The 115,343-nt window shown below is 37.2% G+C and carries 99 protein-coding genes, 1 other RNA gene and 2 pseudogenes (2 of these 102 running past the window's edge); 73 read left to right on the plus strand and 29 right to left on the minus strand.

Translation table 11 applies throughout. The features are described from left to right. Window positions 1–1,754: the 3' portion of a M1 family metallopeptidase gene (locus DQW11_RS13520; protein ID WP_113924596.1), read on the plus strand. It extends 109 nt beyond the left edge of the window; only the last 1,754 of its 1,863 coding nucleotides appear in the window; its start codon lies beyond the left edge, outside the window; its stop codon occupies window positions 1,752–1,754. A gap of 98 nt (window positions 1,755–1,852) precedes the next feature. Here the strand turns inward: DQW11_RS13520 and DQW11_RS13525 are convergent, their stop codons facing one another. Both DQW11_RS13525 and DQW11_RS13530 read right to left on the minus strand, forming a co-directional pair. Next, window positions 1,853–2,029, minus strand: a complete 177-nt coding sequence (locus DQW11_RS13525) for a histone H1 (protein WP_113924597.1) — start codon at window positions 2,027–2,029, stop codon at window positions 1,853–1,855. Window positions 2,030–2,130: 101 nt separating this feature from the next. Further along, window positions 2,131–3,381 carry an aminotransferase class I/II-fold pyridoxal phosphate-dependent enzyme gene (locus DQW11_RS13530; protein WP_113924598.1) on the minus strand — a complete coding sequence of 417 codons (1,251 nt, stop codon included), beginning with the start codon at window positions 3,379–3,381 and terminating at the stop codon, window positions 2,131–2,133. Window positions 3,382–3,562: 181 nt separating this feature from the next. Here DQW11_RS13530 and accC point away from each other — a divergent pair, with 181 nt between their 5' ends. From accC to DQW11_RS13545, 3 genes are read left to right on the plus strand one after another with little or no spacing between them, the layout of a single operon-like run. Further along, window positions 3,563–5,062: an acetyl-CoA carboxylase biotin carboxylase subunit gene (gene accC / locus DQW11_RS13535; RefSeq protein WP_113924599.1), complete on the plus strand. Its 1,500-nt coding sequence runs from the start codon at window positions 3,563–3,565 to the stop codon at window positions 5,060–5,062. After that, window positions 5,062–6,363 (plus strand): DUF1015 domain-containing protein, encoded by a 1,302-nt coding sequence (locus tag DQW11_RS13540; protein ID WP_113924600.1) that lies wholly within the window; start codon window positions 5,062–5,064, stop codon window positions 6,361–6,363. Before accC ends, DQW11_RS13540 begins: the two co-directional genes overlap by 1 nt. Further along, the gene (locus DQW11_RS13545; protein ID WP_113924601.1) at window positions 6,360–6,935 is read left to right on the plus strand and encodes a Maf family nucleotide pyrophosphatase; all 576 of its coding nucleotides are present in this window, start codon (window positions 6,360–6,362) and stop codon (window positions 6,933–6,935) included. The genes DQW11_RS13540 and DQW11_RS13545 overlap by 4 nt, the downstream gene beginning before the upstream one ends. Before the next feature lie 57 nt (window positions 6,936–6,992). On the opposite strand, the gene DQW11_RS13550 is transcribed toward DQW11_RS13545, so the two are convergent. From DQW11_RS13550 to sdaAB, 3 genes are read right to left on the minus strand one after another with little or no spacing between them, the layout of a single operon-like run. Beyond that, entirely contained in the window at window positions 6,993–8,303 is a 1,311-nt protein-coding gene (locus DQW11_RS13550; RefSeq protein WP_113924602.1) for an efflux RND transporter periplasmic adaptor subunit, read from the minus strand. 18 nt (window positions 8,304–8,321) lie between these two features. Next, on the minus strand, window positions 8,322–9,668 hold the full coding sequence (locus DQW11_RS13555; RefSeq protein WP_113924603.1) for a TolC family protein: 1,347 nt from the start codon (window positions 9,666–9,668) through the stop codon (window positions 8,322–8,324). 6 nt (window positions 9,669–9,674) lie between these two features. Beyond that, complete coding sequence (gene sdaAB / locus DQW11_RS13560; RefSeq protein ID WP_113924604.1) at window positions 9,675–10,349, minus strand: L-serine ammonia-lyase, iron-sulfur-dependent subunit beta; 675 nt, start codon at window positions 10,347–10,349, stop codon at window positions 9,675–9,677. A 155-nt stretch (window positions 10,350–10,504) separates the two neighbouring features. Here sdaAB and DQW11_RS13565 point away from each other — a divergent pair, with 155 nt between their 5' ends. Further along, window positions 10,505–11,338, plus strand: coding sequence for an aminotransferase class IV (locus DQW11_RS13565; RefSeq protein WP_232826747.1), 834 nt, complete (start codon window positions 10,505–10,507; stop codon window positions 11,336–11,338). Window positions 11,339–11,357: 19 nt separating this feature from the next. Here the strand turns inward: DQW11_RS13565 and DQW11_RS13570 are convergent, their stop codons facing one another. Further along, window positions 11,358–12,152, minus strand: coding sequence for a thymidylate synthase (locus DQW11_RS13570; protein WP_113924606.1), 795 nt, complete (start codon window positions 12,150–12,152; stop codon window positions 11,358–11,360). 222 nt (window positions 12,153–12,374) lie between these two features. Between DQW11_RS13570 and DQW11_RS13575 the strand changes: the two genes are divergently transcribed. Continuing rightward, the gene (locus tag DQW11_RS13575) at window positions 12,375–14,627 is read left to right on the plus strand and encodes an efflux RND transporter permease subunit (RefSeq protein ID WP_113924607.1); all 2,253 of its coding nucleotides are present in this window, start codon (window positions 12,375–12,377) and stop codon (window positions 14,625–14,627) included. A gap of 7 nt (window positions 14,628–14,634) precedes the next feature. On the opposite strand, the gene DQW11_RS13580 is transcribed toward DQW11_RS13575, so the two are convergent. Both DQW11_RS13580 and DQW11_RS13585 read right to left on the minus strand, forming a co-directional pair. Continuing rightward, window positions 14,635–15,708, minus strand: a complete 1,074-nt coding sequence (locus DQW11_RS13580) for an endonuclease/exonuclease/phosphatase family protein (protein WP_113924608.1) — start codon at window positions 15,706–15,708, stop codon at window positions 14,635–14,637. A 118-nt stretch (window positions 15,709–15,826) separates the two neighbouring features. Further along, window positions 15,827–17,170 carry a M24 family metallopeptidase gene (locus DQW11_RS13585; protein WP_113924609.1) on the minus strand — a complete coding sequence of 448 codons (1,344 nt, stop codon included), beginning with the start codon at window positions 17,168–17,170 and terminating at the stop codon, window positions 15,827–15,829. Window positions 17,171–17,393: 223 nt separating this feature from the next. Between DQW11_RS13585 and DQW11_RS13590 the strand changes: the two genes are divergently transcribed. The 49 genes from DQW11_RS13590 to DQW11_RS13830 all read left to right on the plus strand — a co-directional run bounded on the left by DQW11_RS13590 (window position 17,394) and on the right by DQW11_RS13830 (window position 70,372). Then, the gene (locus DQW11_RS13590; RefSeq protein ID WP_113924610.1) at window positions 17,394–17,969 is read left to right on the plus strand and encodes a DUF2911 domain-containing protein; all 576 of its coding nucleotides are present in this window, start codon (window positions 17,394–17,396) and stop codon (window positions 17,967–17,969) included. A 118-nt stretch (window positions 17,970–18,087) separates the two neighbouring features. Further along, on the plus strand, window positions 18,088–20,511 hold the full coding sequence (locus DQW11_RS13595) for a penicillin acylase family protein (RefSeq protein WP_113924611.1): 2,424 nt from the start codon (window positions 18,088–18,090) through the stop codon (window positions 20,509–20,511). Window positions 20,512–20,514: 3 nt separating this feature from the next. Then, window positions 20,515–20,871 (plus strand): hypothetical protein, encoded by a 357-nt coding sequence (locus tag DQW11_RS13600; RefSeq protein WP_113924612.1) that lies wholly within the window; start codon window positions 20,515–20,517, stop codon window positions 20,869–20,871. A 165-nt stretch (window positions 20,872–21,036) separates the two neighbouring features. Beyond that, window positions 21,037–21,543, plus strand: a complete 507-nt coding sequence (locus DQW11_RS13605; RefSeq protein ID WP_113924613.1) for an ArsR family transcriptional regulator — start codon at window positions 21,037–21,039, stop codon at window positions 21,541–21,543. A 232-nt stretch (window positions 21,544–21,775) separates the two neighbouring features. After that, window positions 21,776–24,382 (plus strand): SLBB domain-containing protein, encoded by a 2,607-nt coding sequence (locus DQW11_RS13610; protein WP_113924614.1) that lies wholly within the window; start codon window positions 21,776–21,778, stop codon window positions 24,380–24,382. A 250-nt stretch (window positions 24,383–24,632) separates the two neighbouring features. Then, window positions 24,633–25,949: a UDP-glucose dehydrogenase family protein gene (locus tag DQW11_RS13615; RefSeq protein WP_113924615.1), complete on the plus strand. Its 1,317-nt coding sequence runs from the start codon at window positions 24,633–24,635 to the stop codon at window positions 25,947–25,949. A 99-nt stretch (window positions 25,950–26,048) separates the two neighbouring features. Further along, window positions 26,049–27,359 (plus strand): nucleotide sugar dehydrogenase, encoded by a 1,311-nt coding sequence (locus DQW11_RS13620; protein ID WP_113924616.1) that lies wholly within the window; start codon window positions 26,049–26,051, stop codon window positions 27,357–27,359. Window positions 27,360–27,371: 12 nt separating this feature from the next. Continuing rightward, complete coding sequence (locus DQW11_RS13625) at window positions 27,372–28,424, plus strand: SDR family oxidoreductase (protein ID WP_113924617.1); 1,053 nt, start codon at window positions 27,372–27,374, stop codon at window positions 28,422–28,424. A gap of 235 nt (window positions 28,425–28,659) precedes the next feature. Further along, the gene (locus DQW11_RS13630; RefSeq protein ID WP_113924618.1) at window positions 28,660–29,751 is read left to right on the plus strand and encodes a GumC domain-containing protein; all 1,092 of its coding nucleotides are present in this window, start codon (window positions 28,660–28,662) and stop codon (window positions 29,749–29,751) included. A gap of 44 nt (window positions 29,752–29,795) precedes the next feature. Next, window positions 29,796–30,962 carry a LegC family aminotransferase gene (locus DQW11_RS13635; RefSeq protein WP_113924619.1) on the plus strand — a complete coding sequence of 389 codons (1,167 nt, stop codon included), beginning with the start codon at window positions 29,796–29,798 and terminating at the stop codon, window positions 30,960–30,962. A gap of 28 nt (window positions 30,963–30,990) precedes the next feature. Next, window positions 30,991–32,013, plus strand: a complete 1,023-nt coding sequence (gene neuB / locus DQW11_RS13640) for an N-acetylneuraminate synthase (protein WP_113924620.1) — start codon at window positions 30,991–30,993, stop codon at window positions 32,011–32,013. After that, complete coding sequence (gene lpxD, locus DQW11_RS13645) at window positions 32,010–32,957, plus strand: UDP-3-O-(3-hydroxymyristoyl)glucosamine N-acyltransferase (RefSeq protein ID WP_113924621.1); 948 nt, start codon at window positions 32,010–32,012, stop codon at window positions 32,955–32,957. The genes neuB and lpxD overlap by 4 nt, the downstream gene beginning before the upstream one ends. Continuing rightward, window positions 32,954–34,105 (plus strand): UDP-N-acetylglucosamine 2-epimerase, encoded by a 1,152-nt coding sequence (gene neuC / locus DQW11_RS13650; RefSeq protein WP_113924622.1) that lies wholly within the window; start codon window positions 32,954–32,956, stop codon window positions 34,103–34,105. The genes lpxD and neuC overlap by 4 nt, the downstream gene beginning before the upstream one ends. Further along, window positions 34,105–34,773: a PIG-L deacetylase family protein gene (locus DQW11_RS13655; RefSeq protein ID WP_198669899.1), complete on the plus strand. Its 669-nt coding sequence runs from the start codon at window positions 34,105–34,107 to the stop codon at window positions 34,771–34,773. The genes neuC and DQW11_RS13655 overlap by 1 nt, the downstream gene beginning before the upstream one ends. 12 nt (window positions 34,774–34,785) lie before the next feature. Then, window positions 34,786–35,835: a nucleotidyltransferase family protein gene (locus DQW11_RS13660; protein WP_113924624.1), complete on the plus strand. Its 1,050-nt coding sequence runs from the start codon at window positions 34,786–34,788 to the stop codon at window positions 35,833–35,835. After that, window positions 35,832–36,548 (plus strand): acylneuraminate cytidylyltransferase family protein, encoded by a 717-nt coding sequence (locus DQW11_RS13665; RefSeq protein ID WP_113924625.1) that lies wholly within the window; start codon window positions 35,832–35,834, stop codon window positions 36,546–36,548. The genes DQW11_RS13660 and DQW11_RS13665 overlap by 4 nt, the downstream gene beginning before the upstream one ends. Further along, on the plus strand, window positions 36,545–37,462 hold the full coding sequence (locus DQW11_RS13670; protein ID WP_113924626.1) for a Gfo/Idh/MocA family protein: 918 nt from the start codon (window positions 36,545–36,547) through the stop codon (window positions 37,460–37,462). Before DQW11_RS13665 ends, DQW11_RS13670 begins: the two co-directional genes overlap by 4 nt. After that, window positions 37,452–38,207, plus strand: a complete 756-nt coding sequence (locus tag DQW11_RS13675; RefSeq protein ID WP_113924627.1) for an SDR family oxidoreductase — start codon at window positions 37,452–37,454, stop codon at window positions 38,205–38,207. The genes DQW11_RS13670 and DQW11_RS13675 overlap by 11 nt, the downstream gene beginning before the upstream one ends. 11 nt (window positions 38,208–38,218) lie before the next feature. Continuing rightward, a complete protein-coding gene (locus tag DQW11_RS22575; protein ID WP_113924628.1) occupies window positions 38,219–38,782 on the plus strand; it encodes an acyltransferase in 564 nt (187 codons plus the stop codon). Continuing rightward, window positions 38,772–39,959, plus strand: coding sequence for a hypothetical protein (locus DQW11_RS13685; RefSeq protein ID WP_113924629.1), 1,188 nt, complete (start codon window positions 38,772–38,774; stop codon window positions 39,957–39,959). The genes DQW11_RS22575 and DQW11_RS13685 overlap by 11 nt, the downstream gene beginning before the upstream one ends. Continuing rightward, window positions 39,959–41,506 carry a lipopolysaccharide biosynthesis protein gene (locus DQW11_RS13690; protein ID WP_113924630.1) on the plus strand — a complete coding sequence of 516 codons (1,548 nt, stop codon included), beginning with the start codon at window positions 39,959–39,961 and terminating at the stop codon, window positions 41,504–41,506. The genes DQW11_RS13685 and DQW11_RS13690 overlap by 1 nt, the downstream gene beginning before the upstream one ends. A gap of 61 nt (window positions 41,507–41,567) precedes the next feature. Beyond that, the gene (locus tag DQW11_RS22580) at window positions 41,568–42,182 is read left to right on the plus strand and encodes a CatB-related O-acetyltransferase (RefSeq protein WP_317047887.1); all 615 of its coding nucleotides are present in this window, start codon (window positions 41,568–41,570) and stop codon (window positions 42,180–42,182) included. Window positions 42,183–42,195: 13 nt separating this feature from the next. After that, the gene (locus DQW11_RS13700) at window positions 42,196–43,098 is read left to right on the plus strand and encodes a class I SAM-dependent methyltransferase (protein WP_113924632.1); all 903 of its coding nucleotides are present in this window, start codon (window positions 42,196–42,198) and stop codon (window positions 43,096–43,098) included. Then, complete coding sequence (locus tag DQW11_RS13705; RefSeq protein ID WP_113924633.1) at window positions 43,095–43,685, plus strand: CatB-related O-acetyltransferase; 591 nt, start codon at window positions 43,095–43,097, stop codon at window positions 43,683–43,685. The genes DQW11_RS13700 and DQW11_RS13705 overlap by 4 nt, the downstream gene beginning before the upstream one ends. Continuing rightward, window positions 43,682–44,818: an NAD-dependent epimerase/dehydratase family protein gene (locus tag DQW11_RS13710; RefSeq protein WP_113924634.1), complete on the plus strand. Its 1,137-nt coding sequence runs from the start codon at window positions 43,682–43,684 to the stop codon at window positions 44,816–44,818. Before DQW11_RS13705 ends, DQW11_RS13710 begins: the two co-directional genes overlap by 4 nt. After that, window positions 44,811–45,788 (plus strand): glycosyltransferase, encoded by a 978-nt coding sequence (locus tag DQW11_RS13715; RefSeq protein WP_113924635.1) that lies wholly within the window; start codon window positions 44,811–44,813, stop codon window positions 45,786–45,788. The genes DQW11_RS13710 and DQW11_RS13715 overlap by 8 nt, the downstream gene beginning before the upstream one ends. A gap of 78 nt (window positions 45,789–45,866) precedes the next feature. Continuing rightward, window positions 45,867–46,100, plus strand: coding sequence for a sugar phosphate nucleotidyltransferase (locus DQW11_RS22650; RefSeq protein WP_198669900.1), 234 nt, complete (start codon window positions 45,867–45,869; stop codon window positions 46,098–46,100). 209 nt (window positions 46,101–46,309) lie between these two features. Next, window positions 46,310–46,579, plus strand: a complete 270-nt coding sequence (locus DQW11_RS13725) for a hypothetical protein (protein ID WP_113924636.1) — start codon at window positions 46,310–46,312, stop codon at window positions 46,577–46,579. Window positions 46,580–46,761: 182 nt separating this feature from the next. Further along, complete coding sequence (locus tag DQW11_RS13730; RefSeq protein ID WP_113924637.1) at window positions 46,762–47,520, plus strand: NAD-dependent epimerase/dehydratase family protein; 759 nt, start codon at window positions 46,762–46,764, stop codon at window positions 47,518–47,520. Beyond that, window positions 47,513–48,391 carry a glycosyltransferase family 2 protein gene (locus tag DQW11_RS13735; protein ID WP_113924638.1) on the plus strand — a complete coding sequence of 293 codons (879 nt, stop codon included), beginning with the start codon at window positions 47,513–47,515 and terminating at the stop codon, window positions 48,389–48,391. The genes DQW11_RS13730 and DQW11_RS13735 overlap by 8 nt, the downstream gene beginning before the upstream one ends. A gap of 337 nt (window positions 48,392–48,728) precedes the next feature. Continuing rightward, entirely contained in the window at window positions 48,729–49,859 is a 1,131-nt protein-coding gene (locus DQW11_RS13740) for a hypothetical protein (protein ID WP_157966117.1), read from the plus strand. Window positions 49,860–49,878: 19 nt separating this feature from the next. Beyond that, window positions 49,879–51,111 carry a glycosyltransferase gene (locus DQW11_RS13745; RefSeq protein ID WP_113924640.1) on the plus strand — a complete coding sequence of 411 codons (1,233 nt, stop codon included), beginning with the start codon at window positions 49,879–49,881 and terminating at the stop codon, window positions 51,109–51,111. After that, the gene (locus DQW11_RS13750) at window positions 51,101–52,246 is read left to right on the plus strand and encodes an N-acetyl sugar amidotransferase (RefSeq protein ID WP_113924641.1); all 1,146 of its coding nucleotides are present in this window, start codon (window positions 51,101–51,103) and stop codon (window positions 52,244–52,246) included. The genes DQW11_RS13745 and DQW11_RS13750 overlap by 11 nt, the downstream gene beginning before the upstream one ends. Then, window positions 52,243–52,857: an imidazole glycerol phosphate synthase subunit HisH gene (gene hisH / locus DQW11_RS13755; protein WP_113924642.1), complete on the plus strand. Its 615-nt coding sequence runs from the start codon at window positions 52,243–52,245 to the stop codon at window positions 52,855–52,857. The genes DQW11_RS13750 and hisH overlap by 4 nt, the downstream gene beginning before the upstream one ends. Window positions 52,858–52,859: 2 nt before the next feature. Beyond that, window positions 52,860–53,630 carry an AglZ/HisF2 family acetamidino modification protein gene (locus DQW11_RS13760; RefSeq protein WP_113924643.1) on the plus strand — a complete coding sequence of 257 codons (771 nt, stop codon included), beginning with the start codon at window positions 52,860–52,862 and terminating at the stop codon, window positions 53,628–53,630. A gap of 1 nt (window position 53,631) precedes the next feature. Then, on the plus strand, window positions 53,632–54,669 hold the full coding sequence (locus DQW11_RS13765) for a polysaccharide biosynthesis protein (protein WP_113924644.1): 1,038 nt from the start codon (window positions 53,632–53,634) through the stop codon (window positions 54,667–54,669). 7 nt (window positions 54,670–54,676) lie between these two features. Continuing rightward, the gene (locus tag DQW11_RS13770; protein ID WP_113924927.1) at window positions 54,677–55,798 is read left to right on the plus strand and encodes a polysaccharide biosynthesis C-terminal domain-containing protein; all 1,122 of its coding nucleotides are present in this window, start codon (window positions 54,677–54,679) and stop codon (window positions 55,796–55,798) included. A 38-nt stretch (window positions 55,799–55,836) separates the two neighbouring features. Further along, window positions 55,837–56,970: a non-hydrolyzing UDP-N-acetylglucosamine 2-epimerase gene (wecB, locus tag DQW11_RS13775; RefSeq protein ID WP_113924645.1), complete on the plus strand. Its 1,134-nt coding sequence runs from the start codon at window positions 55,837–55,839 to the stop codon at window positions 56,968–56,970. Then, the gene (locus DQW11_RS13780; RefSeq protein WP_113924646.1) at window positions 56,963–58,147 is read left to right on the plus strand and encodes a glycosyltransferase family 4 protein; all 1,185 of its coding nucleotides are present in this window, start codon (window positions 56,963–56,965) and stop codon (window positions 58,145–58,147) included. Before wecB (DQW11_RS13775) ends, DQW11_RS13780 begins: the two co-directional genes overlap by 8 nt. Then, complete coding sequence (locus tag DQW11_RS13785; RefSeq protein WP_113924647.1) at window positions 58,140–59,051, plus strand: NAD-dependent epimerase/dehydratase family protein; 912 nt, start codon at window positions 58,140–58,142, stop codon at window positions 59,049–59,051. The genes DQW11_RS13780 and DQW11_RS13785 overlap by 8 nt, the downstream gene beginning before the upstream one ends. A gap of 192 nt (window positions 59,052–59,243) precedes the next feature. Then, on the plus strand, window positions 59,244–60,431 hold the full coding sequence (locus tag DQW11_RS13790) for a UDP-N-acetylglucosamine 4,6-dehydratase (protein WP_113924648.1): 1,188 nt from the start codon (window positions 59,244–59,246) through the stop codon (window positions 60,429–60,431). Window positions 60,432–60,435: 4 nt separating this feature from the next. Beyond that, a complete protein-coding gene (locus DQW11_RS13795) occupies window positions 60,436–61,092 on the plus strand; it encodes a sugar transferase (RefSeq protein WP_198669901.1) in 657 nt (218 codons plus the stop codon). 36 nt (window positions 61,093–61,128) lie between these two features. Then, complete coding sequence (locus DQW11_RS13800) at window positions 61,129–62,793, plus strand: capsule assembly Wzi family protein (protein WP_113924929.1); 1,665 nt, start codon at window positions 61,129–61,131, stop codon at window positions 62,791–62,793. Window positions 62,794–62,804: 11 nt separating this feature from the next. After that, window positions 62,805–63,899, plus strand: coding sequence for a non-hydrolyzing UDP-N-acetylglucosamine 2-epimerase (wecB, locus tag DQW11_RS13805; RefSeq protein ID WP_113924649.1), 1,095 nt, complete (start codon window positions 62,805–62,807; stop codon window positions 63,897–63,899). A 104-nt stretch (window positions 63,900–64,003) separates the two neighbouring features. Next, window positions 64,004–64,882, plus strand: a complete 879-nt coding sequence (gene rfbA / locus DQW11_RS13810) for a glucose-1-phosphate thymidylyltransferase RfbA (RefSeq protein WP_113924650.1) — start codon at window positions 64,004–64,006, stop codon at window positions 64,880–64,882. A 195-nt stretch (window positions 64,883–65,077) separates the two neighbouring features. Beyond that, window positions 65,078–66,142, plus strand: coding sequence for an MraY family glycosyltransferase (locus tag DQW11_RS13815; RefSeq protein ID WP_317047889.1), 1,065 nt, complete (start codon window positions 65,078–65,080; stop codon window positions 66,140–66,142). Between the two features lie 163 nt (window positions 66,143–66,305). Next, a complete protein-coding gene (locus DQW11_RS13820; protein WP_113924652.1) occupies window positions 66,306–67,433 on the plus strand; it encodes a DegT/DnrJ/EryC1/StrS family aminotransferase in 1,128 nt (375 codons plus the stop codon). Then, entirely contained in the window at window positions 67,430–68,068 is a 639-nt protein-coding gene (locus tag DQW11_RS13825; protein WP_317047890.1) for a sugar transferase, read from the plus strand. Before DQW11_RS13820 ends, DQW11_RS13825 begins: the two co-directional genes overlap by 4 nt. A 393-nt stretch (window positions 68,069–68,461) precedes the next feature. Beyond that, window positions 68,462–70,372, plus strand: a complete 1,911-nt coding sequence (locus DQW11_RS13830) for a polysaccharide biosynthesis protein (protein WP_113924654.1) — start codon at window positions 68,462–68,464, stop codon at window positions 70,370–70,372. 16 nt (window positions 70,373–70,388) lie between these two features. Here the strand turns inward: DQW11_RS13830 and DQW11_RS13835 are convergent, their stop codons facing one another. Beyond that, window positions 70,389–70,658 carry a TIGR03643 family protein gene (locus tag DQW11_RS13835; RefSeq protein WP_113924655.1) on the minus strand — a complete coding sequence of 90 codons (270 nt, stop codon included), beginning with the start codon at window positions 70,656–70,658 and terminating at the stop codon, window positions 70,389–70,391. A 50-nt stretch (window positions 70,659–70,708) separates the two neighbouring features. Here DQW11_RS13835 and DQW11_RS13840 point away from each other — a divergent pair, with 50 nt between their 5' ends. Next, window positions 70,709–70,861 carry a deoxyribodipyrimidine photo-lyase gene (locus DQW11_RS13840; RefSeq protein WP_113924930.1) on the plus strand — a complete coding sequence of 51 codons (153 nt, stop codon included), beginning with the start codon at window positions 70,709–70,711 and terminating at the stop codon, window positions 70,859–70,861. A gap of 125 nt (window positions 70,862–70,986) precedes the next feature. Here the strand turns inward: DQW11_RS13840 and ald are convergent, their stop codons facing one another. Further along, on the minus strand, window positions 70,987–72,105 hold the full coding sequence (gene ald, locus DQW11_RS13845; RefSeq protein ID WP_113924656.1) for an alanine dehydrogenase: 1,119 nt from the start codon (window positions 72,103–72,105) through the stop codon (window positions 70,987–70,989). Window positions 72,106–72,547: 442 nt separating this feature from the next. On the opposite strand from ald, the gene DQW11_RS13850 reads away from it, so the two are divergent. Next, window positions 72,548–74,965, plus strand: coding sequence for an alpha-ketoacid dehydrogenase subunit alpha/beta (locus DQW11_RS13850; protein WP_113924657.1), 2,418 nt, complete (start codon window positions 72,548–72,550; stop codon window positions 74,963–74,965). 74 nt (window positions 74,966–75,039) lie between these two features. Here the strand turns inward: DQW11_RS13850 and DQW11_RS13855 are convergent, their stop codons facing one another. After that, on the minus strand, window positions 75,040–75,714 hold the full coding sequence (locus tag DQW11_RS13855; protein WP_113924658.1) for a hypothetical protein: 675 nt from the start codon (window positions 75,712–75,714) through the stop codon (window positions 75,040–75,042). Window positions 75,715–75,767: 53 nt separating this feature from the next. Here DQW11_RS13855 and DQW11_RS13860 point away from each other — a divergent pair, with 53 nt between their 5' ends. Continuing rightward, on the plus strand, window positions 75,768–76,781 hold the full coding sequence (locus DQW11_RS13860) for an acyl transferase (protein ID WP_394337148.1): 1,014 nt from the start codon (window positions 75,768–75,770) through the stop codon (window positions 76,779–76,781). Window positions 76,782–76,968: 187 nt separating this feature from the next. Here DQW11_RS13860 and DQW11_RS13865 read toward each other — a convergent pair whose 3' ends face one another. After that, window positions 76,969–78,126 carry a sigma-54-dependent transcriptional regulator gene (locus tag DQW11_RS13865; protein WP_113924659.1) on the minus strand — a complete coding sequence of 386 codons (1,158 nt, stop codon included), beginning with the start codon at window positions 78,124–78,126 and terminating at the stop codon, window positions 76,969–76,971. A 28-nt stretch (window positions 78,127–78,154) separates the two neighbouring features. Further along, an RNA gene (gene rnpB, locus DQW11_RS13870) (RNase P RNA component class A) lies at window positions 78,155–78,561 on the minus strand. Between the two features lie 529 nt (window positions 78,562–79,090). Between rnpB and DQW11_RS13875 the strand changes: the two genes are divergently transcribed. Further along, a complete protein-coding gene (locus DQW11_RS13875; RefSeq protein WP_113924660.1) occupies window positions 79,091–79,660 on the plus strand; it encodes a DUF3109 family protein in 570 nt (189 codons plus the stop codon). A 56-nt stretch (window positions 79,661–79,716) separates the two neighbouring features. On the opposite strand, the gene DQW11_RS13880 is transcribed toward DQW11_RS13875, so the two are convergent. After that, window positions 79,717–80,862, minus strand: coding sequence for an acyltransferase family protein (locus DQW11_RS13880; protein WP_113924661.1), 1,146 nt, complete (start codon window positions 80,860–80,862; stop codon window positions 79,717–79,719). A gap of 266 nt (window positions 80,863–81,128) precedes the next feature. Between DQW11_RS13880 and DQW11_RS13885 the strand changes: the two genes are divergently transcribed. Next, on the plus strand, window positions 81,129–82,367 hold the full coding sequence (locus DQW11_RS13885) for a S8 family peptidase (RefSeq protein ID WP_113924662.1): 1,239 nt from the start codon (window positions 81,129–81,131) through the stop codon (window positions 82,365–82,367). Here the strand turns inward: DQW11_RS13885 and DQW11_RS13890 are convergent. Both DQW11_RS13890 and DQW11_RS22655 read right to left on the minus strand, forming a co-directional pair. Then, a complete protein-coding gene (locus DQW11_RS13890; RefSeq protein WP_232826750.1) occupies window positions 82,358–84,082 on the minus strand; it encodes a tetratricopeptide repeat protein in 1,725 nt (574 codons plus the stop codon). The two genes, DQW11_RS13885 and DQW11_RS13890, sit on opposite strands and share 10 nt — an antisense overlap. 48 nt (window positions 84,083–84,130) lie before the next feature. Then, window positions 84,131–84,610: pseudogene (locus DQW11_RS22655) on the minus strand (adenylate/guanylate cyclase domain-containing protein); the annotation flags it as partial. A gap of 256 nt (window positions 84,611–84,866) precedes the next feature. Here DQW11_RS22655 and DQW11_RS13895 point away from each other — a divergent pair. Together DQW11_RS13895 and DQW11_RS13900 are read left to right on the plus strand one after the other, a co-directional pair. After that, window positions 84,867–87,437, plus strand: coding sequence for a family 20 glycosylhydrolase (locus DQW11_RS13895; protein WP_113924932.1), 2,571 nt, complete (start codon window positions 84,867–84,869; stop codon window positions 87,435–87,437). Window positions 87,438–87,581: 144 nt separating this feature from the next. Then, complete coding sequence (locus DQW11_RS13900; RefSeq protein WP_113924664.1) at window positions 87,582–88,721, plus strand: DEAD/DEAH box helicase; 1,140 nt, start codon at window positions 87,582–87,584, stop codon at window positions 88,719–88,721. A 64-nt stretch (window positions 88,722–88,785) separates the two neighbouring features. On the opposite strand, the gene DQW11_RS13905 is transcribed toward DQW11_RS13900, so the two are convergent. The 6 genes from DQW11_RS13905 to DQW11_RS13930 all read right to left on the minus strand — a co-directional run bounded on the left by DQW11_RS13905 (window position 88,786) and on the right by DQW11_RS13930 (window position 97,560). After that, on the minus strand, window positions 88,786–89,505 hold the full coding sequence (locus DQW11_RS13905) for a hypothetical protein (protein ID WP_113924665.1): 720 nt from the start codon (window positions 89,503–89,505) through the stop codon (window positions 88,786–88,788). 211 nt (window positions 89,506–89,716) lie between these two features. Further along, entirely contained in the window at window positions 89,717–90,778 is a 1,062-nt protein-coding gene (locus DQW11_RS13910; RefSeq protein ID WP_113924666.1) for a zinc-binding metallopeptidase family protein, read from the minus strand. 134 nt (window positions 90,779–90,912) lie between these two features. Beyond that, complete coding sequence (locus DQW11_RS13915) at window positions 90,913–91,647, minus strand: sugar isomerase domain-containing protein (RefSeq protein WP_113924667.1); 735 nt, start codon at window positions 91,645–91,647, stop codon at window positions 90,913–90,915. A gap of 1 nt (window position 91,648) precedes the next feature. After that, entirely contained in the window at window positions 91,649–93,787 is a 2,139-nt protein-coding gene (locus DQW11_RS13920) for a chitobiase/beta-hexosaminidase C-terminal domain-containing protein (protein ID WP_113924668.1), read from the minus strand. Between the two features lie 13 nt (window positions 93,788–93,800). Continuing rightward, window positions 93,801–95,252 carry a DUF1501 domain-containing protein gene (locus tag DQW11_RS13925; protein WP_113924669.1) on the minus strand — a complete coding sequence of 484 codons (1,452 nt, stop codon included), beginning with the start codon at window positions 95,250–95,252 and terminating at the stop codon, window positions 93,801–93,803. Between the two features lies 1 nt (window position 95,253). Next, entirely contained in the window at window positions 95,254–97,560 is a 2,307-nt protein-coding gene (locus DQW11_RS13930; RefSeq protein WP_113924933.1) for a PSD1 and planctomycete cytochrome C domain-containing protein, read from the minus strand. A 243-nt stretch (window positions 97,561–97,803) separates the two neighbouring features. On the opposite strand from DQW11_RS13930, the gene fahA reads away from it, so the two are divergent. Together fahA and pgi are read left to right on the plus strand one after the other, a co-directional pair. Next, window positions 97,804–99,051, plus strand: coding sequence for a fumarylacetoacetase (gene fahA, locus DQW11_RS13935; protein ID WP_113924934.1), 1,248 nt, complete (start codon window positions 97,804–97,806; stop codon window positions 99,049–99,051). Between the two features lie 155 nt (window positions 99,052–99,206). Then, window positions 99,207–100,853 carry a glucose-6-phosphate isomerase gene (gene pgi, locus DQW11_RS13940; protein ID WP_113924670.1) on the plus strand — a complete coding sequence of 549 codons (1,647 nt, stop codon included), beginning with the start codon at window positions 99,207–99,209 and terminating at the stop codon, window positions 100,851–100,853. Window positions 100,854–100,955: 102 nt separating this feature from the next. Here the strand turns inward: pgi and DQW11_RS13945 are convergent, their stop codons facing one another. The 7 genes and pseudogenes from DQW11_RS13945 to DQW11_RS13970 form a co-directional block, all read right to left on the minus strand. Continuing rightward, complete coding sequence (locus DQW11_RS13945; protein ID WP_113924671.1) at window positions 100,956–102,119, minus strand: MFS transporter; 1,164 nt, start codon at window positions 102,117–102,119, stop codon at window positions 100,956–100,958. A 29-nt stretch (window positions 102,120–102,148) separates the two neighbouring features. Next, a pseudogene (locus DQW11_RS22585) lies at window positions 102,149–102,613 on the minus strand (NAD-binding protein); the annotation flags it as partial. A gap of 12 nt (window positions 102,614–102,625) precedes the next feature. Beyond that, entirely contained in the window at window positions 102,626–104,008 is a 1,383-nt protein-coding gene (locus DQW11_RS13950; RefSeq protein ID WP_317047891.1) for a monovalent cation:proton antiporter-2 (CPA2) family protein, read from the minus strand. 3 nt (window positions 104,009–104,011) lie between these two features. Next, complete coding sequence (gene kefF, locus DQW11_RS13955) at window positions 104,012–104,599, minus strand: glutathione-regulated potassium-efflux system oxidoreductase KefF (protein ID WP_113924672.1); 588 nt, start codon at window positions 104,597–104,599, stop codon at window positions 104,012–104,014. A gap of 250 nt (window positions 104,600–104,849) precedes the next feature. Then, window positions 104,850–106,517 carry an amidase gene (locus DQW11_RS13960; protein WP_113924673.1) on the minus strand — a complete coding sequence of 556 codons (1,668 nt, stop codon included), beginning with the start codon at window positions 106,515–106,517 and terminating at the stop codon, window positions 104,850–104,852. Between the two features lie 113 nt (window positions 106,518–106,630). After that, a complete protein-coding gene (locus DQW11_RS13965) occupies window positions 106,631–107,050 on the minus strand; it encodes a (4Fe-4S)-binding protein (protein WP_113924674.1) in 420 nt (139 codons plus the stop codon). A 46-nt stretch (window positions 107,051–107,096) separates the two neighbouring features. After that, on the minus strand, window positions 107,097–107,378 hold the full coding sequence (locus tag DQW11_RS13970) for a GNAT family N-acetyltransferase (RefSeq protein ID WP_113924675.1): 282 nt from the start codon (window positions 107,376–107,378) through the stop codon (window positions 107,097–107,099). A 160-nt stretch (window positions 107,379–107,538) separates the two neighbouring features. Here DQW11_RS13970 and DQW11_RS13975 point away from each other — a divergent pair, with 160 nt between their 5' ends. From DQW11_RS13975 to DQW11_RS14020, 9 genes are all read left to right on the plus strand, one after another. Continuing rightward, the gene (locus DQW11_RS13975; RefSeq protein ID WP_113924676.1) at window positions 107,539–108,399 is read left to right on the plus strand and encodes a sensor histidine kinase; all 861 of its coding nucleotides are present in this window, start codon (window positions 107,539–107,541) and stop codon (window positions 108,397–108,399) included. Between the two features lie 8 nt (window positions 108,400–108,407). Continuing rightward, a complete protein-coding gene (locus tag DQW11_RS13980) occupies window positions 108,408–109,148 on the plus strand; it encodes a LytR/AlgR family response regulator transcription factor (RefSeq protein WP_113924677.1) in 741 nt (246 codons plus the stop codon). A gap of 117 nt (window positions 109,149–109,265) precedes the next feature. After that, window positions 109,266–109,523 (plus strand): hypothetical protein, encoded by a 258-nt coding sequence (locus DQW11_RS13985; RefSeq protein ID WP_157966119.1) that lies wholly within the window; start codon window positions 109,266–109,268, stop codon window positions 109,521–109,523. Window positions 109,524–109,549: 26 nt separating this feature from the next. Continuing rightward, a complete protein-coding gene (locus DQW11_RS13990) occupies window positions 109,550–110,266 on the plus strand; it encodes a hypothetical protein (RefSeq protein WP_113924679.1) in 717 nt (238 codons plus the stop codon). 871 nt (window positions 110,267–111,137) lie between these two features. After that, a complete protein-coding gene (locus DQW11_RS14000) occupies window positions 111,138–111,833 on the plus strand; it encodes a hypothetical protein (RefSeq protein ID WP_113924681.1) in 696 nt (231 codons plus the stop codon). 27 nt (window positions 111,834–111,860) lie between these two features. Further along, complete coding sequence (locus DQW11_RS14005; protein ID WP_157966120.1) at window positions 111,861–112,487, plus strand: hypothetical protein; 627 nt, start codon at window positions 111,861–111,863, stop codon at window positions 112,485–112,487. Window positions 112,488–112,795: 308 nt separating this feature from the next. After that, window positions 112,796–113,368: a hypothetical protein gene (locus DQW11_RS14010; RefSeq protein WP_157966121.1), complete on the plus strand. Its 573-nt coding sequence runs from the start codon at window positions 112,796–112,798 to the stop codon at window positions 113,366–113,368. 62 nt (window positions 113,369–113,430) lie between these two features. Next, on the plus strand, window positions 113,431–113,805 hold the full coding sequence (locus tag DQW11_RS22275) for a hypothetical protein (RefSeq protein WP_157966122.1): 375 nt from the start codon (window positions 113,431–113,433) through the stop codon (window positions 113,803–113,805). 445 nt (window positions 113,806–114,250) lie between these two features. Then, window positions 114,251–115,343, plus strand: partial view of a hypothetical protein gene (locus DQW11_RS14020; protein WP_157966123.1) — the start only. 1,121 nt of this gene lie beyond the right edge of the window; 1,093 of the gene's 2,214 nt are visible here — the first part of the coding sequence; it begins with the start codon at window positions 114,251–114,253; the stop codon falls past the right edge of the window.

The raw sequence follows: 115,343 nt of genomic DNA on the forward strand, positions 1-115,343 counted from the left end.
ATGTTTCTATGGATGTAGAGAAAAATACCTTTAAAGGAACGCAAAGACTCCATTACACCAATAATTCACCCGATACACTGACGAGGGCATTTTACCATCTTTATTTCAATGCTTTCCAGCCAAACAGCATGATGGATGTACGGTCACGTACTATTTCTGACCCGGACAGAAGGGTAATGGACAGAATCCAAAAGCTCTCTCCTGCCGAAATCGGAATATTGAAAGTAAACAGCCTAACCATGGATGGGAAAAAGGTGGACTTTGAGCATGTGGAGACCATATTGGAAGTGAATTTGAACAAACCAATCCTTCCTGGGCAGACCGTTGTATTCGACATGGATTTTGAAGGACAGGTACCACTTCAGGTGAGGAGGGCAGGCAGGGACAATGCCGAGGGAATCCGTTATTCCATGTCGCAATGGTATCCCAAAATGGCAGCTTATGACCGAAGAGGATGGCATGCCAATCCCTATGTCGGAAGAGAATTCTATGGCAACTTTGGGGATTTTGATGTGAAAATCACCATTGACAAAACCTACATTCTCGGCGGGACGGGCTACCTTCAAAATGCCAATCAGATCGGGCACGGTTATGAAGACGAAGGAGTAACTGTTCCTGTTGCAAAAGGAAAAAACCTCACTTGGCATTTTACAGCACCCAATGTCCATGATTTTATGTGGGCGGCTGATCCGAAGTATACCCACGAAAAAGTAAAAATGGAAGACGGCCCAATGGTTCATTTTCTTTATGTGAAAAGTGATAAAACCCAAGAAAATTGGGCCAAACTCAAAGGCTATACCGTAGATGCAATCCAATATATGAGTGATAATTTTGGAAAATATCCTTATGAGCAATATTCTGTAGTGCAGGGCGGTGACGGTGGAATGGAATACCCTATGTCGACTTTGATCACCGGACATAGAGGACTTCAAAGCCTAGTGGGGGTGACGGTGCATGAGCTCATCCACAGCTGGTATTATGGTGTTCTTGGATTTAATGAATCATCAGAGCCTTGGTTGGATGAAGGATTTACCACTTGGGGCACTAGTGTGGTGATGGATGCTGTTTTTAAAAAGGAAGATAAATTTGTGCAGAATGGGGCATATACTTCCTACTTCAGGTTAGCAAAATCCGGATACGAAGAGCCTTTGACGACGCATGGTGATCACTACAATCTCAATTCTGCTTATGGACCGGGTACTTATAACAAAGGGGCTGTTTTTGTAGAACAGCTAGCTTATGTCATCGGAAAAGAAAATTTTAACAAAGCCATGTTGAGGCTTTGGAATGACTGGAAATATATGCACCCAAATGGTCATGACGTCATCAGGGTGATGGAAAAAACAAGCGGATTGGAGTTGGATTGGTATTATGATTATTTCATTGCTTCCACCAAGACCATCGATTATGGAGTCAAATCCGTGGATGCAGTAGACAATCAAACCAAGATTACTTTGGAAAGGGTGGGTTTGATGCCGATGCCTTTGGACGTTGTCGTCACTTATACCGACGGTTCACAGGAGATGATATACCTGCCTTTGGTGATCCAAAGAGGAAACAAGCCTGAAGAAAAGGGGATGCCAACAAGGATTATGACCGTTAGATGGCCATGGACAAATTATTCCCAAGAAGTTCAGCTTGCCAAGCCGATATCCTCTATCAAATCTGTGGAGATAGATCCAAGCCAAAGGCTGGCAGATGTCAACAGATCAAACAACAAATTGGATGTCAGTACTTTAATGGAAAAGAAATAATAAAAAAGCCTTCAAAAGAATCAACTTTTGAAGGCTTTTTTATCAATCCAAAGGAATAAAAAAAGGTGCCGTTTCAGCACCTTTTTTTATTTTTTGAATTATCCTGCGTTTTTCTTCTCTTGAACTTCGGTACGGATGTCCTGTGCCAAGTTTTTAAGGTCCTGCATACCTTTTCTTACACGGGTACCTGCAGCTTGATTGCCTTTGTCATAGAATTTTTCAAAATCTCCTTCAAGTCCAAGGACGAGATCTTTTAGTTCGCTAAATCTGCTCATATTAAAAGTCAGTTTTTAAGGTTGATGATAAGTTTATTTGTGCGGTCAATATAGCTAAATTGTTTATAAAACAACACAACAAAGCCCTTTTTTGACTTTAATTATTCTCCAAAAGACATCGCCATTTCAGTATTTCTGTAATAACCGCTTGTTAGTTTGTCTTTTACGGCTTCGAAGGCTGCAATTGTTTCATTCACGTCTTCAATTGTATGTACAGCTGTAGGGATCAATCTGAGGATGATCATTCCCTTTGGGATTACAGGATAAATGACCACCGAGCAGAAAATGTTGTAGTTTTCTCTCAAGTCTCTTGTCAAAGTTGCCGCTTCACCCACAGTTCCGTTGAGGACTACAGGAGTAACAGGGGAGTTTGATTTTCCAGTACTGAATCCTTTTTCTTTCAATCCATTTCTCAATGCATGGACAATTTTCCAAAGATTTTCTTTCAATTCGGGTTTTGTCCTGATCAAATCCAATCTCTTCAAAGCACCTTCTACCAAAAGCATCGGCAATGATTTGGCAAAAATCTGTGACCTCATATTGTATTTGAGGAATTGGATGACATGTTTTTCTCCCGCAATAAATGCACCGATAGAAGCCATTGACTTAGCAAAAGTGGAGAAATACAAATCTATCTGATCCTGTACACCTTGTTCTTCACCGGCACCGGCACCTGTTTTACCCAATGTTCCGAATCCGTGCGCATCGTCTACCAATAGCCTGAACTCATATTTTGCTTTCAAAGCCACGATATCCGCTAGTCTGCCTTGATCACCGGTCATTCCAAATACACCTTCTGTAATTACAAGTACTCCGCCTCCGGTTTCTTCAGCGAGCTTGGTAGCTCTCTGCAGTTGCTTCTCGCAGCTCTCTATATCATTGTGTGGAAATACATATCTTTTTCCTAAATGCATCCTCAAGGCATCAATGATGCAGGCGTGGCATTCGCTGTCATATACGACCACATCTTTTCTATCCAAAATAGAATCGATGACAGACATGATACCCTGATATCCGTAATTGAGCAGGTAGGCACTCTCCTTGCCAACAAAGGCCGCAAGTTCTCTTTCCAACTGCTCGTGAAGGTCAGTTTGTCCTGACATCATTCTCGCGCCCATAGGATAAGCTGCTCCCCACTTGGCAGCTGCATCGGCATCAGCTTTTCTCACTTCGGGATGGTTAGCAAGACCCAAGTAGTTGTTTAGACTCCAGGTCAAGACTTCCTTGCCCTTAAATTTCATCCTGGGGGCGATTTCTCCTTCTAATTTCGGAAATGCGAAATAGCCTTCTGCAAGCTCAGAATGCTTGCCCAAAGGGCCAAGGTTGGTTTGTAATTTTGCGAATAAATCCAAGGCTAAATTCTTTTAGGTTTTACAAATTTGTGAATGGATGTGTCATCCATTAAATCGGGCAAAACTAACACAAATAGTCCAGCCTTGCAAAAATCCAATTCCAAATCAAATATTCTTTTACTAACTCACATTATTTTACTTACTTCGCAGGACATGCTTTTTATAAGAAATAAACCCAATTATGCATAAAATCAAAAAGCTTTTGGTAGCTAACCGGGGAGAAATAAGCCTACGGATCATGCGTACAGCCAAAGAAATGGGTATCAAAACGGTTGCGGTATACAGCGAAGCTGACCGCAATTCCCCCCATGTGAAATTTGCCGATGAAGCTGTTTGTCTGGGACCTCCGCCGTCCAACCAATCTTACCTTCTTGCAGACAAAATCATTGAAGTAAGCAAAGAAATGGGTGTGGATGCAATCCATCCGGGTTATGGGTTTTTATCTGAAAATGCAGCTTTTGCCAAGAAAGTGACTGATGCGGGGATCATCTTTGTAGGACCATCACCTGAATCAATAGAGGTGATGGGAAGCAAACTTGCCGCAAAAAATGCTGTATTAAAGTATGGTATCCCAATGGTACCGGGTACTGACCATGCCATCAGTGATATTCCTTCTGCAAAACAAAAAGCCAAAGAAGTTGGCTATCCCATTTTGATCAAAGCAAGTGCAGGAGGCGGTGGAAAGGGAATGCGGATTGTGGAGGAAGAATCGGAATTTGAGGAACAAATGCTCCGTGCCATTTCAGAAGCGCAATCTGCTTTTGGGGATGGGGCTGTTTTTATAGAAAAATACATCACATCACCCCGGCATATTGAAATCCAGGTTTTGGGAGACCAATTCGGAGATGTTGTTTATTTGTTTGAAAGAGAGTGTTCTATCCAAAGAAGACACCAAAAGGTAATCGAAGAGGCACCTTCAGCGGTTGTTTCCCCTAAGATGCGAAAGGCGATGGGCGAGGCTGCCGTCATGGTGGCCAAAGCATGTGATTATTATGGAGCGGGCACAGTAGAATTTATAGTAGACGAAAACCTCGATTTTTATTTCCTTGAAATGAATACCAGGCTTCAGGTTGAGCATCCTGTGACGGAAATGATCACAGGAAAAGACCTGGTACAAGAACAAATCTGGGTGGCGGAGGGAAAACCCCTTTCCTTCAAACAAGAAGATTTGAAAATTAATGGGCACTCCCTTGAGATTAGGGTTTACGCTGAAGATCCCAGAAACAATTTTCTCCCGGATATCGGCAAACTTCAAACTTACATCAGGCCACAAGGTCCCGGCATCCGGGTTGACGATGGATTTGAACAAGGAATGGATATTCCTATTTATTACGATCCCATGATCGCCAAATTGATTGTCCATGACGAGAGCCGTGAAAAAGCCATTCAGAGAATGATCAGGGCAATAGATGATTATCAGATTACTGGAATTGAGACTACTTTGGGATTTTGCCGCTTTGTATTGGAGCACCATGCTTTCAAATCAGGCGGTTTTGACACCAAGTTTGTGGAGAAATACTTTTCTCCGGACAAATTAGACATCCAATGGGATGATGAGGAATTGGTTTTATTGGCAGGTTTAGCGATCGAAATTTTTGAAAAAAATAAATCCAGCCTTAAAGATTCCCGAAGCAGCCAATTGACCGGAAACAAAACAAACTGGAAAAACAGGTTGATCTGATGGCTGAAATTCTACCGATTAAGGCCTGGCGTTACCATGAAAGTTTCAAAGACAGGATGGAAGATTTGATCTCACCACTGTTTGACGTCGTCTCGCAAAAGCAACGACAGGAACTTTATGCGAATCCCCACAATAGCATTCACCTTTCTGTTCCTCTGGGTGAAAATCCCTCCCTATCCGCTAAGTTAATCTTGGAAAAATGGAAACATGAAACTGTGATTTCTCAAGACCAAATACCGGGAATCTATGTTTATTACCAATATTTCAAATTGCCCGGAGAAGAAAAGGAATCTTGTAGAAAGGGATTTATCGCTCAAATAAAGGCCTATGACTGGGATGAGGGAGTGGTGTTACGTCATGAAAACACTATCCCGAAATCTGTCAACGACCGAGTGGAAATGTTGAAATCCACCCAGTTTCAGCCAAGTCCTACACATGGTTTGTATGAAGATCCGATGCATCTATTGGAACCTTACATGGATGCTGCTATTCAAGATCCGATTTATGATCTGGAAGATTACCAAGGGGTCCGCGAGGTGTTGTCGGTGATTCAGGACCTGCCTACCATTAGGATTTTCATAGAACTGATTGCTTCCAAATCTATTATTCTTGCCGATGGACACCATAGGTATGAAGCCGCTATTGCTTACCGAAAAGAAATGGCTTCGTCCAATCCTGCACACATCGGAGAGGAAGCATACAATTACCATTTAATGTATTTTACGAATGCGCTCTCTAAGGATTTGAGAATACTTCCCACTCACCGGCTTTTTATTGGGATTAACTTGTCAGAAAATGAGGTGCTCCAAAAAGCGGAAGAGTGGTTTACCATAAGAAAAGTCTCTGATTCAGATGAGATCTCTGAATTGATTCTGCATAAACAATGGGCATTTGGCTTAGTATTCAAAGACAGTGCTTATAAAATCAGGCTTAAACCCGAAAAATTTAAGGAATTTGAATTGGCCATTCCTGATGTCGTCAAGTCAGTTGACCTGATGGTTTTGCATTATTTTTTTATTGAAAAAGTATTGGGCATCAATATGGAAGCGCAGCGCTTTTCCGAAAACATAGAATACGAACGAAATCTGCATAGGTGCATCGGTAAGGTGGGAGAGGGTTCTGCGGATTTTGCGGTGATTACCAAAGAAGTATCAATGACCCAGGTTTTGGAAGTTTGTAAAACAGGATTTATGATGCCCCAAAAATCCACCTATTTTTATCCAAAAACAGTTTCGGGTCTTTTGTTTGCTTCTGTTGATGAACAGGAATTTAAATTTCCATACCAAGCATTTCGGCCATGATTGACTTAGGTACAAAAAAGCTTATTCTCGCTTCCCAATCCCCAAGAAGGAAAGAATTGCTAAGAGGATTGGGGATTGAATTTGAAGTCAGAACAAAGGATACCAATGAGGATTTTCCCGAAAACCTTGATTCCTCTGAAGTTGCCGGTTTCCTTTCTGAAAAAAAAGCAGCAGCTTTTGCCCAAGAAATTGGACCGGATGAGATAATAATTACCTCGGACACAGTGGTGATTCTTGACGGTAAGATTTTGGGAAAACCTGCTGATAAAGAAGATGCTTTTGAAATGCTCTCCCGATTATCAGGCAAAACACATTTGGTGACGACTGCGATTACATTTTTATCCATAGGTAAAAAAATCACCTTTTCAGATACAGCAAAGGTTCATTTTAAAGAATTATCAAAACTAGAAATTGACTTTTATATTTCCACTTTTAAGCCTTTTGACAAAGCTGGGGCTTATGGAATTCAGGAATGGATCGGATTTGTTGGGGTCGAAAAAATTGAAGGTTCCTATTTTACTGTCATGGGATTGCCTATCCACCTCGTATACGATGTTTTGAAAAAGTGGTAAAAAAAACTCCCACAAATAATATTTGCGGGAGTTTGATAGTTATGGAAAATGAAGTAATTATTCTTTAACAGGCGTCAACTCCGCCTTGTCAACTTTTTTGATGGGATCATTGTCCTTGAGTTGTTTGGAAACAACAAAGTATGGACCTGAGATGATTTCCTGACCTTCTTTTAGACCTTCCAAAACTTCAATATTGTCAAAGTCTGAGATTCCGGTTTTGATTTCTGTCTGTTTTGCCCTGTTGTTTTCAATAATGAAGACCAATTCTTTTGCTTTGGTTCCTTCAGGATTTTTCGCTGTAGAATCTTCCCTCGTCGTCACTGAAGCCAATGGAACAGCGAGAACATTGTCCTTCTTTTGGGTAATGATATCCACACTTGCTGTCATTCCGGGACGGAAAGGATATTTCATTTTCTCGGTGATCAGGTCAGCGTAAGATTCATTCAAAATTCTGATTTTGACCTCAAACTCTGTCACGGCATCGACACTTGCTTTGGTATTTGCTGAGTTGGCGATCGAGGTGACCACGCCTTTGAATTTTTTCCCGGAAAAAGAATATGAATCCACATCGATGATGGTTGTATCTCCTTTACTGATTCTGACGATGTCATTTTCATTGACATTGACACGGACTTCCATTTTGTTCAAATCTGCCAATCTCAACATTTCAGTTCCTGCCATTTGCGCAGTACCTACTACTCTTTCTCCTTTTTCAACCAAAAGCTGTGAAACAACACCGCTGAATGGTGAATAAACATTGGTCAATCTGAGGTTTTCAGATGCCTCATTTACCGTAGCTTGAGAGCTTTTTACAATGTATTCTGCTGCGATTACTTGTTGCTTAGCGGCATCTAAATCATTTTGGGCAGTTAGGAAAGTGGATTGGATCTGTTCCCAATCAGAATCTGAAATCACCTTGTCTTTATGAAGCTTTTCATTTCTTTTGAATTCCAAATCGGCCCTTACATATTGTGCCTCGGATCTTTTGAGGTTTGCTTTTGATTGGGCAAGGTTGGCCATATTTTGATTGAGGTTTGCCTTGGATCTATCAAGTGCGGATATAAAGTTGTCCGGACGGATTTTGACCAAAAGATCCCCGATTTTAACAGAATCACCTTCCAAAACATTGAGTTCGATGATTTCCCCGGCCACATCAGGGCTGAGTTTTACTTCAGTTTCTGGTTCGATAACTCCCGAGGCACTCACTTTTTCGATGATAGATACTTTCTTTACTGTGGATGTCTCCACGTTGGTTTCTTTTTCGCCACCGATCCAGCCTGCTTGCCGTCCAATGATAGCGAATACGATGACTACAGCCAGAACTCCTAAAAGGATATAAATAAGCTTATTTGACTTTTTCTTTGCCATTTTGATTTTGGTATTATATTAAAGTTTGAGTGGGTTTCCTAGGTAAAAATCCAAGACTTTTACTCTGAATATATAGGTGTACTTGGCAGTAACCAAGTCTGCTTGGGCATTGAAGAAATTGTTTTGTGCCAATTGGAAATCGGCAAAGTTGATGGCACCTGCATCAAAACGCTGCTGGGAAATCCTGAAAGCTTCCTCTAATGAAGCTACCCGGATCAATGAAGCTTGGTAAGATTGTCTTGCCGCAAATGCGCTTGTGTAGGCGCTTTCGATATCCTGTCTCAGTTGGTTCACAGTTTCCACTTCCTGTATTTGACTGAGCCTTTTCTGTAATTTTGCCCTTTGGACATTTGCCCTATTTCTCAAATTGGAAAAGATAGGAATGTTTAATTGCAAATTCCCGGAGTAAGAAAAGTTGTTTCCTATTTGCGTAGCAAAACCATCTCTTACACCGAAAAAATTTGGTTGATCAATATAGTTCGAAAAGGCACTTCCCCCAATGCCAAGGGTAGGGAAAAACCCGCCCTGTGCTAGCCTAATTCCAACTTCAGCACTTTCAACACCAAGTTCTGCAGCTTTGATTTCAGGCATCAATGCAAGTGCACTTTCAAATACTTCATCTACTTCCTTGTCCGCCATAGAATATTCCTCTGCTTCCAGTTCAGGAATGACAATATCAAAATTATCATTAAAAGGAATCTGCATGGCCTGTGAAAGGTTCAGCTTTGCAATCCGCAGATTGTTGGTGGCATTGATTACTTCCAATTCATTGGTTGCATTTTGTGCCTGTATGTCCAACTTGTTGGCCAAAGGAAGCGATCCAGCATCTACCAATTTGGTGGTATTTGCAAGTTGTTCTTTGGTACTTGCCAATTGATTTTGGGCGATTTTCAATTGTTCTGAATTGAAAACAACATTGATAAAGAAATTGACAACGTTTAGTGTAATGGTGTTTTCAGTGGCCAAAACATTGTACTGTGCCGCTTCAATATCGATTTTATTTTGCTGGATAGAGTTGGTGATTTGTTGACCGGCAAAAATAGTAAAATTGGAGCTTGAGAATAAGTTTATATTTCCTATTCGGTTGTTTTCAAACAAGTTGGTAACGGGGTTAATAGAACGACCCCATCTGTAACCAGAACTTGCTCCTGTATTCCAGGTAGGAATACGCTGTCCTTTATTTTCAATCAGGTTGGCTTCTGTAATTCCAAGATTTGTCTGGCTGCGCTGAAGGGTTAAGTTGTTTTCCAGTGCGATTTCAATACAGGTTTCCAGATCTAATCTACTGAAATCCACATCTTGGGCATAGGTGGAGGAAAATGTAAGCAGCAAAAAAGCAACTGCTGTTAGGTAATGTTTTTTCATCATGGGTTAATCAATATCAGGTATGTAAATTAATTCTTTGATCCAGGTAAGGCTATTTAAGTAAGCTATGGTCGTTGGTCTGATTCCGCTGTCCATTTCAATTACATGGCAAGCAATGTCATTTTTTCCTTTTCTGGAAACAGACATCGTCGCAATATTTGTTTTTTCTTGGGCTATAACACTTGAAATAAAGGCAATGGCACCGGAAACGTCCTCTGCTTTTATGATCAGGGTATGGGATTGAGCCGAGAAGTTTGCATTAAATCCATCAATTTCCGCAATATTGATCACTCCGCCTCCCAGACTTTCACCTATGACCTCAACTTTCCTATCTCCTTTGGTAAGGTTCAGTTTGATGGTATTGGGATGGTACACAGACGCATTTCCTATAGATTTAAAATTGAATAGCAGCCCCTTTTCTTTGGCAAGATCAAATGATACCTTGATATTGGCATCATCTGTTTTGAAATCCAAAAGGCCACCAATGATGGCCTTATCGCTTCCATGTCCTTCGTATGTTCTGGCAAATGAATTGTAAAAAGTGATGATAGCAGTATCAGGCACTCCTCCCAATACCCTGATAGCGGCCCTGGCGATTCTCACAACCCCTGCCGTATGGGAAGAAGATGGTCCTATCATTACCGGACCGATCATATCAAAAATACCACTTTTTGTTCCCATGGGAAAACTCAGTTTCAATTAGCATGCTAAAGTAAGAAGGATTTTAATTTGAAAAAGACATTTTCAGTATGTTTGCTCCTAATGAGGATTAATTCCTCATTATTTAATTATTTTTAACGCGGATTAATAATAACAAAAATCTGTTTTGTTCAAAAATGAACACTACTATGGTCGGATTTGATACAATTTTTCTTTACAAACACCAAGATGGGATTTGGTCCGATCACGCAAATGAATTTCATAACAGAGGCTTTTTGTTTGGAGATGGTCTTTTTGAAACTATGGTCTTTTCAAAAGGCAAAATGAGGTTTGCCAATCAACATTCCGAGAGACTTTTGGAAGGCTCTAGAACTCTGTTTCTGGAGACCGTTGGGATTTCGCCAATAAGTGAAATAGAAGGTCTCCTCCGTGAAATATGGGGGGATAAAAAAAGCCTTCGTGTAAGGTGGAATGTTTATAGGGCAGGTTTGGGAAAATATACGCCAGAAACTCACTCGGTCCTCGAAAGTCTGCAAATCCATACTTTCCAACCTGCGCCAAAGGTAAAAGAAAAGGCCTATTTCAGTCAAGATATCCATATCCAAAAAACTACTTGGAGCCATTGTAAAACTTTGAGTTCCTTGCAATATGTCATGGCCAATCAGGAAAGGAATTCCAAAGGATTCGATGAAGTGGTTTTGACTACCCAAGAGGGATTTATCTGCGAAGCAGGAGCCTCCAATTTATTTTGGGTAAAGAGCGGTCATTATTTCACACCTTCTTTAGAATCGGGTTGTATCGCAGGTATAGCAAGAAATATGATTCTGGACTACCTGAATAAAAACAACATTTCCTATTCAGAAGGGTTGTTTAGACAGGAAGATTTGCTATCGGCGGATCAGATATTTACCAGCAACGTGACGGGGATCAGCTATCTCCAATCACTTGAAAACAAAAACTTTGATACCCATCGAGAAAAAGGTTTGGATTCAATCTTTGAACTGAATTAATCCGGATTTTTTTAACTTCTCAAATGGCAACTGCCGCCTTGATATGTGGATGTGGATCGTAGTTAAGCAATTTAAAATCCTCATATTCAAAAGCAAAAATATCCTTCACATTCGGATTGATTTTCATAGTTGGAAGTGGACGCAATTCCCTGCTTAGTTGCAGATGGGCTTGCTCGAGGTGATTGCTATAAAGATGTGCATCTCCAAAAGTATGGACAAAATCTCCCGGCTCAAGGTCACAGACCTGAGCGACCATCATGGTAAATAGTGCATAAGAGGCTATATTGAAGGGAACTCCCAAAAACACATCTGCACTTCTTTGGTATAGTTGGCAGGAAAGCTTGCCGTCTGCCACATAGAATTGGAACAAAGTATGGCAGGGTGGAAGGGCCATATGGTCCACGTCCGCCACATTCCATGCACTCACTATATGCCTTCTGCTGTCAGGTTTGGTTTTGATCTGATGGATCAGGTTTTTGATCTGATCGATTTCTCCTCCCTTTCCATCCGGCCAATGTCTCCACTGATATCCATAGACAGGTCCCAAATCTCCATTTTCATCCGCCCATTCATCCCAGATACTGACTTTGTTTTCGTTGAGGTATTTGATGTTGCTGTCACCTTTGAGAAACCAAAGCAACTCGATGATGATGGAGCGGAGGTGGAGTTTTTTGGTGGTGACCACAGGAAACCCATCTGCAAGATTGAACCGCATCTGATGACCAAAAACACTGATCGTCCCTGTTCCTGTTCGGTCTGTTTTTTTAACACCGTTGTCCAAAATGTGCTTCATCAAATCGTGGTATTGCTTCATATTCAGGGATGGGATTTTCTTGGTGGCAAGATAGGAAGATAAGTAAAATTAGGAAAGGAGGATTTTGCTTTTAATTGTTGAATTTGATTTTTTGTCCTTGTCAATTTTCTTTTTGGAATTTTCAAAGTGGTTTTCAATATGGCAAATCTTTGTCTTATTACCATTACTTTTTTGTGAAGTTGTATTCAAAATCAAGGCTATCCCGTATATTTCACCGGCAATATGTTTACAAAAAAGAACTCATTTTGGTTATTGGGATTGGCTGTGTTGATGACATTGCTCATCGGGGTTTTTAGACCTACAGTCCTTTTTGACTATGATTTTGAAAGTTTTTTCCCCCAGGATGATGAGGAGCTTTCCTTTTATCAGGATTTCAGAAGCAGGTTTGAAAACGACAATGATTACCTGCTGATAGCATTAGGCCGCAATCCGGATATCTTCGATTCTGTTTTTTTGGCGGCTGCAAATTCGCTTAATGAAAACCTCAAAAACCTGGATAGGGTGGACAAGACCGTTTCACTTTTGGATCTGGAAGAACCTAGGTTAAATCCATTTGGGATTAGGTATAGGAGAATTTTGGATTGGGAAAATCAGGAAACTCTAAATGCCTCGGAGGAGACAATCCTGGGCAGTTCAAGCCAATGGAAAGGCAATCTTGTAAATGAAAATGGTAATTACCTTTTGATCATACTTAAAAACCAACAGCGAATCAGCAAAGAGGACGGGGATTTATTGTATCAGCAAATAAAAAACTTAGTTGAAGGTTCAGGTATCATTGATTATCATATTGCAGGCAAAATCAGGGCACAGGGAGAATTTGTTCAACTGATGCAGGAGGAGTTTTCTTTCTTTTTGGGAATATCAGGTTTGCTGATCGTTTTGTTGCTTGTCTCCATCTTCAGGACTTGGTGGGGAGTTTTGGTTCCTTTGGTGGTTTTGTTTTTTGGGATTATTTGGACAATAGCTTTGTCCTTGTATTTCGGAAAACCACTTGACGTCATGTCTGTAATGCAGCCTACTATTCTTGCGGTGGTTGGCTTGGCGGCTCTTATCCATTTTTTTAACCAATATTTGACCCAAATCAGAAATGGTTTTAAAAAAGACGATGCGATACAAAAATCATTTTCAGAGTTAAGTCTAGCGGTTTTTTTAACCAGCTTCACCACGGCTTTGGGTTTCGTTTCACTTTATTTTACCAATATTCCAAGTTTAAAGTTCTTCGGACTGTTTACAGGAATCGGGGTAATGCTGATGTTTTTTGCAGTGATATGGATAGCCCCTGGGATGTTGTATTTGCTTACTCCATTCAAAGTAACTGACTATGATTCTTTCTCGGTCATGTGGCGGAATGGAATGAGGCGGGCTTTCTTGTGGACAATGTCTTATTTCAAACTCATTTTTGGGGTATTCGTCTTCCTTACTATTTTGTCCGGAATTGGGCTATCAAAGCTCCAAGTCAATGGATATATTTTGGATGATCTGCCTGAAAACAATTCACTTAAAGGAGAATTTGAGTTTTTCGACAAAGAGTTTGGAGGATCCAAGCCATTGGAAATTTCGTTGGAAACTGGGACTGAAGGTTCTGATTTGATGCAGTTTGAAGTCCTGAAGGAACAGGAAAAACTGGAGAATTTTCTAAAAGAAACTTTTAACACCTCAGCCATTGTCTCCCCTTTGGCATTGGTCAAAAGCCTGAATAAAGCGACCAACGGAGGCAATGAAAAGGCCTATACTGTCCCATCGCAGGGTCAATTGAAGCGTATTTTGCCTTACATGGAAAAGGCCATTGAGACAGTGCCTCTTCAGATTCTTTCTTCTGATCTGAAGTCGGGACGAATTTCAACCCGAACAGAAGACATGGGAAGTCTAGAATCAGGCAGGATGAAAACCAAGCTTGAGGAGTTTTTGAAAACAGAGATCAATCCGGGCCTTTTGGAGGTCAGGATTACAGGTACCTCTCATCTGATCGATATCAGCCACGAAAGTGTCACTGTCCAAATGGCAAAAGGGCTTGGTTTTGCGTTTGTAATTGTGGCCGTAATTATCGGGTTTTTGTTCAGGTCTTGGAAAATGGCCTCGGTGGCTCTGGTCCCAAATATTATTCCGCTTGTTTGGGTTTGCGGAATCATGTACCTCTTTGGAATTGAACTGAAACTTACCACTTCCATCATTTTTACAGTTGCTTTTGGTATAGCTGTAGACGATACCATTCATTTTATGACAAAACTGAATGTGGAATTAGCCAAAGGGAAATCATGGCTTTATTCCATTAAAAGTACTTATTTGGAAACAGGAAAAGCAATCATACTCACCTCACTTGTTCTGGTTTTTGGATTCTCCGTATTGACTCTTAGTGAATTTGGAGTTACTTTTTATTCCGGGTTATTGATAAGCACCGCATTGATTTTTGCTTTGCTTGCTGATTTGATTTTGCTTCCTGTTTTATTGGTTATGCTAAAAAATAAGGTCCGCTGACCGTTTGCTATTCTTCTGAAGGTAAAAGTTTTGAGTTCTTATTTTCCAAAGAAAAAACAGCAGAAACAGGATAATGATCTGAATAATCGACCTCTGAATGGGTTTTGAAATCTAAAATACCCAAATCCTCATCATAAAAAATATTATCAATCCTTAGAAAGAAAAGGACCTTGTTGTAGGTAAAACCAAAACCTTTACCTGCTTTTTCAAAGCCATTTTCCATGATATTCCGCAGGGTAAAATAAGTATAACTGTAAGGAACGTCGTTGAAATCTCCGACCAGGATATTTTGATATGGACTGTTTTCCATATGCTCCATAAGTATTTCTAATTGGGAAGCACGTGCTACCTGACCTCTCTTTAGTTTTCTTAAAGTTTGCCGGTAATTTTCTTTGATTCCCTCAAAATCCCCTAACTCAGCGGATGGAATATTCATAGACTCCAAATGGGCATTATAGATTCTAATAGTGTCCTTTTCTACTTTGATATCTGCGAAAATTATTCCATTTGTGCTCCTCGAATCCAAAACAATACCTTCATTCACGATCGGGTGTTTGCTAAAAATAGCCATTCCAAAGGTGCTTGATTTGGGATTTCCTTGAATCACCTGGTAGAAATGATTGTATCCCGTTTCTTTCCCCAACTGTTTGATGGTGTTTCTAGAGGGAGTCGTGGGGTCCTGATAAAATTCCTGAAAACACTTGACATCTGAAGGGTTTTCTTTAAGCCATTGGATAAGGTTTTTCGAGTTGCTGTTTTTTGCATCTCCGTTTTTGTTATAGCTGAACATGTGGACATTGTAGCTCAATACGGAAAGGCCTTTTGAAGTTTCGGGCTCAGTTCTAAACTGAAAAGTCACCCCGACAAACTTCCACCCGATCACCAGCGCAATCAAAGGAAGTATGGCGAGTTTTCTTTTTGCTAATACAAGTGCTATGAAAAGGAAACCGTTGATGACGAGTAAAAGTGGTATCGTGAGTGTTGCAAGTCCGACGTAAGGAAAGTATTCAGGAGAAATGTAAACACTAAAAAACAAAGCCAATGAAACCAAAAAAAAGAAGGAAGTAAGGAATCTTATCATTGGTTAAAATAATTTGTCGCGAAAATATAAGGAATTCGATCCTGTTCCAAATGGAAATTGGGGGTAACCAAAGTAACGGCAAGGATTGTAAGCCGGTTTATTGGATACCCCCTTTTTTTTACTTAATTAGAATAAGTTCACTTTGTGGGTCCATCAAATACCTCGCCCCATCTTTGGTGACTACGGCTGTTTCTTCCACAGACATGGTTTTTGTTCCTGTTTCAGGTAGTTTCCAGGCATGGAAACCATCAAATGCGAATAGCATTCCTTCCTTCAAGGGTTTCATCGCAGCGGGCCTGACGGTGGGATCCGGAAGAAGTCCTCCTCCAAGATTTGGTCCGATGTCGTGTGCAACATAGCCTACAGGATGTCCGGTACTCCACATGACCGGTTCTGAACCACGCTCCGCCATCCAGTCTCTCTGTGCTTTATCCACTTGATATCCTAAGACACCGGGCCTCATGGCTTCCAGCGCAATCCTATTACCTCCGATGGAAGATTCAAAATAAAACTGTACAGAATCCGGAGCCTTTGTTTCCCCTTCCCTCAGCACATAGGCGAACCTTTGGATGTCCGAAACCCACATATCATATACCCGGATCCCAAAATCGGTTTGGATAACATCACCCGGCATGATGACTTTGTCTGTAGAGTGGGAGTGACCACGGTCTGGTCCTGAGTTGACGTTGGGATTCTGATCTGGTGACCATCCGTCTTTTACACCATACTCTTCCATTTTTTTCTTCAAAAATCTTGCTATATCAGCATCAGTACTTTTTCCGGGAATGACACTTGCATAGGCCTCGTATTGCCACTTGGAGGTAAGAATTGCTGCTTTGGTCATGATTTCAACTTCAGCAGGAAGTTTTACAGAAAGCCATTCATAGATCAGGTCATCGGCGGTTACCAATTTTGCCGCTTCAGATCCTAAAGCTTCCTCCAATGATTTTCTCTGAGTAAAGCTCAAGCCGTCTGCCAATTCATTCTCAAAAGAACTATTGATGGCAATTTTTTGAAATTGCTTTGTTTTGATATATTCAGAAGCATCGGCGATTGCCGAATTACCTCTTTGGACAGGAATCACTTCGTCATGTATTTTCAGATCTGCTAGGGCAGTTGCTTCTCCTATTGGGCAAAAAACAACTGATTTAACATTTTCCCCTTCGAGATAAAATAAAAACAAAGCCTGCCCGCCAGCATTCTCTCCCCCAATGTGGTGGGCGATCGGGTCATTGTTGTTTTCGCGGCAAAGAATGATCCAAGCATCTGTACCGGCGGTTTTCATTGCCGCAGGCAATAATTTTTGGATTCTTTCTTTCCGGATTTCAGGCCATGGACTAGGTCCTGAAAATGGATTGTCAAATGTTTCTGTCTTTGGTGATTCAGGTTGGCAAGAAATCAGAAAAAACAAACTGATGATTGCTAAATACGGGGAAATCAAATTTCTAATATTGTCTGACATGATTTTGAATTGGGATTTGGAATATGGTCTGGAAATTAGTCACACGACAAGAAAATAAAAAATCTTTTTTGATTCTATGGATTTTATTTGATTTGAGCTGGTTTTTTAAAATGCTTCATTCCGAATTGAACGCCTAGAAAGGTTTGACATTTCAGGTAATGGGTTTTGATTTGGTTTTGTTGAAAAAAAAATAATTATCTTCGAAGCGTAAAACTACAACTTTATGAAAAAATCAAACTTGTTCACCTTAGCTGTTTTCTCGGCTACAACTTTGTTTTTTGCAGGTTGCGGTGCAGAAAAAAGCACCGAGACCACTGCAACAGAAGAAGTCGCCACTGAAGAAAAACCTGCTTCGGAGGAAAGACCCAGTCCTTTAAGAACTTTGGAAGGAAATGTTGGGGCTTCAAAATTAATGATTCAATATGGCGCACCCTCCATTAAGGGAAGGGTTGTTTGGGGAGATTTGGTACCCTATAATGAAGTATGGAGGACAGGGGCCAATGAGGCTACTTATGTGGATTTCAGCACTGATGTGACAGTAGAAGGACAACCTTTGAAAGCAGGAAGATATTCTTTGTTTACCATTCCAAAGGCTTCAGGAGCTTGGACAGTCATTTTCAACTCTGAATGGAATCTTGAGCATGGGCATTTTCAATATAAAGAAGAAAATGATGTGCTTCGTGTAGAATCTACACCTGAGTGGGTGGAAGAAAGCCAAGAACAACTTTCTATCGCCATCGAGTCGCCGGGTATTGTGGTGAGATGGGAGAAATTAAAACTTCCTATTGCTATCCAGTAATTTTGGTTTCTTTAAAAAGACCCTGTAGAATATTTCACAGGGTCTTTTTTATTTTTTTCATTTTTTAAAATCACAATCAATCTGTTAATTTCAATATTCTCTTCTCAATCGTAACAGTATGAAATACATTGGTTTTCTCTTTGTTTTCTTGATTACCCTCGGATTGGCAATATCTCTTTCTCTTCAGTTTGGTTCTGTTCCACCTATTGGAAAGTTGCTGGATCCAAATCATGGATTCTGGCAAAATTCATACAGCGAGGACATGGATTTTGAGGAAGAGCTTGATCTCAAAAATCTTAGCAACAAGGTTAAGGTGATTTATGATGAGAATCTTATACCCCATATTTTTGCTGACAATGAGAAAGATTTGTATAGAGTTCAAGGTTACATCACGGCCAAACACAGGCTTTGGCAAATGGAATTCCAAACGATGGCTGCTGCAGGAAGGATTTCAGAAATTGTTGGTCCGATGGCCATAGAGTTGGACAGGATGACCAGAAGGAAAGGTCTCGCTTTTGCGGCCGAAACTTCCCTCCAATACATCCAAAAAGAACATCCTGATACTTATGAGTTGGTCGAGGCCTATGCTGATGGGGTAAATCAATACATAGAAAGTTTGAATGCCGCTGAGTTACCCATTGAATATAAAATTCTTGATTACAAACCGGAAACATGGAGCGCTTACAAATCATTGTTATTGCTGAAATACATGGCTGACATGTTGGTGGGAGATAGGGATTTGGAATATACCAATCTCAGGAATCAGATTGGTCAGGAGATGTTGGATAAGCTTTATCCTGATTTTCCTGAGGAAAATGATCCTGTCATAGAGGCAGAGAGGATTTGGGATTTTGTGCCTTTGGAAGTTTCAAAACCTGACAGTACCGGCTATCCCGATGCAGATATTTTTGTAAATACCATGCCACAACCTGTAGAGGGAATAGGCTCAAACAATTGGGCAGTATCCGGAGCAAAAACAAAGAGTGGAAACCCGATTTTGGCCAATGATCCTCACCTGAGCTTGAACTTGCCTTCTCTTTGGTATGTGATGCAACTTTCTACTTCGTCCCATAGCGTCAAAGGGGCGACCTTACCCGGCGCCTTGGGTATCATATCCGGCTTCAATCAGGATATAGCTTGGGGAGTTACCAATGCTACGAGAGATACAAGAGATTGGTACGCCATTCAGTTTAGAGACGAAAGCAGGACAGAATATTTATATGATGAAGTTTGGGTAAAAAGCACTTTCCGTATAGAGGAGATTAAAGTCAAAGGTCAGGGTTCCTTTATGGATACAGTAGTCTATACCCATCATGGTCCTGTGGTCTATGATAAAAATTTTAGGTCTGACCGCAAGGATGTTAATTTCTCTTTGAAATGGACTGCCCATTTGGAGTCAAATGAACAAAAAACATTCCTTTTGCTCAACAAAGGAAAGAATCACGTCGATTACATCAACGCATTGAATCATTATACTTCCCCTGCCCAAAACTTTGTTTTTGCCTCAAAAGATGGTGATATAGCGATGAAAGTTCAGGGAAGATTTCCACTGAAATGGGAAGGTCAAGGAAAGTTTTTGATGGATGGGAAAAACCCTGATTTTGAATGGAAAGGTTTTATTCCAAATGAGCATAATCCATCGACGCTGAATCCGGTTCGTGGATTTGTTTCCTCAGCCAACCAACACTCAGTCGATCCCTCTTATCCATATTATATGTTTGACCACAGTTTTGAACATTATCGGAACAGGAGATTGAATAACCGCCTGGAGGAAATGAGTCAAATTACTTCCAAAGATATGATGGCGCTCCAATTTGATAATTTTCATCTCCATGCGAGTGAAGCACTTCCCGTTATGCTGGACTTGTTGGATTCTACAGAAGTCAGCCGTTTGGATGATTTTGGAAATAAATACCTGAATCAGTTGAAGAAGTGGAATTTCAATGCATTTCCAAATCAGGAAGAGCCTACTTTATTTCATGTTTGGTGGGAAAAACTCCATCAAGGGATATGGTCAAAGTGGAAAATTGAAGGCCGGCCTATTGTATTGCCCAACAAATATCAGACAACGAAATTATTGCTGAATGAGCCTGAAAATGAGATTTTTGATAATCCTGAAACTACTGAGAAAGAAACTGCAAGATCCTTGGCGAGTTCCTCTTTCTCTGAAATGGTGGAGACAATGAAAGAAATAGAAAAAACGGAGAAGGATTATTCATGGGCAAATTATAAGAAAACTTCTGTTTTGCATCTCGTTCCCAATTTCAAATCATTCAGCCATATCAATGTCTATACAGGTGGGGGTGCCGGGATTTTGAATGCGACAAGCGAACGAAATGGAGCAAGTTGGAGGATGGTGGTAGAGATGGGAGAAGGAGGGGAAGCTTTTGGCATTTATCCCGGTGGCCAATCCGGCAATCCGGGAAGTAAATACTACGACAACCTGCTCAAAAAGTGGGCTAATGGTGAATATGTTGATGTTTCTTTAAAATCTGAGGAGAGTTTTTCAAATTCCCTTTTCACTACATTATTTAAAAATTGATTTATGAAAAAATCACTCTTGTTGTTTGTAATTGTGGTACTTATGGTTCTTTTGGTTGGTCCTTATGCCCCTTATTGGATTTTGATGATAGGCGTTGCCATCATTTCTTTTTTAGTAGGAGCAGGGAAGGTTTCATCATTTGTCAGTTCAGGACTTGGATTTGGTTTGACATGGATGGCGCTCTCTTTATTTATTTCAATTAAGACGGATTCAGAACTTCCAAAAAGAATGGCTGAACTGATGGGCTTGGAGAATGATAACCTTCTTTTGTTTGGAACAGCATTATTGGGGTTTTTAATCGGAGGATTCAGTGGATTGACAGGGTCGATGCTTAGGAAGCTCTTCGAAAGAAAAAATTGATTTTCGGTCTTAATTAGAAATAATCTCTGGTTTAATTTCAGTGCTATCTTTACTTTAAGTCCTATTATTTTTGAATTAATATTCCAAAGTCAAAAAAACTGAAAATATTTTGCTTTTACTTCCTATACGAGTACTTTTGTTGCTCGTTTGGTGCAGATCACTTTTATGTTAGATTATCTCATTACATCTAAGACCCGCTTAAAACTTTTGGTTAAGTTTTTTAGTAATGCCCAAAATCAGGGGCATTTGAGAGGTCTTGCAGATGAATTTGGAGAATCAACCAATTCGATCCGAAAAGAGCTTAATCATTTGTCAGAAGCTGGTTTTTTATTGAAAGTTGCAGATAAAAACAGGATTGAATATCAAGCAAATACACACCATCCTTTGTTTTCAAATTTGCAGGACATCATTCGGAATTACCTCGGTTTTGATCGCTTGTTGGAGGCAGTTTTGGAAAGAATGGGAGAAGTGAATGAAGTTATATTGACGGGTGATTATGCTCAAGGTATTGATTCGGGTACAATTGAAGTTATAATAAAAGGTGACTCATTGAATGAAAGTTACCTTGAGCACCTGACAGGAAGGATTGAGGAATTGATAGACAGAAAAGTAATATTCTGTATCAATAAGGAAATCAACCCTAAAGACTCCCTGACGCTGTATAAGAGGTAATTTTCACCTCGAAAGTAGCTCAAATGATACTTTTTGTTTCTAAGCACATTAAAAAATGTGACTGAAAGGGCGAAGCTGTGTCATCCAAAATGAGTTTAGGTCAAGTTTTTGTTAATATTCTGAATAGTTTGAATTATTTTTCGGGGTAATTATTAAATAATGAAAAAATTGAATTCAGGAATTGAGATAACCAAATCCTTTGTTTTTCCGAACAAGGGCTAATATTTTCAAAATGAACAAAAGAAACAACAATCAAATTTCAGTTATAAGGCTTTTTTTTACGGGTTTATTTTTAGTCGTTTTGGCAATATCTTCTTTTGGCCAATCTGTTGCAGATATCCAAAACATTAAGGTGGATGAATTGTCGGATGCCCAATTGGAGCAGCTAATTAAGCGAGCCGAAACCTCAGGGATGACCGAACAACAGCTTGAGGCAATGGCTAGAGAAAGAGGGATGCCGGCTACGGAAGTTGCCAAACTGAGACAAAGAATAAATAAGTTAAGAAAAAAAGGAAAAGATTCCCAAAGTAATGCCTCTACTTCACAGGAGGTCGAAGGGAGGGAATGGATTCAATCTGAGGAAGAATTGCTTGAGGAAGAAGTTGAATATACTGAGGAGGAAGAAAAAATATTTGGATTTACATTATTCAGAAACAAGAACCTCAATTTTACCCCAAACCTAAATATCCCAACTCCGCAAAATTATATTCTAGGAGCCGGTGATCAGCTTTTGATTGATATTTATGGAGCATCTCAATTCGAATATGATTTGAATATCAATAACGATGGGTTGGTTTTTATTCCCAATGTTGGACCGGTAAATTTGGCAGGATTGACGGTTGAGGCGGCAACTTCAAGATTAAAAAATTCAATGGGGAATATTTATTCCGGGTTGAGAGGGTCTTCTCCTAATACATTTATGCAGTTAAGGGTAGGGAATATAAGGTCCATCCAAGTTTCACTTGTAGGAGAGGTATTCACACCTGGAAGTTATACACTTTCTTCTTTTGCATCTGTCTTCAATGCCCTTTATGCAGCTGGTGGTATCAAACCTGATGGCTCTTTTCGAAACGTCAGAGTTTATCGTAACAGTAAAATGGTGGCAGAGTTAGATATTTATGACTTTTTGGTCAATGGAAACCAATCTTCTAACATCAGGCTTGAATACAATGATGTTATTTTGATCCCACCTGTTGAAAAAAGAGTTGAAATCACCGGCCCGCTTAGGAGACCGGGGTTATTTGAAATGAAGCATGATGAAAATCTTCAAGATCTTATCAAATTTTCAGGAGGATTCTCAAGCAACGCATACTCAAATCTGGGAACAGTTGTAAGGACGACAGACAATGAGTTTAAGGTTGAAAATATAGAGAGTCAAAATTTTGGAGAATTTATTCCAAAAGATGGCGACAAGTTTATTTTTGGAGAACTTTTAGACAGGTTTGAAAACAGGGTTCAGGTTTCCGGAGCCTTGGTAAGATCAGGAACTTATGCCTTAGAGGAAGGCATGGGAGTCAAAGATTTGATTAATAAAGCTGGAGGTTTAAGGGCTGATGCTTTTATGAATAGGGCTGCCCTTTACCGAACGAGGGAAGACTTTTCCCTGGAAATGGTAACAGTTAATTTAAGTGAAATTGTTAATGGTACTGCAGAGGATATAGCATTAAAAAGAGAAGATGTATTGTATATTCCAAGCATTTATGATCTTAGGGAAGAGTTCTACGTTGTCATAGGTGGAGAAATTAATAGACCTGGAACATATGCTTTTGCTGAAAATATGAGTGTTTCCGATTTGGTATTTAGAGCCGGGGGCCTAAAGGAATCTGCTACATCGTCCCAAATAGAAATAGCAAGAAGAGTAAAAGATGACGTTTCAGGTAAGTTGGCAGAGATCATACATATTGATATTGACAAGGACTTAAAGATTTTGGGTGAGGATTCAAATTTTGTTTTGACACCTTTTGATAATGTTACAGTTCGAAGGAGTTCAGGATTTCAGAGAAGCCGTTTTGTGAGTGTAGAAGGGGAAGTGCTTTTTCCCGGAGAATTTGCCATAGCACATGCCAATGAAAGAATTTCTGATTTATTAAGAAGAGCAGGCGGTTTAAACCAATTTGCATATCCAAAAGGTGCCACCTTGATTAGGCGAAATGAGTTTTTTGAAGGCCCTAGCGAGGAGGAAATCAAATCAACCAATTTGATGGAAGTAAAAAGGAATTTTCAAATGATCAAAAGGGATACAACCGAAGCTGAAAAGATTTTATTAAACAGAATAGACCAAAAAATAGAAGAAAAGGGTGGTGTGGTGTCGAATAAATCTGGAGGACTTTTGATTGACGATTTCAGAAAAGAAACCATTGAGGATTTGGTTTCGGAAAATGACACCGTGCCGCAAGAAGTGGTTAAAACCCAAGACATGATTGGGATTGACCTAGTTTCAATCATAAACAATCCTGGAAGTCCGTTTGATTTGATAATTCAAGAGGGCGACGTTTTAAGTATCCCGAAATTATTGCAAACAGTAAGAATGAGAGGTGAAGTGTTGTTTCCTACAACGGCACGTTATGAAGAGACCTTTGGTTTTAAATCTTATATTTCAAGAGCGGGGGGGTTTACGGATAAATCCAGAAAAAAACGTTCCTATGTGGTATATGCAAATGGTGATGTAAGAAGAACATCAGGTTTTCTTTTCTTCAAAGTATATCCCAAGATTGAGCCAGGCTCGGAAATAATTGTTCCTTCAAAGAAAGACAAAGAACCAATGTCTATACAGGGATGGCTAGCCATAACAACCACATTAACTACCTTAGTTCTATTAATAAACCAAATGACTCAATGATTTGATTTGGAAAGCAAATCCCTTTTTAATTTAAAATACAAAAAAAAATATTTGAATTGCTTTTTTATGTATTTATAATTTATTTCATTTGCATTGTCTAAGAATGAATATATCTGATTCAAAATTAAAAGTTAATCAAATCATTAATATAACTTACAAAATAAATCTATCTCGATAGAATTATCTGCCGATAAACTCAATGGCAACATAGAATAATTCAACAATTTATTAACCATAAAATTTTTAAAAAATGAAAATTACAGTAGTAGGTACAGGATACGTCGGTTTGGTATCCGGGGCATGTTTTTCTGAAGTAGGCATTGAAGTTGTCTGCGTTGACATTGACCAAAAAAAGATTGAAAACCTTAAAAACGGTATCATGCCCATTTATGAACCTGGTTTAGAGGAAATCGTGAAAAGAAATTTTGCAAGCGGAAGGCTCCAATTTTCCACTAACCTTGGTGAAGCTATTAAGGATTCCAAAGTAGCCTTTATCGCAGTTGGAACACCTCCAGGTGAAGATGGTTCTGCAGATCTTAAATATGTATTGGCAGTGGCTGATGAAATTGGCCGTACCATGACAGACTATATCGTAGTAGCAACCAAAAGCACGGTGCCGGTCACAACTGGAGAAAAAGTAAGGGCGGCAATCAAAGCAGCTTTGGAAAAAAGAGGCTCTGATCTTCCTTTTGCAGTGGCATCTAATCCTGAGTTTCTCAAAGAAGGTGCAGCTGTCGACGATTTCATGAAACCGGATAGGATTGTCATCGGCGTAGATGACGAAAGGGCTGAGGAAATTATGAAAAGACTATATAAGCCCTTTCAGCTCAATGGTGACAGAATTATTTATATGGACATCCCTTCTGCAGAGATGACCAAATATGCTGCTAATGCTATGCTTGCCACAAAGATTTCTTTTATGAATGATATTGCTAATCTCTGCGAACTCGTAGGAGCAAATGCAAACATGGTAAGAAAAGGAATCGGTTCTGACCCAAGGATTGGGACAAGGTTCATTTATCCGGGAGTAGGTTATGGTGGTTCTTGCTTTCCAAAAGATGTGAAGGCCATTATTAAGACCGGAAAAAAGTATGGCTATGACCTAAGGGTTTTACAATCTGTAGAAGACGTTAACGATGATCAGAAGTATGTTTTGGTCAAAAAAATAAAGAAACATTTCGGTGATGACCTGAGTAGTAAAACTTTTGCCATGTGGGGCTTAAGTTTCAAACCCAATACAGATGATATGAGGGAATCTCCTTCTATTGTGATCATTGACGAATTGATTGCAGCCGGTGCAAAAGTGAAGGCATACGACCCAATCGCAATGAAAGAAGCGCAGCATATTTATATCGGGGACAAAATTACTTACGCAAAAGATGCTTATGATGCTCTGGTGGATGCAGATGCTCTTCTTCTAGTCACAGAATGGTCTGAATTTAGAATTCCAAGCTGGTCTGCTGTGGGAAAACTTCTTCATAACAAAGTGGTCTTTGACGGTAGAAATATCTATGAAAAAGAATACCTGTCCGAACTTGGGTTTACACATTACGGAATTGGTATTTAATGGTAATTGGGGTGCTTGATTTGTCCATAAATCCTTCCACCCCATATTTTTTCAAAAAATTCAATATTTTATTCTTAATATTTTATTAGATACCTAATCATGTTAAAATCATTAAAAGATTCAAAAATTGCCGTTATAGGGCTTGGATATGTGGGCTTACCTTTGGCAGTTGCATTTGCTGAAAAATTTCAAGCCATTGGTTTTGATATCGATCCAAAAAGAGTTGATGAATTGCAAAAAGGATTCGATAGAACTTTAGAAGTTGAAGACAAGGACCTTCAGAAAGTCTTAGCAAAAAACCCGGTAGCGCTTGAGGAAAAAGGAAAAGGCTTGCTTGTAACAGATGCAGTAATGCCTATTTCATCATGTAATATATTCATTGTAACAGTTCCAACACCGACTGATAAACACAATAAACCTGTCCTGACTCCCATGCTTAAAGCTTCGGAGACAATTGGTAAGGTATTAAAAAAGGGCGATGTCGTTATTTATGAATCCACTGTTTATCCCGGAGTGACAGAGGACGAATGTGTACCAGTTCTTGAAAAATTTTCTGGATTAAAATTCAATGTGGATTTTTTTGCAGGCTATTCCCCTGAACGTATCAATCCTGGTGATAAAGAACACACGGTCACCAAGATACTTAAGGTAACATCAGGAAGCAATGAGGAGGTGGCTGAATATGTTGATCAGCTTTATCGAGCTGTCATTATCGCAGGAACCCATAAGGCGTCTTCCATTAAAGTAGCAGAAGCCGCAAAAGTAATCGAGAATTCCCAAAGGGATATCAATATTGCCTTTGTCAATGAGTTGTCCAAAATTTTCAATTTATTGGGGATAGATACCCATGAGGTATTGGCAGCTGCAGGTACGAAATGGAATTTTTTGCCATTCAAACCGGGATTGGTTGGTGGGCATTGTATCGGTGTAGATCCATTTTATCTCGCCCAAAAGGCTCAGGAAGTTGGTTACCATCCTGAGATTATCCTTGCAGGTAGGAGATTAAACGATTCCATGGGTAAACATGTAGCTACTGAAGTAATCAAATTGATGATGAGAAAAAATCTCAAAGTCATTGATTCTAAAGTTCTGATTCTTGGTTTCACTTTTAAGGAAGATTGTCCGGATGTAAGAAATACAAGGGTGATTGATATTTATAATGAGTTGAAGTCTTTTGATATGGATGTAGATGTCTATGATCCTTGGGCAGATGCCAAGGAAGTCAAACACGAATATGGAGTAGATATTCTTAATGCGGAAAATAAACCAAATTTAGATGAGTACTCTGCGGTGATTTTGGCTGTTGCCCATAAGGAGTTTAAGCAAATACTTATCCAAAAGTCAGAGAATCAGGTAGTCTATGACGTTAAGGGAATTCTAGAGAAATCGAAAGTAGATGCCAGATTATAAAATGCTTCGGTTATGAGAGAAGCTAAAATCATAGAGAATAAAAAAGTCCTAGTTACCGGAGGTGCAGGATTTATTGGGTCCAATCTTGTGGATGTACTCCTTGAACAAGGAAATGAAGTTGTTTGTCTGGATAATTTTGCCACGGGAAAAAGGGAAAACCTTCAAATAGCCTTTCAAAATGAAAAATTCAAATTGATCGAAGGTGACATTAGGAATTTTGAGGATTGTAACGCCGCCGTTCAAGGTTGTGAGTATGTCTTACATCAGGCTGCATTGGGATCTGTTCCAAGATCAATTGCAGACCCAATGACCACCACAGATGTCAATATTGGTGGATTTGTCAAAATGCTTTTTGCAGCCAAAGAAGCAGGAGTCAAAAGATTTGTATATGCTGCAAGTTCATCCACTTATGGAGATCATGCCGCATTACCAAAAGTAGAACACATCATCGGAAATGCCCTTTCTCCCTATGCCATAACAAAATATGTTGATGAGCTTTTCGCCAAGAACTTCTCTGATATTTATGGGATAGAAACAGTGGGGCTCAGGTACTTTAACGTTTTTGGAAGAAGACAGGATCCAAATGGCGCCTATGCAGCAGTGATTCCAAAATTCGTTTCAGAATTTATGGCGCACAATAGTCCTATTATTAATGGGGATGGCAGCTACTCCAGAGATTTTACTTATATCGATAATGTGATTCTGGCTAATCAGTTGGCAGCAATTACACCGACCGCTGATTTTAAAGAGAGGTTAAAAAATTATTCAGAAGGCATAGGAAAAACTTATAACCACGAGAGTACGATTTCCGAGGTTTTCAATGTAGCATTTGGAGAAAGGACCACTTTAAAGGAATTGGTTGAGATATTGAAAGGGACCTTGTCAAAATTCGATCCCGAGATTAATGATGTCAAAATTTCATACGGTCCAAATAGGGGAGGAGATATCCCTCATTCGTTGGCCTCTATTGAAAAGGCCAATAAAATTTTGGGTTATCAACCCAAGTATGATATCGAGTCGGGATTAACAGAAGCGACTAATTGGTACTGGAAATATTTAGGATAATTTATACCGAGAAATATTCGTAGTTCAATATTCCTTAGCCAAAAAATGAAATTATCCAATTATTTTACCACAACATCGCCTAAATTATGAATAATTCCATTCGTTTTCTCATCTAAAGTTTAACAGAAAACCAACGAAATTTTCATTTTTTTTAGATTTATTGGTTTTAATTTTTGAACAATTGAAAGTCCATTTCCAAATAGGAAGTAATCCCAAATTCTAAATTTCAAATTAAATGGAAGATCAAATTCAAATTCTTGCTTTTGTGAAAAAAATTTGGTCAAAACGAAGAATTGTAATGTTATCAACAATGATTTCATTAGTTTTTGGTTTTTTCTTTGTTTTTTCAATTCCTAATGAATTTACTGCGACAAGCACATTTATTCCCCAATCTTCTGATTCAAAAAGTGGGATTGGTTCATTGGGCGGAATTGCTTCCCTTGCGGGAATAAATCTAGGTGATTTGAGTTCTAGTTCTGATATTCCCCCTTCTTTATATCCTAAACTAGTATCTTCAGTGAAATTTAAAAAAGCCATTATAAATTCTAAATTAAAAGTAACTGAGTTAAATAAAGAAGTAACATATGGTGAATATTTTGAGGAAATTTATAAGCCTGGAATATTAGTAAAAGTAAGAAAATACACTATTGGATTACCTGATTTATTAATTGGTTCGATTTTAACACAAATTAGAGGTATGCAAGATACCCTTGAAGGTATCAGTTATGAAAATCTGACACCATTATCAGAAACTGATATTAGCCATTTTAAAAGAATTGATTCTCAACTTTCCATTTTTTCGAATAAAAAAGAAGGATTTGTACAACTTTCATATAAAATGCCGGATCCAATTCTGGCAGCTCAAATGGCTTTATTTGTTGAAAATTTACTTCAAAAAGAATTGATAGAATTTAAAATCAAAAACGCAGAATTTCAGCTCAAGTATACTGAGAAGAGATATAATGAAAAAAAAAAGGAATTTGAATCGATACAAAACAGACTTTCAGATTTTAGAGATCGAAATCAAAATATTTCCACAGCTTATGCAAATAATCAATTAGAGGTTTTAGAAGCTGAATATAATTTCGCATTTAATATTTACAATGAGCTTGCAAAACAGTTAGAACAATCCAAATTGCAAGTAAGTAAAGACACACCTGTTTTTTCAATAATTCAGCCAGTTTCTATTCCGTCTGAAAAGTCAGCACCAAATAGAATAAATATACTTATTGCTATAACACTTTTAGGGTTTACTATTTCTGTAGCATATATTTTTGGTATTGAGTACTTTTCTAAAGTTAAAAGTCAATGGGAAAATTTGATTTGATCCATTCATTTAATTTCATTAATGTAAATTTTGGCAATTGATTGATGGAAACAACTGGTAAATTTATTTCGCTTGTTAAAGACCTTTTCATAAATAAGGAATTAATTTCTTTACATGAACCCATTTTTATTGGAAATGAGAGGAAATATCTACTTGATGCTATTGATTCAACTTTTGTTTCTTCTGTGGGTCAATATGTGAATAGATTTGAAGAAATGATCGCTCGTATTTCAGGGTCAAAATATGCAGTAGCAACCGTAAATGGTACTGCAGCTCTTCATACTGCACTTTTGGTTTCAGGCGTAAAAAGAGGAGATATTGTTATTTCCCAAGCTCTTACTTTTGTAGCAACCTGCAATGCCATAAGTTACATTGGGGCCTCAAATGTATTTGTTGATGTGGATATTGAAACTTTAGGGATGTCACCGGACTCACTTTTAAAGTGGCTTGAAAAAAACACTATTTTTAAGACTAATCCTGACACAGGATTAAAATCATCCTACTATAAAAATACTAATCAAAGAATATCAGCAATTGTACCGATGCATACTTTTGGGCATTCGTGTAGAATTGACAAAATATCTGATATAGCTTCTGAATATCACATTCCTTTAATAGAAGATGCAGCAGAATCTATAGGGTCCTATTTCAAAGGGAAACATACTGGAAGCTTTGGCAAAGTTGGTGTTTTCAGTTTCAATGGAAATAAGACAGTTACATCTGGTGGTGGTGGTGCAATCGTCACCGATGATGAACAAATTGCCAAACTAGCTAAGCATTTAACAACACAAGCAAAGGTTCCCCACCAATGGGACTTTTTCCATGATAGTATAGGTTACAATTATAGAATGCCCAATTTGAATGCTGCATTGGCATGTGCCCAATTGGAACAGTTAGATTTATATGTAAAAAATAAAAGAGAACTTGCCGACATTTATTTGGATTTTTTTAGACAAACAGAGGATATTAAATTTGTTGTTGAACCCATGCATAATGAGTCAAATTACTGGCTTTGCTCGATCAGGCTAAAAGATAAAACTGAAAGAGATAAGTTTTTGAAAGAAACCAATGAGAATTCTGTAATGACGCGACCGGCATGGACACTGATGTCCGAATTACCTATGTTTCGGAACTCTGTTCATGATGGTTTACCAAGTAGTATTGAGATAGCTCAAACCCTAGTCAATATTCCAAGTGGGGTAAGGTTGTAGTATAATTGAAATTATTTGATAAATAATAATGGAGAAAGTTCTAATTATTGCCGAAGCAGGTGTCAACCATAATGGTGACTTTGAGAAAGCCAAAGAGCTAATAAAAGTAGCTGCAGATTCAGGAGCTGACTTTGTGAAATTTCAAACTTTTAAAGCTGAAAAACTTGTAAGCAAATCAGCCAAAAAAGCCCAATACCAAGAGCTCAATTTAAAGGATGCAGATAATTCTCAATTTTCAATGTTAAAAAAACTCGAGATTCCGGAAGAATGGTATTTAAATTTGATAAATTATTCAAAAAGTTTGAGCATTAAATTTTTATCTACAGGATTTGATGAAGAAAGCATTGATTTTTTAGAAACCTTTGAACCGGAACTATATAAACTGCCATCAGGTGAAATCACGAATAAGCTATTGATACAACATATAGCCCAAAAAGGAAAGCCCATAATTCTTTCCACAGGGATGGCTTATATGAAGGAGATTGAAGATGCCATCAACGTGATTGAGAATGAAGGATTGGATAGAAGCTATATTACTGTTTTGCATTGTAATACCGAATACCCTACCCCTATGGAAGATGTAAATTTAAAAGCCATGCTTCATATAGAAAGAGAGTTGGGGGTAAAAATTGGCTATTCTGATCATACTTTGGGCATTGAGGTTCCTATTGCTGCTGTGGCACTTGGGGCTAGAGTCATTGAAAAACATTTTACTTTGGACAAATCTTTACCGGGCCCGGACCATAAAGCTTCATTGGAGCCGATAGAATTGAAAAATATGGTCAGTGCCATTAGAAATATCGAATTAGCTATTTTTGGCAGTGGAATTAAGGAGCCAAGTGAAAGTGAAATTAAAAACAAGATATTAGGGCGAAAAAGTTTATATGCTTCCAAGGAAATTGAGGTAGGTGAATTTATAAAGAAAGAAGACATCATTGCTCTCAGGCCTGGCGATGGTATTTCTCCAATGGATTATGAAAAAGTAGTTGGTAAAAAAACCAAAGAAAGATTTTCTAAATTTGAAAAGATTACTTTAGATAAAATAATATGATAATTAAACATTTTACTTTCAAGGATATAGAAATTTTTTTACCAAAAGAAAAAGAGATAGTTGGTAATACAGACTTAATCAGGTTTAACCATGTCGCCTCAGCAGAAAATATTGATTCTGATTCGCTTGATTGGATTAATTCGACAAGACTTGGAAAAGAAGAAATTTTAAAGAAAACTCCTGCAAAGGTTGTAATATGTGATAAAGGAGTTGTTATCTCACCAGAAATCCAGATTTTAAAATGTGTTATAAAAGTAGATAATCCTAAACTTACATTTTCTCGAGTTGTAAATGGATTATTTCGAAAAGAACAAAAAGTTGAAATTCATCCTTCAGCTTTTATCAGTTCTAGTGCTAAGATTGGGAATAATGTTTCCATTGGTCCATTTACTTTTATAGGCGATTGTGAAATAGGGGATGGCACTACTATTGGAAGTAATTGTAGTATAAAAGATAGTGTATTTATTGGTCAGAATGTTTATATCGATTCAAATACAGTAATTGGTTCAGAAGGGTTTGGTTATATTAAAAATGAGGATAGTGTTTTTGAAAAATTTCCTCATATTTCCGGAGTGATAATTAAAGATAATGTTGAAATAGGCTCGAATACAAGTATTGATAGGGGATCTTTAAAACCCACAATAATTGAAGAAGGAGTTAAAATTGATAATTTAGTCCATATAGCTCATAATGTCTTAATTGGCCGAAATTCTGCTATCATTGCTAATGCTATGATTGCCGGAAGCACACGAATAGGGGAAAATTGCTGGATTGCTCCATCAAGCTCAATTTTGGAACACCTGGTTATTGGAAATAATGTGACCGTGGGAGTTGGTGCTGTTGTAACCAAAAATATTCCTGACAATGAAGTTTGGACAGGATCTCCGGCTAGACCAATAAAGGATTTTGTCAAAATTCAACAAAAATTGAAAGAGGCATTATGAAAATATTGTCTTTTACATCAATTAGATCAGATTATGATTTGCTCTTTGATTTATACAAGCTTTTAGATGATGATTCCGACGTTGATTTTCGACTTTTTGTTAGTGGAGCACATCTTTCAAGTTCCTATGGCAAGTCCATTGACAATATAAAACAAGACGGTTTTAATATTTTAGCAGAAGTAGAAACATTAATTGATGGTGATTCAGTTAGTTCAAGAGTTAAATCAGCAAGTATTTTTTTTCAAAACTCCATTGACATTGTTAATTTTTTTCAGCCTGATTTAATATTGTTTGTTGGGGATCGTGAGGATGCAATTGTAATTCCAATTATAGCATCATACCTTAAGATTCCAACCATCCATTTTTATGGTGGAGATCATGTAACTGATGGAAATGTTGATAATCCTATTAGGCATGCAGCTTCAAAACTAGCCTCTGTACATTTTGTTACTTTGCCTGAGCACAAGAGCAGATTAATAAGAATGGGCGAAGAAGAGTCTAGGATTCATGTTATTGGAAATATATCATTGGATAAGATTGTTTCATTCAATCCAATTAGTGTTTCAGAGTTAGGAAAGCACTTTAGAATAGTTAGCTTTCCCACGAACTTTGCGGTACTTATTTTTCATCCTATACTTTCTGATTTAGAAAATTCAATTAATGATTTCAGGTCAATTTTAGAGGCATTAAACAAATTAGAAATCACCGTATTTTGCGGATATCCAAATACAGATTCGGGAAACCGTCAAATAATTGATGAAATAGAAAGAAATAGGGAGCGACCTAGATTTATTGCATATAAGAATTTATCTCGAGAGTTGTTTTTAACCCTTTTCTATTATAGTTCCTTTGTAATTGGGAACTCATCATCCGGAATTCTTGAAGCAGCAAGCTTAAAAAAGCCGGTGATAAATGTTGGGTTGAGGCAAATGGGAAGATACGCAGACGGAAATGTTCAATTTTGCGAGGGTAATGTTGATTCAGTAATTTCTGCAATAAATTTAGCAACTAGCGATTCCTATAGATCGCATATTGCAAATGTAAAAAATTCATATGGGGATGGAAAAAGTGCGAATAAAGCTTATAACCTCATTAAATCAATAAAATTTAATGACTTAGTATATAAAACCTTTGATCCCTTGAAGTGATGAAAAATGTAATTGTAATTTCAGCCCATCCTGATGATGAAACTTTAGGTGTTGGTGGTACCCTATTAAAGCATAAGGAGATAGGAGATAAACTTTTTTGGATCATTGCTACCAAAATTTCTGAGGATGAAGGTTTTTCAAAGGAGAGAGTAAATTCTCGCCAAGATGAAATTGAAAAAGTAAGTAGAAGATTTGGGTTTGAAGAGGTGTTTTTTCTTAATTATTCTACCATGAGTTTAAGTAGTTCTTCAGTAGTTGGACTTGTCCCTAGACTTTCTAAAATATTTCAGGAGATTAAACCTGAAATTTTATTTTCTTTGAATCGATCTGATGCTCATTCAGACCACAGATATTTATCAGATGCTGTGATGGCATGTACTAAATCTTTTCGTTATCCTTTTTTGAAAAAGGTATTAATGTATGAATGTCTATCAGAAACAGAATTTGCCCCTGCTTTTCCTGAGAAAGTCTTCTTACCTAATTATTTTGTTGATATAAGTGAATTTCTTGAAAAAAAAATTGAAATAATGCGAATATATTCCTCAGAATTAGGAGACCATCCTTTTCCACGAAGTGAGAGAAATATAAGAGCCTTAGCTACTTATCGTGGGGCAGTAGCAGGCTGCGAATACGCTGAAGCTTTTCAGATTGTGAAAATTATTGATTAAAAACACCAAGAAGTGAGAAATTTTTCAGAACATCTCTTAAATATTGATCAGAGTGTAAGAGTTGCGCTTAAAAGGCTGGATGAACTTGCTGCAGATGCTATCATCTTCTTGATAGATGAGGACAATCGGTTAATAGGTTCTTTAACCGATGGTGATTTAAGACGAGGGTTTTTAAGGGGTCTTGGGTTTGAAGATCATCTAAACAAATTTATCCAGCCAAATCCTAAATTTATAAACAAAGAAAAATATGATTTAAAATCAGTTATCGAATTAAGGGAGAGGTATTTTGTAGTCTTACCTGTAGTTGATTCAGATAATAAAGTAGTTAATGTAGTTAATTTTCGTCATCAATCATCTTATCTTCCCGTAGATGCCTTAATTATGGCGGGAGGTAGGGGAGAAAGATTAAGGCCACTCACTGATCACATACCTAAGCCCCTACTAAAGGTTGGAGAAAAACCAATCCTTGAAATGAATATAGATAGGCTTTTGAAGTTCGGAGTTGATGATATTTGGATTTCTGTTAAATATCTTGGAGACCAAATCCAGGATTATTTTAAGAATGGAAGTGATAAAAGTATTCATATTCAGTATGTTAGAGAAGAAAAGCCTTTAGGTACGGCTGGGGCGTTAGCATTGGTAGAAAATTTTGTTCATGATTACATTTTATTAATGAATTCTGATCTATTGACTAATATTAATCTTGAAGATTTTTTTGTATTTTTTAAAGAAAATGAAGCTGATTTTGCGGTCGCTTGCATTCCTTACCAGGTTAACATTCCTTATGCAGTAATGGAGACAAGAGGCCATTTTGTTGTCGGGCTAAAAGAAAAACCAACCTATACCCATTACTCCAATGCTGGAATATATTTGATGAAAAAGGAAATTATAAATAAAATTCCAAAGAATGAGTTTTATAATGCTACGGATTTAATGGATCAACTAATTCAAATTGGAAAAAAAGTTGTTGCATATCCATTAATGGGGTATTGGTTAGATATTGGTAAGCATGAGGATTACAAGAAAGCCCAAGAAGATATTAAACATATAAATTTCAAATGAAAATACTTGTTACTATTTGTGCTCGAGGCGGGTCAAAGGGAATTCCGGGTAAAAATATATTGCCTTTAAACAATAAACCTTTATTACATTACACTTTAGAAACAGCTTTTGCATTTTGTGAAAAATATGGAGCGGATTTGCAAATCAGTACCGATAGTCAAGAGATTTTAGATTGTGCTGGTTTGAAGGGATACCGTACAGCATATAAAAGGCCTGAAGAATTAGCAACTGATCAAGCTGGAAAAATGGATTCAATCAGACAGGCATGGGTGTTTGCTGAATCGAATTTCGGAAAAAATTATGATTATGTTTTGGATTTAGATGTTACATCGCCATTACGAAATTTGCGAGATTTGGAATCAGCCTTAGAAATTCTAATTAACTTTCCGAATGCGTTAAATATTTTTTCGGTTAACAAAGCATCTAGAAATCCATATTTCAATATGGTTGAAGAGAGTGGTGATGGGTTTGTAAAAGTGGTAAAAGATTTTGGTGAGTTAAAATCGCGGCAAGAGGCACCAATAGTTTATGATATGAATGCTTCTTTTTACATTTTTACAAGAGAATATATGAAGGGCAATTTTTTTATCAGTACAACTGAAAGATCATTGGCATATGTAATGCCTCATATTTGTTTTGATATAGATGAACCAATTGATTTCAAAATAATGGAATTGTTGATGAAAGATGGTTCCTTAGGCTTTAAATTATGAAAGTTCTGATAGTTGGATTGGGGTCCATTGCCCAAAAACATATTTTTGCTTTAAATTCAATTGATCCTTCTTTTAAATGTTTTGCACTTCGATCCGCCAAGAATTCGGTAAGATTTGATAGTGTGATTGACATTTCTTCAAGAAATGATATACCAGAGGATATAGATTTTTTTATTATTTCAAATCCGACCTCTGAACATGCTAATTCCATATTAGATTTATTGCCGTTTGGAAAACCATTGTTTATTGAAAAACCTGTAATGATGAATCTGGATCATGCCAGTTCAATTGAAAACCAAATTTCGAAAGGTGGTACAACAACCTATGTTGCCTGTAATTTAAGGTTTCATCCTATAATAAAGATTTTAAAGTCAGAATTGGAAAAAAGGAGACCCATTGAATTTAATGTTTATTGTGGCTCTTTCCTTCCTTCTTGGAGACCCAACCAGGATTATACAAAAAATTATAGTGCTATCAAATCATTAGGAGGAGGGGTTCATCTGGATCTTATTCATGAAATTGATTACACCATATTTTTATTAGGAAAACCTGAAAAACTGATTTTAGCGTATTCTGACAAAAAATCAAGCTTAAATATTGATACCCAAGATATAGCCCATTATGTTATGGACTACCCTGATACATCCGTTTTTATAACTTTAAATTACTATCGAAAATTTCCTAAAAGGACCATAGAGTTAGTATGGGAGGATGATGTTTGGGTAGCCGACTTGCTTTCCAACACTATTGTTTCTAGTAATTTAGGCGAATTTTATCAAGCGCAATATTCCATTCAATCTACCTATTTGGAGCAAATGAAATATTTTACAGAATGTTTAAAAAACGATATTAAACCAATGAACAGCTTCGAAGAAAGTATTGATATATTAAAAATAGCACTGGATGAATACTAGTTTTAAACCACTAAGTAACAAAACAATTGTTGTCACAGGAGGAAATGGTCTTTTGGGGAAAGCATTTATTGAGGATATCAAAAATAAGGGCGGCATTGGAATCAGCTTGGATATTTCCCATCCGACAAATTTTGAATTAAACCAAATTCATGCTGACGTCACTACTGAAAATTCAATTTCAAAAGTTATAAATGAAATTTCCCAACAATATGGTAATATAGATGGGTGGGTAAACAATGCCTATCCAAGGACAAAAGATTGGGGGACGGATTTTTTAAACCTAACAGAGGAATCTCTAAAAACCAATGTTGACCTACAAATGAATTCTTATATTTTGTGTTGTAAAGAAATTATCAAGCACATGCTTGACAATAAAGTGAAGGGAAGCATTGTGAATATTGCCTCAATTTATGGGATTGTAGGAAATGATTTCACCATATATGAAGGAACTGATATGAAAATACCTGCTCCATATAGTGCTATAAAAGGTGGAGTCATCAATTTTTCCCGTTTTTTGGCAAGTAGGTTTGGTGCAGATGAAATCAGGATTAATGCAGTTTCGCCTGGGGGTATTTTTGACAACCAACCACCTTCCTTTGTTAAGGAATATGAAAGAAAGGTTCCAATGAAAAGAATGGGTAATCCAAATGATATTGCTCCCGCTGTTAGTTTCCTTTTATCAGATCAGGCAGGATATATTACAGGGCAGAATTTGGCGGTAGATGGTGGTTGGACTTCGATTTAAAGGGTTAAAAAATGTTCATTAGTGATTTGATTAATAAAATTAGCTTTGATAAAAAAGCAGATAGACTAGGGCCTGATATTCCATTTACCCATTGGCTTCTATTTTTTAAAAAATCTATGTTAAAGCTTTGCAAAAAAAAATTCAAGCATTTTAGTGATACAGCTGAGTTTAGGCCTGGCGCTTATGCGATATGTTGTTCCAAAATTGGAATTGGTAATAGGGTTGTGATCAGGCCGGGGTCTATGTTGTTTGCTACGCCCGGTGAAAATGGAGCGGGAATAACAATTCATGATGAAGTTTTGATTGGTTCAGGGGTTCATTTTTATACGTCTAATCATTCATTTAAAAACAAAGATATTTCAATAATAGAGCAAGGCCATGATGCGTCCAAGGAAGTTGTCTTGGAAAAAGGTTGTTGGATAGGTGCCAATGCAATCATTTTGCCGGGTGTAACAATAGGTCAGAACTCCGTTATTGGAGCAGGTTCAATAGTTACCAAATCAATACCTGCAGGGGTGGTTGCAGCCGGAAATCCAGCTAGGGTGATAAAAAAAATAGAAGAAAATGAAGGTTAAAAAAGTAGTATATGTTAGGTATTTCCGCTTAACAAAAGCTATATATAGGGATTTTTATTTTGAAGAATTGATACAGAATGAAATTCAAGTGGAATATCTAGACGTCACGGATATATTTTTTAAATCTGACTTTTCATCCAATTTATTTGATTTTAAAGGAACTGTAAGAATTTCATCCTATAAGGAACTTGAAGCATACTTGAAAAGACAATTCAATGATAATACATTATATATATCCATAATGACCTTTGATTCAATGGTTTTTAAATTGTTTAGAATGTTTACTAAGCACAACCTTGAATTAGGTGTATTTGCTAGAGGGGTATTTCCAAATATTTCTATGGATTTTGATAAATCCAAAATTTTAAGAAAAATAAAAACTTTAAGTTTTATAAATGTCAGGCAACTAATTGCAAATAAATTTACAGTGTTAGCCAAGAAATTTAGATTTATCAAAACGTATGATATCATTTTTAAAGCAGGAGATTTGGGATATTATGGGCTTGGAATTGGGAGTAATGTAGACATAATCAATTCAAAAACAATAGAGATAAATACTGTAGATTACGATCTTTTTTTAGTACAAAAAAAAAAATCCTCCAATTACAAAGAGGAATTCATTGTATTTTTGGATCAATATTTACCCTATCATCCTGATGCTCATTATTTTAAAATAAAAACAGTTAAACCAGAACCCTATTTTGAGGAAGTAAATGGATTTTTTGAACGATTGGAATTAGAAACAGGCAAGAAAGTAATCATTGCAGCACATCCCAAAGCTGACCTTTACAGAGAGCTTAATCCTTATAATAAAAGGACTATTTTTTTTAACCAATCAAATGAATTAGTGAAAGATGCTTTTCTTGTATTAACTCATGCCAGTACAGCTTTATGTTTTCCCATTTGTTACCAAAAAAAAATCATTTTGTTGGAAAGCGATTACATAAATAATGTTTTACCCCAATTTACAATACTGGCGAAAGCTATTTCGCAAGCTTGTGGAGCACCAATAATTGCAATGGATAAAGATTGTTCTATCCGAATTCCTGATAAGATTGATTTTGAAAAGTATGAAGATTTTAAGTATAAATATTTAACCTCTAAAGAAAGTGAGAATAAATATTCGAAAGATATTTTTATCGATTTTATTAGTAATAGTTTCTTAGTAAATAACTGATGAATCAATTTATAAAAATATATTTCTGGCAATTTATTTCCATACTTTTTAATTTTGCTGCTATATTTATTGTTACTCCTTTCCTTTCTTCTAATCAAGCTATATATGGAATTTACACGCTTGTCATTGCGGCGTATATTTTTATGGCCTATGCAGATTTCGGATTTTTAGGAGCAGGTATGAAATTTGCTTCTGAAAGTTATGCTCGTCAAGATCTAAAGCAAGAAATTAGAATAATTGGATTTACCGGATTTATATTTTTAGCATTTGTGGTTTTTTATGCTTTAGGGATATTTTTTCTTTCATTCAATCCCGAGATTCTTGTAAAGAGTTTGGATAGCAATTTTGAGAAATCAATCGCTAGAAATCTCCTATTAATCTTAGCATTATTTTGTCCGGTTTTTGTAATGCAAAGAATTATTCAAATAATCTTTGCAGTTCGATTACGAGATTATATTTTTCAACGGATTTTCATTATTTCAAATGCAATAAAAATAATTTTTGCTGTTGTTTTTTTTAGTAATGATAACTACCCGATTGTAGAATATTTTCTTTTTTCTCAAATGTGTACCCTGACAGCCGTTATTTTAGGACTATACATCATAAAAAAGAAATTTGGTTATGATTATAACCTATTTTTCAGATCCTTTAAATTTTCGAAAGAGATTTTTGAAAAAACTAGGAAGCTTGCCTTTGTTTCAATTTTCCTTACTTTTTGTTGGGTTCTATTCTATGAATTAGATCCCTTTGTAATTTCACATCTTTTAGGTGTTAAATATTTAGCGATTTTTGCAATTGGTTTTTCCCTAATGGAGTATTGTAGATCAGTATTTGGAATTGTTTTCGGACCATTCACTGCAAAATTTAATCATTATATTGGTTTAGAAGATCTTGAAGGTTTGCATGTGTTTTTCAATAAAGTATTGATTTTAGCTTTACCATTGACTGTTTTTCCGGTTTTGGCTGTTTTTAATACAATGGAATATTTTATATTAATTTGGGTTGGAGATCAATATATTGCTTCCATCCCAATTGCACAGGTATTAGTTTTGAGTTTTGTGTTGAGTTTTTTGACTTCTCCTTCAGGAATTTTAATAATGGCTTATGAGCGTGCAAAGCTTCTTTACCTTACAAGTGCCATATTGCCAACTATTTATTGGTTGGGGGTTTTAGTTTCATTTAAATATATTGGTTTGCAAGCCTTTGCAAATTTTAAATTGTTAGCTTTTCTCATAGTTGGTATAGTTTATCTAAAAATTATTGTAAAACTATTAGGTGAAAAATTTTGGATTTTTTTATGGAAATTAATTTCTCCTGCATTGATTCCAATATTGTTTATTTTCACGGTAACATCTTTTACCAAATCATTTCTCCCGATAGAAAAGAATTTGATTAACCTGTTGATTTATCTTACTTATAATGGATTAATAATTTGTTTTTCTTTTATTATCTATTACTATTTTTCCCTTGAATATAGAAAGAGTGTAAACCTTATTATTAGTCCGATTTATAATAAAGTGAATAAACAAAATAAGATTAAAACATAAAATGGTGATTCTGTATTTTTTTAGAAGTATTTTTTTTCACCTATATCTTAGAATTATAGAGGTGTATTCTATTGCAAAATTACAAAATGAAAACCCTAACTGCAGGTTTTATCCGGGAACCAAAATTTCTAATTCCGTTTTTGGTAAGTACAATGTGATTTTTAATGATGTATTGATGGATTCTTGTGAAATCGGTGATCACACATATATTCAGAAAAGATCTACAATCTTTAATGCTAAGATTGGAAAATTTTGTTCAATTGCATCTGGTGTTACAATCGGACCGGGAAGTCATAAGCTAGATTCTATTAGTACACATCCTATATTTTATTTAAATAAGACTCCGCTAGTAAAAAAATTTTCTAAAAGTGATCTTTATAGTGTAAGTAAGGTTACAATTATTGAAAATGATGTTTGGATTGGTGAAAAAGCTATAGTTATGGACGGAGTAAAAATCGGAACCGGTTCTGTAGTGGCATCAGGAGCAGTAGTAACTAAGGATGTGCCTCCTTATGCGATTGTTGGAGGAGTTCCTGCGAAATTAATAAAGTACAGGTTTTCGGATCAGATAATCGATGATTTACTTCAATCTGAATGGTGGAATATGCCTGAAGTAGAATTAGAAAAGAAATTTTTAAGTTTTATCAATATTGATGAATTTAGAACAATTAATTAAAACCAAATTATAGATGGAAACGGATTTAAAAAAATGGCATGAAGATGAAAAAGTGTGGTGGAATCAACATGGGGAGTATATGAATCTTCAATGGAAATTGAATGACAATTTAAATAAACTTCTAAGAAATGACCTTGAAATAGATTACGAAAATTACCTCTTTAGCCCAAAACAAAAAATGTTGGATGTTGGATGTGGTTCTGGTTGGTTTGCTAGATCATTTTCTGAAAAAGGCATGTTTGTGACAGGTATTGACGTTTCGCAAGAACAAATTAATATAGCTAATAATTTGAAATCAAAAACTAAGGATGATAAACTAACTTTTATTTGTTGTGATTTATTAGACTGGGATTGTTCTGAACTTGAATCTCATTTTGATGTAATCTTTGTTAGTGCATTTTTACATCATTTGCCAATGGTTGAGCTTGAAGAAATAATCCGTAAAATTTCTTTCGTATTAAAAAAAAGTGGGAAAGTATATTTGTATGAGCCATTGGAATCAAATAATAAGAACAATTTTTTGGTAAAAATTATTGATCATGTCAATAATATAATGATAGAAATATTTCTCACACTTATTCCAAAATTTTTCAAGCTATACAATAAAAGGCATATACAAGAGTTAGAAAATGGATATTCAATGGAAAGTCCACACGAAAGGCCATTGAATAAAGATGAATTAGAATCAATTTTCATGAAGTATTTTGATGTTATTGAAATAAGAGCCTGGCATATTTATTCACTTGGTTTTTCAATGCAAGCTATGGGATTAAAAAAAGCAGCTTTAAGATTTTATAGTATTATAATTTCACTATTAGTTGTTTGGGAAAAAGCATTAATTAAAACTTTTGGCTGGGAAGCCTTTTCAAGGCCAGGTAGATTTATTTTGTGTGGGATTAAACTAGTAAAGAAATGAGAGGGCCTTTACGTTTTTTGATTAATTACTTAAGAAATTTATTAAGTGAACATGATACTTTAATTGATAAAAGGGTCACAATTGGGGAACATACTTATGGAGTCTCTCCCTCTACGGTTCTTTTATTTAGAAATGATGACCAAGTTGAAATTGGGAAGTTCTGCAGTTTTGCAAAAGGAGTTCAACTAATTACAAGTGGAGAACATAACTACCATTTAGTTTCTTCATTTCCATTTTATTCTAAAATTCTGAATCTTGGAGATGAAAATGACACTTTAACAAAAGGTAAAATTACCGTTGGACACGATGTCTGGATTGGAGCAAATGCAATCATATTGTCTGGAGTTACGATTGGGCATGGAGCTGTTATCGCTGCTGGAGCAGTTGTTGCAAATGATGTTTTACCATACTCAATAGTTGGTGGAGTTCCTGCTAAATTGATAAAATTTAGATTTTCAGAATCTACAATTAAAGAAATTATAGATATTGGTTGGTGGGATTGGAGTAATAGTTATCTAATTGAAAACATAGATGATATGTATATGAATTTACCAGATTTCTTAAGAAAGCATAAAAAAGAATTATGAAAAGAGTTTTAATTACTGGGGGAGCTGGGTTTATTGGAACCAATGTAGCAAGAAATTTACTTAAAGAAGGATTTGAAATTACAATACTTGATAATTTTCTTCCCCAAATACATGGGGATAAAAAAGAGTTACCGGGAGATTTAATAGGTAAAGTCAAATTAATTATAGGTGATGTTACCGAAAAGTCCGTCTTAAATTCAGCTTTAAACGGACAAGATGCTGTAATTCATTATGCGGCAGAAACTGGAACAGGGCAATCAATGTATGCAGTATCTCATTATACAAATGTTAATATTCAGTCAACAGCTAATTTATGCGACTATATCATAAATGAATCCCATCAAATTCAATCAGTAATAGTTGCCTCTTCAAGATCTATATATGGGGAAGGGAAATATCATTCTCCCGAACATGGGATCGTTTTTCCCAAATCCAGAACTCATTTAAATGTTAAAGAAAGTTTTGAAGTTTGCTGTCCCATATCAGGAAAATATAACTTAAGTGTTAATGCAACTGACGAGTTATCTAAAATTCACCCTTCTTCCATTTATGGAATTACAAAACAAGTGCAGGAACAAATGATTATCCTAGCGACACAATTAAGGGGAATTAGTGGTTTTGCATTAAGATACCAAAATGTATATGGCCCGGGACAATCATTAAAAAATCCTTATACAGGAATTTTATCAATCTTTACCAGGTTGGCTTTACAGAATGAAAAGATCAATATTTTCGAGGATGGCCTTGAAAGTAGAGATTTTGTTCATATTCAAGATGTAGTAAATGCTACAGTAAGTTGTTTAAAACTTGACAAGATTGGACAATATATTTTTAATGTTGGAAGTGGAGTGCCTATTACTGTATTGGAAGTTGCACAAGAAATTGTTTCTTATCTCAAAAGTGATTCAGAAATAATAGTTTCAGGTGCTTTTAGAGAAGGTGATATTAGACACAATTTTGCCGATTTGAAATTCGTAAAAAAAATTATTGGGTTTGAACCACAGTGGAGTTTCAAAGATGGCTTACATAGTTTTATTGATTGGGCACTAGAACAAAAAGATATTCCAAAAGATACAACAGACTACAGAAAATCTATAATAGAATTAAAAGAAAAAGGATTACTAAATGGATAATATTGATTACCCTTTGGTAAGTATCGTGTTTACCAGTTACAATCATAGAGAATACCTGAGGCAAGCATTGGATAGCTTAGTTAATCAAACATATCCAATGCTTGAAATTATCATTGTTGACGATTGTTCAACTGATGGGAGTCAGGAAATTCTTAAAGAATATGAAAGTTTTTCAAATGTTATAATAAAATTTAACAGTAAAAATTCCGGCAGTTACGTGAAGTCGACTAATTTCGGCGCATCATTTGCCAAAGGGGAATATATTATTTTTGCTCAGTGTGATGATTATGCTGAACCCAATCAAATAGAGTTACTATTGAATGTATTTGAAGAAAATCAGTCTGTTGGGGTTGTTTTTTCAAAAAGCTATCTAGTTGATGAAGATGGGAAGATTTTCAGTGATGATTTTTGGGGAAGGGAAAAATCCTTCAAAATGGATATAAAAGATAATCCCTTAATTCAGGGTATTAAAATGAAGGAATATCTTTCGTTTTCTTGCGTTATTCCAAATTTGAGTGCCGCTTTAATAAAGCGTGAATTGTTCGAAAAGGTCAATGGGCTATCTGAGCAATATTTAGTGGTTGCTGATTGGGAGTTATGGTTGAATTTGACTGAAATTTCAGATTTCTACTATGTAAATAAACCGTTAAACTATTTTAGACAGCATGCAACGACGATTAGGAGTAGCATTAAAATGAAAATTCAAATTATTGAGATTTACAAAATGTTTTATAATCACATCTCAAAAAATAATTTGATGCAAGGCCAGATAAGAAAGATAAAATTAGGTGCTGGCGCCGTATGGTTTTCTTTTTTTATTGAAAATAAGAATGCTTGGATTTTAAGTTTTCTATCTGTTTATAAAGAAATATTTAAAATTGATAAATTATCTATATACTATTTAATTTTGGGCACTAATAAAATAATTTCGGAGTATAGATATTTAAAATTTTGTAAAAATAAATTTTAAAATAATTATTTAGAACAAAGCTTTTTATATTTAATTATTTATAACGTAAAAAATAGTCAATTTATAAAGGCAGTAATATTGTGTGGAGGCTTCGGGACAAGAATTCGAGATGTTGCAGATGATATACCGAAGCCTATGATACCAATAGGGAGGAAACCTATCATTTGGCATATTATGAAAACATATTCTGTTTATGGATATACAGATTTTGTTTTATGTATGGGATATAAGAGCGAAGTCATTAAGGATTTTTTTATTAATTATGAGGTACGAAATTCTGATGTAACCATAAAATTAGGCAAAAAGTCTTAGCAAATAGTTTCAGAAATTAGCCATGATGAAGATGGATGGGAAATAACATTTGCCGAAACTGGAATAAAATCAATGACTGGGGCAAGAATTAGGCGAATAAAAAAATATATTGAAAAGGATCGCATGTTTCTTCTCACCTATGGTTTTGGAGAAGCATATTTTCAACGATTAAGTATGGTTAAATAAAACCATGGAAAAAACATTTAGAAATGAAGCCTAATTTAGTAGGTCTAATAGGAAAAATACGTTTTGCTATTTTTGATGATAGTGTAAATAGTTTGACTAAAAACATTTTTTTTGATGTTACAATAGGCAACGGTAACTACCAAAGAGTTACTGTTCCTCCGGGTGTTTGGGTTGCATTTAGCGGAATTAGTTATGAATATAACTTATTATTAAATTTAGCTAATTTGGAGCACGATCCAGCTGAAGTTGAACGAAAGGAGAATCTTTCTGAAATTGTATATAACTGGTTTTGAAAAAGGTCTTAATTACTCGAGGTAGTGGATATTTGGGCGCTCGCCTTTGTTTGCATTTAGCAAATCAAGGGTATGCTGTTATATCGCTTTGTTATTCCAAAGTTCCTAATAATGAGAATTGGGTTTTTAAAATGGATAAGATTTTCGTTGGTGATGTTTGAAATGAAGATCTTCTTAGTGAAATAGCATTAAACCAATATGATCTATTGATTCATTTAGTGTCTTTAGATCACCGTAGATCTAATGGATTTCCTCATGCTGTTAGTGCTGAAAACGTAACACCGGTTTGGTCTTTGTTAGATATTTTCTCCAAAAAGGGATTGAAGAAGTTTATATATTTCTCAACCACTCAAGTATATGGCAATATCCAAAATGAGATTATTTCTGAACATCGTAATCCAAAAACTAATAATGCCTACGCTCTTACACATCATGTAGGAGAAGTTATATGTGAATATTACAATAGAAATTATTCCGTTGATTGCCATGTAGTCAGGCTTTCTAATAATTATGGAGCTCCAATTTTAGAAAAAAATAATTCTTGGTGGTTAATTGTGAATGACTTATGTAGGATGGCTTTCATCCATAAGGAATTAGTCTTAACTTCTGATGGATCGCCAATCCGAGACTTTATCCATGGGTGGGATGTTTGTTATGGTGTTCAATTGATAATTGAAAGTTCATCAAAACATGGTATATTTAATTTATGCTCTGGTATTACCCTTTCAATTAAAGAAGTTGCAGAAAAAATAAAAACTGTTTTTTACAATAGATATGGATTGGAATTAATAATTTCTGCTGGTGAGCAAAGACCTCATTTCGAAATAAGAAAATTTGTTTTAGATAATAGTTTGATCCGATCTTTAGGATTTGAAACTAAATGGAGTCTTGAAGTGGGCATAAATGAATTATTTGATTACTTAGAACAAAACAATGCATAATTCAAACGATTTATTTTCAATAATTATCCCAACTTACAACCATGCAAATTATATTAGGAGATGTTTAGATAGTTTATTGATTCAAACATTTTCAAATTGGGAAGCTATTGTGGTCAATAATTTTTCAGAAGATAATACAATTGAAATTGTTAAAGGATATAAAGATCCACGTATACAAATAATTAGTATTGCGAATGGAGGGGTTATTGCCGTTTCCCGAAACAAAGGAATCTCTGAAGCCAAAGGTAATTGGATTTGTTTTTTGGATTCTGATGATTGGTGGTATCCAAATAAATTAGAAGTTTCTCTCCAATACCTATCAGATTATGATTTGATTCATCATGATTTAGATATTTATTCGAAAGAAGGGAAATCAAACCGAATTGCAAAAGGTAGAATTTTAAATGATAATATCGCAAAAGATTTAATTGTAAATGGCAATGGTCTCGTTAATTCAAGTGTTGTACTCAGAAAAGATATAGTTGATCAATTGGGGAATATCACTGAAGATAAAGAACTAATTGCCGTTGAAGATTATGATTATTGGATTAGAACTGCTAAAATAACAAATCGATTTAAATATATTAATCAATCATTTGGAGCTTATTGGGTAGGTGAAAATATATCCAATTCAAAAAAACAAATAGATAGGGCTAAGAGGTTGTTAGAAAAATACATGCCACTTCTTTCCCCAACTGAACAAGATAATGCTATTTCAAATTACCATTTTATTGCAGGTCGGATGTACCATTCATTGTCCTTATTTTCCGAAGCTAAAGTATCTTACTTAAAAGCCTTGAGGCTTCGAAATTCAATCAGGAATGTTAAAGCAATTTTTGGTTTATTTATGTGCCAGTTCAAAATAAAGTAAAAAACTCATATTGAACAATTCTAAATAAAAAGACATAGACTTAAATAAAATATTAAAATTATCTAATTTCTGTATTTTGATTTTGTTGTGGTATTCCTTTAATAAAAATGGCGAGGGAATATACGTAAATTATAATACTGTTTTATTAGGCACAATACTTTCAATTCAAATTGGAACTTTTCTATTCTTTGAGAAGAAAAGGAGAGATCCTTTCGTGCTATTATTATGTTTACAGATGATTATTTACTTTTTATTTCGTATTCTCACTTTATTGAATTACGAATTTTCTTACGTTTTTTTAAGATTTCATTTTACTGTTGAAAACCTTAATTATTCTTTGATTTTTATTTTGGTAGCTAACATTGTATTTTATTTAGGCCTTACTTTAAACGGTTTAAAATCGAGTTTTATTTATGATACTTCAAAAGTTAAACCTGTTCAAACACATTTGGTGTCATTACTAATTTTTATAGGATATTTTTTTGCTTTTTACCGGAATATAGGATTAGGGTTTCTTGAGGGAATCATGGGGATGGTACTTAGTTTATTTGTAAACATAGGTACTATATTGTTCATGTCAATTGTCTATTTATTGATTTTTAAAGAAAGAATTCCAATTAGAACCAAATATATTGTATTTATTGGGATTTTATTGATGGTTGTAATTCAGACTCTTACAGGAAGTAGATCGGCTATTCTTGGGCTAATCAATTTTTTGATTTTTGCATTCTTAGCTATTTATGATAATATTAAAATCGAAAAAAAGTATATAGCTATTGGATCTATTCTACTGCCATTAATGATATTAATATTTGCAGTTTCTACTTTTCTTAGACCAAGACTTGAAAATAGGGAGAAAATCGGACAGGAAACATTTGAAGTTTTGAAAGAGTTTGACGTAAAAGAAATAGTAATTGAGGGCTCTGATCTTGTTTTAGCAGGTGTTTTTGACAGAATTGGATTTTTAGACTATTGCGCTGAAACCATTTCCAATTCAGATAAATATTCAGGAATATTTAATCCCTTGTTTTATTTTAAAAGCATAGTAGATAATATATTAACTCCAGGGTTCATGGTTTTTGATACTCCAAAAGCATCCAATGCAACTACATTTGTTTATAATCAAAGAGGCACACCAAGTTTATCTCTAGTTGATGAAGCATATCAATCAGATCAATTTACTTTATATGGTGAGTTTTATGCACTTTTCGGCAAATGGTTTTCATTAATTCCCATTTTTTTAACAGGATTTTTATTTAAGAGGGTTTATTTGAATTTGGATCAAAACAATATTTACCTTTTTTTTTTAAAAAGGGCTATCATCCTTTTTGTTTTTTATAACACATTAAATAGTTTTGGATTAGACTGGATTTTGTCTGATATAGTTGGAATATTTTTTACTTATAAATTATTTAAATCTTTCTTTAGATTTAAAAATTTTGCAACCCAAGAAATAACAAAAAGTTAAATTTAGTTTAATAGTTAATATGCCGACTCTTTTCCAAATTTGCATCGAGGTAAATATAGGATCTGTAGGAAGAATTGCTGAACAGATTGGTCAAGTAGTTTTGGATAATATATGGAAAAGTTTTATTGCTTATTCTCGAGAAGTAAATTCTAGTAGCTCTGAATTAATTAAAATCGGTAACAAATTAGATGTTTATTATCATGGCATAGAAACAAGGCTTCTTGACAATCATGGTTTTTCTTCAAAGAAGGCGACAACTGAATTGGTTAAAAAAATCAAACAAATAAAACCTGATATCATACATCTGCACCACCTTCACGGGTATTACATTAATATAGAAATACTATTTGAATATTTAGCAGTCTGTAAAATCCCTGTTGTATGGACTTTTCATGATTGTTGGTCATTTACGGGTCATTGTACTCATTTTGATTTTATTGGTTGTCAGAAGTGGAAAACAGAATGTAATCATTGTGAGCAAAAATCAGAATATCCGAAGAGTCTGCTATTTGATCGATCCAAACATAATTTTGCTGACAAAAAAAGAATTTTTAATTCTATAAATGGCCTTACGATTGTAACTGTTTCTGATTGGTTAGGAAACCTTGTTAAGGAATCATTTCTAAAAGAAAATTATACATTAGTTATAAAAAATGGAATTGATTTATCTACTTTTTATCCAAGAGATTCAGCAATGAAAATCAAACTCAAGTATAATATTAATAATAGATTTTTAATCATTGGAGTGGCAAGTACCTGGGGAATAAGAAAAGGTTTTTACGAGTTTGTAAAACTTAGTCAGATTTTGTCGCCTGAAAACTTCATTATTATTCTTGTAGGTTTGAATTCAAATCAAATGAAATCAATTCCATCTACCATAATTGGAATTGAAAGGACAGAAAATGTGGAAGAGCTTGCAAATCTATATTCAGCGGCCGATGTTTTTGTAAATCCTACTTTCGAAGATTCTTATCCTACCACAAATCTTGAGGCAATGGCCTGTGGAACTCCTGTAATTACATACAATACCGGTGGAAGTGTTGAATCAATTGATGAAAACACCGGGTTTATAGTTGAAAAGCATGATGTGGAAGGAATCAAAAATGCTATCCAAAAAATCAGCAAAAAAGGCAAAAATCATTATTTGAATTTTTGTAGAAATAAAGCTTCTCTTCATTTTGATAAGAACCAAAAATTTCAGGAATATTTTAATTTATATAAACGTCTTTTATTGAATAAAAATGAACTCTAGAACCTATCAAATCTGTCAAAAAACAATAATGGATACATCAGATCCCAATATCATATTTGATAAGGATGGGATTTCGGATTATTATCACAATTTTCATAATGTCATGGTGAAAGGCTGGCATCCTGATGAAAAGGGACACAAAGAGCTAATGAGAATGGCTGAAAAAATAAAGAAGGAGGGGGAAGGAAAAGACTTTGATTGTATTATTGGCCTAAGTGGAGGATTAGACAGCTCCTATGTTACTTATATAACTAAAGAGGTGATGGGTTTAAGGCCATTGCTGTTTCATGTTGATGCAGGTTGGAATACAGATCAAGCGGTTGGAAATATAGAGAAATTAGTTGACGGATTAGGCTTGGATCTTTATACTGAAGTAATTAATTGGGAAGAAATGAAAGACTTGCAAGTTGCTGTTCTTAAGTCAGGAATTTCCGACCAAGATTTGCCACAGGACTACGCTTTTTTTTCTACACTATATATTTTTGCTAGAAAGCATAGAATAAAATATGTGATTACCGGATCGAATATTTCAACTGAATGTTGCAGGGAACCAATGGAATGGGGGGGGTATGGACCAGGTATAGATAAAACCTTTATATTAGATATTCACAAAAAATTCGGCAAGAAGCCATTAAAAACTTTTCCTTTAATTGACATACTTGTATATAAAGCTTATTACATGACTTTTTTGGGTATGGAAGTTTTCAAACCATTGGATCTAGTTCCATTTGTTAAAAAAGATGCTGAAGAATTTTTAGGAAAAAGGTTTGGATGGCAAAAGTTTAAACATAAGCACCACGAATCAAGATGGACCAGGTTCTATGAAGATTATTGGTTGCCTAGGAGATTTGGATATGAAAAAAGACGAGCTCACTTTTCAAGTTTAATCCTTACAGGTCAAATGACAAGAGATGAAGCGCTAGAAAGAATTTCAAGGCCTGAAATGGATGAAAAATTTTTAAAGCAGGAATTTGAGTATGTTGCTAATAAACTAGAATTGACTGTGGAGGAATTACAAGCTATGTTTGATTTACCAAAAAAAACATATAAAGATTACCGCAACAAAAAGAAAATTATTTCATTAGGTACAAAAGTTCTCTCATTAATTGGCAAAGAAAGAAGACTTTTCAGATGATATCAATTATTGATTATGGGGTTGGAAATGTCAAGGCATTTCTCAACATATATAACAAATTAGGTCATAAAGCCTATTTGGCGAAGACTGAAGAAGACCTGATTGGTTCTACAAAAGTGATTCTTCCTGGAGTAGGGCACTTCGACTACGCAATGACAAAATTTCTGGAATCAGGCTTGAGTGAATCAGTCAATGACCTTGTTTTAAATAAAAAAATACCCGCTTTGGGCATTTGCGTAGGAATGCAGATGCTGGCAAGAAAAAGTGAAGAAGGATCCATGCCGGGTCTTGGTTGGATGGAAGCTGATGTTGTGAGATTTGATATTGACAAGATTGATTTTAGACCCCATCTTCCTCACATGGGTTGGAATGATGTCGATATAGTAAAAAATGATAAAATATTGGATGGTTTTCCTAAGCAAAGCAAATTTTATTTTTTGCATTCCTATTTTATGGCTTGCGACAAGGCATCGGATGTCATTGCCACATCAGAATATGGAACAACCTTTTCTTGTATAGTAAACCATGAAAATATTTACGGTATTCAGTGTCATCCTGAAAAAAGCCATGGTTTCGGTATTAAATTCCTTGATAATTTCGCTAAACTTTAATTATGCTTAGGCCGAGAATAATTCCATGTCTCCTTGTTAAGGACAAAGGATTGGTAAAGACTGTCAATTTCAAAGATCCAAAATATGTAGGTGACCCTATTAATGCTGTTCGGATATTCAATGAAAAGGAAGTCGATGAATTGATGATTATCGACATCGATGCAAGTGCAGAAAATAGAGAGCCTGATTATAAAATGATTGAGCATTGGGCCTCCGAATGCAGAATGCCTTTATGTTATGGTGGTGGGATTAAATCTGTTGAACAAGCCAGAAGGATTTTTGCTCTTGGTGTTGAAAAGGTTGCGATTAGTTCCGCGGCTGTCGAAAATCCTAATTTAATCAAAGAAATATCAGAAAGTGTAGGTAGTCAAAGTGTGGTAGTTGTAATTGATGTTAGGAGAAAATTATTGGGTGGATATGAAATGTCAATCTTGAATGGAAAAAAAACCATTAATAAAAACGTTTTTGACTTTATAGAAGAAGCAGAAAAATTGGGAGCAGGAGAAATTATTATCAATAACATTGATCTTGACGGAAAAATGAAAGGATATGATTTGGGTTTGGCTGAAAAAGTCAGGGCGAAAACCACCTTACCTTTGACAATCCTCGGTGGTGCAGGAAGCCATGAAGATATCGGGGAACTCATAAAAAAATTTAGAATAATTGGAGCAGCAGCGGGAAGCTTGTTTGTGTTCAAAGGAAAATATAAAGCTGTTCTAATCAATTACCCGTCACCGGAATTGAAAGACGAATTAATTAAAAAATACCTTTAAAATGAATAGTAAAAAACTCTTGATTACAGGCGGAACCGGATCTTTTGGTAATGCGGTATTAAATAGATTTAAGAATTCTGATGTATTTAGTGAAATCAGGATTTTTAGTAGAGATGAAAAAAAACAAGACGATCTTAGAAAAAAGATAAACGATCCAAAGGTCAAATTCTATATAGGAGACGCAAGGGATCTAGCAAGTGTTGAAAATGTTGTCAAAGGAGTGGATTACATTTTCCATGCAGCAGCTTTGAAGCAAGTCCCTTCCTGTGAGTTTTTTCCACTAGAAGCTGTAAAAACAAATATTCTTGGTACTGACATTGTGCTGTCTGCTGCAGAGAAATTTGAGGTGAATCGGGTTGTGGTACTAAGTACAGACAAAGCCGCTTATCCAATCAATGCCATGGGAATGTCCAAAGCTATGATGGAAAAGGTGATGGTAGCAAAATCAAGGAATCTTGATGATTCGAAGTCCATATTTTGTGGAACGAGATATGGAAATGTAATGGCTTCAAGGGGCTCAGTTATACCGTTATTTATAGAACAGATCAAGTCCGGAAAGCCATTGACTATCACAGATCCCAATATGACAAGGTTTATGATGACTTTGGAAGATGCAGTTGACTTGGTTTGGTTCGCATTTGAAAATAGCAAACAGGGAGACTTGTTTGTTCAAAAAGCCCCAGCTGCTACTATTGAAGTGTTGGCCAAGGCACTTTTGGAGTTGTACGGTGCTTCAAATGAAATTAATGTTATTGGAACCAGACATGGTGAAAAACTATATGAAACTTTAGTGAATCGGGAAGATATGGTCAAAGCCCAAGATATGGGAGACTATTTCAGAATTCCGGCGGATACGAGAGATCTCAATTACGCCCAGTTTTTTTCAGAAGGAGAACCTAGTGTTTCCAACTTTGAAGAATATCATTCACATAATACAGAAAGATTGGATATTGAGGGAATGAAAAAATTACTTTTCAAACTTCCAATCATCCGAAAAGAGATTTTGGGAGAAACCAACGTTGAACAATATCCTGATTGATAGAGGCATGACTTTGAAAATTGGAATAACCGGTCAAAATGGGTTTGTCGGAACTCACCTTTACAATACTCTTGGATTGTTCCCTGAGGAATTTGAAAGGATTGAATTTAATCGGGAATTTTTTTTGGATGAAGGTCTCCTTGATTCATTTGTACAAAAATGCGATGTCGTAGTTCATTTGGCGGCACTAAATAGGCACAATGATCCTGAGGTTATTTATTCAACCAATACCAATCTTGTTGAGAAACTCATAAGATCCTTCGAAAGAACAGAAACCAAGCCACATGTTTTGATTTCATCTTCAACACAAGAGGAGAAGGATAACTTATATGGAAAATCAAAAAAAGCCGGAAGGGAACTTTTGGTTAATTGGGCAAAGAAGAACAATGCCATTTTTACAGGATTGATAATTCCAAATGTTTTTGGGCCATTTGGAAGCCCATTTTACAATTCTGTGGTGGCGACTTTTGCCCATCAGGTAAGTAGAAACGAAACACCAAAAATCGAAATTGATGGAGATTTAAAATTGATTTATGTCGGAGAGTTGGTGGATGTTATTTTAGATGCAATTAGAAACCAAAAGGATGAACCTTCCTGCCATATTGGACATTCATCAGAAGCGAAAGTATCAGAAATACTAGAATTGTTCCAAAAATTTAAAACCCAATATCAAGAACACGGGGAAATTCCATGTTTGAGAAGCAGATTTGAATATAACCTCTTTAACACCTTTAGGTGTTACATGGATATAGAAAATTACTTTCCCCGCCAATTTACGCAACATAGGGATCCTAGAGGTGCATTTGTTGAAGTCATCCGATTAGGAATTGGGGGACAGGTTTCTTATTCTACGACAGTTCGGGGTGTGACTAGAGGCAATCATTTTCATACCAGAAAGATTGAGAGATTTGCTGTAATTAAAGGGAAGGCATTAATCCAAATGAGAAAAATTGGAACTGAGAAAATATTTGATTTCTATTTGGATGGTACAGAACCGTCATACGTGGACATGCCGATTTGGCACACACACAATATAAAAAATATAGGTGAGGAAGAATTGCTGACTATCTTTTGGATAAACGAGCACTATGACCCAAAGGATCCTGATACTTTTTTTGTAAATGTTTAAACTTGAATGATTTCAATATTTATCATGAATAATCAAAAATGAAAAAAATTAAAGTAATGACAGTGGTAGGTACGCGACCGGAAATTATCCGACTTTCAAGGGTCCTGACTGCTTTAGATGTGTCAGAAGCAATTGATCATGTTTTGGTACATACAGGTCAAAATTATGATTATGAATTGAACCAGATTTTCTTTGAGGATCTTCAGATAAGAAAGCCGGATTATTTTTTGGATGCTGCGGGTAAAACTCCTACAGAAACAGTTGGCCAAATTTTAATCAAAATTGATCCATTATTGGAATCTTTGAAGCCCGATGCATTTTTGGTGTTGGGAGATACCAACAGCTGCCTTTGTGCCATTCCTGCAAAAAAGAGACATATTCCCATCTTTCATATGGAAGCCGGAAATAGGTGCTTTGACCAAAGGGTGCCTGAAGAAACCAACCGAAAAATCGTTGATCATATTTCTGACATCAACCTTACTTACAGTGACATAGCAAGAGAATATCTGCTTAGGGAAGGACTTTCAGCTGACCGTATTATCAAGACAGGTTCACCGATGTATGAGGTTTTAAATTTTCATTTGCAGAGAATAAAAGATTCGGATGTTCTTGACCGACTTGAGCTTAAAAAAGGTGAATTTTTTGTGGTTTCCTCGCATAGGGAAGAAAATATAAACAGCGAAAAAAACTTCAAAGGATTGATAGAAAGCCTCAATCTTTTGGCTGATAAATACCAATTTCCAATAATTGTAAGTACCCACCCAAGAACCAGAAAAATGATTGAATCTAAAGGAATTCAAACTCATCCATTAATTCAATTATTGAAGCCACTAGGTTTTATTGATTATAATGCTTTGCAGATGAATTCATTTGCTGTTTTATCTGACAGTGGCACTATTTCGGAAGAATCTTCAATTCTTAACTTTAGAGCTTTAAATATTCGTGATGCTCATGAAAGGCCAGAAGCCATGGAAGAAGCATCCGTAATGATGGTTGGAATGAATACCGAAAGGATTATTCAAGGTATAGTTCAACTTGAACAACAAGAGATAGGGGATACCAGAAATTTTAGAAAGGTATCAGACTATAGTATGCCCAATGTTTCCGCTAAAATGGTACGAATTATCATTTCTTATGTGGACTATGTAAAACGAATAGTTTGGAGTGAATAATAAAAAACAAAAAGTTTGGATTTTTTCGGAGGTTTTCTACCCTGATCAAACATCAACTGGCTATATTCTTACCGAGCTAGCTAAAGGCTTAGCTGATGAGTTTGATGTTACCGTGATAACTGAATCGGGCAATTCTTATGGCGTTCTTTCCAAAGGCAAAGATGAACTAACTGGTTTAGAGGTAATCCGATTTAAAAATTATAGGCTTGATAAAAACAGTTTGTTTCAAAGATTGATTAAACTAACAGGTATATCAGTCAAATTTTTAAGTTTTTTTTTAAAAAATGTAAATAAGAATGACAAAGTTATTTGTGTAACTAATCCTGCCCTAGCATTATTGGGTTTTTCTTTTCTAAATAAATTCAAAAAATCTAAAATAATTCTGATTGTTCACGATGTATTTCCTGAAAATTTGGTTGCAGGTGGGCTTTTAAAAGATGGTTTTATTTATAGATTACTGAAGAAGTCATTTGATATGGCCTACTCTTCTTTTGATTTTATTACTGTTTTGGGGAGAGATATGTTATCAGTAGTAAGATCAAAAATTGATATATCGCGTAGAATAGAAATTGTCGAAAACTGGGGACAGGTAGAGGAATTAAGACAAATTGAAAGCAACAAATTTGATTCCTTTAAAGATGACCGTATCAGTTTTGTTTTTGCTGGGAATTTGGGAAGGCTGCAGAATTTAGAAGTTTTGGTAAATCAGTTTGGCCAATTAAAAGATAAAATCACATTGACTTTGATCGGTGAAGGTGCAGTAAAAAATGAATTACTAAAGATCATTGAAGAAAAAAAATATACCAATATCAAACTTTTTGATTCTCAGCCCCGAGAAGAGCAAATACATTTTATCAATTCATTTGATGTTTCAATTATTTCTTTGTCAGAAAAGATGTATGGGTTGGGAGTTCCCTCAAAAACTTACAATATTTTGGCTTGCGGGAAACCGATATTGTACATAGGACCAAAAGATAGCGAAATAGATATTTTAATAAGTACGCATAAAATTGGTTGGTCTCTAAATTCATTTGATCAACTTCCAAGTGTACTGTCAAGTATTTCCAAAGATTCAATTTCAAAAATTGATAGAATTAAAATCCGGAAACTTTCAGAAGACCAATATACATATGGCCATTTTATGGAAAAAATGAAAAACATTTTACAAAATGTTTAATGACGTTCTTGTTACAGGGGGAACGGGATTTCTCGGGAAGATATTGGTTTCAGGATTTGAAGGGCGCACTACTTCCTTAGGAAAATCTGCTGATAATTTGATAGTTTGTGATCTGTCCGTTGATATTCCTAAAATTCCACCTACCACAAAAATCATAATTCACAATGCAGGAAAAGCCCATGTTGTTCCTAGAAACTTAGAGCAAGAAAATGAATTCTTTAAAATTAATGTTGCAGGGACGAAACATCTCTTAGAGGGTATTGATAGGTCAGGTGCCATATTAAATCAATTGGTGTTTATCAGTACAGTTGCTGTATATGGTCAAGAAATTGGTAGCATGATAGACGAGCAATATCCATTGAAAGGAAATACCCCATACGCACTAAGTAAAATTCAAGCAGAGGAACTAGTAGTCAATTGGGGGACTAAAAATCAAATTCCTGTCCTGATATTTAGACTTCCTTTAATCGTTGGGGAGAACCCTCCCGGAAACTTGGGAAAAATGATTCTTGGAATAAAAAGGGGTAAATATTTTAGTATCAATAAAGGAAGGGCGAGAAGAAGTTTGGTGTTGGGCGAGGATATTGCCAATTGTATAAAGGAAAATATTGGTAAAAATGGGATTTATAACTTGACTGACGGAGTCCATCCTTCATTTAAAGAAATTGAAAAAGTAATTGTGAATCAACTTGGAGTTAGTTTGCCCATAAATTTACCTTCTTTTTTGGCTATAGCATTTTGCTTTATTGGTGATAAGCTTCCCAAATTCCCATTCAATTCTAGTTTATATTCGAAGATGGCTAATGATTTAACATTTAATGACGTTCGAGCCAGAAATGAATTAAATTGGAAACCAAGGAATACCTTAGATTATTTCAAAATAACTAAAAATGTTAATCAATAAGTGTCAAATAGGTTTAAGTTTAAATTTTAAAAGATAATTTGCTTTTGATTTTTTTTTCAAATTATTGTTTCAAATGCTAATTGAAAAGCAACTAAATTGAAATTAATTTAGGGAAAGTTATTTTATTTGATAAATAAAGTTCTAACTCAAATACTTTCTTTTATTTAAATAAATGAAAAAACAGTAAGATATATGAATATTTTAAAATTAATTGGAAGGGATTCCTTGCTTTTTGAAAATGACATTCAGCAACATGAAAAAGATTTGCTTGAAGTTGTTGGTAACAGTAGCTTTTTAGTGATAGGCGGAGCTGGTTCTATTGGTACAGCTGTTACAAAAGAAATATTTAAACGTAAACCCAGAAAATTACATATTGTAGATATTAGTGAAAATAATATGGTTGAAACTGTTCGGGATATTCGAAGTTCTTTTGGGTATATTGACGGGGATTTCAGGACTTTTGCTTTAGATTGTGGAAGCGTCGAGTTTGAAGCGATGTTTGACAAAGAAGGACCTTATGATTATATTTTAAATCTATCGGCATTAAAACATGTTCGAAGTGAGAAGGATGAGTTTACATTGATGAGATTAGTAAATGTAAATATTTTTAATACAGAAAGTACTTTACAAAAGGCGATTGACACAGGAGCAAAAAAATATTTTTGCGTTTCAACAGATAAGGCCGCAAATCCTGTAAACATGATGGGTGCTTCCAAACGGATTATGGAAATGTTTTTGATGCGCAAGAGCAAGCAAATTAAAATTTCTACCGCGCGTTTTGCAAATGTGGCATTTTCTGATGGAAGTTTGCTTCATGGATTTAATCAAAGAATTCAGAAAAGTCAACCTATTGCGGCGCCAAATGACATTAAAAGGTATTTCGTTACGCCTCAGGAATCCGGCGAATTATGTCTAATGTCTACCATTTTTGGTGAAAACCGGGACATTTTTTTTCCGAAATTAAGCGAAAAATTACACTTGATTACTTTTGCAGAGATTGCAATTAGGTATCTAGAACAGTTAGGATATGAAGCCTACCAATGCTCTTCTGAGGATGAGGCTAGAAATTCTGTTGAAGAACTAAAGTCAAAAGGAATGTATCCTTGTTATTTCTTTAAAAGCGATACTACCGGTGAAAAAGATTTTGAAGAGTTTTTTACTGAACACGAAACCTTGAACATGGAAAGATTCGAAAATTTGGGTATCATAAAAAACGATCCAATATATGATGATGTCTTGCTTGAAAAATTCAACTTAGAAATTGGTAAAATGAAAAATTCAAAAAAGTGGGAAAAATCACAAATAGTGGATTTGTTTAATGAATTAATTCCAAATTTTAACCATAAGGAAACAGGTAAGTTTTTAGACAACAAAATGTAATCTAATGCTGAAAAGAGCTTTTGACTTAATTTCTTCCGGAATTTTAACTTTAATTTTATCCCCATTACTGATTCCACTTGCAATAATTTTGAGACTAACAGGAGAAGGTAAAATATTTTATATCCAACAGCGGGTAGGTCATGGGGGGGGAAACTTCGGGCTACTAAAGTTTGCTACTATGTTGGAAAACAGCCCAAATATGTCTGGTGGAGATGTGACTATGGGCAATGATCCAAGAGTTTTACCCGTGGGTAGATTTCTTAGAAAAACTAAAATTAACGAATTACCGCAGTTGCTCAATATTGTTCTTGGCGATATCAGTGTTGTTGGTCCGAGACCCTTGACTCCCCGGACTTTTGGATTTTATCCAAAAGATATTCAGAAAGAAATTAAGGATTTAAAACCAGGACTTACAGGAATAGGAAGCATAGTTTTCCGTGATGAAGAAAGTATTTTGGCAAAATCACCAAAACCTCATTTACAGTGTTATGAGGAAGATATAGCTCCCTACAAAGGAAAATTGGAAGTATGGTACAAAAAAAATAAAAGCTTTGGTCTTGACCTAACTTTGATTTTTTTAACCATTTGGGTAATTCTTTTTCCAAAATCTACCATTTATGAGAAATGGTTTAAAGATTTGCCTGAAAATAATTTGAGATAACTTGTGAAGGTATCTTTACTCAAAGTCCTATTTAAATTGAAACTTAAACCTCTTGGCTTAAGTTTATTAATTAATATTCTCTTTTTGCAAGGAATTATAGGACAATCCCTGCCTGTAAATTTCCCTGTTCTTGAAGAGAATTTACGAAGAAATCAATTAGCTGATTTTTCAACTTCGAACGCTTCGTTTCAATTAAGGCCACTTCAATTTCAAGAGAATTATCCTTTTTCAGACACATCAAATATAAATAACCCTGAATTTACTTTTGTAATTTTACCGTTACTGAGTACCACTCAATTTAACTCCAATAGACCTTATGGATGGGGAGATTTTGGAATGATTCCGAATGTGGGTTTACAACAATATTTTACAGGAGGAATATATTCAAAATGGAAATTTATTAAACTTCAATTCCAACCCGAGATAGTTTTGGCTTCTAATAAAACTTGGTTTGGATATCCTTCTGATTTTTCTAGAACTGTAAACTTAGCAAGGTATTTATATTGGAACAATGGCGATTATCCGGAAAGATATGGTAGCGGAGGATATTCAAAATTCTGGTGGGGGCAATCAAAAATTTCTTTTGAGTTTGGTGCTTTTGAATTTGGAGCAGCAACCCAAAACATAGGTTGGGGTCCCGGTCAGTTTAATTCCCTTATTTTTTCTAATAACCCTCAAGGTTTTGCGCATCTGACCTTGAATACTATTAAACCCGCAAAAACATTTTTAGGAAATTTTGAAGGACAATTACTCAGTGGTAGAATTGATGATTCAGGATTTGAACCTTCGCAACATCCTGACCTAAACACAGCATATTTTGCCCCTTTTTCAGGAGATTGGAAATATGTCAATGCCTTGGCAATTACATACAATCCCAAATGGGTTCCTGGATTATTTTTTGGATTCAACCGTACATTTCAAGTGTATAGAGAAAAAATGGGGAATTCATTTTTGGACTTTTTTCCAGTATTTATGGGAGTTACTAAAGAACAATTTTTTGAAGACGGAAATTCAGTTGAATTTGATAGTGATGGAGCAAGTCAACAAATTAGTGTTTCATTTAGATTTATTATCCCGAAAAGCAAATTTGAATTTTATGCTGAGTTTGGAAGAAGAGACCATGCATTAAATTGGAGAGAATTTATACTCAACCCGGAACATGCAAGAGCTTATCTAATGGGGTTCAAGAAGCTAATTACTTTGAGCAAATCCAATAGATTTCTCCAAATCAGAGCAGAAATGACTCATCAACAAGAATCAATTAACAGATATATCAGATATTTGGGTGAATATGGAGGTCTTACTTGGCATACACATACTCCCTCAAGAGCTTTTGCAAACCATGGACAGGCTTTGGGAGTTGGAATTGGGGTTGGTTCAAACGTGCAAACATTCGAATTTGCAGTCGTAGAAAATTTAAACAAGTATGGCATTTTGTTTGAAAGGTTGGAGAACCATCAGGATTTTTATTATCGATCAGGATTCAATAATACAGACCGCAAACCTTGGATAGACTTGAGCATCGGATTCCTTTTTGACAAACAATGGAATAATCTGCTACTACGGTCAAAACTTCAGTTAATCAACGGAATTAACTATCAATGGCAGTTAAACCCAAATAGCACTCCCGATTTTCCAAAAGGGGAAAATTTATTTTCAGTTCATTCCCAAGTCAGTTTAATTTATTTGTTCAATAAATAAGCCAGGGTCCATTGATAAAAATCACTTTAGTTGCGGGCGCTAGGCCAAATTTCATGAAAATTGCACCGATAATCAGTGCAATAAAGAAAAGTCAAGCAAAAGGAATAGATATTCAATTTAGGCTTGTTCACACAGGTCAGCATTATGACAAGAAGATGTCCGGGGACTTTTTTGAACAATTGAATATTCCTGAACCCGATACCAATTTAGAAGCAGGGGGAGGCACACAAGCCGAGCAAACTGCGGCGATTATGGTTGCTTTTGAAAAAGAGTTAATGCAAAATAGGCCCACTTTTGTATTATTGGTTGGAGATGTAACCTCAACACTAGCCTGTTCTATTGTTGCAAAAAAACTCAATATTGATGTTATCCATGTAGAAGGAGGTATAAGGTCAGGAGATATGTCCATGCCTGAGGAAATAAACAGAATTGTCACTGATAGCATTACAGATCATTTTTTCACCACATCTGAAATCGCCAATATCAACCTTCGAAATGTTGGGGTTGAAGAGGAGAGGATTCATTTTGTTGGAAACACGATGATAGATACTCTGTATTTAAATAAAAAGAGGTTTTTTAAACCTCGAGGTTCCCAATTTGAGGATTTGAAAAAAGGAAATTTTATAATGTTGACATTGCATCGGCCTTCCAATGTAGATAATGAAACTCAATTAAAAGCAATTATTGAAACCATACTTGAAAATACGGCTGATTTTCCCATCATTTTTCCTGTTCATCCAAGGACTGCTCTAAACCTTAAAAAAATAGCAATAAATTATGAAAGGCTAAGGATGATAGAACCATTGACATACTTGGAGTTCAATTATCTTGTCGAACAATCTAAGGGTGTAATTACCGATTCAGGAGGTGTTACCGAAGAGGCATCAGTAATGAATATCCCTTGTCTGACTCTGAGAGAAACCACAGAAAGACCAGAAACAATAGAACTAGGCACAAATGAACTTGTAGGGACAAATCCTGAAAAATTTAAGCCATACTTGATTAATTTATTGTCCGGGAATTGGAAGCCTTATAAAGGTATTCCTATGTGGGATGGCAAATCAGCAGGAAGAATTGTTGATAAATTAATTCAATTATATAGCTAATTTCTTTATTCCCATTTAATCAACTTCTATCCCCAATTGGCTAAACATGCCAGTTGGGGATTTGCTTTTTAGAATAGTTTGACAAAAATTTTTAATTTTGGCTTATGAAAGGAATAATACTTGCCGGGGGATCTGGCACCCGACTTTATCCGATTACAAAAGGAACTTCAAAGCAACTGCTTGCGATTTATGACAAACCAATGATTTACTATCCCATGTCAGTTTTGATGTTGGCAGGAATCAGAGAAATTTTAATCATCAGCACGCCACATGATCTTCCAAATTTTATCAAGTTGTTCGGTGATGGTTCAGATTTGGGGCTTCAATTGACGTATGCTGAACAACCCTCACCTGATGGATTGGCACAGGCATTCATTATTGGAGAGGAATTTATTGGGACCGATTCGGTATGTCTTGTCCTTGGGGACAATATATTTTATGGACAAGGGTTTACTCAGTTACTCAAAAGCTCTGTTGAAACTGTTGAAAAAGATAAAAAAGCTACAGTTTTTGGATATTATGTCCAAGATCCCCAACGGTATGGCGTTGTTGAATTTACAAAAGAGGGAGATGCTGTAAGTATTGAGGAAAAGCCGGATTTTCCTAAAAGCAATTATGCCGTTGTTGGTTTATATTTTTATCCAAATTCGGTGGTAAACATTGCCAAGCATATCAAACCAAGCAATAGAGGAGAATTGGAGATCACCACAGTTAATCAAGAATACTTAGCGAATGGAGATCTTAAAGTTGAATTAATGGGCAGGGGTTTTGCTTGGTTGGACACTGGTACCCATGAATCCATGCTGGAAGCCTCCAATTTTATCCATACCATTGAAAAACGACAGGGATTAAAGGTTGCCTGCCTGGAAGAGATCGCGTTCGATATGGGATTTATTAATACTGAGAAATTGAGGGAATTGGCTCAAAATTTGAGGAAAAATGAATATGGTGAATACCTATTCAGGAAAATCAAAGGAAATTAATATCCCATGCAGATACATTTTGGTTTGATTTATATTAGTAAAAATTCCCAAAATTAAAATTTGAATTTTAGTTGATTGTTCTTAGATTTATAAAAATATATTTTTATGGTAATTTTTCTGGCAATTAGCACAGCGTTTCTAGTAGGGTTTTTACTCACGCCCATAGTGATTTTATTTTTGAAAAAAATGGAACTTATGGATAGTCCTGGCGGAAGAAAAATCCATAACGGGTTCATTCCATCCATGGGAGGTATTGCATTTGTTTTATCAACTTTTGTTGCGGTTTTGGCATGGCTGGATTCCCAATTAATCATGGAAATCAGGTTTTTACTTGCAGCATTTGGACTTATGTTTTTTGTTGGTCTTCGGGACGATATGGTTAACATGAGTGCATTTCAAAAGTTGGCAGGTCAATTTATCGCTGCGTATCTGGTAGTTGTAATGTCTGACATAAGATTGACTGGCCTTTATGGTTTCTTTGGAGTTTATGATATTCCCATTTGGGTAAGTTATGTAATTTCAATTTTTACTATTTTGGTACTTACAAACTCATTTAATCTTATTGATGGATTGGATGGATTGGCTGGTTCCATCAGTCTGGTTACTTTTTTATTCCTCGGGTGGTGGTTTATAGAGGCGGACCTCACGAGTTATTCAGTGTTTTCTTTTATTTTGGTCGGATCAATTCTTTCTTTCTTGGTTTATAACTGGCATCCGGCAAAAATTTTTATGGGTGATACAGGTTCATTGAGTCTTGGTTTTGCGTTGGCTGTTCTTACCATTCTTTTTATTGATAAAAATGGTACAATGGCAAATTATGAAGGATGGAAATTTAATGCGCCAATAGCTTCAGGAGTTGCGCTGTTGATTATTCCAATCTATGACACTTCAAGGATATTTATCAAAAGGATGTTAAAAGGAAAGTCACCTATGGCGCCCGATAAAAGTCACGTTCACCATTTTCTTTTGAGAATGGGACTCAGGCATGATCAGGTGACCTTAACTCTTGTATTTATTAAACTTGGATTTATTTCATTGATATTTTTGGGATCAAATTTCAATGACCATGTGATGCTTCCTCTTGTTATTAGTCTTGCCGTGGTTTTAGGATTGAGATTGGATTCTCTCACATTGAAGAGGGTGAAAAAAATATACAAAAAAGCTCCTCCAATTTTGTCAAAAAGGTCAAAAAGGAAAATCTACCAAAAGCCTACAATTCAAGGCGAGGTGTTGGACAAGGTAAACATTAGTGATAACTGATAAAAAGTAAATTTTAAAAAAGCTCTGAAATGCCAGTTTTCGGTGCTTTTTCTTTTTTTGGCCATTGACAGTAATTTTGATAGCATTTCAAGACAGCTTTATTTTGTCGTTTTGATTAATCAAACTTTAATATAGATTTGTTTTTTGTTTCATTCTGGTAAAAATGCTAAAACACATTCCACTCTCTGTACCTGTTTTTGATGGAAATGAAAATGATTTCGTCTTTCATGCGATAGAATCAAAACAAATTTCAACAGCTGGTAATTATATCAATGATTTTGAGGATCAAATAAAAAACAGACTCGGAAAATATAATGTCGCCCTAAAGAATTCAGGCACCTCTGCCATCCATTTGGCATTGAAGATGATTGGGGTCGGTAGTGGTGATGAGGTTTTATGCCAATCATTTACCTTCTGTGCCTCGGCTAATCCTGTTATCTATCTTGGTGCTAAGCCTGTTTTCATTGACAGCGAGCCAACTACATGGAATATTTGTCCTGAAATTTTAGAGGAGGCTATTCTTGACAGAATTAAAAAAGGGAAAAAGCCAAAGGCCATTATCGTGGTGGACTTGTTTGGTATGCCGGCCAGATATGAAGAGATTCTCGGTATATCCCAAAAATATGAAATTCCGGTAATTGAGGATGCTGCAGAGGCTTTAGGATCGTCAATAGAAGGAAAAGCGTGTGGAACATTTGGTGATTATGGTGTTTTTTCTTTCAATGGGAACAAAATCATAACCACTGGCTCTGGTGGAGCATTGATTTCTGCAAATTTTGAGGCCATTGAAAAGTCAAAGTATCTTGCTGTTCAAGCCCGCGAAGTGTATAAGTATTATGTGCACAAAGAAATCGGTTATAATTATCGGATGAATAATATGTCCGCGGGAATTGGACTTGCCCAATTTTTGAATTTGGACAAAAAAATTGCTTTGAGGAGACAAGTATTCGAAAATTATCAAAATTTATTAAAGGATTTTGATGGTTTTACCACAATTCTTGAACCGGACGGATATTTTTCTAATAGATGGCTATCTACGTTTTTAGTGAATCAATCCGTGACAGGGTTTTCAAATGAAGATGTCAGGCAAACTCTTTTGAAGGAAAATATAGAGACTAGATATCTTTGGAACCCCCTTCACCTTCAACCTGTATTCAAGGAATCAACATTTTATGGCGGGGGCTGTTCAGAAGATTTATTCCAAAAAGGAATATGTCTGCCAAGCAGTGAAAATCTTTCAATTGAAGATCAGGAAAGGATAATCGGCGTGATAAAAAGAATGTATTCTTGAAATTCAATAGTACTATGTATTCTTTGTACCTAAAAAGATTAATTGATTTCCTGGCAAGTTTTTTCTTATTGATCTTATTTTTTCCAATAATTATTTTTGTTTCAATTTTACTTGCAGTTATTAACTGGAATAACCCATTTTTCTTTCAAAATAGACCTGGTCTACATGGGAAAGTTTTTAGAGTGGTTAAATTTAAGACAATGAGTAATGCCTTGGATGCCTATGGGAATCTCTTACCTGATGAGCAGAGATTGAAAGGTTTTGGAAAGATTATTAGAAAAACATCTATAGATGAGATTCCTCAGTTGTGGAATGTCTTAAAAGGTGATATGAGTTTGGTTGGTCCAAGGCCACTGTTAGAAGAATATCTGCCTCTTTACAATTCCAACCAGGCACAGAGACATTTGGTTAGACCAGGTATCACAGGCCTGGCTCAGATAAATGGAAGAAATTCATTATCATGGGAAAATAAATTTGAATATGACGTTTATTATGTGAAAAACCTTTCCCTAAAAATGGATTTGAAAATATTATGGATCACATTTTTTAAAGTTTTCAGATCAGAAGGAGTGAATCAAAAAGGTCATGTGACTATGCCAAAATTTGAGGGGACCAAAATAGATGACTTAAAATAATTTTTTTCTTTTGCTTTTCTCTTACCATTAAATTGGTCTTTTTTTGTTTTTCGCAACTTTCCAAAACCTGCTTTTGAGTATTGGAATATGTCTTAATTTTTTAGAATAGAAGAAATTAAAAATAATTAATCAATGAACCATTTGTTTAATTTGATGTTCAATCACAGTTTTTGTTTCGGAAACAATTATTTTTTTTTAAAATAGAAAAAGTTAGAATCAATTACCTATAGCCAAAAATGAAGCCTACATCAGGAAAATTGTATGTTTTTTTTTGACTTAAAAATAGTACTATAAAAAGTTATTTTTTGTAAAAATCAATGATATATTTGAAACAAGCCCTATCAACTAAAATTTGTATAAATTGAATTTCCCACAATCTAATCGACTCTAAAAATGAACTTTTTGAAAGATTTAAGAATCCTTCCGAGATGGATTATCATTACCTTGGACTCTGTTGTTTTATTTCAATCAACGTTCTTCGCTTATTTGGTAAGGTTTAATTTTGATTTGGAATTAGTTAATAATAGCAATGCTGTTTTGGGAAGTTTGATTTTTTCCTGTTTGGTATTCATTGTGATGTTGGCAACGAAAAGTTATAAGGGAATAGTCAGGCACACGGGATTAAAGGACAGTGTCAATATATTCAAAACCATTGCCATTGGTTTTTCGATTATCTTGGTCGTCAATTTTGTTTTTGAACTTTTTATATCAAGTACTTATATAATCCCAAACTCCGTTTTAATTATTGCCTCTTTAACGTCCCTGTTTTTATTGATCTTATACAGGTTTTTGGTCAAAGAGTCATTTATTTATCTGAAAAGTGGATTTACACCCAATAATGTTAAAGTAGGGGTAATTTTTGGCGCAAGTGAAGCTGGAATCATAGCTCTTGATGTAATAAAAAGAGACAGTAAATCAAATCTCACGATTTCTGCATTTTTTGATGACGATCCCAAAAAAGAGGGGAAAATCATAGGTGGGAAGAAAATCTTCAAAGGTCTGGACCAACTTAAATATTTGGCTGAATCTCAGAAAGTATCTGAATTGATCATTGCAGTCAAGGATTTATCCGTCCAACGGAAAAAAGAAATCATTGATGAATGTTACAAATACAATATCCACGTTTCTATTGTACCTCCGATCAACCAATGGATAAATAGGGGGCTAAACACTGAAGCTATCCGAGATCTTAAAATTGAGGATTTGCTCGGTAGACAACAGATTTCATTGGAAAATCCAAAAATCAAAGAAGAGCTTGCCAATAAAGTAGTGTTGGTGACAGGGGCTGCCGGCTCCATTGGTAGCGAGCTTTGTCGACAAATAATGTTTTATAATCCGAGACTATTGATTCTCCTGGATTTCTCTGAATCAGCATTGTATGATTTGGATTTTGAGTTTAGAGAATCGGGCATGATTACTCCCCACATGGCTATACTGGCAGATATCCGTGATTATACTACCATGAAAAACGTTTTTAAAAAATATAATCCTGATGTAGTATTCCATGCAGCTGCCTATAAACATGTGCCTATGATAGAAAATTATCCTGAGCAGGCCATCAAGAGCAATATTCTAGGAACAAAAATTTTGGCAGACTTATCGGTTTTGCACAGTGTTGAAAAGTTTGTTTTGGTCAGTACTGACAAGGCTGTCAATCCAACGAATGTCATGGGGGCTACCAAAAGAGCCGCTGAAATGTATGTTCAGGCATTAAATACCTATTTGGAAACCCACCACAACAATTCCCATACAAAGTTTATCACTACGCGGTTTGGAAATGTGCTTGGTTCTAATGGTTCTGTTGTCCCTCTATTTAAAAAGCAGATCCAAAAAGGTGGACCGATTACAGTTACCCATCCTGACATTACAAGGTATTTTATGACCATTCCTGAGGCGTGTCAATTGGTCCTTGAGGCTGGTTTTATGGGGAACGGGGGTGAGATTTATGTGTTCGATATGGGCGAACCTATCAAAATTGTTGACTTGGCCATCAATATGATTAGGTTAAGTGGCAAAAAGGTCGGAGAGGATATAAAAATTGTTTATTCAGGTTTGAGGGAAGGAGAAAAGCTATTTGAAGAACTTCTCAATGACTCTGAAGTTGTCAAATTTACGCATCATCCAAAAATTAAAATAGCTCAAGTCTCTTCTGTCCATTTTTACAAAATCGAAGGTCAGATTGAAATTTTTGAAAGTCTGATTGGGAAGAATTCTGAAAATGACCTTGTATTCCATTTAAAATCAATGATTCCTGAGTATAAAAGCAACTCTTCAAGATTTGAAGTATTGGATAGGTTAAATTGAAATTTTTGAATTTTGATTATCGCCTTTTGCTTATTTTATTTTGAGTAATTGTCCTTTGAAGGTCGCATTTGAATTTCTCTGCATCGATTCCATATTTTTTTGCATGCTTTGTTTTTCGACCTGTCACTCTTTTTCTCCAAAGGTGAAAAGAGGATGTTTTTAGTTCTTTTCTCATCAGGATAATGACATCTTGCTCCTGAATCCCAAATTGCTTTTTAATAGCTTCAAAAGGAGTCCGATCTTCCCATGCCATTTCAATAATCCTGTCCGTGTCAATTGATTCCATCTTTGGCTTTTTATTCCAAACAATGTTGGATATCTAATGTTTGGAATAAAATGGAAAAAATCAATGTGGTTTGGTTTAAAAGGGATATTAGGACAATGGACCATTTTCCTTTGAAATCAGCCTTGGAAAGCGATCTGCCGGTATTGTTGGTTTATATTTTTGAACCTAAATTGGTGTTTGATTTGGAAATCACATCAAGATGAGGATGTGAGAAACCATTCTATCAAAGTTTTAAAAGTTCATACCCTGCCTTCGAGAGAAATGTGAAATGGGATTAAAAAAAAAGCCCACTTGGAAAAAAGTGGGCTTTTTGAGACAATATTTTTTGTTAGTCGGCCAAATACTTTTCAACAGGAACGTAATCCATGTTAAAAGCTTCAGCAACAGCTTTATAGACGATTTCTCCATTGATTACATTCAATCCAGGTACAAGATCAGGATTCTGTTGGGCAGCTTTCTTCCAACCTTTATCTGCTAATTGAATCGCATAGGGAAGTGTTGCATTGGTAAGTGCCAAAGTGGAAGTATAAGGAACAGCTCCCGGCATATTGGCAACGCAGTAGTGAACAACATCATCAATGATATAAGTTGGGTTTTCATGTGTGGTTGGTTTGCATGTTTCTATGCAGCCACCTTGGTCTACCGCCACATCCACCAGCACTGTTCCCGGTTTCATGATTTTGAGCATGTCCCTGGTGATGAGATGCGGAGCTTTAGCACCTGGAATCAATACTGCGCCCACGACCAAATCAGCATGCTTGATCATCTCCCGGATATTGTATTCATTTGACATCATCGTTTTGACATTTGCAGGCATGACATCTGCCAAGTAGCGCATTCTTGCGAGTGATACATCCATAATCGTAACGTCAGCACCCAGTCCCGCAGCCATCCAAGCTGCTTGTGTTCCGACAATTCCACCACCCAAAATCAATACTTTGGCAGGTAAAACTCCTGGAACACCACCTAGAAGAATTCCTCTGCCCTGAAGTGGTTTCTCAAGATAATTAGCGCCTTTTTGGATGGCCATTCTTCCCGCAACTTCTGACATGGGGATCAATAAAGGAAGGCTTCTGTCCTTCTTTTCTACTGTCTCATATGCCAGACAAGTTGCCTTGCTTTGTACCATTGCTTTGGTAAGCGGCTCATAGGACGCAAAATGAAAGTAAGTGAACAATAATTGATTTTCCTTAATAAGCTTATATTCGGGTTCAATCGGTTCCTTTACCTTGATAATCATATCTGCAATGGCATAAACCTCCTCTATAGTTGGTAGGATTGTTGCACCCGCCGATATATATTCATCATTACTAAAACCACTGCCAATTCCGGCTGAATGTTGGACAAAAACCTGATGGCCCCTTTTTACCAACTCTTTAGCACCTGCCGGAGTCAAAGCAACCCTGTTTTCATTATTCTTAATTTCTTTTGGAGTACCGATTATCATATTGTTAAAATTTGGGTTTTTTAATCACAAACCCAAAGATAATATCAGGCACCTATTAAAAACCATAATCCATTCAATTATTTTGATTGTCATAAGAAAATGGTTGATTTTTAAAATATTGTTTCAAAATTTATGTTTATTCTTAATATTATTTCAAAAAATATATTTTTGAAGCAAAAAATTTTGAGAGTTTTATATAAACTGATTTGGCTGATAATTTAATCTGTGGTTTTTATGTTTTATAATTTATTTTGGTTGCAAATTATAAAAAATAAGAATAATATATTGTATTTCGTGTTTTTAAGATCATTAATCAAAATTATTTATTGAAATTAATCGAAATTATTCTGTTTTTAAATTTGTAAAAATGTCAATTTTCTTTATTTTTGGAATACTTGCGTTTGAAGTGAAATAAACCCAATTGGCTTTTAGATTATAAAAAATGAATGAAGTGGTAACATTCTCCAAACAGAAAAGCACCAACGTGTTAAATAAAGAGTCTTTGCTCAAAGAATACAGAATTGCCCAGGAAAGCCGTCAAGCGTCTTTGATGGGAAGAAAAGAGGTATTTATGGGCAAAGCAAAATTTGGGATTTTTGGCGACGGCAAAGAGCTTGCTCAAATCGCTATGGCTAGGCATTTTCAAAATGGAGATTTTCGTGCGGGATACTACAGGGACCAAACTTTCATGTTTGCGATCGGTGAGTTGACAGTCCGGGAATATTTTGCCCAACTTTATGCGCACACTGATGTCAGCCTTGAACCTGCATCTGCAGGAAGGTTGATGAATGGCCACTTCGCAACCAGGTCCCTGAATACCGACGGTTCCTGGAAAGATCTGATTTCAATGAAGAATTCCTCGGCTGATATTTCACCTACAGCCGGTCAAATGCCCAAATTACTTGGATTGGCCTATGCATCTAAGTTGTTTAGGGAAAGTGAGGTACTCAAGGATTTAAGCCAGTTTAGTAATCATGGAAATGAAGTGGCTTGGGGAACAATCGGCAATGCATCTACTTCAGAAGGGATGTTTTTCGAAACCATCAATGCTGCAGGGGTTTTGCAGGTTCCAATGGTAGTATCCATATGGGATGATGGTTATGGAATTTCAGTCCCTAATGAATTTCACACCACAAAAGGGAGCATTTCAGAAATCCTGAGAGGATTTCAGCGAAATGATGACCAAAAAGGCTTTGAAATATTTGTAGTAAAAGGTTGGGACTATGAAGGTTTGGATAGGGCTTTTGAAAATGCTTCCCGAATTGCGAGAGAAGAGCATGTGCCTGTAATTATACATGTGATAGAGGTAACCCAACCACAAGGACACTCTACTTCAGGTTCACACGAAAGATACAAAACAAAAGAAAGGCTGGATTGGGAAAAAGAAAATGATTGTATCCTCAAGTTCAGAGAATACCTAATCCAAACCGGAGAGATATCCGGTGAAGAACTTGATTTGATTGACCAAGAATCCAAAGCCTTTGTAAAAAGCCAGAAGGAGATTGCTTGGAAGGCTTTTTCAGGAGAAATAAAGACTGAACTGCAAGAAGCCGTTTCATTATTGCAGGGTTTGTCAAAAACCACTCAGGAAGCAGTTTTGCTTGAACAGCTAAGCGATGAGCTTTCAAAAGCCTTGAACCCTATCCGAAAAGATGTCATCAGCACTGTCAGAAGAGCGCTATGGGCTACAAAAAGTGAAAATTCCCCTTCAAGAGAGGCCTTGTTACTGTGGTATTCCCACCAGCAAAAACTGAATGAGGACAGGTATAATTCTCATCTATACAGCCATTCCCCATGGAGGGCAGAAAATATTGCGCCTGTTGCAGCGGAATATCCGGCAGATGTTTCGGTAGTAGACGGCAGAGAAATATTGCAGGCATGTTTTGACCATCACCTAAAAAATGAACCCAGATTTTTTGCTTTTGGAGAAGATGTAGGAAAAATAGGCGATGTTAACCAAGCCTTTGCCGGACTTCAATCCAAATATGGCGAGCTGAGAGTTACAGATACCGGTATCAGAGAATGCACAATTATTGGCCAAGGGGTAGGCGCCGCGCTGAGAGGGCTTAGACCAATGGCAGAAATCCAATATTTGGATTACATCTATTATGCGTTGATGACGTTGGCAGACGACCTCGCCTGCCTTCAATACAGAACAAAAGGTGGACAAAAAGCACCTTTAATCGTAAGGACAAGAGGTCATAGGTTAGAGGGGGTTTGGCATGCCGGTTCTCCAATTGGAATGATTTTACATTCTTTAAGAGGAATGTTGGTTTGTGTACCCCGAGATATGACCCAGGCTGCCGGTATGTACAATTCGCTGATGGCAGCAGATGAACCTGCGTTGGTTATTGAATGCCTCAATGGATACAGGTTAAAGGAAAAAATGCCTTCCAACATCGGTGAGTTTAAAGTTGCATTGGGGCAACCTGAAGTGATAAAAGAAGGAAAGGACCTGACTGTAGTCACCTATGGATCTATGTGCAAAATTGTAATGGAGGCATCCGAAGATTTACATCAAATGGGTATTGATATTGAGGTGATTGACGTTCAAACTTTGTTGCCTTTTGATATCAATCACAGGATTGTCGAATCCCTCAAAAAGACAAATAAAATTCTGTTCACAGATGAAGATGTCCCGGGAGGTGCTACAGCATACATGATGCAACAAGTAATAGAGGAACAAAAAGGATATTATTACCTGGATGTAGAACCTGCAACATTGGCTGGGAAAGCCCATAGGCCGGCTTATTCATCGGATGGAGATTATTTTTCAAAACCATCTGTAGATGATGTGGTCGAAAAAGTATATGCTTTGATGCATGATTCAGATTCCCAAAGATTCCCGAAAATATTTTAACTTTGATTCAAATAAAAAAGGTCTCCAAATTGAAATGGAGACCTTTTTGTTTATTCTCTGGGATAAAATTCTTTTCAGTTTCTCTTAATTTGGTTTAAAGTCACTTCGGGACTAGATACCAAATTGCTTCTGTTCAAAGCCCTGTCTTGAATTTCAACATCAATCCTCAAGGTATCATTTCTGAAAATGGAATTCCAGCCAAATGAAAGCATCGAATATTGGATATTACCCTCAACGGGAAGGGCCTCTGTTCCATTGATAATCCTAGGAAACCTACCATTGAAAGTGGTGAAAAAAGGAGAATCTTCCCATTTAAACTCCGTGTATACGCCATTTCTTTTAATGAAAAAGCGGACAAAGATATTGTTGTGATCCTCATTTTGCTCAACCCAAACAGTATCCCTGACTACAGTATTATTAACAATTGGGTTGATTACCCAATCTATAGGGTTATATGATGGGGCCTCAGGAGGCCTTTTACTATAAACAATTAGGTTTCCGAATTGGTCTCTGATAAAAGTGACAGGATTAAAGGGGGGATCAACGTCACTTGGGTTTAAACCTAGATCTCCTTCAGCATCCTTGAAATTGATGGAAAGTATAAGTGAGTCAGCACCATCCGTAGTCGAAAAATTCAAATCCTTGAATGAAATTTCAGGTGTTGAAGGGAAATTGTCCGGCGGTGAAATACAGGCCCCTGAAACGAAAATGATGGATAATAAAATCAGATAGTTTTTTACATTGCTCATGCTGATGTAAATTTACAAGAAATTCTACGAGGTCAAAATATCTTAAGTTTTGAATGACTAATATTGAAACGATCAAGTATTTTAAAAGTTTTGGCGAAAGAATTTTGGATTCCAATTCAATTGACTTTGAGCAATCAGCCTTAGAGCTATACAGTTTCCAGATTGAAAACAATTACATATACCGTCAATATGTGCAAGCAAGGGGTTTAATTAATTCAAAAGTTAAATTCATTGAGGACATTCCCTTTTTGCCAATAGGTTTTTTTAAAAACCACCAGGTTATTTCAGGACGCAAAGATAATTTTCCCGGATTTTTCTCAAGCAGTGGTACCACGGGAAGTATTACAAGCAAGCATTATTTTTGGTCAGAGGAGTTTTACAGGAAACATTCACTACAGCTTTTTGAAACGGAATATGGCAGCATCAAGGATTTCCATGTGCTTGCTTTATTGCCCGCTTACCTTGAAAGGAAAGGCAGTTCGTTGGTGAATATGGCAGAATGGTTTATTTCCCAATCAGAATCCAAGCATTCAGGTTTTTACCTGTATAATCATGAAGAACTTATTTCAAAGCTTTCACAACTTGCTTTGTCTAATGAAAAGGTATTGTTATTGGGAGTCACATTTGCATTGCTTGACCTAATTGAAAGCGGTGTTTTTTTTCCAAAAAATGAAAACCTTATTGTAATGGAGACGGGAGGGATGAAGGGAAGGAGGAAAGAAATGATCCGGCAGGAATTGCATCAGATCTTAAAGGAAGGGTTTCGTGTATCAAGAATCCATTCAGAATATGGAATGACAGAACTCATGTCGCAGGCATATTCCAAAGAAGAGGGAATATACAATTTACCTCCCTGTATGCGCGTTTACCTCAGAGATACCAATGACCCATTGTCTTGGTCAGATAGATCCCAAGGCGGAATCAATGTTATTGACCTGGCAAATTTTCATTCATGTGCCTTTATTGAAACACAGGATTTGGGACGAAAAATAGGGGAAAATAAGATTGAGGTTTTGGGTAGATTTGACAACAGCGAAGTCCGTGGGTGTAATTTATTGGTCAATTAATTTTGTATTGATTTTATTATTAAACATCTTTGATTTTAAAACTCTAACATTTATGAGAAAAGCAGCAATTATTGTAATGGCAGTTGGTATTTTGGCTTTAGGTGCATGTGCATCAAGCAAACCATGTCCTGCTTACGCCAAAGCTTTGGATAGCAAAGAAATTAAAGGATAAAAAGTATGCTGACCTTTAATAGTCAGCATATTTCTTGATGTCACTCAGACTGATTGTTTTTTCACCCAAGATTATCAATCTTTCAACTACATTTCTTAGCTCGCGGATGTTGCCTGTCCAAGGGAACTCCTGAAGTTTGGTAAGCGCCTCTTTTGAAATCTCTTTTTTGGCGGTCCCATATTCAGTAGCAACATCTTCCAGGAATTTTTCTACCAAAAGTGGAATATCTTCTTTGCGGTCTTTTAATGCAGGTACCTGAATCAGGATCACACTTAACCTGTGGTAAAGGTCTTCTCTGAAATTGCCTTCTTCAATGGCTTTTTTGAGATCTTTATTCGTAGCAGCAAGTACCCTGACATCCACTTTAATGTCCTTGTCCCCACCTACACGGGTGATTTTATGGTCTTGTAGTGCCCTCAATACTTTTGACTGGGCTGAAAGACTCATGTCTCCTATTTCATCAAGAAAAAGCGTTCCGGTATCGGCTTGCTCAAATTTCCCAATCCTTTGTTTTACTGCCGAAGTAAAGGAGCCTTTTTCATGACCAAAAAGTTCACTTTCTATCAGTTCTGAAGGAATTGCGGCACAGTTTACTGCGACAAAAGGTGCATTCGCCCGGTTGCTTTTTTGATGGAGCCAATGGGCCACCAATTCTTTACCTGTTCCATTTGGTCCGGTAATCAAAACTCTCGCATCGGTAGGGGCCACTTTTTCAATGGTATCTTTTACATGCATGATTGCAGGTGAATGGCCTACCATATCAAGTTTCTGGGAAAGCTTTTTCTTCAGGACTTTGGTTTCAGAAACCAAATTCTTTTTATCCAAAGCATTCCGTACTGTCAGTAAAAGTCTGTTTAGATCAGGGGGTTTTGGGATAAAATCAAATGCTCCTTTTTTTGTAGCCTCTACCGCCGTTTCAATTGAACCGTGGGCAGAAATCATGATAAATTGGGGAGATTTGTCCAACTCTCCTGCCTTTTCCAACACCTCAATACCATCCATTTTGGGCATTTTAATATCACAAAGTACAAGATCAAAATCTTCGTCCCTCATCATTTTCAGGCCTTGTTCCCCATCCTGAGCTTCTGAAATTTCATATTTTTCATATTCAAGTATTTCTCTCAATGTGGATCGGATGATTTTTTCATCATCAATGATTAGGATTTTGGACATAATTGACTTTTTGATTTAAATTACAATAAAAAAGTGCAAGCCTGTAAGCCGGGTTCTGTTCAACATCCTTGATGGATGAATCTCTTGCCATCTATCTAGACCTGACTTCACAATCAGGTTCAATCGATCTACCCATCCCGCATAAAGACGAGCAGCCTTTTATGAAACCAGGTTTCATCGCGGGACCTATTTGATCTTTCAACCCATAAGGTTTGCCTTGCCTCTCTCATCACTGAGAAAGCGGTGGGCTCTTACTCCACCTTTTCACCCTTACCTCCATCTGGATGAAGGCGGTATTTTTTCTGTGGCACTGTCTGTTGCCAAGCTGTCTCCGGCCTGACCCCTTCCTGTTAGGAAGTATGGCGCTCTGCGTTGCCCGGACTTTCCTCTTTTCCAAAGTTTTACCTTAAGAACAGCGACAAGTCGGCTTGCACAGTGCAAATTAAGTTAATTTCTCCAATCTTATCCTACGGATTCAAGCTGCTATTTGGTTTGAAAAATTCAATATTGAATAGCAGTGAAATCTTTTTACCAATTGATTTAAACCATTATTGAAATTGAATCATAAAAAGTTAATATGGAAATGTGCTTTTCTCTTATTTGGATTTAGTTGGATTCCACATTTAACCTCAAAGGAAAAACCTGACAGACGAGCGCTATATGGTTTCAAGGAGACCTCAGGGAATCAGGTTAGGACTTCCAAGGATGATATCTGCCGGTTTTGAATTCAGATTTTAAAAAAAAATAAAAAAATTTAAACAATAGTAATTGTCCTGTGTTTGTACTCTAAAGGCTTAAATAGCTTTTCTTCATAGTGCTGGGTTGAGCCGTTCCATTAATATGGGACGGTTCTTTTTTTTAAACCACAGGTAAAACCTCCTTTAGGATGCAAGCCAATAAAGATTGGATTTTTTAAGTCTTTGAATTTCCTTCTTTGTTTCTTTGTAGTCAAAATAGCGATGAAATGATTTTAGTAGGAAATGCCGTGATCAGTGATGATATCAAGGAACAGTTTTTTGTCTGTGATTTGGAAAAGTGTAAGGGTGCGTGCTGTGTGGAAGGTGACGCAGGGGCTCCTTTGGAAGATGAAGAGACAATTATTTTGGAAGAATTGTACCCCATTATCAAAGGATACATTACTGAAGAAGGAAGAGCTGCAACCGAATCCCAAGGTACTTGGGTCATTGACAAAGACGGCGACAAAGGTACACCGACCATCGGCGAAAACAGGGAATGTGCCTACGCCTTGTATGATGACCGGGGAATTCTGAAATGTGGTATCGAGCAGGCGTATTTGGATGGAAAAACCGATTTTAAAAAGCCGATCAGTTGCCATCTTTATCCTATCAGGATCAAGAAATATGACGAATTTGAAGCCCTAAATTACGACAGATGGGATATATGCAGCGCAGCATGTACCTTGGGTAGCAGTTTGGGAGTTCCGGTTTATAAATTTCTGAAAGATGCCCTGATCAGGAAATTTGGTCCTGAATGGTATGCTGAACTGGTCGCCGAAATAGAAGGCAATACCTAATTTGAAGGTTGAATAACCTTAAAACATTTGAAAATTGAAACCTTCTATTTACAATTTTATACCTTGATGTAGATTTTTTTCCTGTCCATCCAATATCCGATCAACCAAATCAAAATCATGTATGAGACGGCAAATAGTAGAGAAGCGGTTTTATCAGAAAGCCAACTTGTATAAGCAGCTTCATAGATGATACCTTTTAGGCTTTCACCTCCTATTTCAATGGAGTAGAATATGGTAATCACGACACCGGAAAGGACATAAAGGATCAATGGATTTCTGCCAAAAACTTCAAAAGGGTATGTCCAGTTTCTTTTTTTCCAGACTTCAATAACCATAATCAAAGTTCCTATCAGGAATAAATCAAGTCCTACAGTCAAGAGTACATAAGAACTTGTCCATAATTTTTTGTTGATTGGAAAAACCAAATCCCAAATCAGGCAAAGAACGATCAGAATCAATCCTCCAAAAAACAAGGATTTGACTGTTTTGATGTTATTCCCAATTTGTTGGATCAATTTTCCTGCAAAATAACCCGCAATGACATTGACTACAGAAGAAAAAGTACTTAACAATCCTTCAGGTTCGAAGGGGACTCCTTCTCCCATATAGAGATTCCGCTCCCCGATGAGCAAAAGATCGAGTTTTGACCCGAAATTGCCCAACATGGAGTAAGGGTCAGCAGGATCTCCAAAGAAATACAGGACCGCCCAATAGCCAAACAAGACGACGATACAATAAAGGATTGCCCCTTTTTTTCCAAAATAAAAAAGGATCAGGGAGGCAAAAAGATAACAAAGGGCTATTCTTTGAAGAACACCGAGAAGCCTTACCTCTGCCCAATTGATCATTACAATTTCCCCGGATTCATTGTATTCAAAGAAAGGAAAGGCATTTAATCCCCAACCAATAAGAAAAATCAGTGCTGCTCTTTTGAAAACCTTCTTCAAAAAAACACCCTGTTCCATTTTTTCCATTTTCTTCATACTGAAGCTCATGGCATTACCGACGACAAAAAGAAAAGTTGGAAAAACAAGGTCTGTAATAGTAAAACCATGCCAGTCGGCATGCGCAAAAGGCGCATAAAGATGGCTCCAACTTCCAGGAGTATTGACAACAACCATCAGAGCGAGGGTCAGTCCGCGCAGGACATCTAAAGCTAAATAGCGTTCCTGAATTGGAATACCAATCGGTGATGCAGTCATAGATTTTGGGTTTTGGGATTAATTATTCAATCAAAATAAACATAATGGATTTTTTTTAGAAAGTATTGATCCCTATCGAAAAAATAATTTAATATTGGATTTTCTTCTTAAGAAGGTGGATGTGGTCAGGCAGGTATTTTATAACTGAAGGATTGTAATTTTTACTCCAAATTTCTGGATTAAAATACTTGTTTTTAATTTAATAATAATTTAACTTCATGACTGTTAAGTTTTTACATGTTTTTTTCAATTAAATTATTTTAGCCATGATAGCCAATATAAAACCACCTCTTTTTCCAATTGTTGCTTATTTTACTTCTGATTTCAGTGATCCGATAATTACGGATATAGGGATGGTCGATGAAGATATTCCTGGATTTATAGACTCGAAAAGTAAAGAAATCAGTGATTTAGAAATGAAGATTAATGAATTTTGTCAGTCTTATGGGATTACTCCCGAAAGTATTTTTTACTTATTTGATGTTGGATTTTCAGTAGAGATAACGCAAGAAAAGATATTATCTCTCGAAAATGACGAATTTATTGGTTTTTTAGAAGATGATATCAAATTGCAAAGTGGCCCTTCAAGTACAAAAAGTAAGCCTAGGATGCAGGGAGGTAAACCCAGAATGCAGGGAAACAAGCCAAGAATGCAAGATGGAAACATTGTTTCATTTTTAGAACCTTATAATTCACAATTCAATACGAGCTGTGCTATTATCCTATCAGGCGGCCCGGTTTCTAACCAAGACTCTAGGAGGATTTGGGTTCTTGATACCGGTATTGATGGCAATCATCCTGACCTTAATTTAAACAGAATACATTCACGTTCTTTTCCCTCTTCTTTAGGAAACCCATTAGTAGATAATAATGGACATGGGACACATTGTGCCGGGATAGCTGCAGCTAGAAGCACAAATGGAAATATGTATGGAATGAATGGGATTTCAATGGGCGCTGAACTTATTTCTTTGAAAATTTTAAATGATTGTGGCATTGGAAAATACTCCTATTTGCTTCTTGCTTTAGATTATGTCATTGTAAATCGAAAGCAAGGTGATGTAGTTATGCTCTGTTTGGGAGGGTATGATCCCGAATTGAGTTTTGATACCGATAATCCTATCAGTAAGAGGATTACAATTTTATGTGAGATAAGAAAAGTCTTCGTTGCTATGTCGGCAGGCAATGATTACGGTGATGCGAACCTGAACTTCCCGGGTAGTTTTTCCTATCCAGCCAAAGCTGTTACTGTTGCGGCATTAGATTTCAACTGTCATTATGTGACCGGTTTTGCACCATATTCAAATTTTGGTACTTGTGCCAAATGGGCAGCACCAGGAAGCAACATATATTCAACATTACCCAACAATGATTATGGTTATATGTCAGGGACTTCTATGGCTTGTGCACTTGTGGCAGGGATTATCCATGCAAGAAACGATTTGCCCTCTTATCAAGAATATATTACTTATCAAGGACAGGACTATAAAATCCCTCACTTATAACAGATCGAAAGAGAAGAAACACCACTTTCGAGATTCTGGCGATTAATCTTTTTGGCATTTCTTTGCTTTGAATCGATTGTCTGGTTTTGATTATATATGAATTTAACAAATTCAGGATGGTCTTTAAAAACATCAAAAACAGGATTTTGGGACACAAAAATTACATCGACCCAATAATGTTGTTTTGCCGATTCTAGGGATTTGAGACAATTTTTGATATCTCCTTTTATGGCATAATATACAGCCTCATCAAAAAAATTATCTACATCTTGACTTCCTTGTTTAATTTTACTTTCCAAATAGACCCTACATCCGTCAACTAAAATTTCAGACTTGAATTTGTTTTCTTTAACAATACTTTCAAGGTATCCAAGATATATCACCATGCGATTAGTTCCACAATTGATTAAGGCTTGATCCGAAAGATATGCAAGATCAAAATTATAATAGGCGGATTCAAAATCGCGGCAAAAGAAATAAATCATTCCTGCTATTTCCCTTTTGCTTTTTTCTTCTTCTTTTAGATTTAAAATTTTCCCTGCTATTTCTTTAGCGGTTTGGATGTCATTTAATCCTATATAGGAATATGCCAATTGTTCATATGCTCCTATAGAGGGTTTTAATTTGATTGATTCCTCTAGCCAACAAACTGCATTCTGGTAATCTTTTAAAAGCCTATAATTCCAACCAACTGCTTGAAAAGAAATAAAACTTTGGGGGTTTAGTTTGGCCGATTGGTCCAAGTAAAAAAGCGAAGAATCTACCTTTCCCAATACCATTAGTGTGGAACCCATGTTGGCTAAGGCCCTATAATTATTACCATTAAATGAAATTGCTTTTTTAAAGTAATCAATGGCTTTTGAATATTCTACTTTATAATAACTGGCACTTCCCAATGATAGATGAGCATCCGAATAAGTATTGTCTAATTGAAGGGCTAGATTACTATAAAAAATACTTGAGTCAAGCCAAAAAAAATCTCCTTGGGAATAATAATGATTTTGAACGTAAGCATCTGCCAAACCCTGATAGGCCTCTTTGAATTTTGGAGATAGCTTCAGCGCTTTCCTAAACTGGTTGATTGCTTCTTGGTTTGCTGACGCTTCATATTTTTGGAATTTGTTTCTTCCTGTCAAATAAGCTCTATAAGCGTCTGTGTTTTCAGTCGGGTTTGAATTTAGGTTTTCTAATTCTGAGACACTCAATTTCACACCTAACAAATCTGAAATCTGTAAAATAATTTGCCTATTAAGTTCTAGAACGCTAAACATGTCATACCCAATTTCAAAATCCTCTGTCCATAACATTTCTTCTTTTTCACCATCAAACATCTTTAGGTTTACCTTTCTGGTATCTCCCTTTCCTATCGTATTTCCTACCACAAGATATTTTGCCCTTAGTTTATTGGAAATTGTTTTGATGGATAATTTTTTAACATCGAACTGCCTGGAGCTTACTGAATCGATCACTATAAATGAGGAAATTTTGGATAAGTCTGTAATTAAATTATCTGTGAGGTTCAAGTTTAATGAGTCATTGACTAAAGAACTCTCTTCATCAAAAAAAGGCAATACCGCAATGGATTTTTCAGGTTCTGCCATTAGCTTATTGATTGATGTTTGGTGATAAACCCCAAAGCCAATCAAAGCCAAGGTCAATAAAACCAATCCCCCGACCATAAACTTCTTCAACCTGCTTTCCAGCAATTTGAGCATTTCTCCCCGTTTTGGGATGACCAGTCCTTCGTTGGCTAAAGCAAAAACTTCAAGTGGTTCCTTAACATTTTTCAGTTTAAATTTTCCTAATGAAACAGATTTTAAGGAGGAGTTTTCATCAATGTCCTCGCGGATTTTCTGGGAAAAAAGCACCGATCCCGGTGAACCCAATGTCTGTAACCTGGAAGCGATATTGACCGCATCTCCAAAAACATCATGCCTATCTTCTAGGATTTCTCCAAAGTGGATCCCTATTCTCAAACTGAATTTTTTTGTTTTTTGGTAATATTGTTGGAGTTCTAAAGCCGCACCTAGTGCCTCTTTTCCTGATGGATATGAACTCAAAACGCCATCACCCATTTCTTTCACTAATTTGCCATGATATTTCTTGATAATATCCTGGTGAAGACGGACATTTTTTTTCACTAATTGATAGGCCAAATCTTCATTTTCACCCATCAAGGCAGTGTAACCGACTATGTCAGAAAACATAATTGCTGCGCAGGTACGTTTTGGCTCGTTTTTCATCTCTCAAAAAATCATTAATGCAAACGCTCTTTGGTTAGCTTGGTTTTGCAAATTTAAGCGTGTTCTTCAATTGGTTTTAATGACTGATAACAGGAAAGAATACTCCTTTTTTGGCTGGATTCAAAAACCAGAAAATTTTTGTTATATACTACATATCAATTTGTTGCATTAATTTAATAAATTAAAGTGGTATTTATTGCCTGTCATCAAGTTAATTGGATTTACAATCGAAAGTCCCACCCTTACCCAATCTGATATGTCATTTTCTTCCCCTTATTTAACCGGATTTCTTTTGGTCCTGATGTTTGCATTTTCTTGTCAATCTAAGTCAGTCGATTTCAATTCATCGGACATTAGTTTGTCTTGGCAACTTGAACAAAACCAAATCTCTCCTGAACAATTTCACCAGGCAAAATTCCTGCTTACCAATAACGGGGACCAACCTTTGAAACCGGATTGGGAAATCTTTTTCAATACAATTTTTCTATCGGTAAATCCTGATGTTTTGGATTCTTTGGTTTCAATAGAACACCTTTCGGGCGATTTTTTCAGGATCAAACCAAAAAACGGATTTCCTGTTTTGGAGAAAGGAGAGACTTATTCATTTTCCTATTCCTCTGATAATTTTTTGTTGAAAAACAGCCACACGCCTACAGGACTTTATATAGTTTTTGGCGATAGTGAAGAAGGCCATCCGATAGTGGATTTTACAGCCTCACGAATCGAAATTCAGGACCAATTGACCGCTGTTACAGGAAGTAATTTACCGATTCCTGATCCTGCTTTCCTTTTTGAAAGAAACAAAAACCTGAGCCTTTTGGATACAAAAAGCATTAGTCCCATCATTCCTACTCCAAAATTTTTCCAATGGGGAGAAGGTGTAATGACACTTTCAGACAATATTTCGATTTATGCTGATCCTGATTTTGAAACAGAAGCCAGACTCCTTAAAGAAAAACTTTCAATCTTTTTTAAAGGAAAAATTGAAGTATCATCCTCAAAAGATGCATCCATTTTAATCCTGAAAGATCCATCCAAAGTTTCTCCGGAAGCTTACGCCTTGAATATTGGTGAAAAAATAGAAATCAGCTCCAGCAATCCAAAAGGAGCTTTTTATGGAATCCAGTCTTTGTTGGCTATGCTGCCCTTGTCTTCTTTTACCTCTCCTTCGGATAAATTGGAGTTACCCAAGATATCAATTGAAGACGAACCGCGGTTTGAATACCGTGGTTTTTTCCTTGATGTTGCACGCAATTTCCAATCCAAAGAAGCCATCCTCAAAATCCTTGACCTCATGGCTTTTTACAAATTGAATGTGTTTCATTTCAATCTGGCCAACGACGAAGGTTGGAGAATTGAAATTCCCGGTTTGCCGGAGTTGACCGAAGTCGGCAGCAAGAGGGGCCATTCCAAAGATGAATCTCAATTCCTTTGGCCATATTATGCATCTGGTCCCGACAAAGATAAATCTCCGAATGGCACGGGATTTTATTCAACGGAGGATTTTAAGGAAATTTTAAGGTATGCAAAAGAACGCCATATCGAAGTAATTCCCGAAATCGGAGCTCCGGGCCATTCCCGTGCTGCCATTATTGCCATGAGAAAAAGATACCATGACAAGATGAAATCAGGTGATAAAGAGGGAGCTTTAGAATATCTTCTGGAAGATTTTGCTGATCAATCTGAATATCTATCCGCCCAAAATTTCAGAGGCAATACCATCTGTATCTGTCAGGAATCCGCATTCACTTTTTATGAGAAAGTGGTGGATGAGATTCTGGCAATGTATAAGGAGGCGGATGTTCCGATCCGCACATTCCATACAGGTGGGGATGAAGTACCCAAAGGAGCTTGGACCAATTCGCCGGTTTGCGAAAAATTCATTGCTGATACAGAAGGGATAAATACGAGAAATGACCTTCAGAATTATTTTTATAACCGAGTCAGCAAAATGTTTGAAGAAAGAGGAATCCAGACTGCAGGTTGGGAAGAAATCGGACAATTGGAAATACATGAAAACGGAAAGGAAGTCATCCGACCCAATCCCGTCTTTGCAAATAAAGGATTCAGGGCCTATGCCTGGAATGCAGTTGCAGGATGGGGTGGAGAAGATATGGCATACCAATTGGCCAATGCAGGCTATGAAGTCATCATCTGCAATTCGTCGAATTTCTATTTTGACCTTGCCTACATTATGGACCCGGATGAACCCGGGCATCAATGGTCCGGATTTGTGGATACAAAGACAGCTTGGAGAACGGTTCCTTTAAATAACTTTATTTCAAATGAAACCGATATGTATGGCAATCCTATTGATATCGAGACTCTGTCAAAGAATAAAGCCATGCTGACAGCAGAGGGAAGGGAAAATATCAAGGGTGTTTCGGGTCAATTGTGGTCAGAAACAGTCAAAGGTCAGGAAATGATGGAATATTACCTTTTACCAAAAATGTTGGGATATGTAGAAAGGGCATGGTCTCAGGATCCTGAATGGACAGTAATTGCTGACCCTGAAAAAAGGAAAATTGAGATGGAAAAAGCATGGAACAAGTTTGCCAATGCTCTAGGCCAAAAAGAAATCCCAAGGTTGGAATACCTTTTTGGAGGTTTTAACTACCGCTTGCCAAAAGTCGGTGCCATAGTCAGTGACGGTAAGCTTCATGCCAATGTTGAAAATCCCGGACTGACTATCCGATACACAGAAGATGGCAGTGATCCTGATGTCAATTCAAAAGTTTATGCAGGCCCAATTCCATTCAAAGGTCAGATGAAGCTTCGAGCTTTTTCAACATCAGAAAATGGCGGGAGTATTTCAGAGATCAAATGAATGATACGACAATTCTGAATTTGGATTTTCATACTTCAAATCCTGAGCATAAGTCACTCCTGAATTATTGTTACAGAAGCGTCTCAATTTATCTTTAAATGGAAAGGTTTTTAAGCCTACCTTTATCAAAAAAAACTATTTAACATGGATTTTTCTTCTTTGGGACTTTCGCTTAGCTTGCTTGATGCCATCAAGAAGGCAAAATATGAAAGCCCATACCCGATTCAGATCGAAGCCATTCCTGCCATTTTGAAAGGAAAAGATATCCTCGGTATTGCTCCGACCGGATCCGGGAAAACAGCTGCTTATGTGTTACCTATTTTGCAGCAATTACAAGAGACTGAATATATCAAAACACGGAATATCCCTGTTTTGATTTTGGTCCCTACGAGAGAATTGGCCACGCAGGTGGAGGAAGTGATCAAAGTGTTCAGCAATTTTTTACCACGAAAAGTGAAAACGCTTGCGGTGTTTGGCGGAGTTTCTGTCAATCCACAGATGATGAATATCTATGGAACAGAAGTCGTCGTCGCCACACCTGGGAGGTTGTTGGATTTGGTGGATAAAAATTCCATTTCCCTATCCAGTCTCAAAGTGTTGGTTTTGGATGAGGCGGATAAGATTTTGAATCTAGGATTCAAAGAAGAAGTGGACGAGATTCTTTCAAAATTGCCCAAAAAGAGGCAAAACATTCTATTTTCAGCCACTATGGAAGAAACGGTGGAGGAACTCATCAACCGGATCCTGCATAATCCTGAGAAGATTTCTGTGGAAGTCGAGGGGATTGCTCCTGAACTGATCTCCCAAACAGCTTATCTAGTCCCGATGGAATACAAAGGACCACTCTTGCGCCACCTGATCAAATCAGGCAATTGGAATCAGGTGTTGGTATTTACTTCTTCGATCCGAACCGCAGATAATGTCGCCGGGAAGCTCAATAAAAACGGAATCGAGGCTGTGTCTTTTCACGGAGATAAAAGCCAAGGCGCGAGGACCGATGCTTTGACCAAATTCAAGAATGGGAAACTCAGGGTTCTTGTCGCAACGGATTTGGCTTCCAGAGGAATCGATATCAAATTTTTGCCTGTAGTGGTGAATTATGAATTGCCAAGGTCCCCAAAAGATTATATCCACAGGATAGGAAGGACAGGGCGTGCAGGCGCGGAAGGCGAAGCCATTTCCCTGATTTCAGAAGAAGAGGAGCATCACTTTAAAGTCATTCAGAAAAAAATGGGCAGAAAGGTTGAAATGATAGATTCCTTGAATTTGGATTTTAAGAGGTGATTTTTTTGTTGGAAGTAGGAAGGTTGGTAATTATCTGTACTTAAGTTTGTCAACAATGCTTTTATCAAATTGATTTATTGGGGATTATCAAACGAACATATCCCTTTTCTAACCGGAGGGTTTCTTTTGGAAATGGGGACCATTTTGTATATCCCCGAAACACATTGACTTCAAACTCTAATTCAACGATACTATATTTTTCAGATGTAGTTGTTTTCTTTACTCTACAATAAGAATCAGCATGACTTTCAGAGGCCAATTGGGATGGAAAAGCTCTAAACTCCGCATCATAAGAATTAAACCACCCTCCATCTTCAGTAGAATGTGAAATTATGACACCGTCTTCATCATAATGCCTATCGAAATCCAAAACAAAATCATATTCCGACTTCCTATATAGGTGTAGCGGATCATTTGTAACTAATAATGAAAGATTACCTTTTCTCAGCGCTTTCGAATCTCTGTGAAACTTTTCCGCTATTCCAAATTTTGTATTAAATCTAAAAGAACTATAAGATTTTGGATACCAATCCCAATAGAATCCTAATAAAACTGAGTCGGGGTGATAATATTCAGGATTCTCTCGGGAATGGATAGAAGCGTTCATTACTCTCGAAGTACTTTGTGTAAGAGAATAATGGATACCATCAATATAGTAAGAAATAGAATCCATCGGTGGTCTTAATGACTCTAGAAAATCCTCTTCTACAGCGGTGTCTATTGTTGAGCAAAAGGAGAAGATAAAAACTATCAATATTAAACAAAGTTGAGATAGGTACTTCATATAGGTAATATGTATATGGATGACTAAGAAATCTCAACAATATTAAACTAAATAAGTATATGATTTAAATTTCACCTGATAAAAAATCTCATTTCTTTTCAAAATATCAACAAGATGTTGGTTATGAATCATTTAAGGTTAATTTTTTCCAAAAAAAATCACTTCAAAATCTTCATTAGACCTTTTCAAATCTAAAATCTTCAATCTAAAATCACCCCCCTCCATGTATCACCTGATGGATAAACCTCAGTTTTTCCTTCACATTCAGGTTGATCACAAAAGGATATAAATCCTGCAAACCCATGCTTCTGTTGATGCTGTTCATCATAAATGAAAGCGGAAGCCAATGGTCAAAAATAGTATCAAAATCTTTACAGTAATAGGCATTTTCTGCGATTTGGGCAGATTTGACTGTCATGCTTTCATGGACTTTGGGATTGATGGACAAGCCGTAGAAATAGGCTGTTTCCAAAGTATCCACAATATGCATGTAATGTGCCCAAGTCTCCGCCCAACTTTCCCATGGATGCATGGTAGCGTAGGCACTGATGAAATTTTGGTTCCAATCCAATGGTGCGCCGTGTTTATAATATTGGTTGAGCGCCTCTTGGTAACTGTAGGTTTCATCTCCAAAGTTGGCCCTAAATGTATCTAGCCTATCTGTTCCCCAGATCAACCTTTCCCAATAATAATGGCCGATCTCATGTCTGAAATGGCCGAGAACCGTCCTATAAACTTCCTCCATGTTGTTTCTTGCCATTTCCCTTTCTACATCATCAGCCTCGGCAATATTCATCGTGATGAGTCCATTTGCATGTCCGGTCATTACCCTGAGTCCATCGGGCATCGTGGAATCAGACTTAAAGTTAAATGCAAGACCTTTTTCATAATCCCTCGCTTTGGATATAATGGGTAAATCCCATCTCAGCAAAGCATATATCAATCTGTGCTTGGCAGATTCAATTTTTTTCCACCTGTCGTAATATTCTTTTTTTGTGATGTCCGGGATGATCCGGTTGAGAGAACAGGCAATACAATATTGCTCACTTTCTTCATCAGAAATTATCCAATTGCACACATCAAGGGCTTGGTTTTTGCAAAAATGATATCCTTTTCCTGTGGTTGTCTCCGTGAATTTTTGATCAGGATTTAACCGGAGAGATACCATCTTGAGATTTTTGGAATCAAATCCTAAATAATTGTGGCATTTCAGACAAACAGTATTGTCAAAATAAACGGAATGTCCGCAATTGTCACATTGAAAAATTTGCATGGTGTGTTGGCAAAGAAGTTGTTTTTAATTCGAAAAAGGAATGATTGAATTTAACTCAATTCAACTTAAAAAGTAAATTTTAATTTATTTGAAAATAGATTTTTATCCGAATGTAAATTCCCCAAACTGAAAGTTTACAACCCCTTAATTTTTCCCTTATACTTGCCAATCAACTTTTCATTGTGTTCTTCCCCCTCATCGGAATTAGAGCTGCTGAAAATTTCCGGGACGATCCCTCTTTGAATCAGGTTTTCGGCAGCCTGAACCATGATACTTTGCAAAATCACCGCACCTGAGGAGGTGGAAGTGGCTCCGACCTTAAAATCCAAACCTTCCAATGCCACCGAAGCGTCACCGATCTCTCCGCCATTGTCAAAATACAAGTCAGCGATTTCAAAAAGCCGTTTGCCGGAAGGATGTCGTGAATTGACTGATTGGGTATGTTTCAGGTTGGTGATGACGATGACTTTGGCTCCTTTTTCCTTTGCTATCATTGCCATCTCTATGCTGACAGTATTACGTCCGGAGTTAGAGGAAATGATAAAAACATCTTTTTCCGAAAGGGGAAATTCCTCCAAAAGCGTTGCTGCATATCCTTCTTGCCTTTCCACTTCGGTACTGAAGGAAGCATCTTTGTGGAGCATCAGTGCCTCATCCAAAATAGCTACTACCCGCGCAAAACCTCCGGCCCGATAGAAAATCTCCTCGGCAAAAATATGGGAATGTCCTGTGCCGCTCGTATAGATAAATCCTTCATTTGCCAGGCAATCGGCGACCCAATCAGCTGCCTGTTCGATTTTTTCTTTTTGGCCAAAGACGATCTTTAGCTTGGATTGAACCTGCTCAAAATACCGTTGATAAGCTTTCATATCAATTGATCAGAATTTCATCAACGAATACCCAACCTTTGCCACCCGCTCCCGGGTGCCATTTTGGTAAAGGATTGACTGGAGTGAGTTTTGCTTTTATGGCCAAAATACCATTTTGGTTGATTTTGGATTCATACATCTGAAGCAGCCTGTCGCGGTTTCCTGTGGGTTGTTCTGGTTTTTGTGTATCCACCAACTTCCAATCTGCGTTTTGTGTTTTGATCCAAACTTCCACCTTGGAAGGAGGGAAAATGTGAGATCCCTCAGCTGCCAAGGTGCTGAAAGCAACATTTTGAATATTTTGTGGGGATTTGAAATCCATTTGGATTTCAAAAGGAGTATCTTGAAAGCCCAACCACTTTCCTGTACCAAAGTCTTCATCTCCTTTTTCAAGGTCAAATAAAGTCAAAGCACCCGACCCTTTATATGACTTATTGGGTTCAAAGGCAAGTTTGTAACTGTCAGGCTGAATTTTTGACCTGAAAAAAACAGCTTGTTTTTCTGTACTTCCAAGCCATCCCTCAGCAAAAGCCCTTGCCCGCAAGGTGGTGTTTTTGTCTAAACTTATTGGACCTGAATACACCTGATGGTTGCTGCTGTCAGGCAAAGTATTGTCGAGGGTGTAGAAAATTTTCACAGAACCGATAGGATGCTTGAGCGTCACGTCTATTTTGTCTGTGAAAATTGACTTTTTAAATTCAATTTGAGGAGCATTCAATTGATATAAAGTGCCATTATCCTGAAATCCTCCTTCGATTTTTGTATTCGGCAAGTTGGTTTTTAAGGCGGCGATGGCATCAGCGTTTTTATTGGTCCATGCATAGAGATTTTCCAGCTGTTTGAAATCTTTAAGGCTTTCAAATGCTACTTCAGATAGGGGATTGCCGCTGAGGGAAAGGTGCTTCAGGTTTTTGAGATTTTTCAGTTCTCCCAAAGTGCTTCCCTCGATGCCTGTGAAATTCAGGTTAAGGATTTCAAGATTGGGGTAATCTGAAAGTTTTTTAATGTCCTCATCCTTTAGAGGCATGTTTTGAAAACTCAGTTCTACGACCTGTTCTTTGACTTTTTTTAGGTCATCAATTGTGTTGGGATCAAACTGGTTTTTTCCAAAAAATGTAACCCTTAGACCCGGAGAATCAGGATAAGTAGCCACGACTTTTCTATAATCATTGTTCAGACCGGCAATGGTTTTGGCACTTGCTGCTTCAAAGGAATAAGATTTAGAATCTTGGGAGGTAAACTTTTCTTTAGCCAAAGCAAAGAACTCACTTTCAGGATTGTATGCCGTCAGTTTTTTGTCAAAATGAGCGGAATCCAAAATCCAGCTTTGGATCAATGCAAGTTCTGTATCGGTCAATTGCGGCTTTCCCTTGGGAGGCATATGAAATTCTTCCTCCAAAGGAATTAGGATATGGACAAGAATCTGGGAATTTTCAAGATCTTCCAAATCCACAGCAGGACCCATTTCGCCGCCTTTCAGGATGTATTCGACCTCATCCATTCTTAGCTCACCTTTGACTTTTCCGGCTTTATGGCAACTGATACATTTTTGTTGCAGGATGGGTTTGATGACATGGTCGTAGGCCAGGGCTTCCTCGAAACTTACTTGCGGAACATCAATTTCGCTTTGCAATGGTTCAAAAAGAAAATCCTCTCCATGTGTCAGGGATGCGCCAAAATGACCCGTAGCCAATACCAAGCCCAAAACAACTACTGAAAATCCTTTGGCTATCGATAGTTTGTCTTTCACCCAAAACCAGTACCATAAAGTCCCTAACCAAAACACAAGCAATCCTGTCCATTGGTGGTTTTCAAAATCCTCTTTGACATAGCCGTCTTCCACACTGAGAAAAAGCCCCGCCAAAACAGTGACTCCTGTAAAGAAAAGTGCAGAAAGCAACAACCATTTCATGGCAACCTTAGAATTGACTCCCAAGGAATCAGGAAACCAAAACAGCAAAGCTGCCAAAAACAACATCACAATGGGGAAATGGAGCAAAAGCGGGTGCATCCTGCCGACAACTTCCAAAAAAGCCGGCAATTGGATATTGTCTTGTCCAATGACAAGAATAAGAACCAATCCGTGAAGGACAATCAGTGAATTTTCAAGAATCGTAAAGATCTTTTGGCTTTTGGGCATACTGCTAAAACTGTTAAACCAAAATATCTTTTACTACTTTACCGTGTACATCGGTCAACCTGTACCTTCTTCCCAAGTGTTTGTATGTTAGCCTTTCATGATCTATCCCCATCAGATGCAGGATAGTGGCTTGGAAATCATGGACATGAACCGGATTTTCTACAATGTTGTATCCAAACTCATCTGTCTCTCCATAGACCATTCCTGACTTGACACCACCTCCGGCCATCCAAATGGAAAACGCCCTCGGATGGTGGTCACGGCCATAGTTGTCCACTTGGATTTTGCCCTGACAGTAGTTTGTTCTTCCAAATTCCCCACCCCAAATCACAAGCGTTTCATCCAATAAGCCTCTTTGCTTCAGGTCTGTGATCAGCGCTGCTGAAGCCTGATCCACATCCTTTGCCTGACCGACCATTTGATTAGGCAGGTTGTCATGGGCATCCCATCCCTGATGGTAGAGCTGTACAAAGCGGACTCCGTTTTCAGAAAGTTTTCTAGCCAAAAGGCAGTTGGCAGCGTAAGTTCCCGGTATCAAGCAGTCCGGACCATAAAGTTTGATGATGCTGTCAGGTTCTGACTTGATATCAGTGACTTCCGGTACAGCAGTCTGCATGCGGAAGGCCATTTCGTATTGTTGGACTTTGGCTTGGATTTCGGGATCACCAAAAGTCTCATAATTCATATTGTTCAGTTCGGCCAACTTATCCAACATTCTTCTTCTGTCTTCTCTGTTCATCCCTTTGGGATCTTTGAGGTAGAGAACGGGATCTTCACTAGCGGAAAATTGAACTCCCTGATGGACGGAATCCAAAAATCCATTGGTCCACAGTTTGGAATATACTCCCTGTCCGTTTCCTTTTCCCCGGCTCAAAAGCACACAAAAGGAGGGTAGGTTGCTGTTTTCACTTCCAAGTCCATAACTCAGCCAAGCTCCCATACTTGGGCGGTTTCCCACTTGGGCACCTGTCTGGAAGAATGTCAAGGCAGGATCATGGTTGATGGCTTCGGTATGCATGGACTTGATGATGCATATGTCATCCACAACTTTGGCCGTATGGGGAAATGCTTCAGAAATCCAGGCTCTGGATTCCCCATATTGGTTGAATTTGAAGAAAGAACCTACTAGCGGAAAAGAGCTTTGTCCGGCTGTCATGCCTGTCAATCTTTGACCTGCCCGGATGGAGTCGGGTAGTTCCTGTCCGATCTGTTGGTTTAGCAATGGCTTGTAATCAAATGTCTCCAACTGAGACGGCGCACCGTTTTGAAAAAGGTAAATCACTCTTTTTGCCTTCGGAGCAAAATGAGGCAAAGCTTCCATCAAGGCATCTTCACCACTTTTGCCTTTGAACAAATCAGGAATCAATAGACTTCCCAAAGCAATACTGCCCAAACCCAAACTGACCTTTGAAAGAAACTTTCTCCTGTTCTCGTTTAATCCGTGTTCAAATTGTTCTTTTTCCATCTCAAATTTTGGTTATTGCTTCTTCAAGGTTATACATCGCCAGGATTACCTGCATCATGGCAGCGGTGTTTGGGGCTATTTTTTCCTCTTGGATCGGGTATTCACCCACTCTGAATAAATCATCAGCGGAAGCCTGATCTTTGCTGAATCGTGACAATTCTTCTTCGAAATATCCGGAAAGAATGTCCAATTCCTTTGAATTTGGTGCTCTACATAGGATTCTCTTGAAAGCCTCTTCTATGGCTGTTTCCGGCTCGGATTCTTTTTCGGTCAACTGACTTGCCAAAACCCGTGAAGCTTCCATCACCAAGGGATCATTCATCATGACCAATGCCTGAAGCGGTGTGTTGGTCCTTCCTCTGTTGACTTCACATTGGTCTCTGTTTGACCCATCAAATATGATAGGCATCGGAGGTGGGGAAGTGAGCTTGATAAATGTGTAAAGGCCTCTTCTGTAAAGCTTTTCTCCTTTGTCCTGTTTGTAGGTTTTAAGTTCTCCTCGACCGGATGTGGCTGCTTCCCAAAGCCCTTCAGGCTGATAAGGCTTCACGCTAGGTCCACCTATTTCAGGTACAAGTAGGCCCGAACTCGCCAAAACCAAATCCCTTATATTCTCAGCAGGCAATCTCAATCTAGGTGACCTAGCCAGATAAATATTGTCAGGATCTGTATTCAAATGCTTCTTGGTAACCTTCGAAGACTGCATGTACGTTGCCGAAGTCATTATTTTTTTGAGCAGGCGCTTTACATCCCAATCATTTTCCATGAAATCAACAGCAAGCCAATCCAAGAGCTCGGGATGGGAGGGAAGATCTCCCTGCATGCCAAAATCACCCGTAGACTTGACAATGCCCACGCCGAAGATCTCCTGCCACATCAGATTGACAAAAACCCTCGCAGTAAGCGGGTTGTTTTTGTCAACTGTCCACTGTGCAAGTCCAAGTCTGTTTTTGGGCAGATCATCAGGAAAAGAGAAAATACTTTCAGGCGTATTTGGAGTGACAGGCGTGGTCCGTGCGTCGTATAAACCACGGTTTAGAATATAGGTTGTCCTTAAGGTATCCAATTCATCCATTACGGAGACCATCAGTTTACTGGTATCCTGATGGTTGATAAATGTGAGGAGTTCGTTGATATCTTCTCTTTCTATCCAAAGAATCGGGGTTTTGGCTGGTTTGGATTGGGAGACGTCACCTTCATATCCTTTTTCTGGAGTATTGTTAAAAAAGGCAAACATCTCATAGAAGTTTTTCTGCGAAATGGGATCGTATTTATGGTCGTGACATTGCGCGCATTCCATGGTGATTCCGAGGATTCCCTTGCTGAATGTGTTGGACTTGTCCAGGACATATTCGACCCTGTATTCCTCAGGAATGACACCTCCTTCTTCTGTGTATTTATGATTTCTGTTGAAAGCCGTCGCTAAAATCTGTTCTTTGGTTGCATTTGGAAGCATATCACCTGCCAACTGCCACGTGATGAATTGGTCATAGGGAAGGTTTTTATTGAAGGCATGGATGACCCAATCCCTATATGGCCATTGGGTTCGGATATTGTCATCCTGGTAGCCATAGGAATCCGAATACCTGGAGATATCCATCCAAAGAACAGCCATTTTCTCCCCAAATGTGGGCAGGTTCATGATTTTATCAACAGCTTTTTCGTAAGCTTCAGGACTGTCGTCTTTTTCAAAGGCATTGATCATTTCAGGGGTCGGAGGCAGACCTGTCAGGTCAAGGCTTACCCTTTTCAGTAATTCGTGCTTTTCTGCCTGATCATTTGGATCCAAGCCCAATTTGTTCATTTTGGCCAAAGTGAAATAGTCTATTTCATTTCTAGGCCATTCTTTGTCTTTGATTTTGGGTAATTCGGCTTTTTTGGGACTTACAAAGGCCCAATGCGGTTCATACTGCGCCCCTTGTTCAATCCATCTTTTGATCAGGTCAATCTCACTTTCGGTCAGAGAAAGATTTGACTCAGGAGGAGGCATCAGTTCGTTGGGATCGGTGCTGACTATCCGATGGTAAAGTTCGGAACCGTTGAGGTCATTGGGAATGATGGCAAATTTTCCGGGGCTTTCTTTCAAGGCTGCATAGGCGGTCTCAGGAAGATCCAATCTCAAACCTGCTTCTTGCTTGTTGGCATCAGGTCCATGACAGGCAAAGCACTTGTCTGAAAGTATCGGTCGGATATGGAAATTATAACTTAGTTGCTCACCTTCACCAAAGCTGACTTCGGGAGAATTGCTTGGTTTACAAGCTACAAAAAGGTAGAGAAGCAGAAAGAGAAAGGGACTGAAGTACTTCATGGTTATCTTTGGCATTATTCTATTCGGGTCAGTAATTTCGTAAAAAAATTAATAAACTTCAATTTCTTATTCTAAATTTTTATAAATAGACAGAATAAATAAATTAAATGGATATCAGAATTGCGGCTTTAAATAAGCTTTCTCTAATATCCTGATTTTTCTCTGATTTTTTGTTCCCTGTTTAAATTCTATCTTTAGCCCAAGAACAAATTTTTAAACATGAGTGAATTATCGGCCATTCCAATGAAAAGTTGGGTACAGATTCCAAAAGATTCAGATTTCAGCATTTATAACCTGCCATTTGGGATATTTCAGACCAAGAGGATTTCTCCGAGGGCAGGCATTGCTATTGGAGACAAGATTGTGGACTTGGCAGTCTTGCACGAGGAAGGTTTTTTTTCCGACATGACGCAAATGTCTCACGGGGTTTTCCAAAAAGACACATTAAATGACTTCATTGCTTTGGGTAAGTCCACTACCAAAAGGGTCAGGGAAAAGGTACAGGAACTGCTCAAAGAAGAAAACGGAGCACTGCGCGACCATCAAAGTCGGGGAAAAGCCATCGTAAGTAGGAGTGAAGCACAGATGTTGCTTCCTGTCAAAATCGGAGATTATACCGATTTCTATAGCAGCCTCGAGCATGCGACCAATGTAGGAAAGATGTTTCGAGATCCTGAAAATGCGCTTTTACCCAATTGGAAACACCTGCCCGTTGGATACCACGGAAGAGCGTCTTCTATAGTGCCTTCCGGTACGCCTATCATCAGACCCAAAGGTCAGTTCAAAGATCCGGACATGGAGAAACCTGAATTTGGGCCAAGCAAAAGATTGGATTTTGAATTGGAAATGGCTTTTGTCATCGGTAAACCCACCAAAATGGGCGACAGTGTCAGCACTGAAGATGCCGAGGATTACATCTTTGGTATGGTGCTGTTTAATGATTGGTCGGCACGGGATATTCAAGCTTGGGAATATGTGCCTTTGGGCCCTTTCCTTGGTAAAAATTTCGCATCAAGCATTTCTCCTTGGATCGTGACTTTGGAGGCATTGGAAACCTTCAGGGTTGCAGGACCAAAGCAGGAACCGGAAGTGTTGCCTTATCTTCAATATAAAACTGACCATGCTTTTGATATCAAACTTGAAGTTTTGATCCAACCTGAGGGACTCAAAGCCACCAAGGTCTGTACTTCCAATTTCAAGTACATGTATTGGAATATCTCCCAACAGCTTGCCCACCATACTATCAACGGCTGTAATATCAATGTCGGAGACATGATGGCATCGGGAACTATCTCGGGCCCAACCGAAGACAGCTTTGGTTCCATGCTTGAACTTTCATGGAAAGGAACAAAACCGGTATTATTGGAAGAAGGAGGCGAACGAAAATTTATCCAAGACGGAGATTCCGTCATCATGAAAGGCTATGCCGAAAAAAATGGAACCCGGATTGGTTTTGGGGAAGTGGAGGGAAAAGTTTTGCCGGCGAAGTGAAAAAATAGGATTTCTTGATATTTAGTAATTAAGCCTCCTGATTAATCGGGAGGCTTTTCACCTTATGTTATTCATGATTGATTATTAAAACTTCATTTCATCCCCTCATATTAAATATTATTTTTGCACCGCATATCTTTTAAAACCTATTTGAGATGAATCATATCAATCCCACCACCACACAAGCTTGGTCCAAACTCCAAAAATTGGCTGATGCCAATAAGGATACCCATATCAAAAATCTATTTGCTGATAATTCCCGCTTCGAAAAATTCTCCATCAACCTTGAAGATATCTTGGTGGACTATTCCAAAAACCGTTTCGACGATAACATATTTTCTGAATGGCTTGAGCTTGCCAAAGAAACAAGCCTGAAAGAAGCCATCGAAGCGATGTACTTAGGGGAAAAAATCAACGGAACCGAAGGCCGGGCCGTATTGCATACCGCATTGCGGAACCGTTCCAATTCCCCCGTCTATTTTGAAGGAAAGGATGTGATGCCTGACATCAATGCTGTATTGGCACAGATGAAAGGTTTTGCAGACCAGATTTCGAGTGGAAAATGGTTGGGATATACTGGAAAGCCAATCAAATCCCTTGTCAACATCGGAATCGGTGGCTCGGATTTGGGTCCTGTGATGGTGACTGAAGCTTTGAAACCTTACCAAAACCCCAACTTGGAGATTTTCTTTGTTTCCAATGTGGACGGAACACACATCGCGGAGACTTTGAAGAAAGTGGACGCAGAGACGACATTGTTTTTTATCGCATCCAAAACTTTCACCACTCAGGAAACCATGACCAATGCCCATTCAGCGAGGAATTGGTTTTTGGAACATGCCAAATCTGAAAGTGCAGTTGCCAAGCATTTTGTGGCCTTGTCCACCAATGCCAAAGAAGTCACCGAATTTGGAATCGACCCACAAAATATGTTTGCTTTTTGGGATTGGGTAGGGGGAAGGTATTCCCTTTGGTCTGCTATCGGTTTGCCCATAGCCTGCGCGATTGGTTTTGATAATTTCGAGAAATTGCTTGCCGGTGCACACAGCATGGACCTGCATTTTAGAAATGCTGATTTTGACAAGAACATTCCGGTGATCTTGGCTTTGATCGGATTGTGGAATACCAATTTCTTGGGTGCGACTTCTGAAGCAATCCTGCCTTATGACCAATACATGCACCGATTTGCCGCATATTTCCAACAGGGAAATATGGAATCCAACGGAAAATATGTGACTCGGGATGGCCAAAAGGTCAATTACAGCACGGGACCGGTTATTTGGGGAGAACCGGGAACCAACGGCCAACACGCTTTTTACCAGCTAATCCATCAGGGAACTCATTTGATTCCCTGTGATTTTATCGCTCCGGCGATTTCCCATAATCCGATTTCGGACCACCATGTAAAGTTGCTCTCCAATTTCTTTGCGCAGACTGAGGCCCTGATGAATGGGAAGACCCTTGAGGAAGTAACTGCCGAAATGACCAAAGCAGGAAAACCGGAAGCGGAAATTGCCAAAATCGCTCCTCACAGGGTTTTTGAAGGAAACCGTCCTACCAATTCTATTTTGGTAAAACAGCTTACTCCATACACTTTGGGACAATTGGTGGCAATGTACGAGCACAAGATTTTTGTACAGGGAGTGATTTGGAATATTTACAGCTTTGACCAGTGGGGCGTGGAGTTGGGGAAAGTTTTGGCCAATGCCATCCTTCCCGAACTGGTTAGTGAAAATAAAGTAAGCAGTCATGATGCATCCACAAACGGATTGATCAATGCTTATAAAGAAATGAGAGGGTAGGGAAAAAGTAAGAAGTTTGAAGTGAGAAGGATCAGACCATCGAGTTTTTTTTGAACCTCGATGGTCTTTTTGTTTTAGGGTAATTTTTTCAAAAAGTTTCATTTATATCCTGTTTGTTCCCCTCCACATCCCTATCAATCCCAAGGTCGGACCAAGTCCCAAAACCGGAAATAAATAGATGGGATCAATTTGGATGGAAAGGAAGTTGAGGAGCTGAATGCTGATGATCGTGATGCCAAAGCCGACACTGTTGACGATTGTCAGGGAGGTTCCTCGTGTTGCCTCAGGTGCATTTTGGGCGACCATAGTCGAAAACATCGGTGAATCCGCCGTGACCGCCAATCCCCAAACCATCAAAAATACCAACAGCACTTCCTGAGAATCTTGAAAAATAAGCAAGGGAGAAATAAAGCAACAGATCCCTGATATGGCAAGGGCAAAGGAGGCTATTGCTTTTGGAGTGAATTTCCCTGACAATATTCCCGCAACACTGCACGATACTGCCCCGACAGCGATAATCGTAAACGACCAAAATGCAGCATCCAATTCCAATTCATGGATTGTATTATAATATTGAAGGATGAAGGGCAAAAAAGCCCAAAAAGCGTAAAGCTCCCACATATGGCCAAAATAGCCGTAGGCTGCGGACCGGATGGGTTTTGTATGAAAAACCTTAAAGAAAGAAGTGAAATCAAAACCATGGCTTTTCTTTCTATAGGGTCCGTTTGGTACGAGGGCAACGATCGTAAACCCACCTATCAAAGCCAAAACTGAAGTGGCGTCGATTACATTTCTCCAGGGAAGCTGATCCAAAAAGCTCCTTACCAGATGGGGAAAAGCTGTACCCAAAACCAAAGCCCCAATCAAAAACCCCAAAGATTTGCCAAGACCTTTTTGAAAATAATCCGAGGCTATTTTCATCCCTACCGGATAAATCCCAGCAAGAAAAAAACCGGTTCCAAATCTGAAAAGCAGAATTTCCAAGGCACTGATATCCTCGATCCGGATAGCAAAGTTAAATGCTGAGGCTACCACCGAACTCCAAAAAAACACCCAAGATGGGGAGAATTTGTCTGCGACAGTCAGAATGGAGAATACCAAAGTACCTGCGATAAATCCAAACTGCACTGCACTTGTCAGATGTCCAAGGTATTCTGGGGCAAGTTGGATTTCCTTTGCGAGATCGGGTAATACCGCATTTCCTGCAAACCAAAGCGACGTACTCAAAAACTGTGAGAGGACAATCAGCGGCAGGATTTTTTTCATCTACAAGTATAGACTTCTTTTCAAGAAAATCACTTTCCTTTCATCACTTCTGAGTCCCAAGCCTGATCGTTGAGCGTAAACTGACGGTTGAGCTCTGAGGAAAGCAAAGCTTCCTGCATTTCTATTGTTCTCCTCACAGAAGAGATGTATTCTTTTTGGTCATGTTTTACTTTGACCAATTCTTTTAAAGCTGCTTCATCATATTTGATAAAGTTTTGGGCCAATCGGTGAACCGTATGTGCCCTAAATCCCAATTTGACCAATACATCTTTGCCCAACCTAACAGAACTGTCGAGGTGTTCTCTGTAAATATTGGGTACTTCCATCTCTAGGAGTTCGTAGGCATCGCCACGGTTTTTTGCCCTCACCATCAATTCAAGGTTGGGAAAATGTTTTTTGACTGTCTCGACCAAGAGGTAATTGGTTTCAGGATTGTCAATGGCAGAAATTAGGATTTTGGCTTCATGTGCCCCGGCGGATTCCAACAAGTCCGCCCTCGTGGCATCTCAATAATAGACTTTAAATCCCATCTTTCTCAGCAAGTCTACCCTGTCAGAATCACTGTCCAAAATTGTAGCTTGGATGCCGTTTGCTCTAAGAAATCGTCCTATAGTACTTCCAAAATGTGAAAATCCTGCAATAATCACCCCGTTTTTTTCATTGACTTCGTCCGCTTCTTTTTCTGTTTTTTCCAAAGTCCCCACTCTTGGCAGGATCAGTTTTTCATTCAATAAAATCAATAAAGGGGTAATGGTCATGCTGATGGCAGTGATAGCCATGAGCATTTCGGTGGTGGGCTTGTCCAAAATTTGCAGCTGACTGGCAAATGAATAGGTCACAAAAGAAAACTCTCCCACCTGACTCAGGCCTATCGAAAATATAAGGTTTTGGTCCAAACTGAGTTTCGCGTATTTCCCGATTCCAAGCAAAATAAGGGTTTTGAGCAAAAGGATTCCCAATGTAATGGAAATGACCATCCCGGCATTTTCTCCGATTAAACCAAAATTGATAGAAGCACCGACAGCGATGAAAAATAGCCCAAGGAGTAATCCTTTGAATGGATCCAAATCACTTTCCAGTTCATGCTTGAATTCTGAATTGGCCAAAACCACCCCGGCCAAGAATGTGCCCAAAGCAGGACTCAATCCTACCAATTCCATCAGAAAGGCAATGCCTACCACGATCAACAAGGCGCAGGCGACGAACAATTCCCTCAGCCTTGTCTTTGCAATAATCCGCAGGAGTGGCACAAAAGCGTACCTTCCCAACAAAACCACCAAGCCCACTGCTCCGATTACGAATAATGTCTGAATCCACCCGGCAAACTGCTCAATAGGGCTGCCATGATGCTCTCCAGAAAGTGATTCACCGGCAACGACCAACAACGGAATAATCGCCAACATCGGAATCACTGCAATGTCCTGCATCAGAAGAACCGCGAAGGAGTTTTTTCCTGCTGTGGAATCCAATTGGTTTTTTTCTTTCAGAGATTGTAAAACTATCGCAGTGGAGGAAAGTGAAAGCGACATGGAAACTGCCAACGAAACTTGCCATGAAAATCCAAAACCAACCATGATCCCAAAAAAAGCTACTGTCGTGAGCAAAACCTGCGACAATCCGATTCTTGTGATCATGGCGCGCATTTGCCATAGTTTGGCAGGCTCCAATTCCAGACCTATAAGGAAAAGCATCATCACCACACCAAATTCCGCAAAGTGCATGATGTCTTCTCCTTCCTCTCCAATAAACTCAAGGGCATAAGGTCCGATGATGATTCCTGCCAATAAATAACCCAACACCGATCCCATTCCCAATTTCTTGGCTATGGGAACACAGATAATGGCTGCTGCCAAATAGATGATTGCTTGAAACAAAAAACTGTCTTCCATGGCTTATATACTAAGTTGGTTCAAACTGTCAAGTGATGTTAATTCTTTTGATATTTCCTCCGAATCCCGAAGAAAGGTGACCAATCTTCGGTATGCTTCTGCAGCAGATTTCAAATCCTCAACTTTGATTTTATGGGTTCCATTGACCTGAAAGGGAGGAAGGTAAGTCATATTGCAAAGTTTGGCTGTCTGATAGAAAGGCAGGAAAAATTCCTTTAAAGTATGCCCATGTCTGCCTTCTTTGGAATAAGCATCTTTTGCGCCGCCCGAACTCACCGCATTGAAGATGTATTTTCCCTTTAGAAAAATTCCTCCCGGACCATAAGCCCATCCAAACTCCAATACCAAATCAATCCATTGCTTGAGTAGGGGCGGGGCTGAATACCAATACACAGGATGTTGCCAAATGATGATTTCAGCCATGACCAAGGCTTCCTGTTCAGTCTGAACATCTATATTGAAATCAGGATAAAGTTCATAAAGGTCCCTGATTTCGACATTTTCCAAGTCTTTGACGGAGTCAGCTAAGACTTGGTTGATGGCAGAGTGTTCGTATTTTGGATGCGCTAATAAGATCAGTACTTTTTTCATAAATACTCCTGATGTATACCCGAATTACAATTTGAAATAAACACAATATCAATCTATATCTTAATATCAAATAACCTGATATACGCTTCTTTGCCAGTAACCCCATATTCTTCTTCATGGGGACGGAAGTCGGAAGACCGATGTACCGGGTATTTCAGTCCGCAGACAAGAATTTAAATGGATATCCAATCTACTGGCACAATTGCCTACATACATTTCAAATAATATCATAATTTAAGACCTTGGAAGTTTAATAAAAATCCTTAGGTACTTTTCCATGATATTGATATTTTTTTTGATAAGCCTCAGCGAGCGCAAGGAGTTTACCTTCCCCAAAATAATTGCCTACCAAAGTAATGCTCGTCGGCCTTCCTTTTTTGTCAAATCCATTGGGTAAACTCAGTGCCGGATGTCCGGTAAGGTTAGTGATGAGCATCTGTCTTCCTCCAAAAGTCGGAGAGATAATGACGTCATATTCTTTGATAAGGGCATGCAATTCCTCTATCAATAAGCGCCTGTGCCGGTTGGCCTGTAGGTACTCCACGGCAGGAATAAACCTGGACTGACGTAGGGAGTTTGCCCTTGAGCCTTTATCCTGTTCCACCATCAGGCTATCTCTGCCCGATAAAATCAACTCATCAAAAAAAGCTCCGGACTCAGCCCTTAGAATGATGTCAAATACGCTGAAGGGGTAACCTTTCGGCAATTCAACCTTTTGAGGCTCTATCCCTAATTTTCTAAATTCCTCCAAAGTACGCTTGTTATGGATATGGTTGGCAGAGGTGTCAGAATCAAATTGGCTGTAGAAATAGCCGACATTTAACTTTACGAGTTCGGCTTCACTTACAAGCTCAAATGAGGCATCATTCACGGAGCGATCCATCCCATCCTGACCCCTGATATAGTCAAATACAATGGCGCAATCTGCCGCATACCTGCACATCGGACCGACTTTGTCCATACTCCAGGACAGTGTCATGAAACCTGTCCGACTGACTGCTCCAAATGTCGGCCTCAATCCCGTCACGCCGCACCTGGTAGAGGGTGAAATGATCGAACCGAGGGTTTCTGTTCCGATAGAGAAAGCAACCAAACCTGCCGAGGTCGCCGAACCCGAACCTGCTGATGAACCTGTTGCTCCCTGTGTCAAATCCCAAGGATTTTTGGTTTTACCACCAAACCATACATCTCCTCTTGCCAAGCTACCTGAGACAAGTTTGCCCAAAAGGATAGCTCCTGCTTCCTCTAGCTTTTTGGCCACAGTAGCGGTTTCATTGATTACCTGACCTTTATAGGGTGCTGCGCCCCATGTTGTAGGGTAATCCGGAACTGCTGCAAGGTCTTTGATCCCATAAGGAATGCCATGCAGTGGTCCTTTGTAATTTCCCGAAGCAATCTCTCCATCGGCTTTTTGGGCCTGAGACATGGCCAAATCTTCAGTCACTGTAATAAACGCCTGAAGTTTTGGATCGTATTTTTTTATTCTTTCCAGGTAAATTTTGGTAAGCTCAACCGAAGAAATTTGCCTTGATTTGACCAGCCCTGCCAGTTCCCGAATCGACAGAAAAGCGATTGCATCCCTGTCTTTAGGCAATTTCACATTTTCGTCTACCTGCCAAACATGTAATCCTTTGGAAGGAATAATCTCCAAATCCATCGGATAGGGATCAAAAGCTACTGCAGGCGTAATCTCATTGTCCAAAGAAAAAGTCCGCATGCTGTCGTATCCTTTTCTATTGTCTGCGAGGTAGGAGAGCATGGTGTCTATTTCCGCTTCATTGAAATCAAGATGGAGAAGTTTTTGGGCAGATTTGACATCTTCTTTACTGATTGGTGAGGTGTTTTTTGCAAGGACAAAGCCAAATACGACACCAAACAAGACACCTAGTCCAAGCAGCAACCAAAAGTTTTTTTTCATTTTTTATTTTATTATTGAAATAAATGGGCGTAAGATGAAAAAATCAAAATTTGGCCAAGATGAATCTAAAACCCTTTTTTGGTACTCCGATATTTACTTCCAGTCCAGAATTTTTATCCTTCAAATCCGATTTTCCTATGGGTACCGTCACAGAAAGGTTTGTTGGAAGAACCTCCACAGCGACAGAATGCAGTGACCTTATACTTCTTTTCGGTCCTTCCGTCTTTGAATTTGACTTCGATATTGCCATAGACCATCAGCGGACCGTTTGGAGTTACCTCGACAATCTGTTCAGAAATAGTGCTTTCAGGTTCTTTGCTCTCATTATTAAAAAAATAACCCAAGGCCCCAGAAGGACATTTCTTGATCTGTGTAACGATGGCTTCTGTATTTGACCCATTTTTATCGATCCAAGGCCTTTTTTCGAAATTAAAAACCCCTGGCAGCCCGGTTATGCAGTTTTTGGAATGGATGCATTTGTCAGGTTCCCAGGTGATGGTTACTTCTCCATTTGAATACTCTTTCTTGATCATGGTTTTGTGGTTTTGGATTTGTATGGCTTTAATTTAGAATAAAAAATCAGACAAGTACATCTCTCAAGTCTTTATTTCGGGCAAACACCCCTCTGGCAAAAGGACAGAGAGGAAGTATCTTGATATTGTTTTTCCTTGCAAATTCAACACCAGCTAAAACCAGTTTTTTACCAAGCCCGGTGCCGTTATAGGCTGGGCTGACTTCAGTATGGTCAATGATGATTTTATCTTCACCTGCTATAGAATATGTCATCAGGCCTGCCTGAATTCCATTGTCCATGGCTATGAATTTACCCTTGCTTCCTGATTCTTTCTGTAATATTTCCATGTTGTGGTTTTGGTTTGATCGTGTTTTTTAGATTTAAATTAAAAAAAAGAATTTTCATGATTTTAATTTCATGATTTCAAAACACAAAACAATAGGTAAATAATTCAAAAAACTTAGTATCTTTTACCTATTATTTCGTTGGTTGAATAAAATCCAAATTATGTTTGAGTTATTGTTTTTCATGGACGCTTTTTTTTCTTCTCTTACATTAGGCACCAAGGTTACACTCGGGGCAACGATCCCCCCAACTGACGAATCCGCGATTCAAATACAAAGGGCGGTGCTTTTGGCACTAGTTCCTGTGGTTGTAGCCTTTTCATTTATCGTTTTTGTTTTTTACCGTGCAAAAAGGGAATCCTTATTCAGGCAGAAAGAAACAGAAATGAAACTCGCCGTAGCCCAGGTAGAACTCAAAGCCTTAAGGGCACAGATCAATCCTCATTTTATATTCAATTGCCTCAATTCTATCCACCACTATATGCATCAGCAGGACGCTGCGGTGGCGGGGAATTACCTGGTGAAGTTTTCCCAACTGATCCGACATGTCCTGGAAAGTTCAACCCAAAGGATCGTACCCTTGGTCGATGAAATAGAAGCCAACAGGATATATATGGAACTGGAGCAGCTGAGGATGAACAATGCCTTTGAGTTTAGCATAGTATGGAATGATGAAATCAACCCTGAGGAAGTTTGCATCCCACCGATGTTGATCCAGCCTTTTTTGGAGAATTCCATTTGGCATGGCATATCCAACGGTGGCAAAGTAGAATTGGAATTTGGATTATTGGACCGCGATCATATCCGCTGTATCATCAGGGACAATGGGAAAGAGCATCATGAAAAATCGAGTATAGACCTTTCGACAAAAGTGAAAAAAACCTCTCTTGGGATGACATTGATGCGGGAACGTTTTGATACCCTCAATCAGGTGAGTACAGGAAAAGCCGGTTTTTCATTCACAGAAAGGGAAAATGGCCTGCCTGGCAAACAAGTGACAATTATAATACCTTTTGAAGACTAAAAATTTTTATGAGATACAAAGTATTGATTTTGGAAGATGAAAAGCATGCGCAGGAGACGCTTGCGGGATATTTGAAAGAACACGCTGATTTTGAATTGGTGGGAATAGCAAATGGGATAGGGGAGGTGCAGGATCTGGTGGACAGCCTCAGCCCTGATTTGCTTTTTAGCGATGTGATGCTGCCGCCACACACCTCTTTCGATTGGTTGCAGACATTGGCACATTTTCCTTTTGAAATCATTTTCACTACTTCTTTTGAAGAATATGCCATCAAGGCCTTTAGGATGGCTGCTGTGGATTACCTGCTGAAGCCTATAGACAAATCCGAATTTGAGACGGCATTGGATAAGTTTAGGCAAAAAAAGAAGTCAGGCGAGGACAACCATAACATCCTTCATCTGATCAATAACCTTAAGGAAAAGACCAACCAGACGAGAATCGCTTTGCCGACGATGACCGGATTTTTGTTTGTTGCGATCAAGGATATCGTCAGGTGCGAATCAGACAACACCTATACGACCTTTTATATGTCAGACAAGAAGAAGCTTGTCGTATCCAAAACCCTCAAGGACTGCGAACAGCTGCTTTTGGATTACAGGTTCTTTAGGGTACACAATTCCCATTTGATCAATCTGGAATATATCACCGAGTATATCAAAGGAGAAGGTGGCTTAGTCAAAATGGCTGACGGGTCCCATGTGGATGTTTCAAGGAGGAGAAAGGATGAATTTCTGAAAGTGATCCGGTAGAATGAATCCCGAAATAATTCAGGATCGTGCCGATTTCTGTCCGGTTCCTACCGATTTCTAATTCTTGTTTTCAGGTCCAAAAGTATGGCGGTACATTCAACCCATTCTTTTGGTGGTATGGCAAAGCTGGTAGTATCGACTTTTATAGGCAATGGCACGATGAGGTTATACCTCGATGACAAAGTCATTCTGACCGATTCGGATGCTGCTACAGTCGAGCTTGAAGAGGAAAAAGAATATGTTGTCCATTGGTTTGTGAATGGCGATGCCGATACGAGCTATTCGATTACCATTTCCTCACCAAAAGAAGCAGAATTCCAACTTACAAGGAGTATCGGCAAAGGAGGGAAGGATTGTGGAGGGATAAGGTTTTGAAAATGAAAAACAAACAATAAAATATTATGAAACAAAGAGATTTAATAACTGAACAAATTTCCTATACTCAAGCAGGGACCTATCTTGAAAATATAAAAGATCCAGATCTCCTTCATATTTATAAATCTTGCTTAGGGGGGACTTTCAAAGCCAGGAAACTTAAAGAATTTGCAAAACAAAAGAAATTTTCCGGATTGATGTTTTGGTTTTGTCTTGAAAAAGGTAGTTTGTATTTAGCCTGCGAACCAAAATTTGATTTTGAGTATGAGTATAATCCTGATTTTTCTAAAAACCTTAAACCGGAGCAAGATGAATTAATTAGACCTGGGAAAGGTCCATTTGGAATGGATTTAATCGGCTTAAGAGGTCAGGCAAAACCACCATGTCATGAAAGTTTGATTAGGGATCATAAATTACCGAATCATCTGTCTGATAATAAAATTCCCAAAGAAGCGGTGAATGACTTCAATATTTTGTTTGAAGTACATCCGGTTTTCGAATTGCATCAAAAATTTGGACATGCTTATTTTGAGAATAAAGATGATCTTGTTCGCAATTTCTTGAATTTAGATGGTTTAAGAAATGTCAGGTATTATTTCGGCTATGACACCAAAGATTATCCTTATCAAATTCGGGTTATTTTAGCTCCTGTTAACGGGAATGGTGAAAACATTCAATTTAAGAAAGTCGGGACCAAAGGAGAACTCCTTCAAAAATCCACGCCCCCACCTCCTAACGAATAAACTATTTTGGATATTGATTTCAAACATTTATTAAGGCTAAGTTCCATATTGGGGATCCTGTTTCCAATATTCGTATGCGCTTTGACTCTCAAAAAAGGCAGCAGGGATATCCGGCTGTTTTTTTTGTTTTTACTTATAGGTTTTTTTGCTGATTCAGCAATGTATATTATTGAACAGATTGGAGGGAATGAAAAGAGGGGAAAAATCAATCTTACTTACAATATATATTCTTTGGTTGAAGCTGTTTTTTTTATTTATTTAATTAAGACCTATATTCAAAATTCATTTTTTAAAAAGTTTTCAAATGTTTTGTTTTTCTTAACTCCGATCTTATGGATTGTACTTCAAATAATTAGACTTAAATACCCTTCCGAAGGATTTCATCCCGGGTCAGTTTTCGATTTGTATTACGAGATTACTTTTTCTTTTTTGGCCGGATTTGTACTGCTTGAAATGGTGGAAAAAGAAGATGCTGTTTCCGATAAACCGATTTTTTGGATCTTTCTCGGCATCTTTTTTTATTGTTTTAGCATCTTCTTTATTGCTACGTTCCTTAATACCGAGCTTTCCCAAAAACTTTGGTTCCTTCATAATATTTTCAACATCATCACTTATGGTTTTTATACAGTTGGGCTTTGGAAGTACTATAAGATCCAATAACAGAGTCGCGCACTTAAGGAAACCTCAAAAAACAGGATATTATCTGATTTCGGATACAATGAAAAAGGATAGATATCATAAACCAAATTATGTAAGACCGATTTTGATGGGAATTAACACATCTGGAAAAATCATTGTTGAACATAAAGACTTTCCGAAAGGAACCATGCTTCAAAGGTCTTTCCCTCCACCACCTAATCAATAATTACTAATGAGCTCAAGTATTTCCGAAATTATTTATATGGTTTCATTTTTGGGGCCTCTGATTCCAATTGTTATTTGCATTTTGATTTTTAGGAAAAGCAGTAGGGATGTCCGGCTGTTTTTTTTACTTGTTTTTTATTATTTGGGCTTAGGAATTTTTTTCCACTTCTTAATTTCTGAAAACATTATATTATTAGATTATTTGACTATTTTTTTTATCGAGATTAATGATGGTGTTGAGGCAGCTATTTTCTATTTGCTTGTTAGAGAGTTTGAAGATCTGAAATCAAAACCTTTTTTAAAGATTTTAATTATTTTGACAGGTTTGTGTTGGCTGGTTTTGATAATTTTTAAAATTTATATTGGTCCCTTTGGAACCAGTGGATTTGAATTTCTTTCATTTTATTTTTTTTCTATAATTATTCAAATTCCCATTTCTTTTTTAAGTGCATTCATTTTACTTCAACTAGTGGAGAGAAATGATTGCGTAACAGATTTGCCTATGTTTTACGTCTATTTAGGTATTTTTTTCTATTGTTTTAGCTCTCTTTTTATTATTGAACTTAATTTAACCATAGCTACTCATAGTTTTAGCATTTTGGGGAATGTTTTCTACATCATTACATTAATTTTCTATACAATTGGACTTTGGAAGTATTATAAGGTCCAAAAACTGAGTCCCATAGTAAAGGAAACAAGTTGAAATTAGTGGGTTAAAATGGAATAGGACTTGTTTTTTTATTTACAAATAATATCCACCTTCTCGGTTTTGATTCCGATAGGTATTGGCGGGATTTATTTTCAGGAAATCGGCTTGTCATTTAGATACTTTATCGGATTTCTGATTGTTGGATTTTTAGTAGACTTTGCAGGATGGGTATTTTACTTAACTGAAAACGGGGATGGAAACCATGTGGTGAGATATGCTTACAACCTTTTTGAACCATTATTTTTTATATGGTTTTTAGGACAATTCAGTTCAAATACCAAATTGAAGTTCCTTCTCAAAAATGCCTGGTTTGTGGTCCTTCCATTATGGTTGATATCCGTATTCTTCAATGACTTCTTCTCGGTTTATAAAATCATAACACAAATCTTTATTGCTTTTACTTCTTGTTTCTGCATTTTGGAAGTCGTAGAAAAAGATTCCAAGATTATGAATAGCCTAGCATTTTGGATTTTGACAGGGATATTTTTTTACAATTTCTGCACCTTTTTTTTCATGAGTTTTGTAAACACCACCTTAGGAATTGATCTTTGGTATTTCCACAATATTGTCAATGTGGCCACCTACATCATTTATTTTTTCGGGTTTTATTTTTCATTTAGGTTCTCTGGATTGAGAGGTAGGAGCTAAGATCATTGTCCTGGATTTCTTTGGGTGAATATGCTGTTTGCTAGGAATTTTTTTCATGTTGAAAGTGAAAAGGTGCTTTTTGATATAACCGAATTCCTCTTATACCCATCCGTTATCAAATCGAGATCAACCGATTACTAGGTATTTCTGTTTTTTGGTTTTTAACTATTGTAGGTTTCTTTTATAATGAGAATCTATAAATGATTTTACTAGCAAAAAAGAGTAAAACAATATTCCCTAGGAGATAAAAATACAAATTGTAATGAACTCCCGTTTGGAAATCTTAATCAAACTTAAATTTTAAAAAAATGAAAAGCCTTATCATTTGTCTATTAATGATGTTTTTTAATGTCAATGTATTTTCACAGGTCAGACTAGACCCAGGAACCTACACCTCATCCGATGGTTATTATTCCATTCAGGTAGCCATTGTACCTGAAGGCCTACAAATTATTGAGCCAACGAAGGTTAATTTGTATAAACTCGGTTCAAACGGGTGGTATTGGCATAGTGATCAAAAATATTCCCAATATTATATCAAAATCGTTAATTCCAAAGAGTTGAGAACAGGCAAGGAAGGAGCTGTTGAAAGTGTGTTTTCATGGGCTGGTTCTCTAAAAGAAATCAATCTTGATGATGTGGAATTAAACAAAGATTGTATGATGTTGGCAGAAAAATACCAAGCGCTCGCAATCGACGACGTTGATACTCAGGCTTGGACTTTTTGTGCAGCCGCGGCAGTTGTCAAATGCATGGGTAGTGAAGAAGACTTTGAGAATTATGCGGAAAGTATAATAATCAGTTTAAAACAGATAGTTGTAAATAAGGACAAGTGCCCGTGTGAAGATGTTATCAGTGCAGTGCTCTGGAAAAAGTATTAATAAAATCTAAATAAAAGAAAATGGGGAATCCGAAAACCAAATAGAGTAGGAATAAAAAAAAAATGACTGATGAAATTTTAAATGAGGAATTAATCAAAATCAATTCTAATGACAAAATTGATGAGTTTTCTGAATTCCAAGATTCAGAATTTCATAGTGCTGTTGCCACGGATTTGAGAATTGAAGAAACTGTTTATCGATCTTGGTCTGGTGTTAGAAGTTGTGGTGATGCAAACCGAGTTTCTAATGAAGTTAGAGCTGCATATGAGGGGTGGGTTGCAGAAAAACTGTTTCAATATAGACACCTTAGGTATAAAACCTATGGACACGGTGAAGGAAGTGTTAGGACAAGAAATTCAGGTGGAGGTTTGGGTTCTCCTAGACGATGCAATGGTTCTTTAATCCTACCTTGTTATATTGTATTTCAAAGAAAGTAATATATCTTATTAGAGGTAACTAAAATAGATATTTTCAATTTCTTTTGTTTAAACACATTTTGCAAAATCTTTTAAATTGTCATACGGATTTTTCTTTTAAAATAACAGCCGGAATTTCCGGCTGTTTTTCATTTCCAAAGTTTAGGTGAATGAAGATAGTAGTACTTTTTGTTTTCTTAAGTAATACCATTTCATTCATTTTCCCAAGTCCTCCGAAATCATTCTAAGAATACCCGTTCTCAAAGCCAAACCTACCAATTACTAAATGTGTCTATTTTCGGATGTTTCCATAGGTTAAATTCATTGCAGGTATTAAAAATAGACCTTTGGATTCAGATTTTTTGATCAAGAGGTTCTTTCAAAATAAAAATCCCGATATATGAAACGCTGTTTTTCCTTTCTCTTATTATTTTCAGTTTTGATGGTTTCATGTCAGTTGGATGAGATGGAAGAAACTGTGGATGATCTGCTCGATAAACCAGTCCTTGAAGGGCAAATGTTAGGAAAAATCAAGTTTCCTGAACGGTTCCCAATGGATACAACAGGCATCAAGGTTGTCTCTTCTCAATCTGATACGCACCTAGATAGGGCTGTCTTTGTCATAGATACTATCGGAAATTTCTCCACACTCTATTTGACCAATAAAAGTGATGAGATCATTATGATGCGGTACAATTATCCTGGTCAAGTTGATAATGATATCTCCGTAGAATCCACAGCTTTGGCCATGTTTATGGCGGACCCAATAGTGGTTTCTCTTACATCCTCTGCCCGAACCGGATTAATCGCCCAAATAGTTTCCACTCCGGATTATGGCGCTTTTGTGCAGGAAGTTTCCAAAACAATAATTTCAGGTAAGCCAATTACTGATCCTTCAAACCTCGAATTGGCGCGATCTTTAGGACAGGTATTCAAAACTGCCTCAAACTTAAGGCTACAATCAGATAGGGATTTTGATAAGCCAATAATCTTTAGGACCCAGGTGTCAGGTTCAGTTTTATTCGAAAACAATAATGTTGCCCACAATTATGCAGTTGGGATCTACAAAAGAGGCCATGCAGCAGCGGTGAATAGTTTTGTAATTAAAGGTACCCCAATGATGGCAGAATCGTATTCCGATGCCATAGCAGGAATTTTTAAATCGGGAGACAGTTCTCCGGATAAAAAAGATTTTTTTTTCACAGAAGATGGTTTTTATGATATCAAAGTAAAATCAGGCTTTGGTTTGGATAATTCTAACTCTGAGTTTAAACAAGCATTAAAGGAAAATGCAATAGAATATGTAAAAAATCTTGTGGTGAATCAAGTTCCGGATATTGAACAAGATTGCCTTGAATCTATAAGTGAAAGCATTTTAAAAAATGTAGAAAGTCAAAGTGCTAATTTCAAAACCCAAAATCCTTCTGAATATATAAAAGCCCTAGGTGATATTGCCGTTGAGGTGTTGAAGTCTAACCAAGATATTATACAGACCTGCTCCCCTCAAAACTCCAATTTTCTGGGAAATTTTGGGCAATTGATTAATTTTTCGAATTTAT

The organism is Cognataquiflexum aquatile (genome assembly GCF_003316845.1).
Classification (GTDB): Bacteria; Bacteroidota; Bacteroidia; order Cytophagales; family Cyclobacteriaceae; genus Cognataquiflexum; species Cognataquiflexum aquatile.

Bases quoted from the DNA above. Each gene is read 5' to 3' on its own strand.
- DQW11_RS13525 (WP_113924597.1), bottom strand. From the start codon at position 2,029: ATGAGCAGATTTAGCGAACTAAAAGATCTCGTCCTTGGACTTGAAGGA.
- accC (WP_113924599.1), top strand. From the start codon at position 3,563: ATGCATAAAATCAAAAAGCTTTTGGTAGCTAACCGGGGAGAAATAAGC.
- DQW11_RS13540 (WP_113924600.1), top strand. From the start codon at position 5,062: ATGGCTGAAATTCTACCGATTAAGGCCTGGCGTTACCATGAAAGTTTC.
- DQW11_RS13545 (WP_113924601.1), top strand. From the start codon at position 6,360: ATGATTGACTTAGGTACAAAAAAGCTTATTCTCGCTTCCCAATCCCCA.
- DQW11_RS13550 (WP_113924602.1), bottom strand. From the start codon at position 8,303: ATGGCAAAGAAAAAGTCAAATAAGCTTATTTATATCCTTTTAGGAGTT.
- DQW11_RS13555 (WP_113924603.1), bottom strand. From the start codon at position 9,668: ATGAAAAAACATTACCTAACAGCAGTTGCTTTTTTGCTGCTTACATTT.
- sdaAB (WP_113924604.1), bottom strand. From the start codon at position 10,349: ATGGGAACAAAAAGTGGTATTTTTGATATGATCGGTCCGGTAATGATA.
- DQW11_RS13565 (WP_232826747.1), top strand. From the start codon at position 10,505: ATGAACACTACTATGGTCGGATTTGATACAATTTTTCTTTACAAACAC.
- DQW11_RS13570 (WP_113924606.1), bottom strand. From the start codon at position 12,152: ATGAAGCAATACCACGATTTGATGAAGCACATTTTGGACAACGGTGTT.
- DQW11_RS13575 (WP_113924607.1), top strand. From the start codon at position 12,375: ATGTTTACAAAAAAGAACTCATTTTGGTTATTGGGATTGGCTGTGTTG.
- DQW11_RS13580 (WP_113924608.1), bottom strand. From the start codon at position 15,708: ATGATAAGATTCCTTACTTCCTTCTTTTTTTTGGTTTCATTGGCTTTG.
- DQW11_RS13585 (WP_113924609.1), bottom strand. From the start codon at position 17,170: ATGTCAGACAATATTAGAAATTTGATTTCCCCGTATTTAGCAATCATC.
- DQW11_RS13590 (WP_113924610.1), top strand. From the start codon at position 17,394: ATGAAAAAATCAAACTTGTTCACCTTAGCTGTTTTCTCGGCTACAACT.
- DQW11_RS13595 (WP_113924611.1), top strand. From the start codon at position 18,088: ATGAAATACATTGGTTTTCTCTTTGTTTTCTTGATTACCCTCGGATTG.
- DQW11_RS13600 (WP_113924612.1), top strand. From the start codon at position 20,515: ATGAAAAAATCACTCTTGTTGTTTGTAATTGTGGTACTTATGGTTCTT.
- DQW11_RS13605 (WP_113924613.1), top strand. From the start codon at position 21,037: ATGTTAGATTATCTCATTACATCTAAGACCCGCTTAAAACTTTTGGTT.
- DQW11_RS13610 (WP_113924614.1), top strand. From the start codon at position 21,776: ATGAACAAAAGAAACAACAATCAAATTTCAGTTATAAGGCTTTTTTTT.
- DQW11_RS13615 (WP_113924615.1), top strand. From the start codon at position 24,633: ATGAAAATTACAGTAGTAGGTACAGGATACGTCGGTTTGGTATCCGGG.
- DQW11_RS13620 (WP_113924616.1), top strand. From the start codon at position 26,049: ATGTTAAAATCATTAAAAGATTCAAAAATTGCCGTTATAGGGCTTGGA.
- DQW11_RS13625 (WP_113924617.1), top strand. From the start codon at position 27,372: ATGAGAGAAGCTAAAATCATAGAGAATAAAAAAGTCCTAGTTACCGGA.
- DQW11_RS13630 (WP_113924618.1), top strand. From the start codon at position 28,660: ATGGAAGATCAAATTCAAATTCTTGCTTTTGTGAAAAAAATTTGGTCA.
- DQW11_RS13635 (WP_113924619.1), top strand. From the start codon at position 29,796: ATGGAAACAACTGGTAAATTTATTTCGCTTGTTAAAGACCTTTTCATA.
- neuB (WP_113924620.1), top strand. From the start codon at position 30,991: ATGGAGAAAGTTCTAATTATTGCCGAAGCAGGTGTCAACCATAATGGT.
- lpxD (WP_113924621.1), top strand. From the start codon at position 32,010: ATGATAATTAAACATTTTACTTTCAAGGATATAGAAATTTTTTTACCA.
- neuC (WP_113924622.1), top strand. From the start codon at position 32,954: ATGAAAATATTGTCTTTTACATCAATTAGATCAGATTATGATTTGCTC.
- DQW11_RS13655 (WP_198669899.1), top strand. From the start codon at position 34,105: ATGAAAAATGTAATTGTAATTTCAGCCCATCCTGATGATGAAACTTTA.
- DQW11_RS13665 (WP_113924625.1), top strand. From the start codon at position 35,832: ATGAAAATACTTGTTACTATTTGTGCTCGAGGCGGGTCAAAGGGAATT.
- DQW11_RS13670 (WP_113924626.1), top strand. From the start codon at position 36,545: ATGAAAGTTCTGATAGTTGGATTGGGGTCCATTGCCCAAAAACATATT.
- DQW11_RS13675 (WP_113924627.1), top strand. From the start codon at position 37,452: ATGAATACTAGTTTTAAACCACTAAGTAACAAAACAATTGTTGTCACA.
- DQW11_RS22575 (WP_113924628.1), top strand. From the start codon at position 38,219: ATGTTCATTAGTGATTTGATTAATAAAATTAGCTTTGATAAAAAAGCA.
- DQW11_RS13685 (WP_113924629.1), top strand. From the start codon at position 38,772: ATGAAGGTTAAAAAAGTAGTATATGTTAGGTATTTCCGCTTAACAAAA.
- DQW11_RS13690 (WP_113924630.1), top strand. From the start codon at position 39,959: ATGAATCAATTTATAAAAATATATTTCTGGCAATTTATTTCCATACTT.
- DQW11_RS13700 (WP_113924632.1), top strand. From the start codon at position 42,196: ATGGAAACGGATTTAAAAAAATGGCATGAAGATGAAAAAGTGTGGTGG.
- DQW11_RS13705 (WP_113924633.1), top strand. From the start codon at position 43,095: ATGAGAGGGCCTTTACGTTTTTTGATTAATTACTTAAGAAATTTATTA.
- DQW11_RS13710 (WP_113924634.1), top strand. From the start codon at position 43,682: ATGAAAAGAGTTTTAATTACTGGGGGAGCTGGGTTTATTGGAACCAAT.
- DQW11_RS13715 (WP_113924635.1), top strand. From the start codon at position 44,811: ATGGATAATATTGATTACCCTTTGGTAAGTATCGTGTTTACCAGTTAC.
- DQW11_RS13725 (WP_113924636.1), top strand. From the start codon at position 46,310: ATGAAGCCTAATTTAGTAGGTCTAATAGGAAAAATACGTTTTGCTATT.
- DQW11_RS13735 (WP_113924638.1), top strand. From the start codon at position 47,513: ATGCATAATTCAAACGATTTATTTTCAATAATTATCCCAACTTACAAC.
- DQW11_RS13745 (WP_113924640.1), top strand. From the start codon at position 49,879: ATGCCGACTCTTTTCCAAATTTGCATCGAGGTAAATATAGGATCTGTA.
- DQW11_RS13750 (WP_113924641.1), top strand. From the start codon at position 51,101: ATGAACTCTAGAACCTATCAAATCTGTCAAAAAACAATAATGGATACA.
- hisH (WP_113924642.1), top strand. From the start codon at position 52,243: ATGATATCAATTATTGATTATGGGGTTGGAAATGTCAAGGCATTTCTC.
- DQW11_RS13760 (WP_113924643.1), top strand. From the start codon at position 52,860: ATGCTTAGGCCGAGAATAATTCCATGTCTCCTTGTTAAGGACAAAGGA.
- DQW11_RS13765 (WP_113924644.1), top strand. From the start codon at position 53,632: ATGAATAGTAAAAAACTCTTGATTACAGGCGGAACCGGATCTTTTGGT.
- DQW11_RS13770 (WP_113924927.1), top strand. From the start codon at position 54,677: ATGACTTTGAAAATTGGAATAACCGGTCAAAATGGGTTTGTCGGAACT.
- wecB (WP_113924645.1), top strand. From the start codon at position 55,837: ATGAAAAAAATTAAAGTAATGACAGTGGTAGGTACGCGACCGGAAATT.
- DQW11_RS13785 (WP_113924647.1), top strand. From the start codon at position 58,140: ATGTTTAATGACGTTCTTGTTACAGGGGGAACGGGATTTCTCGGGAAG.
- DQW11_RS13790 (WP_113924648.1), top strand. From the start codon at position 59,244: ATGAATATTTTAAAATTAATTGGAAGGGATTCCTTGCTTTTTGAAAAT.
- DQW11_RS13795 (WP_198669901.1), top strand. From the start codon at position 60,436: ATGCTGAAAAGAGCTTTTGACTTAATTTCTTCCGGAATTTTAACTTTA.
- rfbA (WP_113924650.1), top strand. From the start codon at position 64,004: ATGAAAGGAATAATACTTGCCGGGGGATCTGGCACCCGACTTTATCCG.
- DQW11_RS13815 (WP_317047889.1), top strand. From the start codon at position 65,078: ATGGATAGTCCTGGCGGAAGAAAAATCCATAACGGGTTCATTCCATCC.
- DQW11_RS13820 (WP_113924652.1), top strand. From the start codon at position 66,306: ATGCTAAAACACATTCCACTCTCTGTACCTGTTTTTGATGGAAATGAA.
- DQW11_RS13830 (WP_113924654.1), top strand. From the start codon at position 68,462: ATGAACTTTTTGAAAGATTTAAGAATCCTTCCGAGATGGATTATCATT.
- DQW11_RS13835 (WP_113924655.1), bottom strand. From the start codon at position 70,658: ATGGAATCAATTGACACGGACAGGATTATTGAAATGGCATGGGAAGAT.
- DQW11_RS13840 (WP_113924930.1), top strand. From the start codon at position 70,709: ATGGAAAAAATCAATGTGGTTTGGTTTAAAAGGGATATTAGGACAATG.
- ald (WP_113924656.1), bottom strand. From the start codon at position 72,105: ATGATAATCGGTACTCCAAAAGAAATTAAGAATAATGAAAACAGGGTT.
- DQW11_RS13850 (WP_113924657.1), top strand. From the start codon at position 72,548: ATGAATGAAGTGGTAACATTCTCCAAACAGAAAAGCACCAACGTGTTA.
- DQW11_RS13855 (WP_113924658.1), bottom strand. From the start codon at position 75,714: ATGAGCAATGTAAAAAACTATCTGATTTTATTATCCATCATTTTCGTT.
- DQW11_RS13860 (WP_394337148.1), top strand. From the start codon at position 75,768: ATGACTAATATTGAAACGATCAAGTATTTTAAAAGTTTTGGCGAAAGA.
- DQW11_RS13865 (WP_113924659.1), bottom strand. From the start codon at position 78,126: ATGTCCAAAATCCTAATCATTGATGATGAAAAAATCATCCGATCCACA.
- DQW11_RS13875 (WP_113924660.1), top strand. From the start codon at position 79,091: ATGATTTTAGTAGGAAATGCCGTGATCAGTGATGATATCAAGGAACAG.
- DQW11_RS13880 (WP_113924661.1), bottom strand. From the start codon at position 80,862: ATGACTGCATCACCGATTGGTATTCCAATTCAGGAACGCTATTTAGCT.
- DQW11_RS13885 (WP_113924662.1), top strand. From the start codon at position 81,129: ATGATAGCCAATATAAAACCACCTCTTTTTCCAATTGTTGCTTATTTT.
- DQW11_RS13890 (WP_232826750.1), bottom strand. From the start codon at position 84,082: ATGCTCAAATTGCTGGAAAGCAGGTTGAAGAAGTTTATGGTCGGGGGA.
- DQW11_RS13895 (WP_113924932.1), top strand. From the start codon at position 84,867: ATGTCATTTTCTTCCCCTTATTTAACCGGATTTCTTTTGGTCCTGATG.
- DQW11_RS13900 (WP_113924664.1), top strand. From the start codon at position 87,582: ATGGATTTTTCTTCTTTGGGACTTTCGCTTAGCTTGCTTGATGCCATC.
- DQW11_RS13905 (WP_113924665.1), bottom strand. From the start codon at position 89,505: ATGAAGTACCTATCTCAACTTTGTTTAATATTGATAGTTTTTATCTTC.
- DQW11_RS13910 (WP_113924666.1), bottom strand. From the start codon at position 90,778: ATGCAAATTTTTCAATGTGACAATTGCGGACATTCCGTTTATTTTGAC.
- DQW11_RS13915 (WP_113924667.1), bottom strand. From the start codon at position 91,647: ATGAAAGCTTATCAACGGTATTTTGAGCAGGTTCAATCCAAGCTAAAG.
- DQW11_RS13920 (WP_113924668.1), bottom strand. From the start codon at position 93,787: ATGCCCAAAAGCCAAAAGATCTTTACGATTCTTGAAAATTCACTGATT.
- DQW11_RS13925 (WP_113924669.1), bottom strand. From the start codon at position 95,252: ATGGAAAAAGAACAATTTGAACACGGATTAAACGAGAACAGGAGAAAG.
- DQW11_RS13930 (WP_113924933.1), bottom strand. From the start codon at position 97,560: ATGAAGTACTTCAGTCCCTTTCTCTTTCTGCTTCTCTACCTTTTTGTA.
- fahA (WP_113924934.1), top strand. From the start codon at position 97,804: ATGAAAAGTTGGGTACAGATTCCAAAAGATTCAGATTTCAGCATTTAT.
- pgi (WP_113924670.1), top strand. From the start codon at position 99,207: ATGAATCATATCAATCCCACCACCACACAAGCTTGGTCCAAACTCCAA.
- DQW11_RS13945 (WP_113924671.1), bottom strand. From the start codon at position 102,119: ATGAAAAAAATCCTGCCGCTGATTGTCCTCTCACAGTTTTTGAGTACG.
- DQW11_RS13950 (WP_317047891.1), bottom strand. From the start codon at position 104,008: ATGGAAGACAGTTTTTTGTTTCAAGCAATCATCTATTTGGCAGCAGCC.
- kefF (WP_113924672.1), bottom strand. From the start codon at position 104,599: ATGAAAAAAGTACTGATCTTATTAGCGCATCCAAAATACGAACACTCT.
- DQW11_RS13960 (WP_113924673.1), bottom strand. From the start codon at position 106,517: ATGAAAAAAAACTTTTGGTTGCTGCTTGGACTAGGTGTCTTGTTTGGT.
- DQW11_RS13965 (WP_113924674.1), bottom strand. From the start codon at position 107,050: ATGATCAAGAAAGAGTATTCAAATGGAGAAGTAACCATCACCTGGGAA.
- DQW11_RS13970 (WP_113924675.1), bottom strand. From the start codon at position 107,378: ATGGAAATATTACAGAAAGAATCAGGAAGCAAGGGTAAATTCATAGCC.
- DQW11_RS13975 (WP_113924676.1), top strand. From the start codon at position 107,539: ATGTTTGAGTTATTGTTTTTCATGGACGCTTTTTTTTCTTCTCTTACA.
- DQW11_RS13980 (WP_113924677.1), top strand. From the start codon at position 108,408: ATGAGATACAAAGTATTGATTTTGGAAGATGAAAAGCATGCGCAGGAG.
- DQW11_RS13985 (WP_157966119.1), top strand. From the start codon at position 109,266: ATGGCAAAGCTGGTAGTATCGACTTTTATAGGCAATGGCACGATGAGG.
- DQW11_RS13990 (WP_113924679.1), top strand. From the start codon at position 109,550: ATGAAACAAAGAGATTTAATAACTGAACAAATTTCCTATACTCAAGCA.
- DQW11_RS14000 (WP_113924681.1), top strand. From the start codon at position 111,138: ATGAGCTCAAGTATTTCCGAAATTATTTATATGGTTTCATTTTTGGGG.
- DQW11_RS14010 (WP_157966121.1), top strand. From the start codon at position 112,796: ATGAAAAGCCTTATCATTTGTCTATTAATGATGTTTTTTAATGTCAAT.
- DQW11_RS22275 (WP_157966122.1), top strand. From the start codon at position 113,431: ATGACTGATGAAATTTTAAATGAGGAATTAATCAAAATCAATTCTAAT.